The sequence below is a fragment of the Brevibacillus sp. RS1.1 genome (assembly GCF_013284365.1).
GTDB classification, from domain to species: Bacteria; Bacillota; Bacilli; order Brevibacillales; family Brevibacillaceae; genus Brevibacillus; species Brevibacillus brevis_D.
In genome coordinates this window covers 343,890-459,232 of sequence record NZ_JABSVA010000005.1, presented here as the reverse complement: position 1 = coordinate 459,232, position 115,343 = coordinate 343,890, and the positions used below count along the sequence as shown (strand labels likewise).

The following is a 115,343-nucleotide window of genomic DNA, read 5'->3' as shown; positions in this document are numbered from 1 at the left end:
CACCGTGCATATACACATATAGTCAGCAAAAATAAGAGGAAAGAAGGCGGTTGCGTGAATTTTCAAAGCTCTCAATGGCAATCCTCGTATTCTTCGCGGGAAGGACATTCTTCTTATTACCCTTGGCAAAGAGATCGGGAACGTCCACCAGGATGGGATCGTGGAGGAGAATGGCAGAGACCTTACCGGAGTTGGGAGTTTGACCGCAGACGGAGATGTCCGGATCACTGTCGTTGGTGCCCTCCTGGCTGCTGCGGACGCTTTCGTTAACAGATAAGTAGTAGAATGAGAGCCAAATCTTGAGATGGATTCGAGAGATTTGGCTCTTCTTTTGGGCAATTGAGAAGGAAAGAGGGTGGAAATCATGGAGAATCAAGAGATGCCAGCATTCTCGTTAAAACAGCCCTGATCCTCTCGACCCCTTCTCCGATCTGTGCCTCATTGGTATTGCCGTATCCGAGAATGATTTTATCTGTATGATTGCCTTTGACAATGGCGTGTTCCTCGACCGGGTAGACACGCACTCCGACTTGCTCCAGCGCAGCAAGGACGTCAGGTGTGAAGTGAATCGTGGGAAAAGCAGCTACGATGTGCAGTCCAGCGGCCTCCCCCCAAATGCGAATACTATCACCAAAAGCCAGTTGAAGAGCATCAATCAAGCATTGACGGCGTTTTTTGTACAGCTTTTTTACGCGATTTACGTATTTCTCTAGATGCCCCTCCTCGATAAAAACCCCGAGGGCAAGCTGATCAATCGAAGGGGCGTGCAAATCGGATAGCCATTTTGCCTGCTGATAGGAAGCTACCAATGCTTTTGGCAGGACGAGGTACCCCTGGCGCAGTCCGGGAGAAAGGATTTTGCTAAAGGAACCGATGTAGATAACACGCTCCGAGGCAAGTCCCTGAATGGAGCTGATGGGAGCAGTCTCGTAACGAAACTCGCTGTCGTAATCATCCTCGACAATGTAGCAGTCAGCTTCCCATGCATATCGAATGAGTTGAAGTCTTCTCTGGATGGGCATGGTACCGCCGAGCGGGAACTGATGGGAAGGCGTGACAAATACGAAGCGGGGGCGATGGGCAGATAATGACGGTAGCTGTTCCATATCCATCCCGTAGGCATCTGTCGGAACAGGCAGTAAACGAGCGCCCGTCCTGGTGAAAATACTCTGGATATCGTGCGTGATCGGGTCCTCGATGACTACGTGACTATCAGGACGCAGAAGCACATTGGCAATCAGGGTGAGCGCCTGAGTAGCCCCGGATGTCATAATGATTTGCTCGGGGTCGCATTGCACGCCGCGCGTTCGATACAAATAGCGACACAAAATCGTGCGTAGCTCCGTGCGTCCCTCGGGACGATTATAATCAAAGACTGACAGCGGCGCTTCCTGACAGACACGCTGGACAGTTTTGCCCCAGAGATTGCGAGGAAAGCGCTCCAGAGCAGGAACACCAGAACGAAAATCGATTAGCTTGCTCTCGGCTTCGTTGAAATGCTGATCCACTTTCGGCAACCCAGCCCCTGCCTCTGTCATCCGGGCGTGCTGCTCGAAATAAATGCCCGAGGCAATGAAATACCCGGAGCCACGTCTGCTCTCGATGTAGCCCTCGGCTAGTAGCTGCTCGTACGCCTCTAGTACCACATTGCGAGAGAGGTGCAGTTCGCTTGCTACTTTTCGGGTAGACGGAAGCTTGAAGCCTGCCGTCAGTTCTCCACTCAAAATCTTTGTGCGCAATTCAGAATAAATTTGTCTGATTAACGGAATCGGTTTCTCTCGGTCAATGGTTATCCAGAACAAGCCGTGTGAGCCTCCTTACGCAACTGGTCCTCTCGAAATTGTGGGAAACTGGACCTAATCCAAACAAGCGTACCATGGTAGGGTGATAGAAGAGAAGAGGTATGCCACTGCCAAAGGAGAGAGAAGGATGACACCAGAAGAGAGAAGAACCGCAGAGATTTTGCGTACAATCGCCCGTGATGAACGAATCAAGGAAGCGGTCAGAACATCGCCCTTGCTATATCCGTTGCTTTTGACTGCTGCGAAACGTTATGTGACAGGTGAAACGCGTGCGGATGCAATAAAAATAGCCCAACGCTTGGAAAAAATGGGCTACCGTCTATCAATGGAACACATTGGTGAAAATACGCTGGATTCGCAGATTGTACATGAAGCGCAGCGGGAGTTTCTTGCGCTAACGGCGGATTGCTCCCAACTACATACACCAATCGGAATCTCCTTTGATCTGTCCCATCTCGGCTTGTTACTGGATAAAGAGCTGGCGTTTGCCCACGTAGAAGAGTTGGCGGAGCGGGCGAGACATAGCGGCCACTATTTGATGATCAGCATGGAGGAATCGACGAAAACAGAGGCGATCATTAGCATGTATGAGCGCTTGGCACAGCGACATGAAAATGTGGGCATTACGATTCAAGCACATTTGCACCGCTCGCTGGATGATGTGAAACGGGTGCTCGGACTCCCGGGGAAAATTCGTTTGGTCAAAGGCGCATTCAAGGAGCCTCAGGAAATCGCATTGGGGCGTTCCGTGGAGTTGAACGAACGATATCTGGAGCTGGCCGATATGTGTGTACGAGCTGGGCGTGAATGCTCACTCGCCACGCACGACCAAGCGATTGTAGACGAGCTAGACGGTCGAGACTATTTGCATCGACCGAATGTAGAGGTAGAGCTGTTATACGGGGTTCGCCCTGAGCTGGCTCATGCTTTGCGAGAAAAAGGGGTTCCAGTGCGCTTGTACCTCACATATGGGACAGAGTGGTATTTGTACTTGTGTCATCGACTGGCGGAGCACCCCCCTCATGTTCATCAGGCGATAGCCGATATGTTTGATACGGCTAGACTTCAGGATGTAGGGTATGGCATGTCATAGAAGGATTACGAAAAAACGTCAGAGCATGATCCTGACGTTTTTTCTATTTTTCATTATGTCTTGCCTGTGAGTCCCCGTGATCAAATTCATGCAAATCATCTCGCAAATTCCATGAAACCGTAGACTTCATTTTGAAAAAAATTGTAGCTATTTGTCTGGAAATAACGTCAATAACTGTATGAGTAGAAAAGATAGGAAGAAAAAAGAATGGTCCGTGGAGGTTTTGAACGAATGAAAACGGCACAGTGTAAGCGATGGCTCCTGGCCTTCTGTGCGTTCCTCCTGTTGGTAGCAGGTGTTCCTTTAGGATTAACGAGGACAGCCTTGGCAGAGGGAAACATTCAGCTAGGAGTAACAGTCGGAATTGAAGGGAAGTACAGGCAAACGGGGATGATTCCCGTTGTCGTCACGGTGAAAAATGGAGGGGCGGATATCGAAGGGGAGCTTTTTGTCGCCACTGGAGAACGGGTAGACAGTCGCTTCGCAGTTGCCAATTATCAGCCGGTTTCCATTGCAAGCGGAGTGACCAAGCAGGCAACGATTATCGTTCCTGGATCAGAGCTGCAAAGCAGTTCTTATGTGGCCTTGATGCAAGATAACAAAGTGATCGCGCAAACGCCAATAACAGGGAGCTCATACAGCGAAGATACGCTGATGATCGGTGTGTTGGCAGAAAACCCAGACACAGCTAACTTCCTTGGTGTACTGCCGAAAGGCTCTAATCATAACCCTGTCCAGCTCTTGACGATGAAGGCAGACAATATGCCAGTGACAGGTACACAGCTCCAGATGATGAATATGCTCGTCATCAACAATTTTGCATTGGATTCATTGAATGAACAGCAGATCAAAGCGATTCGGGACTGGACAAAATCAGGCGGGATGCTGATTTTAGCTGGAGGAGCACAGTACAAGAAATCCGGAGGCGTTTTGGGTGATTTGTCACCAGTAGAAGTGACAGGAGTGACGAGTGTACAGGCACTTTCTAGTTTAAAAGTGGATAAGACCAATCCGATCGCACTGACATCCCCCTTTACTGTAAGCAATGGGACATTGAAGGCAGGGAAAGTTCTGTATAGCGAAGGAAATATTCCGCTGATGGCTGTACATAACGTGGGAGCAGGAAAAGTATTGTACGTCGCCTATGATTTGGCGGCGGAACCAGTAGCCAGTTGGGCAGGAAACAGCCGCTTTTGGGCAGATACATTAGTAAAGGCTTTTGGTTCTTCCATCAACGCTTCAAATAGGAGCATGATCGAGGACGTATGGCCGCTTCGGGATGCTGCTGATCGCGTCCCATCCTTGAAAATTCCGGAGGTTGGCTGGTTCGCAGTATTTTTCGGAATTTATGCCCTGGTTGTCGGGCCAGTTCTTTTCTATATTTTGCGGAGAGGCCGCAAGCAAAGCTACATGTGGGTTATCGTCCCTGCCCTTTCGGTGGTGGCGGGAATCGGAATCTTCTCGATTGGTGCCATCCAGCGGGGTGTAGGTGTAAAGCTGCACCAGGTAGGTTATGTTGAGCTGCAAAACAACGGACAGGCGAATACGGTGAGTGTTACCGCATTATTCGTACCGAGTAATGACGACTATCGTTTGACTTTAAAGGGAGAGGGCATGACCCAGCCCGTCATTGAAAGAAATTATACCGATCAAGTTCCGAAAACGTGGATTTCCATACAGCCAGATCAGACTCATATTGATTTCCGAGATGTAGAATTCTGGTCGATGCGCAAGGTTGCCACGGAGCAAACTTTATCAGACGTAGGAAAAATAGAATCGAATCTGTCGTATGAGAACGGCGCACTAAAAGGAACTGTGACGAACCATACGAAGTACTCGCTGCGAGATGTGACGATCTCGACAGGTATAACGGTACAAGAGTTTCCGCAGTTGGCGGCTGGCAGCAGTATCGAAGTGAACTTGCCGTTTGCCTCTCAACATCAAGCAAGGCGGAACAAACATCGGATGAATATGGGGAATGCGCTGCCGCAGCACCTGCAATCGAATGGCTATGAAACAGAAACGCGTGAACAACTCATCGTGGAAATGCTGGACATGCTGGACAGACGAAACGGTCCGTCTGAAGTGGTAAAACTCGTGGGCTGGACCGATGAGCAAGTTGTTGAGGCTGTCGTACCAAACGAAAATACGGATAACAGCAGCATTGCGATGGTTACTTCGACGCTGCATGTAAATCCATCCAAGGACGGACACATTTATTATCCGACGGGATCATTTGATGTGACGATGTCGGGCAGCTCTGTTCCGGTAGATGATTACGGCGATGGCTTTCGACTCCCTGCCGGGGATATTACGTTTGATATCAATCTGAATCAGGAAGGCCAGGAGCTTACCATCAGCAATTTGTATCTGTACACCTGGTCAGAGGACAATACGACATTTGAAAAAGAGGTTTACAACTGGAAGACAAAAGCTTTCGAACCATTTGAAAAAGCATTCATGAACAACGTCATGTCAAGCGACAAGACCACTACTTATGTTTCGGGCGACGGCATTGTCCGTATCAAATTTGCCCACCAGTTTGAGGACGAACGCCACATTGGGGTTCCAAGTGTCAGTGTGGAAGGGAAGGTGAGCAAGAAGTGATCCAGATCCAAAATTTGCGCAAGCGCTACGGCAAAATGGAAGCGTTAAAAGGACTTTCGCTCGAAATTGACAAGGGTACCGTTTTTGGTTTCGTCGGTCCGAACGGGGCAGGAAAATCGACGACAATGTCCATTTTGGCGACTTTATTGGAGCCGACCAGTGGGAAAGCATACGTAGGCGGCTACGAAGTGACCAAGCATCCAAAGGAAGTGCGGAAGCTGATCGGCTACATGCCAGACTTTTTTGGTGTCTACGACAATTTGACAGCAGAAGAGTACCTTGATTTTTACGCTGCGAACTACGATATTCCGGCAGCCGAACGCAAACAAATCATTCCGCAGTTATTAGAGCTGGTGAATCTCACGCACAAGCGGGATGCCTACGTTGACTCGTTGTCGCGGGGGATGAAGCAGCGCCTCGGACTGGCCCGCTCGCTGGTTCACAATCCGGAGGTACTCATTTTGGACGAACCGGCTTCTGGCTTGGACCCGCGTGCACGCATCGAGCTGCGGGAGATTTTGAAGGAACTGCGTGATATGGGCAAGACGATTATCATTAGCTCGCACATATTGCCTGAGCTGGCGGAGATGTGCGACGTCATCGGGATTGTGGAGGAAGGCAATCTGGTTGCCTTTGGACGAGTCGATGAGATTTACTCGAAAATGCAAGAGCAGCGGGTATTGCGCATTCGCCTCTTAGATCGGGTTGAGGAAGCAATGACGTGCCTGCGTGAAATGCCCGTCATTACCAGGGTGACACGTGAAGGGAACTGGGTCGTTGCAGGCTTTTCAGGCAATGACGAAGAACAGGTTGAGCTGCTGCGGGAGCTTGCGGTGTCAGGCTATCCTGTTGCCGCGTTTAATGAGGCAGTAGGTGATTTGGAAGAAATCTTCCTGGAAATTACGAAAGGGGTGGGCTCATGAGCGACTTGAGACGATTTCACAACCCTGTCTTGTTCAATGAATGGAAAATGCGGATGCGGACCAATCGGTCACCGTGGATCATCCTGTTATATTTACTCGTTTTGGGCGCAATGACGCTCACGATCATTTTCTTTATGACAAACGGTGGCAGTTATTACAACCCGAATGATACACGGGAGCTGTTCATGATGCTGTCTGTGTTTCAGCTTGGGATGATCGGCTTCGTCGTTCCGGGACTGACGGCAGGTGTGATTTCCGGTGAACGCGAACGTCAGACGTTGAGTGTGCTGTTGACGACGAATGTCAGCGCCACACGATTGATTTTAGGCAAATGGCTGGCATCGCTCAGCTTCATGACCTTTCTGGTCATTGCGACCATCCCGCTCTATGCCATCGTCTTTTTGTATGGGGGAATTTCACCTGCACAAGTAATCAAGGTGTTTGGCTTTTACATCATTACGATGTTCGGTATCGGCAGCATTGGTGTGCTTATGTCCACGCTGATCAAACGGACTGGTATCTCTACGGTTGTCACTTATGCCGTGGTGTTCGGATCTGCGATCGGGTCGAGCATACTGGCGGAAATTATCAAAGAGTTCATTCGGTACCAGCGTCGGTCCGGTAACCTGCCATCCGCGACTATGCCAGACTGGCCCAATCTCATGCATAATTTTAACCCATTGTTTGCGATGTTGAACATTTTTGAAGAAGGGCCGCAGATCAGGATTGGGAATGTGGACCCGTATGCAGTTTACTGTCTGTTTTTCGGGGCCATTACATTGTTCTGCCTGTTACTCTCCATTTATCTCATTCAGCCAGTGAAACCGAGATTGCGCAAAGTAAAAGAGGAGCAATAAGCCATGTTTACCTCTAGAGCGAACGACGAGCTGAAGTCACTGCTTGCACCCATTCGAAAGCAATTGGGCCTGCGTGTATGGATACAGCAGCTAACTGCTTATGGTTTGTGGGGAATAGGGGTGAGTCTGGTCCTCCTCCTCCTTGCCCGTATCTGGCCGATTCCGCTTTACCATTGGATCGCGGTTGTGCTGCCAGTGCTTGTTGTCATGATAGGTCTGGTGCGCGCGCTTTGGATGCGTCCAACCTGGCTCCAATGTGCACAAGTGGCAGACGGTAATGGTTTGGCCCAGCGAGTCGTCACAGCATGGGAGAATCAAGAGAATCAGTCGATGGTAGCAGGTATGCAGAGAGAAGACGCGTTGCAGCATCTGCGTAAAAATTTGCCGCAAATCGTGGAGAGCGTCCGCATCTGGTCGCTGATCCAAAGAAAGGTGTATGTCACAAGCAGCTTGCTATTAGTGTGCCTGGTGCTGTTTCTTTGGCCGAATCTTCAAGACTTGCGACTGGCCCAGATGGCAGAGGAGAAGAAAGCCATCGCGCAGGTCGAGGAAGAAGTAGAGGCAATCAAACAGGACGTGAAAAAGAATACAGACTTAACGGACGCGCAGAAAAAGCAGCTGGAGGAAATGCTGGAGCAGGCAAAAAAGGCTTTGGCGAAAGCAGACGACCCGGCAGAACGTCAAAATGCCTTGCGCGCTGCGGAAAAACAATTGGAGAAGGTCAGAGATGCAGAGCAGCGCAAAGAAAAAGCACTGCAAGCACTCCAGCGCAGCCTGGGTAATCAAGAAGGGACAAAAGCCTTGGCTGGTGCGATGGAAGCGAAAGATCGACAAGCGATGACCGAGGCTCTGGCACAAATGGCAAAGGCCATGGAAAGCATGCCGCAAAAAGAGAGGGAAGAGATCGCCCGTGAACTCGCAAGTGCAGCAGAGCAATTGAAAAAAGAGGCAGAGTCTGCCGACTCGAAGGAGCTGGAGGATATTGCCAAACAACTGGCAGAGGCAGCCCAGCAAACAGCCCAAGGGCAAGTGCCTCAAGCAATGACCGCACTCGAGAACAGCTTGATGCAAGCCATGACGGGCATCCAGCAATCTCAGCAGGCTATGCTCGCAGCTATACATGCCGCGGCCTCGCTCAATCAGTCGCAAATGACGCTTGCCAGTGCAGGCACACAAGCAGGAAATGCTGGGGCGAGTGGAGCTGGGGCAGGAACGGCAGCAACAGGACAGGCGACTCCAGCATCTGGGTCACCTGGCAATCAGCCATCAGCGGCGACACCGGGAGCAGGTACCACCCCAAATCAAGGGGCGAACCCGGCAAACCAGCCTGGGAATGGGAATGGCAACGGAAATGGAAACGGTAATGGCAATGGCAATGGCAATGGCAATGGCAATGGAAATGGCAATGGAAGCGGTCAAGGCGGTGGCGCCGGGTTAGGAAAAGGCAAACACGAGCTCGTCACCATCCCGGCAGATCGCATAGGTGGAGACAAAGGACCCGTTGATACGGTCGGAGGCTCACTCGGGTCAGGACCTTCCCAGTCACAGCAAAGCGGAAACACACAAGTCACCTCCGGTGGAACGCTGCCGTACGAGGAAGTTTACGGCCAGTATGAGCAATTTGCCCGCGAGAGTATGGAAAAAGGCAGTATTCCCGGCGATTATCAACAGATCGTGAAGGATTACTTCAGCAAAATAGAGCCTTAGATCATTCAACAACAGGAAGGAGACACGGCGATGGCGCAGCAAACGCTTGAGGATTGCTTGCAGCGAGTAGAGCTTGTCAGGCAGGAAATTGGAAAGGTATTGGTAGGACAAAAAGATGTGGTCGAGCAACTTCTGTGGGCCGTGTTTGCAGGAGGACATGCGCTTTTGGAAGGCGTACCCGGATTGGGTAAAACGCTGCTTGTTCGGACACTGTCCCAAGCCTTCGAGCTGTCGTTTCAGCGGATTCAGTTCACTCCGGACCTGATGCCGACAGACATTACTGGAACGAACATCCTGTTGGTCGACGAGAAGGGACAACAGTCCTTCCAATTCCAACATGGGCCGATCTTCGCTCACGTCGTGCTGGCTGACGAAATCAACCGGGCGACGCCAAAGACGCAAAGCGCCCTATTGGAGGCCATGCAGGAGCGAACCGTTTCAGCTGGAGGAGTGACTCGTCCGCTGCCGGAGCCGTTCTTTGTTCTCGCGACCCAGAACCCACTGGAGCAGGAAGGGACATACCCGTTGCCAGAAGCGCAAATGGATCGCTTTTTATTGAAGATCGACGTGCCGTATCCGACGGAAGAAGAACTGAAAATGATCGTGCGGCAAACGACCACGAGCCAGGTGATCACCGTGGAAAAAGTGGCCTCAGCCGAGCAAATTGCTGAGATTCAGCAGGCAGCGCGTGAAGTGCTGGTAGCTGATGCGGTACTAGATTACGCCGTGAAGCTGCTTTTAGCGACGCATCCGGGGGAGTTGGCAATTGCTTCGGTGAACAAATATGTGCGTAACGGTGCTGGTCCGCGTGGCGTGCAGGCGATTGTCTCCTTGGCAAAGGTACGTGCATTACTGGCTGGGCGATACAATCTGGCGTACGAGGACGTGACAGCAGTTGCTTTGCCAGCGTTGCGCCACCGCATTTTCCTCAATTTTGAAGGAGAGGCAAACGGCATCCGACCAGACCGCGTCATTATGGATATCTTGGACGAACTGGGGACGCAGAAGGTATGAATCAACACCTGCTTGATCCGTCATGGCTCGCCAGACTGGAGCGAATGCAGATGGCTAGTCGCAAAGCGGTCGGCGGCAGCCAGGCAGGAAAGCGAAGGGCGAGACAGCTGGGCAGCTCCATGGAGTTCGCAGACTTTCGGGCGTATGTTCCCGGCGATGACTTGCGGCAGCTCGATTGGAATGCGTATGCCCGTTCAGGCAAGCTGTTTTTGAAAAAGTATTTGGATGAGACCGAGCTTCATGTGAACTTGTATATCGATTGCAGTCGTTCGATGAGCTACGGGCAACCGAACAAACTGACCCGTGCTGTCGAGATTGCCGCGGCTCTTGGCTATTTATCCCTGTGTCACCTCGATCATGTGTCAGTCTATGCATTTGACAGCCGCATTACGGCAGCACTTACCGGGCTGCAAGGAAAGAGCCAGGCGCATCGCTTACTCAGCTTCCTTTCCTCCTTGCAAGAAGGGGGAGCAGGTGATATACAAAACGCAATGCGCCAGCCCGGGGCTGTGAGGGGCAAAGCTGGCACATCCATCGTGCTGTCGGACTTTTTGTTTGAGTCAGGCTATACGGAAGGCATCGCGTATTTGCAGGCGGCCAGACAAGAGGTCACGCTGGTCCAGGTGCTTTCCAAAGAAGAGCTTGCCCCCGAGTATGCGGGAGAGCTGCGGTTGATCGATTCAGAGACCGGGCATGCAAAAGAAGCATCCTTGACCAGCCTTTTGATGGAAGAGTATCACAAGAGCTTGCAAGATTATCAACGAGAACTGTCCGCGTTTGCTTATGGAAGAGGAATCGCCTTCATGTCTGTAGAGGCAGAACAATCTCTGGAATCGATTGTCTTCCATGTCTTTCGTCAGGCCGGCTTGATTCGCTAGAGAGGAGAGAGACAACATGCAGTGGATGGGTTTGGGCAACTTGTGGTTTGCGCTGATAATCCCGGCCATCATCGTCCTTTACCTGCTCAAGCGAAAAGTAGAGGATCGTGTCATACCTAGTACACTCCTGTGGCAGCGCACGTTGCAAAACTGGGAAGCGGTGAAACCGTGGGAAAGGCTGCGGCGCAACCTGTTGTTGCTGCTGCAACTGCTCGCTGCCTGCTTGCTCGTGCTGGCTTTGATCCGACCGGCCGTGCCCACTGAGGGAATCACATCGGATCATACGATTTTGGTCGTGGATACATCAGGGAGCATGATGGCAAAGGAAGGAAACGAGACGCGGCTGGAACGAGCCGTTTCACAGGCAAAAGCACTCGTAGAGAAGCTGGGAAGCGGACAGACGATGACCCTCATTGAGGCAGGGCGTGAGCCAAATGTTTTAGTTTCCAAAAGTGCAGACAAAGAGCCGCTCTTGCAAGCCATCGAAAAGCTTGCGCCTTTTTCCGGGACATCCGATCAAATCGCAGCCTTGTCTTTGGCAGGAGCCATTGCAGAGAATGAACCAGGTAGTGGAGTGGTTTGGATGGGGGACGGAAGCGGGGAACGCAAGCTGGATGGAGGCTCAGTCCCTGCCTTTTCCGGGAGCTTTCAGTTCATGCAGATGGGAAGCACCCGGGAGAATACGTCAATCGGTGTTTTTGTGACCCAACCTACGGAAAAAGGGGTAGAGGGACTGCTGCGGGTGGACAATCACGGCAGTATGCCTGCAAAAGGAAAAGTCACGGTTTTTGATGAGCAAGACAAGCTGCTGGATACCGATTCTTTTGCGATTGGGGCGGGTAGCTCCCAGACATTTTCGTTTCAGAAGCTGGCGGTGTCTAGCGTCTATCGTGCAGTCATCGAACCGGAGCAGGACGGACTTTCCCAGGATAATGTCATGTGGAGTGTTCCATTCGCTGCCGGGAAGGGAAAAGCAGCATTGTATTCGCCAGAGGGGAACCGCTTTCTCCATCAAGTATTGCAGACAGTCGGGAGTCTTGAGGTGGAAACGATTCAGCAGGCACCGGATGCTGCGGCTGATGCGCGTGACCTGTGGGTTTTTGACGGAGTCGTGCCAGACCAGCTACCAAAAGGAAACCTTTTGTTGATTGCTCCGAACAAGAAAACAGAGTGGTTGCCGCTTGCCGGAGAAAAAGAACTGGATCAACAGCCAAGGCCAGTTTCCCCAGATGACCCGCTGCTCAAGCACGTTGATTGGCGAGATGTGCACATCGCCAAAGGATACGCATTGGACGAGATGCCTGGTATGAAGCCATTGGTACGCGCAGGTGATGTCGATCTGGTCAGAGCCGGGATCATAGACGGTCGACGACTAGTCATTATCGGATTTGATTTGCATGCATCGGACTTCCCGCTGCGTCCTGCTTTTCCGATTTTCATGCAAAATGTCGTCAACTGGCTGTCACCTGGTCAGACAGCCCCAATCCCTACGGCACATCCGGGAGAAGTCTTGACCCTCCCACTCTCACCGGGAGCGACAGCACGTACCTTGACGTATCCGAATGGACATCAGCAGTCTCTTACGGAGGACGCCACGTCCAAAACGATGCAGCTACCGGAGCTGACCGGATTGTATCGCCTTGATGAAGAGGTAGATACAGGCACCAAAAGTACGTATTTTCCTGTCCAAATGAATGAGGGAGAATCGAACATTACACCAAAGTCCTTGAGCGTTGCCCGGAAGAATACCGAAGAGCAAAAGGAGAGTGAGGAAGCAATAGCGACTGACACAACAGGAGCACTGGGAACGAAGGAGCTGACCTATTGGTTGGCAGCTTTTGCTCTCTTGGTGTTATTGGTGGAATGGAGGGTGTATCAGCGTGGGTATTAACTTTATACAGCCGCTATTCCTGTTGCTATTGCTTCCTGTTGCGTATGTCATCATCAGCTGGTGGCGACATCAAAAGCAAATGCCAATCGGCAGAAAGGCAACAATTGCTACTATTCGTTCGCTCTTGTTCCTCCTTCTGGTTTTGGCGTTGGCAGGGACACAGCTGCTGACACCTGTTCAGGCGAAAACGATTGTGTTTGTTGTCGATCGATCGGCTTCCATGAAGGACGATCCGCGAGTTCTTTCCTTTTTGCGGGAGGCGGTCGGTCAAAAGCAGGCAGCGGATAAGTATGCTGTCATTGCAATAGGTGCAGAGGCGGCGGTCGATCAACCGATGACGATACGCCAAGAGGTACAGCCATTGGGCGTGGATGTCAACCGGAATGCAACCAATTTGGCAGAGGGAATCCGATTGGCGTCTGCCATGATCCCTACCAATGCCAGAGGAAAAGTCGTTTTGTTAACAGATGGTCTGGAAACAAGCGGAGATGCGGCACGGCAGACGAGACTGGCGAGGGAGCGAGGAATCGCTGTAGAGGCTGTTTCCTTGCAGCAGCCAAACGGGGATGAGGTCGTTCTTACATCTGTACAGGTGCCACAAAGACTGTATGCGGGAGAGGAATACGGCATCACCGTTGATGTGGAGAGTACGATAACGACCGAGGCTATCCTTCGCCTGTATGAAGGCAATCGCGAGGCTGGCCAGCAAACGGTACAGATTAGCAAAGGCAACAATCGCTTCGTTTTTTCGCAAAAAGCGATGCAGCAGGGTTTCCATCGCTATCGTGTGGAAATCGAGCCACGACAAGATACCGTAGCGGCGAACAATCAGGCAACAGCCTATACGCAGGTAGCCGGGGCACCAGTTGTACTCGTAGCCGAAGGGCATCCAGGTGCCGCCAGCAACCTCATTCAAGCGCTGGAAGCAGGCAATATCAAGGTAGAGCTACGCGATCTCGCACTGCTGCCAAAGGAGCTTGAGGGCTACAAGCAATTTGCCTCCATTGTACTGGCAGATGTGCCCGCTACGAGCATGACTGATGCGGATATGGAACGCATGCGGACTGCTGTACGTGATTTGGGCATTGGTTTGATCATGACAGGCGGTAAAGATAGCTTTGGTATGGGTGGCTGGTTCCAGACACCAATCGAAGAGGCATTACCTGTTCACATGGATTTAAAAGGGAAGGAACAGCTCCCTTCGCTCGGACTTCAGCTGGTCATCGACAAGTCGGGCAGTATGAGCTCCGATGCCAGAGGTGCGGATAAGATGGCACTGGCTAGGGAAGCCGCGATACGAGCGACAACCATGATGAATGCACAGGACTACATCGGGGTAATCGCATTTGACGACACACCATGGGATGTCGTAGCTCCACAATCTGTCACGAAGCTGGATGAAATCCAACAGCAGATCAGCAGAATTCAAGCGGATGGCGGGACCGATATTTTCCCTGCCTTACAGCTGGGCTACGAACGAGTAAAGGCGATGAACACACAGCGCAAGCACGTGATCTTGCTCACAGATGGGCAGTCTGCACTCGACGACGATTACGAGGGCCTGCTCCAACAAATGACGGCTGAAAATATTACTGTTTCAACAGTGGCGCTTGGGGATGATTCAGATAGGGGGCTGCTGGAGATGATTGCTGAGTTAGGAAAAGGCAGATACTATTTTGCAAATGATGCCGAATCCATCCCGAAAATCTTCAGTAAAGAAACAGCCTTAGCCAGCCGCACGTTTATTGTGGAGAAGCCTCAAGTACCAGGCTATACAGGCTTGGGAGCTTGGCCTACGCTGAAGCAAGCATTGCCTCCGGTGCGAGCGTATATTGCAACAACACCGAAGCAAACAGCAGAATCATCCTTGATGAGTGCTGACGATGATCCGGTTCTCTCCCGCTGGCAGTACGGTCTGGGGCGTTCTGTCGCCTGGACGAGTGATCTGGAAGGGAAGTGGTCACCGGACTGGGTGGCTTGGGGAGGAAACAGCCGTCTGTGGAACGAAATCGTGGCATGGACTTTCCCACAGATTACAGAAGGCGCTTGGAAGACGACCACGAGCGTGAACGGCGCCAAAGGCAATGTGAAGGTTACGATGCCAGCTGGTAAAAGCATGCCTCAAGAGATGGAGGCAGTCGTTCTCAACCAAGAGATGAAGCGAGAGGTCATCAAGCTTAAGCCGGTTGCTCCCGGTGTCATGGAGGGTGAATTCGAGACGGCTGATCCGGGCACGTACATGATTCAAATCTCACAAAAAAATCGAGGCCAAGTCATGGCGAGCCAAACGACAGGCTTGACCGTTTCCTATTCACCCGAATACGGAATACATGCCGATGGTGAGAAGCGTCTTCAAGAGTGGCTAAGTGCTGGTGGAGGGAATCAGATCATCAAGCCGGAAGAAGCTTTTGGTGGCACGCTTCCCGATAAATGGGACACACAGTCAATCAGTGAGTGGTTACTGATGTTGGCGGCGTTGCTGCTGCCGATCGATATCGCCGTTCGTCGTCTGCAGTTGCCGGATCAATGGTGGGCAAGGCTTTCCAGTCTATGGAGATTGCGCAAGTCCCCGTCTGCCGATTCTGAACAACAGGCAGTATTGTCTCGCCTCGGCGAGAAGCGCTCTGTAACAAGACGGACACGCGAAGAGCGGACAGATGACCAGAAAGTCGTATCTGCTCCCCTTATTCATCCGGTAGGAACGGCTGGAAATCGGGTGAAGCCAGCGGCAGTCAAGAACGAGCAGGCAAAAGAGAAACAAGAGAAGCAAACACAGCCTGACGAAGCCCTAAACAGACTATTGGCGGCCAAGAACCGGAAAAAGTCTCAGTAATAGATAAAAAAGAAAACAGCAGCCTAGCGAAAGAATCGCTACGGACTGCTGTTTTCTTTTTGGAGATGCTCTTCATACACGAGCGGGACTGCGATACCAAAAGCAGTTTCATCTTTAGGAAGGTTCTCTTTCATCGATACACCAGGATTATTAGCGCGGAAAGCAACTTCATAGGTTTCACCCGGCGCTATCTGGAGAGTGTCCGTCCACCATGGACTTCCTGTAACCTTTTTGCCGTCCCGGCTCAAGATGAGCATGTGATGGCCGTGCAGATACAGCGATTGATCCTGGAAGCTGCGGTTGACGAAGGTTAGCTTTATGAGATCGCCCTCTTCAAGCATCATCCGGGTATCAGGAAGCAAGTCGCCATTTACAGTCGACAATCGCTCGAATTTACCGTCATAAAAACCATACTGACTATCAATGAGCAGTTGATATTCCCGATCAAAATGGGAAGAGAGATCAAAAGGAAGGGCAGTCGGATTACCGTAACGTGCCGGGTCAAAGACGGAAAGCTCTGCGTTTAAGAAGGGTACAGCGTCTTTGGACCCGACTGGACTTAAGAGCAGCCCCTTGTCATGCTGGTTGGCAGCTGGAGCAAATAGCACGGGACGATTCGGCATCGTAAACTGAATGTCGTATCGACCGCCTCCACCCGGTTGCAAGGCTTGATTGGCAATCAAATTCGGTTCGTTTACCTCGGTTCCGTCTATCGCTACTACCTGAAAAGGAGTTCCTTGCAGCAAATAGGTGACAGGAGCATTTTCGGCGTTTATAAAGCGAAGGCGAACTGTTGTGCCAGGAGTAACTGTTTCGATTTTTTGCGTATCTGAGCCGTTTAACGTCGCGCCTGCCTTTTCATCCTTATGATGAATCATGGCGATGTCGCGGATGGGTTTGCCTGTAGTCATTGCATCGGCTGCCTCGATCACAAGGGCACCGAATAACCCGTTCACTACTTGCCCAGTAATTTGCTGATGAGAATGGTACCAATACGTTCCTGCTTGTTCTGCACGAAAACGCAACACAGATTTTTCTCCTTTTGCAAGGCGATCATTGCTAGCGGGAGTCTGCATGCCATGCCAGTGGATGTCTATCCCTTCGGATATATCCTCGTTCAGCAGGGTGATTTCGACGAGCTCACCTTGCTTCATACGCATCTCAGGTCCTGGATATTGTCCGTTCAGGGTCCATGCTTCTACGGTTTTGCCTGATGCCTGACGGATGGTTGTTTTCTGTGCGTTCAGCGAAAACGTTCGATCAGGGTTTTCTTGGTTTGATTTTGTTGATACATCGATACTTCTAGGTTTCTCTGTGGAAGGCATTGAATAGGCACTTGCCCTTACAGGGAAAACGAAATCGGGGAGAGCGTGATCGTCCTGATTCTGAGCTCCCAAGGATGGATGGTCGGGAAGGCGGCTCGCTATCATCGCTTGATTTCCCCAGATCGTTGCAAGTAAAGCGGTCATCAGGAAAAGCATGGCAAAACGGATGAAGCGGAGCAGACGGCGCGGTTTTACCCAGTTTTCCGCAGTGGAGTGGTATTGATGCTGCCACGATTGCTGAATCCAAAGCAGGGAGACCCCAGCTAATAATACACCCCAAGCAAGAAATAAAATGGACGGTTCCAACGTAACAGCAGGAAAAAAGACTTGAAGGAAAAGTGCAATTAGACAACCCAAGACGGTAGCTTGCAACGGAACGAGCAATTCGGGGCAAGATGCGTCTCCTCGCCACTCTGCATCTAATGTGTCGTCTAGGTCAGGGGAGTTTGCTTTTACAGGTCGAACATTTTTCTCTTGTAACAAAATTCGGGTATAATCCGTATCTACTTGTGAATGTCTCGAATCTCTGCCTCCTTTTCCGGCCAACTCCCACAGTCGTGGAAAAGTAGAGAGCAGGCAAAAAAGCAATGGAACAAAAATAAAAGGTAAAAAGCCAAGCAGCTTATCCTTTATGTAAAGCCAGCCAAAGGATTCAAACAAAACCCACGTCATCACCAAATGCCCTGCAAAGACAAAAAGGGCCGACCATAAAAAACATAAAGTGATGCGAGCACTGCTTATGAAAGCCCGTTTCGTCGGACGGAAAACGAGCTGGTTTGCCATGATTGTAGGGACCAGCATGACGATGAGAAGGACCAGAAACAATCCTTGATGAATCCCGGCAAGCACTTCAAAATCAGCCATGATCAGTTCCTCCTGTTTACTAGTTCGATACTAATGATATAGAGAAACGGCCGAGGACCAAACGTACTGGGGCAGTATTTTCACTCCGCCTTAAGTCGGAGAAGTGCACTTGATCTACATATAGGATATACATTACAATTTTGGTATTGTTTTTTGATTTATCAGAATAGTGGGAAGGGGGCTTTTACTCATGTCCTTTGATTTTGTACAAACGTAACAACGCTCCCGAGCTCCTCCTGCCTCGTCTGGTTTGGACGTGAACAGACTGGTATAAACGAGAGGAGAGGCAGACATGGAAAAGAAGGATTGGATCAAAAGCTTTCAAGAGGAAGTAGAGGCACCATTTGCTGGGTGGGATTTTGCCAGATTGACTGCGACAGGCAGGATGCAGGATGCACCACTTGGCTGGAACTATGTAAACCTCGTGAAAAAGAACATGCAAGGGATCAGCTCTATGCTGGAAATGGGAACAGGTGGTGGAGAACTGTTTTCTACGCTTGCGCCGTTCCCTTTGGAAACGTATGCGACAGAAGGCTATGAGCCGAATGTAGCGGTCGCAAAAGCCAATCTGGAGCCCCTGGGTGTTCGCGTGTTTCCGGTAGACGGGGAAGAAATATTGCCTTTCGAGGATCAGTCACTTGACTTGATTATCAATCGACATGAAGCTTATTTGCCGTCTGAAATAAAGCGCCTGTTGAAGCCAGGGGGCACATTTGTTACCCAGCAAGTAGGCGGTCAAGACAATCTCGAGCTGAATCGATTGCTGGACGCTCCCATTCCGCCAGATTACTTGCACTGGAATCTAGCCTATGCAGTGAACGAACTGGAGGAAGCTGGTCTTATGATTGTGGAGCAAAGAGAGGAAATGAGCTTTTCGCGTTTTTACGACATAGGTGCCATTGTTTACTACCTGAAGGCTATCGAATGGCAGATTCGCGACTTTACTGTTGAAAAGTACGCTCAAGCCTTGCTCGATCTGCACCAGAAAATCGAAGCGGCTGGTTATATCGATATTCCTACCCATCGCTTTCTCGTGATTGCCCAACAAAAGTCCTAACTAAATCACTACCGATTGTCGATAAGACTGGTAGGGAGTGTTTAGGAAAAGCACCCTTTTTGGGTGCTTTTTTTATCGAGTAGCACCGTGTGAGAACAGCAACGCTGATCCTTTTACGAAAAGGCAAACCCTCCCGCAACAAAGCGTCCGCTCCTGGGTGGGTGGTCCGCATTACACATATCGCAACCGGCGAAGGAGAAGTGAAACAGGATGAGTAAGAGCTTGGCAACACGGGTCGTTGCTCTTGTAGCAGTGATCATTGCCGTCATGATGGCAATCAATATTATCATGATTTACGAAAACAGCGTAGCTACTGTTGAAAAAACACTCTCGCGCTCAAGCATCAACACGGCATTGCATATCTCCCAAGGGCTCGACTCAGAGAAGATAGCAACATTTATATCTCAGCCAAAAGAATCTGACGACTACTGGTCGATCCGAAATACGTTGCTTGAGTACACGCAAAAAACCGGTGCCCTTTATATTTATATTCTTCATGCAGATGGTGAAAAGGTAAAGATTATGGTGGATGGAACGGCGAAAGGAGCAGAGGGGGCAGCTACAATCGGTCAAGAGACAACCTCTACGGATATGGATGATATTGCTCCTGTTCTGGCAGGGGGATCGAACAGTACGCCGATCGTCAAAGACCCTGTTTACGGAGATTACCTAAGTGCATTCGCACCGATTGAAGATCCATCTGGTCAAGTAATTGCTGTACTAGGTGTAGATACTGCTGCAGACAAAGTGGAGCTGATTAATGATCAGGTTTTGGATGAAACCATGCCACGTATCATAATGGCTATGATTGTCGTAACGATTATTGCTTTAGGTGCTGTATTCTTCTTGATCAAAAAGCTGCTTCGTCCACTGCAGGTTGTACAAGAAGCGTCTATGCGTATTGCTTCTGGTGATCTCACGTCTACCGAGATTTCCGTTTCCAACAAAAAAGACGAGATTGGCCGAATTGTCGTTGCTTTTGGTGAGATGACGGCTCAGCTGCGTCAAATCATCGGCGGAGTAAAAGAGACTACGGAGCATATCGACACCATGGCGAATTCCATTCGGGAAGGTGCCAACTCTGTCCGCGAGCAAAACAAAAATATCGTGGTCACCAGCCAAGAGATTGCCCAAGGGAATGAGCAGACAGCAACTGCGATGGAGATGACGGTGCAAACGGTGCAAGAATTCTTGAGCGAGCTGTCTGAATTGAATACGGCGATTGACGAGATGGATGCAGTATCCAATCGCGTGTCTGATATCGGAGAGAGTAGCTATAGAGTATTGCAAGAGTTTTTGGCAGATGGAACAGAGACGAACAAACAATTTCATGAAGTGCAAAATACAATGGCGATTCTCGAAGAAAAATCGAGCCGAATTAACGACGTGATTGAAACAATTCAGCAGATCGCTGGACAAACCAATCTGTTGGCGTTGAATGCAGCCATCGAGAGTGCGCGTGCTGGCGAAGCGGGCAGAGGCTTCGCTGTGGTAGCGGGAGAAGTTCGCAAGCTGGCTGAACAGACAGGTGCGGCAACTCATGTTATTCAGGAGAGCATCAAAGATATTCAAGATCAGGTAAGACAAGCTACGGAAAAGACAAATGCGACACTGGATCGCTACAATGCAGGTACAGAGCGTTTGGATTCCGTTACACAAGGCATTACGGCGCTGTCTGATATGACGCATACCTTGAAGACGTCGCTTGCGAATGTTATGGCAAGTGTAGAGACGATGAAGCAAGGTCAGAACAAGGTGAATGAATCCGTGTTGACGGTTACTGCCATCTCGGAACAAACAGCAGCAGCCACCGAAGAGGTATCTGCTACGATGCATGAGGTCAGTGGAAACGTTGATCAGTTCGTGTCTGAAACGGAGCAGGTGACAGACAGCATTCAAGAGCTGCGCAGCAAGGTGGATACGTTCCGACTGTAGATGAATTACTTTATCAATAAATAAAAAACAGCTCTTCTACTGGCAGGATGTTGCCAAGAAGAGCTGTTTTTTTGTAGCTGTAGTGGAGGGAAGAAGCGCATTTCCAGTCTACGCTTCGGCCTCCGCCCCGCAAGGGGTGAAGACTGTCCGCTCCGGTCTGAATGGCGGGAGCCGCTTCAAAAGTAGAAGTTTCGATGAGGAATTCGCAGAGTTGAAGCTAAAATCACTCCCTCCATTCAGACCTCCGCTTTGTCGGGCTCCAGAGGCGCTTGGACTGGAAATGCGCTTCTTCCACGCGGCTTTTCATGTAACGGCAAGCTTACACTACAAAATTCCAATGAGCACAAGAACTGCACCCTGAAAACCCAAAAGAACCATACGCAGCCAGCTAAAAGCCTGTCTCATCTGCCCATCCCTAATCGGAAAGATCGAATACCCGTTGCGCTTTTGCTGATGTCGCCAGAGGCTGCTGATCTGGCTGGCAGTCATGAAGAGAAAGAGCAGACCGGCAATGATTTTCGCATATGGGCTGGGCAATATGAGAACGACGAAGGCTGACAACAGGAGCAGTCTGAAATAAGTGCCCGCAAAGTCACCGGAGCGAATAAATTTTTTGGTAAACAAATGATGTCCTGCTATTGATTGACGGTAAGGCAGCAGCTTCGTCAGGGTAATGAGCCACGAGCGTGATTTCACTTGGTGCTGCATGGCAGGGACATCCCGGAAGTTGTTCACAAACTGATAAAAGCGGTGACGCAAGCCGCTTTCGATGGCCAGCAGGCGATACCATTGTAGAGAATGTCTTTTCTTATAAGTCAACATTCGCGAATGGAGCCAGATCAAGAGCGCAGCGCAGATCAGAACACCAAATGGGACATTACCCAAGCGCAAGAATTGGCCTTCACTCAATACCCAGGCGAGGAGGATGTACGAAAAGACAAATCGAGCGAGTGTATAGGATCCGATCTTCTGCTGATCTGGCAAACGTAAGAACGTCCAATTGCTGTAAATATTCCAGCCCTTCAAGAGAAGGGGAATGCACCAGTACACCCACAGCTGCACGCCTTGTGCGCCTACGACCCCTGTATACATAGGCATGAGCAGGAGCAGGATGATAAACACCACCATGCTCTGAATGGCAAAATTGTAAACGAGCGCCTTTCGGAAATAGCGATCCAGTCTTACTTCATGCGGAGTCAAAAAAAGCAAATCTGCTTCCAGCAAAAACGTGCGTAGGGGGCTTCTCACCACGACGATTGCAATCACGAGCGCCATCGCATACGGCAAAGGGAACCAGGCTGGAATCATCGCGATGATGCTGCGGTAGTAGAAAGCGAGCAACCCCATCAAAAAGATCCCAACAAACGCTAAACCGCCATTCGCCATGTACTGGGCATACCGAATGAATTCTACGGAAAAGGCATGGAACCGTTTGCGAAATAATTGATCAACGTCTATTTTCACTGGCCGTCATCCTCTACGATATGTAAGTATATGTCGTCCAAAGAGCTATCTGGTAGCCCTGTCATACGCCGAAGCTCCTCAAGCGTTCCTTGGGCTTTGATCTCGCCTTTGTGCAAAATGATGAATCGGTCACAATGCTTTTCGGCGGTCGCCAAAATATGTGTGGACATCAAAATGCCAGCCCCTTGCTCCTTGCAACGGTTCAACCACGTGAGAAGAGAACGAATCCCCAGCGGGTCCAGACCCAGGATCGGTTCATCTACGATGTACAGAGGCGGTTGTACGAGCAACGCCATCATGATCATGAGCTTTTGTCGCATCCCTTTGGAAAACTGCTGAGGAAATCGATCTTTCATTTCCTCCATGCGGAATTCTTTTAAGAGAGGACGTGCTCGTTCATAAAAAACTTCCCGGTTCAACCCGTGGCTCATGGCCATTAACTCGATATGCTCCCACAGCGTAAGCTCCTCGTAATAAATGGGGGACTCGGGAATATACCCGTAAGACAAGCGATAGTTTTCCGGATCGGATTGAAAAGTTTTCCCCGCAATGCTGATTTCACCTGCGATGGGTTCCAAGAGTCCTAGAATATGCTTGATTGTCGTGCTTTTGCCTGCGCCATTCAGCCCGATTAGGGCCACAATTTCTTTTTCGCGTATGTGAAAGGAGACATCTTTAATTACAGCGTGGTTGTAAGAGTACCCACCCGTTACCCCTTTTACCTCCAGCAAGGTTGTCATGGTATCCTCCTTTATGGATAAACGGTTTTGTCCCCGTTTATTTGAGAGAAATGCTAGATAGTCTTCTTTCTATTTTAGCTGAATTCAGGATTTGGAAATACATTTGTTTGCCGCCTTTTTTACACGAGACTGAACAGAGAGGGATAACCGTACAGGCAATGCTCCTCACCGATACATAAACAAGTAGTATAAAGGACGGACGGGGGAGGTGGAATCTATGACAGCAGGACCGTATGAAAATCAGAAAGATATAGATCAGCATATCCAACGTATCTATTTGAAATTAGACAAATTCGAAGAACGAATCGATCAGCTTGAGGGACAAATGTTAGTCGTCACGAAGTGGTTGGAACGAATTGAACATCGATTGGGACGCATGGAGGATGTGCGTTACGATGTACTGCAAGTTTTGAACAAGCTGCAGACTGAATTAGAAACGAAAGCAGAGAAGACGGAAAAAGACAAAGATATTATCCTGCAATTGCTGTCTAATGAAAATCGGGACAAGGAAGCACTTGCTCAGTTTATGGAAGTAGAAAAAGACAGGAAACAAGAACGCTTTCTACAGGTTTGGGCAGTTTTAGGTCCTGTTATCGCCTCCGTTCTCTCCTCTTTTTTTACCCGATTTTTTATGTAGCGCATAATATGTTTAAAATGTGGAAAAGTTGTGTAATACGCTTTCCATTTTTCTACCATAACTTCTTTCTATACTTGGAGGGCAGATTATAGAAAGAGAGGATATCCAAGTGAAGAAGTTTGATATTTCCATGCTTACGGTTGCCATATTAGTAACGGGGTTAGCTGTTTTAGGTTTTTATCAATCATGGGCAAAAGGCAATGACCCTGTATTGGTAACAGCTGGCGATACCTCGATTACACAAAATCAGCTTTACGGTGAAATGAAGAAAACGTACGGAAAACAAACGATACATGAACTTGTTGCGGAAGCGTTAATCAAGCAGGAAGCCAAGGCGCAAAACGTCGCGGTGACGCAAGAAGATATGAATAAAGAGATTGATTCGATGAAAAAACAGGTAGGTTCACCTGAGGCATTCCAAAACTACTTGAAGAGTATGGGAATGACTGAGGCCCAACTGCGGGATAAGTTGAACGTGCTCATGACACGGGATAAGTTGTTGGATAAAGCATTCCCGGTTACCGAGGAGCAAATCAAAACCTACTATGATACAAATAAAGCACAGCTGGGTTCACCAGCACCTGAGTTTGATAAAGTCAAAGATCAGATCAAGATGATGCTGACTGACCAAAATCGCAGTCAGAACTACGGTACCTGGTTAAATACGCTTCAGGATAAACACAAAGTAGAATGGAACGACCCTTCCTTTGACGATCCATCAGTGCCAGGTGAAGAACAAATACCTGCTCCATAAGTAGAACTTATACCCAAAGACCTTGTCCTCTTCCATGAGTGCGAGGTCTTTTTCTGTGAAAACGGTCATGAACGTTTTGTTTAGCAATGGGGGCAATCGGAGAAACTGTGTTCATAATTGCCGATGTGAGGAGCAATCCGAATGGCTCAGATTGGTTGCAGCCTAGACGACAACGTTCACTATATAAAAGAATCGCTCGGATACAGCAATGACATTGTGATTCGAGAGGTAGTCCTACATAGCCTAGAACCTGTTCGGGCAGCTGTCATGTATGCGGATGGCATGGTTGATTCATATCTGGTACAAGCCGTCTTAATCGACAGTCTCTTATACAAAATGCGCTTGAAGGAATGGGAAGGGATACGCGAGGACGAGTTCGTTCCCTTTTTAAAAGAATCGATCTTGACCGTAGGGGATATGGGGGATTTACACGATTTTCCCACCTTGTTTACAGCATTGCTGTCTGGGTGTGTCATCATTCTCGTGGATGGCTGCTCGCAAGGAATTCATATTGGTTTGCAGGAGTGGAAGGATAGAGGAGTCACCGAGCCGTCATCACAAACTGTCATTCGTGGTCCACGGGAGAGCTTCACGGAGACACTTCGCACCAATATTACGTTGCTGCGGAGACGGATTTCCAGTGAAAAGCTATGGATTGAAATCAACAGAATCGGCGAGGAAACCAAGACAGAAGTCGCGGTTGTGTATATGAAAGGGATTGTAGAAGAAGATGTGGTAGAAGAAGTACGTAATAGACTGGATCGAATCAGCATCGATGGCATCATGGAAAGCGGAATGATTGAGGAGCTGATCCAGGACGAAGCCTACACACCTTTCCCCACCATTTCTAACTCGGAGCGCCCGGATGTAGTGGCAGCGAATCTATTAGAGGGACGCGTAGCGATTCTTGTAGATGGGACTCCTTTTGTTTTGACCGTGCCCTCTCTTTTTGTTGAGTTTTTCCATTCAGCGGAAGACTACTACCAGCGCTTTGATTTTAGTACGTTGATTCGCATGCTGCGCTTCGCCTGTTTTTTTATAGCGTTGCTGGCCCCCTCTCTCTATATCGCCATTACGACCTTCCACCAAGAGATGCTCCCGACACAGCTTCTGATCAGCTTGGCGGCACAGCGAGAAGGAGTGCCCTTTCCAGCCTTTATTGAGGCGATCATGATGGAAGTGGCTTTTGAGATATTGCGAGAGGCCGGAATCCGCATGCCGCGTGCAGTAGGTCAAGCCATTTCCATCGTGGGAACACTGGTCATCGGACAAGCAGCGGTGGAAGCCGGGATTGTTTCGGCAGCGATGGTTATTGTGGTCTCGATTACTGCAATCTCCAGCTTTATTTTCCCAGCGAGCAATATGTCGATTACCGTGAGGATTCTTCGTTTTCCCCTGATGGTGCTGGCTGCTTCTTTTGGTATATACGGAATTATTGTAGGGATGCTAGCCTTGGTGCTGCATTTATGCAGTCTGCGCTCGTTTGGCGTACCGTATATGGAATCATTTGCTCCGTTTTCCTTGAAAGAGCAAAGAGACACGATCCTTCGCTTGCCTCGCTGGGCCTTGGACAAACGGCCTGAATCGATTACCAAAAACAATTTGCGACGCCAATCTAAAGGGATAAAGCCATTACCACCGCAAAAGTAAGAGGCTTTCCACAGCATGTAAAGGAGTGGGCACCAGTGAAAGGGATAAAAGTTCTTCTCTGCATCGTGCTCGTTATTATCCTAGCTGGTTGTTGGGATCGAAAAGAACTGAACGATTTGGCGATTGCGGTCGGGATTGGTATTGATAAAGTGCAAACAGGCTATCAGGTTTCGGTTCAAGTAGTCGACCCTGCAGAGGTCGCGGCCAACAAGGGGAAGCCTGGACGTGCACCTGTTACTCTCTTTACGATGAACGCTCCGACGATTTTTGAGGCTGTGCGGAAAATGACCACGATCTCTCCTCGGAAAATTTATATGGCCCACACGCGGATGCTCATATTTGGCGAGGAGGTCGCGAGGGAAGGGATCGCTCCTGTCATCGATTTTGTCTCGCGTGACCATGAGTTTCGGACTGACTTTTATATTGCCATCGCTAGAGGAACGACGGCACGCAACATCCTGAGAGTGATCACACCGCTTGAACAAATCCCTTCTACAGAAATGTTTGCTTCTTTAGAGACATCCTCCAAAGTATGGGCGCCTACCGCAGCAGTTACAATGGATCAATTGATTACTGACTTTACCAGCAAAGGGAAAGAAGCCGTTTTGACAGGCGTGCGACTAACCGGACCTGCAAGGGAGGGGGACAAACGAAATAACGTCGAGCAAATAGATACCCCCGTGCTTCTTCAATACACGACATTGGCTACTTTCCGGGGAGACAAGATGATCAACTGGCTGAGTGAAGCGGACAGCAAAGCCTATAGTTACATTACAGGCAAAGTAAAAAGCACGGTCGGAAGTATGCCTTGCAAGGGGGGAGGACTCTTGACGCTGGAAGTCATGTACGCCGACGCGAAAATCGAGGCTACCATGAAAAATGGGACGCCTGAAGTCATCGTTCACATCGCTTTGGAAAATGATATTGGCGAAGTGCAATGCAAGCTCGATCTGACAGAGGAGGGAACGATTAAGGAGCTGGAAAAAGAGGCAGAAAAATCACTGGAATCATTGGTGACAAAAGCCATTGCCAATGCCAAGAAAAATGGAGTAGACATATATGGATTCGGAGAAGCGATTCATCGTCAATACCCGATGGTATGGAAGAAGATAGGGAGTAATTGGGAAAAGGGATTTTCCAAGCTGCCTGTACATATCAAAGCTGATGTGAAAATCAGACGTTTAGGAACCATCAATAATGCCTTTGAAGAAAGGTGATTGTGTAACAGGGGCAGGGGGAGTTTGTATGTCGACATTTGCTGTCATCGTTGTATCCATAATCGTGTGTGCATACGAGCTGCCCCGATTGATTCGGATGCGACAGCGCAAAGAGATCGTTGTCTTTCTCGGGTTGCTTGTCATCAGTGTTGGCTTGTACGCAGGAGCTGAAAAAGGGGTTGTCCCCAATCCTGTTTATTGGGTGGAAATGGTTTACAAGCCCGTATACGACGGCCTCATGACATGGCTGAAGTAAACGAGGGGCATACTGAGTACACCCCCAGTAAAGGAGAGTAAATAGACGTGGACGGTCTTTTGATGAAGCTGCTCGTTAGTCCGTTGTTGGTCGTTTTGGCAGATGCTCTCTTTCCAGAAGTGAATTTCCCTAATCTATATCAGTCTGTCGGAGTCGGATTTGTCTTGGCAATCGCCGGATATTTTTTGGATAGGGCGATCCTTACAGCAGGGAGTCTTTGGCTTACGACCATGTTTGACTTGATTATCGGCTTTTTGATCGTTTATGGAAGCATTGTGTTTTTGCCGACGGCTCAAATCGCTGCAATCGGGGCCGGGTTTGTTGCGATATTTTTTGGCGTAGCAGAATATATCCAGCATGTTTGGCTGATACGCACAGGACGAACGGAAAGTGTATAGTTGTTCAACGTGCAAACACACTCCTTGGGGGTGTGTTTTGTTTATGGAAAAACCATTACGATCGCTTTGTCACGATTCGCTCAATCCATGACCACGGAAGCCAATTTTTTGCGGCGATCGTAAGGGCCACGCCTCGGCCAACCGGGTAGCGGAATCGCGGCTTGGGAGTGGTCGCTGCATGGACAATCGTCGAGATGACTGCGTCGGGGGAAGGTGCCTTTTCTATGATTGCTTCTACGTGACGTATCAGTTGCTTCATTTGGGAGGCGTAAGGAGAGTCTTCATCAAGCTGTTGGTCTTGCATTCCTTTCTCCCAGATGGCTGTACGAAAGGAGCCGGGCTCAACAAGGACGACTTGAACCTGAAAGGGTAGCATTTCAAGGCGAAGCGATTCACTGAAGCCTTCGACTGCATGCTTGGATGCGGCATACGGCGAGAGACCGGGGAAACCAAATCGCCCACTGATGCTGCTTACGTTTATAATTCGTCCAGCTTGTTGCTGCCGCATATAAGGCAAGACTGCCCGAGTGACGTCGATCAGCCCAAACACATTTACATCAAACTGCTTGCGCCATTCTTCAGAAGAGACCTCCTCAGCAAAGCCACCCAACGCGTAGCCGGCATTGTTTATCAACAAATCAATGCGCCCATGTTTTGCAATGATGGAGGTGATCGCCTCCTGAATTTGTTCCGAATTCGTAACATCAAGGGAAATGACTTCCAGATGGTCAGGATCTATAAGCAAGCTTGCCAATTTGTCAAGAGGGTCTCTTTTTGCTGGATCACGCATAGCAGCAATTACCTGAAAACCAGCCTTGACTAAAGCGACCGATGCATGCTTACCAAAGCCACTTGAGGTACCAGTGACTAGTGCAATTGGTCTTTTTTGCATAGAATTCTCCTTTAAAATGTATAGTATGGTAGAATTTAACTGCAATGTTCACAAAATTGTTCATAAATTTGTTAACAAAATCATAACAAATAGCCTTTGTATTAAGGAAAATTTATGTATACTTAAATGGTTACCACGCTTGGGTAGAAGTGTGCAATACTGCCCCTTACTTTGCTGTTTGTTTTTGGAATGGCTGCTAATACTTTTCGCGTTTGGGTATTATAGTCGTAAATGGTATTGTATGCGATTTCTTTAAGCAGATAGAAAAGTACGAAAACTTCTAGTTGTAGGCGTGGCTAGAACGTTACCAACACGAAGAAAGAGGGGTTCATTGGTATGAAGGGTTGGCAACAGTATTGGCGTCAGTTTTCCCTGTTTGCTCTGCTGGCGCTAGTGTTAACCGGGTGTGGCAAGGATGAGCTCTCAGCGCTCAAGCCCTCTGGTCCGGTAGCTGCGATGCAGTTTGACCTGATGAAGCTGTCCTCCGCTATCATGATCGGCGTCTTCATTGTCGTTATGGCGATCTTTACGTACGTCCTTATCCGCTATCGTAAGCGTCCCGGACAGCAAGGCATTCCTAAGCAGGTCGAAGGAAATCATGCACTTGAAATTCTTTGGACGGTAATTCCTTTCTTGCTCCTAATCATCATGGCGATTCCGACTGTTACTACCGGTTTCGCACTGCACAAGGAGTACCCGAAAGAGGAAGCAGTTCAAGTAAAGGTTACCGCTCACCAATTCTGGTGGGAATTCGAGTATCCTGATCTTGGAGTAACGACTGCACAAGACTTGGTATTGCCGGTTGGTAAAAAGGTTCAATTCGTATTATCAGCATCTGATGTTAAGCACGCATTCTGGATTCCTGCATTGGGCGGTAAAATCGATACGAACCCAGGGCAAGAAAACAAAATGTGGCTGCAAGCAGACAAAGCAGGCATTTACTACGGTAAATGTGCGGAGCTCTGTGGAGCCTCCCATGCCTTGATGGACTTCAAGGTAGAAGTAAAGGAACAAGCAGATTTTGACACTTGGGTAGCGAACATGAAGGGCGTTCAGGCAAAAGAACCTGTAACGGCAACTTCTCCACTGGCTGCAGAAGGTCAACAAATCTTTGATAAGAGCTGTTTGGGATGTCACGCTGTGGCAGGTAAAGGCGGTAAGATGGGGCCAAACCTGACTAACTTTGCAGATCGCGAACGTGTAGCAGGTATCAAAGCACATACGCCTGAAAACATTGCAGAGTGGCTGAAAGATCCGCAAAAAATCAAGCCAGGCAACAAAATGCCTAACCTCAACCTCGATGACAACCAAGTGAAAGCACTTGTAGAGTACATGGAGACATTGAGCGTAAGCGAGAAAAAGTAAAGTAAAACCTCATAAAACTTATTGCATTGACAATCGTCATAGGCAGTGACGCTTAAAAAGGAGGTAAACCCGTGTCTGCACATGCTTCTCATGCACCAAATCGCTCGGGGCTGTGGGATTATCTTACGACAGTGGACCATAAGAAGATTGCGATCCTGTATCTGATTGCTGGTGGGATATTCTTCTTGGCCGGTGGTTTGGAAGCCCTGCTGATTCGTTTGCAGTTGATGTACCCGGAGATTGAACTCGTTGGTGCCAAGACTTTTAATGAATTAATTACGATGCACGGCACTACGATGATTTTCTTGGCGGTTATGCCGATCATTTTTGCTTTGATGAACGCGATTGTCCCTCTTCAAATCGGTGCACGCGACGTAGCATTCCCGTTTGTTAACGCTCTCGGATTCTGGCTATTTTTCTTCGGGGGAGTGCTACTGAACACAAGCTGGTTCTTGGGTGGCGCACCTGATGCTGGTTGGACATCGTATACAACCTTGGCTTTGAATCAATACAGTGGCAGAGGCGTAGACTTCTACGTACTCGGTTTGCAAATTGCCGGTCTCGGAACGCTGATTGGTGGTATTAACTTCCTGGTTACGATCATCAACATGCGTGCTCCAGGTATGACATTCATGCGTATGCCAATGTTCACCTGGACGTCCTTTATTACATCCGGTTTGATCCTCTTCGCATTCCCTGCGATTACGGTTGGTTTGGTTCTGTTGATGTTTGACCGTTTGTTCGGCGGAAACTTTTTTAACCCTGACGCAGGTGGTAACGTTGTTATCTGGGAGCACTTGTTCTGGATCTTCGGTCACCCCGAAGTATACATTTTGATTCTCCCGGCATTCGGTGTCATTTCAGAAGTAGTTTCTACATTCTCAAGAAAGCGTCTGTTTGGTTACAGCTCTATGGTATTTGCAACAGCGCTGATCGGTTTCTTGGGCTTCATGGTGTGGGCTCACCACATGTTCACAACAGGTTTGGGCGCAATTGCCAATACACTGTTTGGACTTGCAACCATGTTGATTGCTGTTCCTACAGGGATCAAAATCTTTAACTGGCTCTTGACCATGTGGGGCGGTCAAATCCGCTTCCCTACCGCAAACCTGTTTGCAGTAGGATTTATCCCAACGTTTACAATCGGTGGTATGACAGGGGTTATGCTTGCGGTTCCGCCGGCTGACTATCAATACCATGACAGTTATTTCGTAGTTGCTCACTTCCACTACGTAATCGTAGGGGGTCTCGTATTCGGTCTCTTCTCTGGTCTTTACTATTGGTGGCCGAAAATGTTCGGTAAAATGCTGAACGAAACAATTGGTAAATGGAACTTCTGGACGTTCTTCATTGGTTTCCACCTTACCTTCTTCCCGCAACACTTCCTGGGTCTGATGGGGATGCCGCGCCGCGTCTTTACATACCTCAAAGATCAGAACCTGGATATGGGGAACTTTATTAGTACAATTGGTGCATTTGGTATGACGATCGGTACCATCCTATTCGTGATCAACGTAGTCGTTGCAGCGAAGAGCTCCAAACGCGCTCCTGCAGATCCGTGGGATGGACGTTCACTCGAATGGGCGATTCCTTCGCCGCCGCCGGAGTACAACTTCGTTCAAACGCCTCTCGTTCGCGGTTTGGATGCGTTGTGGGTTGAAAAAATGGCTGGTAACAAAGGCATGACGCCTGCGGAGCCTATTGGCGACATTCATATGCCATCGCCATCGTTCTTGCCATTCCTGATGTCTCTCGGATTGTTCGTGGCAGGCTATGGCTTTATCTACCACAACTATGTGGTTGTAGTCATTGGCGTGCTCTCTACACTGGCTTGCATGTTTACCCGTTCAGTGAAAGACGATCCAGGTTATCACATTCATGAAGATGAACTCGAAGAGAAAGGGGTAAAGGCTTAATGGCTAACCATCACGCACATGCAGTATTGCCTGACGAACCGGAAAAAGCCACCCTTGAAGGTAAGAATAAGGTTCTTGGCTTCTGGCTCTTCCTCGGTGGGGAGACAGTTCTCTTCGGTTCCTTGTTTGCAACATTTATCGCTCTTCGTGATCAAGCAAATGGTGGACCAACGTCCCAAGCGTTGTTTGACATGAATCTCGTTGCAGTGGCCACGCTTCTCTTGCTTACCAGCTCGATGACAAGTGTTATGGCTACACTGGCTCTTCACAGGAAAGACCTCAAGAAGATTCAGCTATGGCTGACTATCACAGTAATACTCGGTCTCGGCTTCCTTGCTTTGGAGATTTACGAGTTTGTACACTATGTAAATGAAGGACTGAAAATGTCAACGAGTGCATTTTCATCTGCCTTCTATACATTGGTTGGATTCCACGGAGCTCACGTAGCGTTCGGGATTTGCTGGATCACCCTTTTGCAACTATCTGCGACGAAAAAGGGCCTAACGGTAGTAACTGCGCCGAAGTTCTACCTGGCATGTCTGTACTGGCACTTTATCGACGTTGTATGGGTATTCATCTTTACCGTGGTATATCTCATGGGTATGATCGGTGGAAAGGTGGGATAATCTATGGGAGCACAAGCTCATAATGAAGAGGTACGCAAACCGAAAGTGAAGCACGAAGGTCCGAAAAGACACCTTGTTGCTTTCATCGGATCTCTCGTATTGACCGCACTGGCATTCATTGCAGTAGCGTATGAAGCAATTCCATCAGGTTTTACCGTACCATTCATCGTAGCACTGGCCTTTGTTCAAGCGTTCTTCCAGCTGTATGTCTGGATGCACATGGATCAAAAAGGTCATGAGTTTGCACGGATCAGTATTTTCGCAGGATTGTTTGTAATTATGATGGCGATCATCGTCTTTATTTTCTGGGTCTGGGTCTAGGAAGTGGAGCGATGCGAGAGAGGACAGACATTGGGTCTGTCCTCTTTTTTTGTTTTGTGGTGGATTTGTAAGTAGCTGTAGTGGAAGGGAAGAAGCGAATTTCCAGTCTACGCTTCGGCCTTCGCCCTGCAAGGGGTGGAACTGTCCGCTCGGGAAAAAATGGCGGGAGCGCTTCAAACGTAGAAGTTTCAATGAAGTAGTTCATAGGTGAAGCTGAAATTCCCCAACAAATGTTTTGAATAATCAAAGGCAACCACAGCTGTTCGAAAGTCCTGTCACATGTTTGGAAGGAGACCGCCCGAACGAAGTGAGGATACAGGCGACTGGAAAACATGTGGCAGGGCTTCCCACGACCACAAAAGTTGGAAGACACCCCATCGAAGCATATTCTGTCAGCCTTTTGCCAGTCATAAACATGAAGAGAAGGGGGGATTAAGAGCAGACGGAGTTTTCGCGCTTTTTGAAAAATACTTGCACCTGTCACAAAGGCTTTATATAATAAAAATATTAACATGCGTTAAAATAACGTTATATGAATTAGTCGTCACACATAACAACTATAATCTGAGGAAAGCAGGGATCATGATGGTGAAATTGGTAGCAATTTATCGCAAGCCCGAAGATATCGATGCTTTTGATAAGCATTATTTCGAGGTACATGGCCCATTGGCAGAAAAAATGCCTGGCTTAATCAAAATGGAAGTAAGTAAAATCTACGGAACACCAATGGGAGAATCTGATCTGCATCTGATGGCAGAAATGTACTTTGAATCAAAAGAAGCTTTGACGGAAGCGTTGTCATCTTCTGAAGGTCGCGCAGCAGGAAAAGACCTCCGTGGCTTCGCTGGACCCATTGTGTCCATGCATTTTGCAGAAGTAGTTTAATCATGACCACGAAAAGATTGATAGACGAACAAGCGCTCCATCAGAAGCACTACGCAGAGATTTGCGAGAAGCTAAAGCAAGATCCATTTGCCCAATTTTTGGGCATCAAGCTGATTGAGCTGGGAGAAGGAACGGCGACTGCGGAAGTCACAGTTGCCGAGCATATGCTGAATGCGCACGGCACCGCGCATGGCGCAATCATCTTCTCTCTGGCAGACTTTGTTTTTGCAGCGGCTTGTAATTCCTATGGCAAAACATCTGTAGCACTGTCGATGAATATCGGATTTTTGGCTGCTGCCATGAAAGGAAATCGTTTGGTGGCAACTGCGACCGAAGAGAAGAAAAACAATCGCACAGCCTGGTACCGCATCCGTGTAGAAACGGAGCATGGCTTGGTAGCGACACTGGATGCACTGGCGTACCGGAAAAGTGATTACTTCGTCGAAATCGACGGAAACGAATAACTGACAGCGAAAATAAAACGGAGAAAGGATGCCAAAAGCCACGTGCTTAGGCTCCTTTCACTGTTTCAAGACGATACGAGAAAGGGGGCAAAGATGTCAGTGGAGATCCGTAATCGATTCAACCACTACCTGGGCATAGAAGTCGTTCACCGAGATGAACAGGGCTGTAAGGTAGCACTGAAAATTCGCCCCGAGCTGTTCAATAGCATCGAAGGTGTCGTACACGGAGGCGTTACGGCGACATTAGCCGATGTGGCGATGGGGCATGGGGCAGCACCCCATGTGGATGGTGTACAGCAATGTGTGACGGTGGAGAGCAAGATTCAATACCTCCACCCTGCACGCGGTGAGGTACTCGAGGCACAATCTCATGTATTGAAACAAGGAAAAAGCTTGATCGTGATGGAAGCACGCGTGACTTGTGATGGCAAGCTTGTGGCTTTTGCTACCGGAACGTATGCACGGGTGAACCCGCCTACACAAGGAGGACGTTGATGATGGAAGAGAGCGTTCGCTTTGAACGTGAAGGACATATAGGACTGATTACATTAAATCGTCCAGATGAGCTGAATGCGCTGAACTACGATACATTGGAGCGCCTGGGAAGCTTGATTGAGCAGGTGCGTTTGGATGCAAAAGAGATTCGCGTGGTTATCGTGAAGGCAGAAGGGCGAGCATTTAGTGCAGGGGCAGATTTGAAGGAGCGCCGTACACTGACGGAACAGCAAGTGCGCCGCAATGTCCGCAAAATCCGCGATGTATTTACTGCGTTGGAGAGGCTTCCGCAGCCGACGATTGCCATGATCAACGGATTTGCTTTTGGCGGGGGATTTGAGCTTGCGCTGGCCTGTGATTTCCGCTATGCCGTCGCAGATGCCAAAATGGGACTGACAGAGGTGAGCTTGGGCATCATTCCTGGTGCGGGTGGTACGCAGCGGTTGTCTCGCTTGATCGGACCTTCCAAGGCAAAGGAGCTGATCCTGACTGCCAGGCGCATCCAAGCGCAGGAAGCGTACCATATCGGTTTTGTAAATGCTGTTGCAAAAGATACAGAGGAGCTGCGTGAGCTGGCAATAGGGCTGGCAAACGAGATTTTGGCAAATGCTCCGTTGGCGGTTTATCAGGCAAAGTCAGCTATTGATCGCGGAAGCAGTGTTGATTTACAGACAGGGCTAGATATCGAAACCATGTGCTATGAAGTGATTATTCCCACGACAGATCGTCTGGAAGCATTGGAAGCCTTTCGCGAAAAGAGAAAACCAGTTTTTAAAGGCGAGTAACATTTTCAAATAAGCACTCCTACCGAGTCATAACGCAAGGGAATGAGGGAAGCGACATGATCTTTAATACAGAAATGGAAACGCTACCAAGAGAGAAAATGACGGAACTGCAACTGGCACGCTTGAAAGAAACGGTCAAACGCGTATACGAGCGCGTCCCTTTCCACACAAAAGCATTCAATGAGGCTGGTGTGAAACCAGAAAACATCCAATCGATCGAAGACATACAGAAGCTTCCCTTTATGAAAAAGACTGATTTGCGAGAAAATTACCCATTCAATCTGTTTGCGGTTGAAATGAAGGAAGTAGCACGCATTCATGGTTCTTCCGGGACAAAGGGAAAACCGACCGTTGTCGGCTACACCAAAAAAGACTTGGAGAATTGGGCGGAGATCGTGGCCCGCGCCATTTGCTGTGCGGGTGGAGAGCCAGGGGACATTTTTCATAACGCATATGGCTACGGCCTTTTTACGGGCGGTTTGGGTCTGCACAATGGCATCGAGCATATGGGCGCAGTTGCAGTACCAGTATCCGGCGGCAATACCTCCCGTCAAATTACGTTGATCGAGGACTTCAAGCCACGTGGTATTGCAGCAACGCCATCCTATGTCCTCAACATCGTGGAAGAGATGAAAAAGCAAGGAATCGATCCACGTGAGACAAGTGTCAAATACGGGATTTTTGGTGCGGAGCCATGGTCGGAAGAAATGCGCGTGCAGCTGGAGCAAGAGCTCGACATTAAAGCCGTGGACATTTACGGTCTGAGCGAAGTGATGGGGCCAGGCGTTTCCATTGAATGTCAGGAGGCGCAGGATGGCCTACATATCGCAGAAGACCATTTCTACGCAGAAATTATCGATCCGAATACCGGAGAAGTGCTTCCATACGGACAAGAGGGCGAGCTCGTATTTACGTCGCTGACGAAAGAAGCATTCCCCGTTGTCCGCTATCGTACAGGTGATATCGCGTCCCTCAATCCTGAGCCCTGTAAGTGCGGACGGACAACCATGCGGATGTCGCGCATCAAAGGGCGTGTAGATGACATGCTCATTATTCGCGGAGTCAATGTGTTCCCGACAGAGATCGAGTCCGTTCTTCTTACGTTCAACCAATTGGCTCCACACTACCAGGTCGTCATTGAGCGCGACGGTGCCCTCGACCGTTTTGAGGTGCACTGCGAGCTGACACCAGCATATGCAAAAGAGCTCAGTGAAAATGACAGCTCTGCTCTCTCGTCATTGGTGAAAGAAATTTGCCATCACATCAAAAATACGTTAGGTGTGTCCGTGGTGCTGCGGGTGCAACCGCCAAGTTCCTTGACGCGTAGCGAAGGCAAAGCGATACGAGTCGTAGATAACCGAAACAAATCACAGGCAGCGATCTAAACCAACTCCTGTAAAAAAAGGGTGTGACAGTTCATGGCCTATGAATATATTAGCGTAGCCAGTGAAGATGGTGTCGGTATCATTACGTTGAATCGACCGAAGATTCTAAACGCGCTGAATTTGCAGCTCATCGACGAATTGGTTGACCAGCTGGAGCAAATGGACCGCGACCCGGATATACGGGTGATCATCCTGACTGGCAACGCGAGGGCGTTCGCAGCGGGTGCCGACATTAATGAAATGGCGGAAGCATCAGCCATCGACATCATGAAGCGCAATCAGTTTGCGGTTTGGGATCGCATCTCACTCATCTCCAAGCCGATTATTGGTGCTGTCAGTGGCTTTGTGCTCGGTGGTGGCTGTGAATTAATGATGAACTGCGACATTGTGATCGCTTCGGAGACAGCCGTCATTGGCCAACCTGAAATCAAGCTGGGAGTCATGCCTGGGGCTGGTGGTACACAGCGTCTGACGCGTGTGGTAGGTGAACGAAAAGCACTGGAGATGCTGCTCACAGGTGAACCGATTTCGGCCAAAGAAGCGTTGAAATACGGATTGGTCAATCGGGTAGTGCCAGTAGAAGCGTACTATCAGGAAGCGCTCAAGCTGGCGAAGCAAATCGCCCAGCAGCCGCCGCTCGCGGTACAGGTCATCAAAAAATCCGTGTACAAAGCTGGTGATCTCGCTCTTCAAGAGGGAATGGATTATGAGCGAAACAGCTTTTATCTTCTTTTGGCAAGCGAAGATCGAAAAGAAGGCATGCAAGCATTTCTGGAGAAGCGCAAACCCCGTTTTACGGGACATTAGGAGGCGGCCATGTACGAAACGATTCTTTATGAAGTGTCAGAAGGCATAGCAGTAGTGACCTTGAACCGTCCGGACAAATTCAATGCGTTTACAGCCGTCATGAACAAGGAAATCACTGATGCGTTGAAGCAAGCACAGAAGGATGCGGACGTGCGTTGCATCGTTCTTACCGGAGCAGGGAAGGCGTTCAATGCGGGTCAGGATCTCAGTGACGTTGCTGGAGGAGGAGACGTGGATTACGGGGCTTTCTTGCGGGATCGCTATAATCCAATGATCCTCCAGTTTCAAAAAACAGAGAAGCCAATCATCGCAGCGGTTAATGGTGTAGCAGCAGGTGCAGGCATGAGTGTTGCGCTGGCGTGCGATATTCGTCTGGCATCGGAAAAGGCATCCTTCGTCAATGCCTTCGTCAACATCGGGCTCGTTCCTGATTCAGGGGGCTGCTACTTCTTGCCGCGCATCGTCGGGATCGGCAAGGCGTTGGAGCTGGCGATGACGGGGGAAAAGGTTACTGCTGAGGAAGCACTGCGAATTGGATTGGTCAATCAGGTGTACCCTGCGGAGAGCTTCATGGAGGATGCGTTGGCGTATGCGCGCAAGCTGGCGTCACTGCCGACGAAGGGCATTGGTTTGATCAAGCGCACGATGTACAAAGGGCTTGAGATGGGGTTGGAAGAGACCTTGGAATATGAAGCTTTTGCACAAGAGGCGGCTGGCAGCACAGAGGATCACAAAGAAGGGGTCACCGCTTTCATGGAAAAACGTGCGCCTCGTTTTACAGGCCGTTAGAGGCGAAGGGAGGCAAGCCCAAGTGAGTATAAAAACAGTAGGCGTCATTGGGGCGGGAACGATGGGAGCGGGGATCGCTCTCGTCTGCGCTCGCAAAGGACATCAGGTCATGCTGCTGGATGCAAATCAGGCGGTGCTGGACAAAGCCCTTGTCTATTTGGAATCGATCCTGACAAAAGACGTGGAGAAAAACAAAATCAGCGAGCAAGAAATGACAGAGACGCTAGAGCTGGTCCATCTCGTTTCGGAAATGGAGCAGTTAGCAGACTGCGATATCGTCATCGAAGCGGTGCCAGAGCGTCTTGATTTGAAAAAAAGCATTTTCAGCCAGCTTTCTGGGATTTGCAGAGAGGATGCCCTTTTACTAACGAATACTTCCTCCATCTCGATTACGGAGATTGCAGGAGGGCTTTCGCATCCCGAGCGCATTCTTGGCTTTCATTTTTTCAATCCTGCACCCGTCATGCCTTTGGTTGAGGTTATTCGCGGGAAAAAATCGAGCGAGGAAAATGTGGAGATGGCGTATCGATTTGCGCAAGAGTTGGGCAAGGTGCCTGTTCTGGTGACGGACACCCCTGGCTTTATCGTCAATCGTATCGCGCGTCCTTATTATAATGAAGCATTGCGCATCCTGGGCGATCATGTGGCAGGTGTAGAGCAGATTGACCGCATCATGAAGCTGGCTGGCGGATTCAAAATGGGACCGTTTGAGCTGCAAGACATGATTGGCATCGACATCAATTTTGCCACCACCAAATCGGTCTATACCGACTTCTTCCATGAAGGACGATTTAAGCCTAGCCGGATTCAGCAACAAATGGTTCAATCCGGTAGCTTGGGCAGAAAGACGGGGGAAGGCTTCTATGACTACAACAAATAAGGCTGTATTGCTCGTGGGCACAAGCCCGCTGTACGCAGAGTTGAATCAATTGATGGTGGAAAGAGGCTACCAGGTGCTTACGCTTGCAGAAGCAATGGCGGAACCTGAGCTGGTTGAATTGGCTGTGGAAGTAAATAGCGTGGATATGCAGGCGAAAAAGAGGCAGGTACGCGAGCTGGATGACCTATTGCCACCAAACGTACCGATCATCACGACTTCGCTCGCGATTACAGCGACAGAAGTAGCGTCCTGGACACAGCATCCTGAACGCGTTTGCGGATTTGGAACGCTCGTACCCTTGGTCGAACGGGAGCTGTTCGAGATTGCCCCTGCTCTGCAAACGGAGCTGGATACGATTCAAGCAACAGAAGGCTTCTTTCAATCGCTCGGGAAAGAGACGGAAACCGTAAACGACGAGGTAGGTCTCGTATTCCCGCGCATTTTAACACTCATTATCAACGAGGCAGCCTTTACTCTGATGGAAAAAACAGCAACGGCTACTGATATTGATATCGCGATGAAAAAAGGCACCAACTACCCATACGGTCCTCTCGAATGGGCAGATCGCGTTGGCTTGGATGAGATTTTTGCGATATCGAGAGGCTTGCAACGGGATCTGGCAGAGGAGCGTTATCGCACTGCGCCGCTATTACGAAAGCTGGTGCTGGCAGGGCGAGTCGGCGTACGCAGTGGGCAAGGCTTTTACACGTACGAAGAAAAAGTGGGTGTAGAGGCATGAGCTTGACTAACAAGGAGGTGTACGTAGCAGCAGCCGTACGTACACCAATCGGCAAGCTGGGCGGAAGTCTGAAGAACACCCCCATCGACGACCTGACAGCCATTGTCTTGAATGGAGCGCTTGCGAAGGCAGGACAATCCGGTGAGATTGTTGATGGGGTCATCATGGGTAACGTCATTTCGGCTGGACCGTTTATTAACATTGCCCGCGTTGGTTTGTTGAAAGCAGGGCTTCCTGACACCATACCTGGACTGACTGTGAATCGGGTATGTGCATCCGGGCTGGAGGCAGTCAATTTGGCTGCGCAGTCCATCCAGGCAGGACATAGTCAGGTCATGCTGGCTGGCGGTGTAGAGAATTTGACTCGTTCACCGTACATCATGGAAAAATTCGAGCAGCCGTATCAACGCGGCGGACAGACACTGATCGAGTCTTTTGGCGGACCTCGTTCTGCTCCTGTTTCGATCTATGGCGATCTGACCATGGGAGATACCGCAGAAAACGTGGCAGAGCAATTCGGTATCAGTCGCGACGATCAGGATCGTTTTGCAGCAGAGAGCCAGTCACGGGCTATCACCGCGATAGATGCAGGTCTGTTCCGCGATGAGATCATTCCCATCACGTTAAAAGGGAAAAAAGGGGAAGAGACGCTGTTTGATACGGATGAATTCCCAAGAAGAGATTCTAGTGTGGAGTCATTGTCCAAGTTGCGACCTGCCTTCCGAAGAGATGGTAGCGTCACAGCAGGCAATTCCTCGGGTATCAACGATGGCGCAGCGGCTTTGCTCTTGATGAATGAAGAAATGCTGCAAAAGGCAGGCGTCGCTCCTTTGGGGCGGATTGTTCATTTCGTCAGCACTGGTGTAGATCCGCGCATTATGGGCATTGGTCCGGTCGCTGCGATCCGCAAGCTGCTCGCAGAAACGAACATGACGGTAGAGCAAATCGACCTGTTTGAGTTAAATGAAGCGTTTGCTTCCCAGTCACTCGCCTGCATGAGAGAACTGGGATTGGACCCTCTGAAAACCAATGTGAACGGTGGGGCAATCGCCTTGGGTCATCCACTCGGAATGAGCGGTGCCCGCCTGGCAGGTACGATTCTTTTCGAGCTGAGACGTCGCCAAAAGAAATACGGAATCGTTTCGTTGTGCATAGGCGGCGGTCAAGGATTGGCCACGTTAGTAGAAGCGCTATAGAAAAAAGCCCTTGTGCATGGGAGGAGTGGAAGAATGGGTACACCTGTCATCATAGATGCTGTGCGCACGCCAATCGGCCGCATTGGTGGTGCGTTGAAGGATGTGCGCCCGGATGACCTGGGCGCATTGGTGATTCAAAAGCTGCTGGAACGCAATTCCATCGATCCGAAGATGATAGATGATGTCATCATGGGCTGTGCCAATCAGGCTGGGGAGGACAACCGCAATGTCGCGCGTATGTCACTTCTATTGGCGGGATTGCCTGTCGAGGTGCCGGGAGTGACTGTGAACCGCCTGTGTGGCTCAGGTCTGGAGGCTGTGAACCAAAGCGCGAATGCAATCAAAGCCGGAGCAGGTCACGTCTATATCGCGGGCGGGACAGAGAGCATGACACGCTCTCCGCTGGTGATGATGAAGCCTGGCACGGCTTTTCAGCGCGGCAATCAGCAGTTAGTTGATACGACGTTGGGCTGGCGATTGGTCAACGAAAAAATGAAAGAGATGTATCCGCCGATCAGCTTGGGGGAAACTGCGGAGAAGGTAGCGGAGCAATACGGCATTAGCCGCGAAGCGCAGGATGAGTTTGCATTGCGCAGTCAGCAAAATTACGCACATGCCTTGGCAAAAGGAAAGTGGGAGGCAGAGATCGTTCCGGTAGAGCTGAAAGAGCGAAAAGGCGAGGTTACGCTGTTTGAACACGATGAGCATGCACGTCCGGAGACGACTATCGAACAGCTGCAAAAGCTGAAACCAGCATTCCAAGCAGATGGCAGCGTCACAGCAGGCAACTCCAGCGGTCTAAATGATGGAGCCTGCGCTCTGCTCATCATGGAACAGGAAGCGGCTCTTGCAGCCGGTTTGAAGCCTCGTGCAAGGATCGTCGCATCCGCAGTCGCAGGCGTTGATCCATCCGTGATGGGAATTGGACCTGTACCTGCTACGCGAAAAGTACTGAAGCAGGCAGGCTTGACGCTTTCGCAGATTGATCTGTTCGAATTCAACGAGGCTTTTGCGGCGCAGGCAGTGGCAAGCGTACGCGAGCTGGGAGTCAACCCTGATCTGGTCAACGTAAATGGCGGAGCGATTGCTTTGGGTCATCCGCTCGGGTGTAGTGGAGCGCGCATCCTTACTACTCTTTTGTATGAAATGGAGCGACGTGATGCCCGTTACGGATTGGCCGCGATGTGCATTGGAGTTGGACAGGGAATTGCGACGATTATCGAGCGTGTGTAGCTTGGACAGATAGGGAGGCAGGTACTCTTGATAGATAGACTGCAGCCGGGTACGACGGAAGAATTTACTGTGACAGTGACAAAGGACATGCTTCCTGTTTTTGAAGGCCAAGTCGTGCATCCTGTGATGTCGACAGTCAGCATGATTTATTACATGGAATGGGCGGGAAGACGTGTTATTTTACCGTACCTGGAAGCCGATGAAGAGGGCTCGGGATTTGCTGTAGATATCAAGCATGTCGGCCCAGCTGTAATTGGTCAGGAGGTCACGTTCCGGGCTACCTGTGTGCAGGTTACCGAAAAACGCGTAGTGTGCGAGGTTACGGCGGACACTACACGTAATCGTGTCGGACTCGGGACGTTCGTCCAGGCCATCTTCAAAAAGGACGAGATCAAGCAACGCTTTGAGGCCTTGCAAGCAGAGATCAATCAGGAAGCAAGTAGGGAATTATAAATTTGACAGAATAAATTGACTCTTTTAAAATGTTTTACTATAATTACGTTAAAATTACGTTATACGATTTTATCGTCATATACTCTCGATCGATTCACGCACTTCCTACAGAATATGGTACAATTTCACACAGCTAATAGGTATGAATCGATTTGGGGGTAGAAGAAACGTGAAGCCACAATCCATGCTTTTTACAATTTACGGTGAATACGTCCGCCATTATGGAAGCGAAATCTGGATTGGTAGTCTGACCAAGCTGATGGGGGAATTCGGACTGTCGGAGCCTGCTGTCCGTGCAGCGATCTCCCGGATGCTTCGCCAAGGCTGGCTGGAATCGCGAAAAGTAGGGAACCGCAGCTTCTACTCGGTATCCGACCGCGGCAAAAAGCGGCTGGAAGAGGCAGCGGCACGTATTTATAAGGTCGAGACAGATGTGTGGGACGGCAAGTGGTGCATTGCCAGCTACAACATTCCCGAGGAGCGTCGAGCGCTGCGTGATCAACTGCGCAAGGAGCTGGGCTGGATGGGTTTCGGGATGCTGACGACAAGCACATGGATCAGCCCGAATAACCTCAGTGATCGCGTGAAGGACCTGACGGAAGCCCACGAGATTACAGAGTATGTCGAGATTTTTACATCCGAGCATATGGGTTGGAGCAATCCGAAGCAGCTCGTGCAGAAATGCTGGGACATCGATGAAATCAATGAAAAATACAAGGCCTTCATCGATGCCTACCGAGAGGAATATGAGCAGCTTTCAGCAAAACTCAGCAATGGGGAAGAGGTTCCAGACAGCCATTGCTTCGTGGAAAAGACAAAGCTCGTCCACCAATACCGCAAGTTCTTGTTCATCGATCCTGATTTGCCGCAGGAATTGTTGCCAGAGCTGTGGTTGGGCAAAGAGGCGGATCAGTTGTTCCAAAATTACTACCAGCTATTGAATCCAGGGGCAGTACGATTCTTCGAGACCGTGTATGAAGCTGCGCCATCCGCATAGGCGAAAGCTCCGAAGGAAAGGCCCTAGCACGTCTAGGGTCTTTATTTCATCAATAAATTTTCCATTATTTAAAATGTAAGCGTTTTACTTGGGTATGATTTGGTGGGCGAGAAACAAAGGGGGTACAGCACGAATATGACGGAATTGCTGCAGTACGTTGCAAACGGACTCGTCAGTGGCGGGATTTACGCGATCGTAGCGGTTGGTTTCATCACGATTTACAGCGTAAGCAAGGTGATTAATCTGGCGCAGGGTGAATTTTTGATGCTGGGCGGAATGGTTACAGTAGCCTTGATTGGCATGAATCTTCCGTATGGGTTGGCGGCATTGCTCGCGATCCTCACGGTCACCTTGATCGGTGTTTTGATGCAGAAATATGTAATCGCTTACGTAAAAAAGGCTAATCCGATTAGTTTGATTATTTTGACGATAGGGATATCCACACTGATTCGCGGCATTGCCAGCTTTATTTGGGGAAAGGATGCGTTTGCCCTCGAACCGATTACGAGCAATGAGCCGATCTCGTTCGGTGGCGTGATGATCGCACAACAAAGTATCTGGATTTTGGCTGCTGTTCTTATCATTCTTTTTCTACTTTGGTACTTGATGGACAAGACGATTCTCGGCAAAAAAATTAATGCCTGTTCGGTCAACCCGATGGCAGCTCGCCTGATGGGGATTAGCCCGACAAAGATGAGTATGCTGGCCTTCGCCATCAGTGGAGCTACCGGAGCGATTGCAGGTATCGTGATCGCGCCGCTTTCCGTAACGTCCTACGATGTCGGCGTGCTGCTCGGAATCAAAGGCTTTTCCGCAGCCATTCTTGGCGGACTGGGAAATCCATTGGGTGCAGCCGTAGCCGCCTTTTTACTCGGGATCGTTGAGTCACTGGGAGCTGGTTACATCAGTTCCGGTATGAAGGACGCGATCGCTTTTCTGGTGTTGATCGGCATGCTGTTGATTAAGCCATCCGGCATCTTTGGAGAACGCAGTGTTGGAAAAGGAGGGCTATGATGAAGCAGATCATCGATAAGTGGGGCAAAAGCATAGGAATTTATCTGTTCTTGATGATTCTTTTTCCATTCGTGATGCCAGATGAATACTATCGTTCTGTCGGAATTATTATCGGTCTTCAAGCAATTGTAACCATCGGGCTATGCCTCGTGATGGGGCTGGCTGGACAAATTTCGCTGGGACAAGCAGCGTTTTGGGGGATAGGTGCCTATACCTCGGCAGTTTTGACGACAAAGTACGGTCTGTCGCCATTTATCGGTCTCATTGCTGCTGCGATTGTTCCAGGGCTATTCGCCTTTATCCTCGGGCGGGCGATAGCGGGGCTGCAAGGCTACTACCTCGCGATGGCAACGCTCGCATTTGGCTACATCGTCCAGATCGGGATTACGGAATGGGAGCCGGTCACAGGGGGAGCAAACGGGATGATCAGCATTCCACAAATGACTTTCTTCGGTGGAAGCGAGCTGTCCATGTACTTTCTGATTTGGGGAGTCGTCACCTGTGTGCTGCTCTTCTCACTCAATCTCTTAAATTCACGGGTCGGCAGAGCGTTTCGGGCGATTCACAAAAGTGAGATTGCTGCGACCTCGATGGGAATTGATGTCCGCAAGTTCAAGCTGAATGCCTTTGTAGTAAGCGGCATGTTCGCTGGTATTTCCGGCGGCCTGTACGCCCATTACATGGGAATTCTCGATCCGCAGCCGTTTGGACTGCATGAGTCGATCAAGTTTCTCACGATGGTCGTCATCGGCGGGATGACAAGCATCTGGGGCGCTTTGGTCGGGACGATCCTGATTGGCTTTATCAGTGAGGGGCTGGTCCTTTTGAGTGAGGTGGTGCCGGGCTTGCAGGGGGATGTGGACACGATTGTATTCGGTGCGATTCTCGTGCTGTTCATCATGTTCATGCCAGAAGGATTGGTTCCGCGTATCCGGACTGCTTTCGAAAAAGGGCAGGCGAAAAAGGCGAGGGGCATGGCTGAGGAAGCACAGCGAAAGCAGCAGGTGGAAAGGAAGGCTACAACATGACGACACTTTTGGATGTGCAAAAGCTCTCTCGTGATTTTGGCGGCGTACGGGCAGTGAATCAAGTAGATTTTCAAGTGCGGGAAGGAGAAATCCTTGCGCTGATCGGTCCGAATGGCGCTGGAAAAAGCACGGTACTCAACATGGTGTCGGGTGTGATCCCGCCTTCGGAAGGTGAGATTCGCTTCAGCGGCCAGCCGTTGTCACGTGTGCCAGGCTATGAATATGCCGGATTAGGCATCACACGAACCTTTCAAAACCTCCAGACGTTTGACGATATGACCGTCTTGGAAAACGTGATGGTCGGCATGCATACCAAGACAAGTGCGAGTCTCTTTTCCTGCGGCATGAATCTGGCAAAGTCCCGTAAGGAAGAGAAGCTAATGCAGGAGCAGGCACGGACGTGGATCGAGAATGTAGGGCTAGCAGAGTTGGCGGCCTCGCTGGCTGGGAGCTTGCCGTACGGGAAGCTGCGGCTGATGGAGATTGCCCGCGCGATGGTAGCCAAGCCGCGGTTGCTCTTGTTGGACGAGCCTGCTGCGGGTCTGAATCATACCGAGACGGCGGAGATGAGCCGCATGTTTTGCGAGGTTCGCGACAACGGAACGGCTATTTTGCTAGTGGAGCATGACATGGACATGATCATGACGATTGCGGACCGCATCGTTGTATTGGATCAAGGATCAAAAATCGCAGAAGGAACCCCGCGTGAGATTCAGGAGAACCCACGAGTGATTGCGGCGTATCTGGGTGCAGAATGAAGCGCGAAAGAGGTGGAACATGATGGGGAAGACAGTCCTTACAGTAGACAACATCAGGGCTCGCTACGGCCCGGTGGAAGTGCTACACGGCATTACTCTAGAAGTGAACGAGGGCGAGATCGTCTCCCTGTTGGGTGCAAATGGGGCAGGCAAAACGACACTTTTGAACTGTATCTGCGGTCTGCACGGCGACAAGGAGGGGAAGATTTGGTTTCGAGACGCGGACATTACGCGCGTTCCTGCGGAGCTGGTGGTACCTCGGGGCATGGCGCATGTACCGGAGCGCAGACAAATTTTTTCCACGCTGACAGTTGAGGACAATTTATGGCTGGGTGCCTCGCATCGGATGCCCAAGACGAGCAAAAAGGAAATTGCCAAAGAAATGGAGACGGTGTATGAACGTTTTCCCATTTTGGCAGAGCGGAAATGGCAGCTCGGAGGAACGCTTTCCGGGGGGCAACAGCAGATGCTCGCCATCGGCAGGGCGCTTTTGTCTCGACCGCAGCTTCTCTTGTTGGACGAGCCTTCACTAGGACTGGCTCCGCTCATTGCCAAGGAAATCCTGACGATTGTGCAGGAGATTCGTTCGGAATGGGGCACCACGGTGCTGTTGGTCGAGCAAAATGCTCGCGCAGCGCTCGCTATTTCCGACCGAGCTTACGTACTCAGTACGGGTACCGTCATGCTGGAAGGGAAGGCAGACGAGATAAGCAATGACCCGCGTGTACAATCTGCTTATTTGGGAAGCTCACATGAAGCTGTTTAACAAAGATAATCACATACATGAGGGGGTACACCCATGAAAAAACGAACATTCAAAAAATGGCTATTTCCAGCAGCAGTCGCTTCGCTCGTATTCTTGAGCGCCTGTGGAGGCGGCGCTACGCCAGCAGCAGAATCAGGCACTGGTGGCGCCAGCAAGGACACGATCAAGGTCGGCGCTATTTTCTCGCTGACGGGTCCGAACAGTCCGCTCGGCGTACCGGAGAAGCAAGCGGTAGAGCTGTTGGTAAAAGAAATCAACGGCGCAGGTGGAGTGGATGGCCGACCGTTGGAAGTCATTTTTGAAGACGACAAGTCCGACAATACAGAAGCGGTAAAAGCGATCAAAAAACTCGCATCGAAAGAAAAGGTCGTAGCTGTACTCGGCTCCTCAGGCAGTGGTCCGTCTCTCGGGATGGCTGAGTATGCCGCATCAGAAAAGCTCCCGCTGATCTCGATGGCAGCAGCAGACCAAATCACCAATCCAGTTCGTGCCAACATCTACAAAACACCGCACACAGACGTACACGGAACGAAGCGCATCTTCAAGTATTTGAAGGAAAAAGGCATTACCAAAATAGCTACGCTCAATGACAGCAATCCATATGGAAGTGGCTGGACGACGCAGCTGCAAAAATATGCGCCAGAGTACGGCATCACGATTGTAGCGGAAGAAAAGTACGGCACAAAAGACCCGTCCATGAGCTCTCAATTGACCAAGATCAAAGGGACGGACGCACAGGCGCTAATTGTGGCAGGGACGAACCCTGGACCAGCCACAATTGTGAAGGAAGCGAAGCAACTGAACCTCACTATTCCGATTATTAGCAGCCATGGCTCTGCGAACAGCAAATTCCTCGAACTGATTGGAGACGCCGGCGAGGGTGTCCTGATGGTAGCTGGAAAACTGCTCATTCCTGAACAAGTAGCGGCGGACGATCCGCAATCTGCGATCATCAAAAAATTCGTGGATGGCTATCAAGCCGCCTACAATACGCATCCAGACGGATTCGCGGGATACGGATACGACGGCTTGAACTTGCTCGTGGAAGGCTTGAAGCAAGCAGGTGGCGACACATCCAAACTAGGCGAAGTATTGGAAAAGGTGAAATACGTAGGGGTAACCGGAGAATTCAAGTTCACGGCTGATGATCATAACGGTCTGACAGAAGACAGCATGATCATGGTTGAAGTGAAGGATGGAAAATTCCAGCTCGTTAAATAAGTGAAAGAAGTTCGTTCCCTCCGCGTTGTGAAAAAGAATGCGGGGGGAATCGTTGTTTTCATCACAAGGGTAGGAGGAGCATGCATGTCTCAATTGCTGAATAGCGTCTTAATGGTTGCACCGATTTTACAAAAGGCATTTTTGTCCGAATGTATGGTAGGAGTCACTGACAAAGAGAAGTTTCTCGCCTATTATCCGGCACAGGGCTTGAACCTGGGGATTCGAGTAGGAGATGAATTGCGCCCGGGGAGTATCAATGCGACGGCGGTAAAAGAGGGGAAGCGGGTCGTGAAGAAGATTTCCAAAGAGCTATACGGCGTCCCATATATCGCAGTCGGTTATCCGCTTGTTGAAAACGGGCAGGTAGTCGGATGCTTGGCGACAGGCGTGACGACCGATCAAGAGGATCGCTTGCACGGCTTGGCTCAAAACTTGACGGACGCGCTAGAAAATATCGCGCAGCACACAGAAAGTCTGGCAACGGACGCAGACCATTTGGCACAAGCGAGCCACACGCTGAGTGATGCAGCCGGTCAATTAGGGCTGAAAATTGCAGAAACGACCCAGATCAACGAATTGATCCGCAATATCTCAACGCGCTCCAATGTACTCGGCTTGAATGCCGTCCTCGAAGCGGCTCGTGCAGGGGCTGCTGGTCGCGGCTTTTCCGTCGTTGCAGAGGAAATCCGTCAGCTTTCCCAGACGACCGCTACTTCAGCGAAAGGCATTTTCAGTCTATTAGATGAAATGAATGCACTCGTCGGGACGGTAACGAGTGAAATGGAGAAGACGATGAATCACAGTGTACAGCAGTCGACCCGTATACAGGAGCTGGATGCAGTCATGCAAGAGCTGCGACATATGGCCGAGCAGTTGAAAAAGGCAGCAGATATAACTGGGCGCGGAGAATAGGAGAGTCTCCATGTAAGCGTATTGCAAAAACGTATGACGATATGTTATTATTGCGTTATAAAAACGTATTATAATTTTATCATAATGCATATCTGATAAAAGGAGGGCGTTCTCCATGCAAATGAGGCTCGAACATGCCGATCTGACTGAAAACGAAAAGTTGGAAGCGTTTTTAGCGAGAATCGATCGCGGGGAAAAAATAGAGGCAGACGATTGGATGCCAGACGACTATCGCAACCAGTTGATCAAGCTGATTTCGATGCATGGCATCAGTGAGATCATGGGTGCCTTGCCGGAAAAGGAATGGGTACCAAAGGCGCCAACATTGCGCAGAAAGCTGGCGATTATGGCGAAGGTCCAGGACGAGATGGGGCATGGTCAATTGCTCCTTCGCGTCGCAGAAGACTTGCTTGAGCCATTAGGCAAGACGCGCGAGGATATCATGAATGATTTGTTTTCAAAGAGACTGAAATTTCACAATGTATTCCACATGGAAGCGCCTACCTGGGCTGATGCTGGTGTGATTGGCTGGCTAGTTGACGGAGCGGCTATCATTACACAATCGATGTCCCTCGATACATCTTATGCACCTTACGCCCGCGCTCTGCATCGGATCTGTGCGGAAGAAAAGTTCCACGCCCAGCACGGGGAGAGCATCGTCTTGGAGTTGGCAGAAGGCACTGATGAACAGCGTCAAATGCTACAAGATGCGATCCATCGTTGGTGGCCTTCCCTCTTGATGTTTTTCGGACCACCGGAAAACGGCAACATTACGAGTAATCAGGAAGCCAACATGCGCTACAAGATTCGTACACAGACGAATGAAGAATTGCGCCAAGTATTCCTGGAAAAGTATGTGCCACGTATTTTCCATCTTGGCTTCACAGTGCCAGACGATACGATTTACTTCGACGAGGCAGAAGGCAAATGGGTCTACCAACAGCCTGACTGGGAAGAGTTCAAGCAAATCGTCAAGGGGAACGGACCACGCTCCGCTCATCGTCTGAATCTTCGGGTAATGTCTTATGAGGAAACCAAATGGGTGCGCGATGCGATAATGTCGTACGGCCGACAAGTAGGGTAGGTGAATGTGGATGAGCAACGAAAACTTTTTCATATACGAAGTATTCAGCCAAAAAAGCGTAAATGCTCCGTTCGTTCAACAGTTCAGTTTGTTGGCACCCAATAAAGAAGTTGCTTTGAGCATGGCGAGGGAGAATTTCCTGCGCCGTGAGCCTTGTTTTAATTTGTGGGTAGTCAAGCGCGACGACATTTTTGGACTCCCGCCAGAGGAGCGTCCTTTCTTGGAAAGACTCGACAACAAGAGCTACCGAGAGACCAAAGGATACGGCGATTTGCAGTCGAGATGGCGCCACCATCGTGAGCAGTACGAAGAAAAACAGAAGCATGCAGGCAACGGCAGTTAAGCAGGAGGGATACAATCATGGGCGACCGTTTACAGGTAGAAACAGTGGAAGCAGCAAAACAAAATCCGTCATTTGCAAAAGCCTTGACCGACCTGTTGTTCCAGCTTGCTGATGACGATTTTATATTGGCTTATCGCGGATCGGAATGGCTTGGGCTGGCTCCGCATATTGAAGAAGATGTGGCTTTTTCATCGATGTCTCAGGACATGATGGGCCATGCCGTAATGTTTTATGACATGCTCGAGCAACTAGGAGTGGGCAAAGCAGACGATCTCGCACAGCTGCGCGAGGCGAAGGCGTTTTCCAATGCGATCTTGGTAGAGCGTAAAAACGGCGACGGCGAATACAATGATCATCCCCATTATGATTGGGCTTATGCGATTGTTCGCAGCTATGTGTACGGCTTATACAAGCAGGTTCGCTTGGAGGCTCTTACGCAGTCGTCATACGCACCACTCGCGCTGATCAGTCGCAAAATGATGACAGAGCATCGCTACCATCTGATGCACTGGCAAGTTTGGTTGAAGCAATTGGCAAACAGTACGGCTGATGCCCGTCAGAGGCTGGAGGTAGCCATCGCAAAAGTTTGGAAGGATGCCGGGGAGTTGCCTCAGCTTGGACCAAACCAAGTCGATATCGTTCAATTTGGCCTGATTGCAGAAGAAGAGCAACTGAAACAAAAATGGCTGACACTGACCAAAGACATTTTTGAAAATGCAGGACTTGACTGGCCAGGTGAGCCAGGAGTGCCACAAGAGCGCGGCCGTCATGGTGAACATACTGCTGATCTGGTGCAAGCTTTGGCAACCTTGTCTGAAGTGTATCGCATTGATCCGGCTGCGGGCTGGTAAAAAAGGGGTGATTCTCTCATGGCGCAAGAAGAACTGCAACTGCATGAAGGGCTTGAAGCGACATGCTGGGAACTGCTGCAGCAAGTAACTGATCCCGAAATTCCGGTGATTAGCATGGTAGAGATGGGGATGATCCACAAAGTGCGCGTCGAGGCAGACGTCGTACACGTCGAGGTGCTCCCTACCTTTGTCGGCTGTCCGGCACTCGAGATCATGAAGAGAAACATCACAGAAAAGCTGGTGGAGGCAGAAGGAATCAATCAGGTTCAGGTAGCGTTCGTCTATGATCCAGCCTGGACATCTGATCGTATCGCTTTGGATGCCCGCGATAAGCTGAAAAGCTTTGGCATCGCGCCGCCACCGCTTGACTTCAAACCGGGAGACACATGGGAAGTAGCCTGTCCCTATTGTGATTCCCCGTATACGCAAATGGAAAATTTGTTTGGCCCTGCTGCTTGTCGAAGTATTTTGTATTGCCGGCACTGCAAAAATCCATTTGAGGCCCTAAAACCAATCTATTGAGAGAGATTGAGAGGAGCGAATGTCATGGGAGAGTACAAGCAAATGTTTATTAATGGAGAATGGGTGAATGCCGAGAGTGGCGAGTCCATTCAAATTACGAATCCGGCTACAGGTGAAACAGTTGGCACCGTAACCTTCGGTGATGGGCGTGATGCCAACAAGGCCATCGACGCTGCTCATCAAGCATTTGCCAGTTGGTCTCGACTGACTGCTCGTGAGCGCGCCAAATATTTGTACAGCTTGTCCGAGCTGGTGAAAAACAATCGGGATGAACTGGCGGGCATCATTTCTGCTGAAATGGGCAAGCCTTTGGGCGAGGCAAAAGGCGAAGTGCTGGGTGCTGCTGATAACTTTGTTTGGTACGCAGAAGAGGCCAAGCGTGTCAATGGAGAAACGATCCCATCCTCGGTTGCGAATAAGCGCATCATGGTGCTCCGTCAGCCTGTAGGAGTGGTAGGGGCGATTACCCCATGGAATTTCCCGGTGAACATGGTTGCACGTAAAATCGCTCCGGCTTTGGCTGCGGGCTGCACGGTGGTTTTAAAGCCAGCAGAAAGCACGCCGTTGTCTGCGATTCGCATGTTTGAGCTGATTGAGCAGGCTGGCTTTCCAAAAGGCGTCGTAAACCTCGTCATTGGAAATCCGGAATCGATTGGGAAGGAGTTTATCGACAATCCGAAGCTCTCCAAAATCGGATTTACAGGCTCCACCCGTGTCGGCAAGCTGCTGATGGAAGGCGCGGCGAAGCAAGTGAAGCGCGTCAGCATGGAGCTTGGTGGTCACGCACCGTTCATCGTTTTCCCGGATGCCGATCTGGATGCAGCCGTAAAAGGTCTGTTTGAGAGCAAGTTCCGCAACTCCGGTCAAATGTGCATTTGCACGAACCGTCTGTACGTCCACGAGGATGTCGCAGATGCGTTTACAGAAAAGCTGGTAGAGCGTTTGAAGCGTGCGAAGGTAGGGGATGGTCGCCAGAAAGAGACGGAGATCGGCCCACTGGTGAACGAACGTGCCCTGAACAAGGTGCTCGAGCATATCGAGGATGCCAAGGACAAAGGCGGGCAAGTGGTATACGGCGGAAATCGTTTGGTTGAAGGTGATTATGCGAAGGGCTTCTATTGCGAACCGACCTTGATTGCTGGCGTTACAACGGATATGAAAATCTCCTTTGAGGAAACATTCGGCCCTGTCGTTCCACTCGTGCGTTTTACCGAGGAAGCGGATGTCGTACAGATGGCAAACGACACACGTTACGGCTTGGCTGCCTATGTGTACACCCGCGATAATCAGCGTTGCTTCCGCATGGCTGAGCTCCTCGAATACGGAATCGTCGGGATCAATGACGGATCGCCAACCCAGACACAAGCGCCGTTTGGTGGTTTCAAGGAAAGCGGAATCGGCCGTGAGGGTGGCCGCTACGGAATGGATGAGTATTTGGAGACGAAGTTCGTTTCCTTTGGACTATAAGATTAGAAAGGAAGAAGAGTTCAGACAAGATCTGGACTCTTCTTTATTTTCATATGGGAAAGATTTTAAAACGTACCGATGAACAAACAAAGCTGGTGAGAAGAAAAAGCACAGGGCTCGTAGAACTTGACAAAGCCTCCCCAGTCGGAAGTTCCAAAAGAGGACCACGCTTGTCGAACACTTCTTCCCTGAGAAACTTCCGCCCGTAGGGTGGCTTTGGCTCGACGGTCCCCTTTTGGAAGTGGAGACGGACAGTAAATCCCTCTTGCGGGCGTGTCAGAGTCGGAGAGAACTGTGCTTTTTCTTCTCCTCCACCATGATGACTCAATTCACAATGGATTTTATGTGAATTTTTCGAATTGTATTGTTCAACACTTTGTTCATTTTTGTCTTCAAAGAAAAAGGGAATAAACGGTATAATGGAGATTGGATCAAGGGCAACATTTAATAGATAAAAATTGGTATTTCAAATTGAAACAAAATGTACATATGACGACGCCCAGCGAGTGCGGCAACGTCCAAGATTTCACATTCGGAAGGGAGGATATAAACTTGGGAAATGCACATCAAATGCACGAGATGTCACCGGCTACCGGATCAGCAACCTTTTCGGATTTATGGAGTCCGGATGTGATGCTTTTGTCGTTGCTCGTGACTACTGTCTACTTTCTTCTAACAGGTCCCATGCATAAACGTTTTGAAAACGCTACACCGGCGACTGGCAAGCAAAAATTGCTTTTCGTGTTGGCAATCGTGTTGTTTTACGTTGCACAAGGAAGCCCTATCAGTTATTACGGCCATCATTACATGTTTAGTTTACACATGCTTCAACAATCGATCTTGTACTTTGCTCTGCCACCGCTCATGCTTCTGGCCATGCCTGAATGGCTTTTGGCCAGGATTTTCCGTCCGAAAGCGCTGAAGCTTATCCTAAACGCTTTGACACATCCGTTAGTGGCAGCGCTGTTGTTCAACTCGCTGTTTTCGTTTTACCATGTTCCGTTTATATTTGATGCCGTTGCGATCAACCATGAGTGGATGACGTTTTATCATATCATTCTCGTGATTGCCGCATTTGCAATGTGGTGGCCCATTGTGAGTCCGTTGTCTGATAACAAGCGACAACTGGCCGGATTGAAAAAACTGTCGTACGTTTTTGCAAACGGTGTCTTGATTACGCCAGCCTGTGCGCTGATTATTTTTGCCTCGGAACCGCTGTACGCTACGTATATAGCTGCTCCACAGCTATTCCAGAGCCTCGATGCGTTTAACGATCAGCGTCTTGGCGGAATCATTATGAAGCTGGTACAGGAGCTTGTTTATGGCTGTGTGCTGGCCTATGTCTTCTACCATTGGTACAAGGCAGAGAAGCAGGACGACTTGCCGATGGATCAATCTTTCGGTGCTGAAAAGCCGACTTTTTAAATATACGCGAATAGCAGAAACGTTTGTTGAATGAGGTGAAAAAATGGGGCTCATCTTGCCTACGGTAAGTACGACTTTTATCGTTATTAGCGGAATTCTCGTTGCGATTGGCTGGTATGCCATTGCAAAAAAGCAAGTAGATAAGCATATGAAGATTATGAAATGGGCTGCAATCTGTGCCACGATCTTCTTTATCACTTATGTTTCCAGAACGGCTTTTATCGGAAACACGCATTTTGGCGGACCTGATAGCATCAAGCCAATCTATCAGACGTTCTTGTTCTTCCACATCGTCCTGGCAACAGTCGGTGGTGTGATGGGTCTGATTACACTCAGGTACGCTTACACGAAAAATTATGCTTCACATCGGAAGATCGGTCCTTGGACGTCCATTGTCTGGTTTGTCACATCCATTACGGGAGCTGCGGTTTATCTGCTACTGTACTGGATTTATCCAGGTGGCGAGACGTCTGGCGTGCTGGATGTCATTTTTGGTAAGTAATCGGATGTTCAGATAGAAGGAAACAGGAGGTACAAAACGTGGACCAGCAAATGACCGTGCAGGAATCGCTTGATGCCGATGCTTCTTTGCAGACACAGCCGGTAGGGCCAGCTACCTTTCGGGATTACGTACAACTGACGAAGCCAGGTATCACTCTGTCAAACTTGATGACTACTTTTGCTGCTTTATGGTTAGCGTCCTACGGTTATCCGAACTGGAAACTGGCTTTTTTCACCATGCTGGGAACCGCTTTGGTCATTATGTCGGGTGCGGCATTAAACAATTTCTACGACCGTGATCTGGACAAAAAAATGAAGCGGACGCAACATCGGGGGGTAGCGACTGGAAGAATATCAGCACGTAACGCAATCCTCTTAGGAATTGGCCTGCTCTTGGCAGGGGTTACTGTGCTGGCTGTTTATGCGAATCCCTTGGCGGCGGTTTGGGGATTGATCGGCCACATTTTTTACGTGCTGATTTACACGCCGTTGAAACGAGTGACAACTCTCAATACGGTGATTGGCGGTATTTCAGGTGCAGCTCCTCCCGTGATTGGGTGGGTAGCAGTAACAGAGACCATGGACATGACTGCTTGGCTGTTGTTCCTGGTTTTGTTCTTGTGGCAGCCTCCCCATTTTTTGGCGTTGGCCATGTTAAAAACAGAAGAATACCGTGCAGGTAATTTGCCGATGCTACCTGTAGTAAAAGGCTTTGCCGAGACGAAGCGACAAATGGTTCTGTGGGGTTCGGTGTTGTTCCCGGCTTCTTTGCTGCTTTTCATCCACGGTAGCCTAGGCTTTGTGTATTTGCTCGTCATGGGTGTGATGGGGATTGTGTACATGGTTCTGCTTTTCCAAGGGTTCAAAACCAAGGATGATCTTGCTTGGGCACGCAAACTGTTCGGCTACTCCATCCTTTATTTGACAGTGTTTTGTGCAGCGATCGTCATTAGTACCATGGTCAACTATTATTGACACGAAACACTCACTAAATGTTCACGGAACATCCCTTGCTTAGCAGGGGATGTTTCATTATCGTAAAAGAGGACATAGAACGAGGTGTTGTTTGATCCTCACAAGAAACAGGGTGACTTACTATGGGAAAATGGCTGAAGCCATTAGCTTTTCTTGCTACCTTGATCATGTTTATCGTGATGGTAGCCGGTTCGCTTGTTACAAAGACAGAATCAGCACTCGGCTGTGGAAATGACTGGCCGCTGTGCAACGGTAAATGGGTTCCGGAATACACGTTGGCATCCATTATTGAATATTCTCATCGCCTGATTACAGGTGTTGCCGGTATTGTTGTCGCGATTTTCTCTGTACTTTGCTGGCGCTATTACAAAAACAACCAAGAAGTTCGCAATCTCGCTATTTTTGGTTTGTTTTTCATCGTAGTGGAGTCCATTCTCGGCGCTTCTGCCGTTATTTGGCCACAGTCCTCATCTGTCTTGGCTCTACACTTTGGATTCTCTTTGCTTGCTTATACAGGTGTGTTCTTGTTGAGTGTGTTCGTTTATCAGCGGGAAAAAACGCAAAGCCTGGTGAAAACGACCGTCTCAAAAGGCTTCCGCAACTGGATGTGGTTCGTCGCTATTTATACATACGCGGTCGTTTATCTCGGAGCGTATGTCAGACATACGGGTTCAAGTATGGCATGCAGTGACTGGCCACTGTGTCAGGGACAGGTCATCCCAGAGTTGTACGGACAGACTGGTATTCATTTTGCACACAGAATCGCTGCGTTGGTGTTGGGATTCTTGTTGTTGGGGACAATGATTTACTGCATACGCCATTTCAAGGAAAAACGGCGTGACTTGTACGGTGCAAGTATCCTGAGCTTTATTCTTTGCATCGCGCAGGTGTTCAGCGGCGGCTTCGTAATTATCTACAAGCTTCACCTGTATGCTACTCTGACGCACTCGATGATCATTACGATTTTGTTCGGGATCATCTGCTACATGTGTTTGCAGACGTTGAAGTCACCGACAAATGAAAAGCTGAGAAGATAAGAGGAAAAGCTGCGCTCCTAATTCGTGGGAGGGCAGCTTTGTTTTATTTGATGTGGCTGTGGTGGGGGGAAGAAGTGCATTTCCAGTCTGCGCTTCGGTCTACGCCCCGCAAGGGGGGATTCACTGTCCGCTAAGAAATAAATGGCAGGAGCGCTTCAAACGTTGAAGTTTCGAGGGAGGATCTCATAAGTGAAGCTGAAATTCCCTGCCATTCATTTCTGCGCTGGGTAGGGCTCCAGAGGCGCTTGGACTGGAAATGCACTTCTTCCTACGCGACTTTTTATTAAACACCTTGCGAATAACTTGAAGAAGCTCCTTGTCATACTTTCACAATGATGTAAAAGCATCGGCTCAAATACACAGCTGTTAGAAGTCCTGTCACATGTTCGGAAGGAGACCGCCCGAACGCAGAGAGGAAAAAGGCGACTGGAGAACATGTGGCAGGACTTCTCCCCACTACAACGGATAGAAGTCAACGCATTTAAAAACCGAACCGTCAGGCTATTGCCCAGACGGTTTTTCAACATTCAGTGGAACAAAAACACCATTTTCCCAATGATACATTTGCAAAGTAGTCTCGGGCTTGCCCGGCAGTAGTTCACCTGTATCCGGGTTTAGCTCCTGCTTCGTTTGCCAGTGGTAGAGCAATGGTTTTGCTTCGTCATTATGTACGATTTGAAAACTGCCGACAGTCCGGAAAAGTTGACCACCCGGCACTGAAACCGTTTCCCGCAGCAGCCCTTCCCATGCTTTGACCAGACGACCTTTGTCCAAATACCACAGATTCGCCTCGTATACTGATACACCTGATCCGCCAGTGTGCTGGACTGTTTCAAAAACCCGTTTTCCTGCGAGCAGACGTGGTTCATCTTCCGCGTTCTTGTCGATCTCAGAGGAATTTACTTCATGTGTATAGTCCCAATGGTCCAATTGCAGGCGCGGTGGGTTCCAGTTCTCTTCCGCGATAAGGGCATATGTGCGATCTGGCTTCTGATCCAAAATGTAAATGTTACCGATGTGTACGCTGCCGTTATGCTTAGCGACAATTTCTGGTTCTGGATCATCATCGAGATTGACGAGCTGAAAATCAAAGTTGTCGGTAACAACTGGCGCTTTGGCTTGCTTGTTAATCCACTCCAATACTTGGGTCTTGGTAGGCGCCTTGGAGGCAAGGGAAGAGGGGGCAGTGAGGACGAGACTGGAGGCGGCAAGTCCTACTGTCAGGTTGAGCAACAGGCGGGAATTACGCAACGGTAACGAGCTCCTTTCCGGGATGAGATCGATCAATCATGACCCTTTCAGTTGGAAGACGAGCAGTCAGGAGCAAAAGTTACGGGAAAGTGGAGTAAATTTCAACCGCGAACAGCGCTGTCTTTTGTTACAATGAAAAGCAAACACATGATCGTGGAGAGTGATAGTAGCTATGCGGATATTACATACAGCCGATTGGCATTTCGGGCGGCAACTGGAAGGGCGGGATCGCCGCATTGAGCAAGCGGCGTTTGTGGACGAGCTTTGTCACATAGCGGATGAGCGGGAAGTGGACTTGGTGCTCATTGCTGGGGATGTGTACGACTCGGTCAATCCGCCTGCTTGGGCGGAAGAGCTTTTTTATGATGCATTGGAGCGCTTGTCTTCGGAAGGCAGGCGAGGTGTTGTCGTGATCGCCGGGAACCATGACCAGCCTGAGCGGGTGCGGGCAGCAGCGCCGCTTGCGACAAAGCACGGGATCGTTTTGTTGGGGTTGCCGAAGGAAGCGCCATTGCTGACACAGGAAGCATCGGCTGATCGCGTGCAAATTGTGCAGGGAGGACCTTCTTGGCTGGAAATGAAGATTCCTGGTTGCTCTGCGAATGCGATCATTTTGGCATTGCCATATCCTTCTGAATCGCGATTAAAGGAGCTGTTGAGCGAAAGCTTTACCCAGGAGCAGATGCAGCTTGCTTTTTCCGAGCGCATTGCACAATTGCTTGCCGATCTGTCTGTTCATTTTCGCGAGGATACGGTCAATCTGGTCACGAGTCACTTGTTTGTCATGGGCGGTAAAGAAACGGATTCCGAACGACCGATTCAAATTGGGGGAGCGTTGACTGTATCGCCGCAGGCTTTTCCGAAGAACGCTGATTATGTGGCACTCGGCCATCTTCATCGACTGCAAAAGCTCAGTGACAAGCCGTTGGTGCGTTACAGCGGCTCACCGATTTCGTACAGCTTTTCTGAAGCAGGACAGAGCAAGGCGGTTGTACTGGTCGAGGTGGAGCCGGGACAAGAAGTGCGTGAGGAGATCATTTATTTGACGAGCGCACGGCCATTGGCACGTTGGAGGGCGACAGAGGGAATCGAGCAAGTAGAGCGCTGGTTGGAAGAGGGACGCGATGCAGGGGCGTGGATTGACTTGGAACTGCATGTGTCTGGTGTGATCGACCCGGCAGAATTTCAGCGTGTCCGCAAGCTATCGGATGATTTCTTGAAAATACAGCGTGTTGTCGTGAGGGAAGAGCGTGAGGAAGAAGAGGAACAGCGGGTCGAGCTGACAGAGCTTTCGTCCGATCAATTGTTCAAGCGCTTCTATGAACGAAGACGGGGAGCAGAGCCGGATGAGCAGCTCGTAGCCTTGTTCCAGCGTCTATTGGCAGAAACCGGAGGAGAGGGGGAAGAAGAGTGAGACCGATACGATTGAAGCTGGCAGGGATGCACAGCTACCGAGAAATGCAAGAGGTCGATTTCGAAGTGCTATGTCAGGCGGGACTGTTTGGGATATTCGGCCCGACTGGAAGCGGGAAATCGACGATCCTGGACGCCCTCACGCTTGCGTTGTACGGACAGGTCGTCCGGCTGGGCGGGGGGAACCATCCGAAAGAAGTACTGAACCAGCTGGAGCAGCGTGTTTTCGTTTCCTTTACCTTTGAGCTGGGTACTGGCGATGAGCGCAAGCAATATACGGTGGAACGGGAATTTGGCTTGGATAAAAAGGGGAACAAGCGACAACCGGAAGTGAGGCTGATTCAGTCGGGAGCCTTGAACGGAGAGCCGGATGTCGTATTGGAGTCCAAAGCCACTTCCGCAACAGCCGCGATTGAGGCACTGATTGGTCTCACTTTGCAGGACTTTACCCGGGCGGTCGTTTTGCCACAAGGTCAATTTTCTCGCTTCTTGACGCTGAAGGGCAGTGAACGCAATGAAATGCTGCAACGAATGTTCCGCCTACATATATATGGGGAAAAGCTGAGTGAACGCGTACGGCACGCGTTAGAGCAGGTCAAGGAACAGATGCATCGCTTGCAGCTGGCGAGTGCAGCACTGGGTGACGCAGGTCCGGAAGCTTTGGAGCTGGCGAGACAAACGTGGGAGGAAGCTGCGCAAAAAGAGCAGGAATTCACCCAGCAAAAACAGGAGCTGGCAGGGAAGCTCAAGGAGCTGGAGCAGCTTAACCAATGGCATCAGGAGCTAGTGCACGTCCAGGCGCAACTACAGCAGCAGGGAGCAAATGAAGCGGAAATGGCAGCTCTAACTGCAAAGATTCGCGAGTGGGAGTCGAGTATTCGACTGTGGCCATTACTCCAGCAATATGAGCGCCTGGATCAGGAATGGCATGCAACCGGTGCGGGATTGGAACGAAGCCGCGAGCAACAGGAGAGCGCACGTTTGGCTGTAGAGGAGGCAGAGCAAGCGTATCAGAAGGTTCAAGCCGAGTTGGCTGTACAGGAGCCGTTACTGATTCAGCAAAAGGGCAGGCTGGTACAGGCACAGGAGTGGGAAGAGGAGCTAAAGGCGATCCGGGAAGAGTGGACAGGTCTGGAACGTGAATGGAACGAAGTGTCAGTCGCCTTGACCAACATAGAACAACAGCTGGAAAAGGATGAGGCCGACTTAAAAAACTGGGAGCTTGCGTGGGCGGATCTGCAAGAACAGATGAAGAAGGTCACGATCTCTCCTGAAAAGCGAGCGCAAATAGGAGCAGCCAGAGAAGCGAAGCAGCAGTGGGAGCGGGACTATGCCAAGGCACGTGAGCTGGAAAAAGAACAACTCACAGCACAGCAGCAAATTCAGGCGGCAACCCATACTGCCGATGAGCACAAACGCAGTTGGGAAGCTTGTGCGAATCGTTTGGCACAAAAAAGAGAAGAGCTGGCAGCACCAGCCGACTCGGCTTTGATGAGCGAAGCTGAATGGGAGAAAGCAAGAAATGTCCTGGCAGATATGAAGCAGGTAGGTCGCCAGTGGCGGGAAGTATTGCAGGCTTTCTCAGCCTGGCAGGAGAAGTCGCAACATATCGTCCAGGAGCGTAAGCAGTTGGAGGAGCGCAATCAAGAGCTGACTCGGGCGGTAGAGGCAAGCGAAGCACTTGTGAAGAGTCAACTGGCCCAACGAGATGAGCTGCGCCAGGAATGGGAACGCTGGCAGCAGGAAAATATGGCGCGATTTTTGCGCGAACGTTTAGAGGAAGGCAAGGAGTGCCCGGTATGTGGTTCCGAACACCACCCACACGGCCACCAGAACCATACAAAAGCATCTGAAGCGGGAACGGAGGGTGATGCCCTGCGTGCTCGAATCAAAGCGTCAGAAGAGGCATTGCGTGCGGCTGAACAAGAAGCAGGCAAGATCAAGGAAGCTTGGTTGGCAGCAAAGGGAGCGCTTGCTGCTTTTGATGAGCGCCTTGCAAGCGTAAAGGCTGAACAGGAGCAGCTGGACGCGCGCTTGGAAGCGATCAAGGCAGAGTGCAGCGGCTACGGACAGCCTTGGATCGTGGATTCTTTTGAAGAGCTGATCGCTGTCTATCAGCGCGAGGAAAAAGAACTGATTGCCAAGCAAGCGGAAAGAGAGCGGCTAAAAGCAGAGCGTGAGCAATTACAGCAGCAGCTGGAGGCCCTGCGTGAGGAAGAAGCGGAAAAGAAACGCTTGATGGAGCGGAGCTCGCTGTTGCTCGAACAGGCACAGAAGGCGATCCATGACAATAAAGCGCGTCTGGACGCGGCATCCATGCAAGAAAAGCAATCCAGAGAAGAGCTGGACGCGAAGCGCAATGAGCTTCCCATTGAGGAAATCGAACTGCGGTACGAGGAAATCGGAAAATCAGATCGCCGTTTGGCAGAATTGCAGCAGGTGCGATCAGAGAAAGAAGCGTTGCGCGGAAAGCTGATGATGCAGGTAGAAGCCGCCAAGTCGCGCAAGGTAGAGGGAAAATCACGGGAAGCGGCGCTGAAGGAAAAGCTGGAAGATAGAAAGCGCATGTGGGAACAAAAGCATGCTCAATGGCTGGAGCGTACGGGAGGACTTACTGCGCAGGAATGTTTGATGCGGGTAGAGCATTCTCTCCTCGGCTTACGTCAGGCAGTCACGCTGGCAGAGACAAAGCGCAAAGAGACCTCCGAAGCGCGGGAAACGGTGCAAAATAATTTGGTCAAGTATTCGGAGACGCTGGCGATCCTCACGCGGCAACGCACGGAAGCTCACGAGACCTTGTACCAAGGCTTGCAGGAAACAGGTCTCGGCACTGTCGAGTATGTACGGGAACGGTACGCAGAGCGCGAGCAATTGCCACAGGCACAGGAGCAAGTCGAGGCTTACACGAGAATCGCAGGGCAGCTTCGTTATGAGGAAGAACGGCTGCAACAAGCTATAGCAGGCCGTTCGTTTACGCAGGAAGAGCTCACCATCGCAAAAGAGGCGTGGGATCAATGGGAGCAAGCCTTCCAGGAGGCTCAAAAGCAAGTCGCTGTCGCCAAAGAGCATGTGGATCGCATGGAAAAAAATCATGACAAATGGCAAGAGCTTCACAAAGAGATGTTACAGCAGCAGGATGAACAGAGCCGCTTGGAAGAGTTGAAAAAATTGTTTGAAGCTAAGGCGTTTGTCCAGTTCATTGCGGAGGAAAAACTGGTATCAATCGCAAGAGACGCTTCCTATCACCTGAAGCGGATGACCGCCAATCGTTACGGACTGGAAATCGGCGACGAGGGCGAATTTGTTTTGCGGGATGAGGGAGCCGGTGGAATGCGCCGTCCAGTAAGCACATTGTCTGGCGGGGAAACATTCCTGACCTCCTTGTCGCTGGCTCTTGCCCTGTCGATGGAGATTCAAATGCGTGGCGGACGCCTGGAGTTTTTCTTCCTGGACGAAGGCTTTGGAACACTCGATCCGGAGCTTTTGGAAGTCGTTATGGATGCGCTCGAGCGACTGCGCATGGACGATTTCACCATCGGGGTCATTAGCCACGTCCCGGAAATACGTGTGCGCATGCCGCGTCGTCTGGTCGTGACACCAGCAGAACCGATGGGAAAAGGAAGCATGCTGCATCTGGAAATGGAGTAGGGAAGGGGAAAAATCATGGCAGTCCAATTTATACTGGGACGGGCAGGGACGGGGAAGACAGAATCGATTCATCGGCAGATGCAAGCCCGGCTGCGGGAAAAGCCGTTGGGTTCGCCTATGATTCTGCTCGTGCCGGAACAGGCAAGCTTTCAGGAAGAGTATGCGCTCGCTACACTGCCAGAGCTGGGCGGTGTGATAGGGACGCAAGTGCTCAGCTTCGGTCGATTGGCTCACAGGCTCATGCAGGAGCTGGGCGATCTGACTACCGTGCCTGTCGACGATCTGGGTAAGCATATGGTTTTGCGCATGCTTTTGGAGCGGCACAAGGAGGAGCTGAACGTATTCGGGCGTTCGGCGACACAGCCTGGGTTTGCTGCTCAGCTCGGTCGCTTGATTAGCGAGTGCAAATCGTATGGGGTATCCTTCACCCATTCCGAGAATGTGGAATGGGGAGGAGCCAATCTCAATCAAAAAATAAATGACCTTCGCTTGATTATGAATGCGTACGAGGCTTACTTGTCAGAGGGGTATTGTGATGCGGACGACATCCTGAACCGAGTGGCCACGATGGTGCGTGATTCCATGTACATCAAGCAGGCTGAAATATTTATCGATGGCTTTACCGGGTTTACGAATCAAGAGCTGCGCTTGATCGAGCAGTTGATGCAGCACGCCAAGCAAGTGACGATTGCGCTGACGCTTGACCCGAATGAACGTGACGCCTCTGTGGATGAACTGGGGCTTTTTCACCCTACGCTGCGAACGTATCAAGCCTTGACACTGATGGCGCGTGAATCGGGTGTATCCATCGCCAAGCCGCTTTTATTGACCGAGGCACAACGATTCGAGAGCAGTCCGTGGCTGCGTCAAGTCGAGCAAGTGTATTTCCAATGGGGAGACCCACCGATCCCGGATCAGCCCGGACGAGCGGACGAGGTGACAATGCTCTCAGCAGTGAACAGGCGGGCAGAGGTAGAGGCTGTGGCCTTGAAGCTCCTGACTCTGTCGAGAGAAGAGGGATATCGCTGGAAGGATATGGCGATTTTGCTTCGGGAAATTGGGACGTACGCTGATGAGATTTCGGCTGTGTTTACCGAATACGGCATCCCGCACTTCCTGGACCAGAAGCGCTCCGTCATGCACCATCCCTTGGTAGAGCTGGTGCGATCGGCATTGGAGGTCATTGTTACGAGGTGGCGGTACGACGCGGTTTTCCGCTGTTTGAAAACAGACCTGCTCCTGCTGGATATCACCGATGAGCATACAGCCCGGAAGGAAATCGACCGGCTGGAAAACTACGTGCTGGCTCATGGTGTCTTTGGTTATCAATGGGCCGAAGAATCTCCTTGGCATTTCCGCGGGCAGGCAGGCGCTGAGGAAGACGCGCAAATCGATGAGTTGAGACGCAAATACGCAGCGCCGCTCCTGTCCTTTGAAAAAGAGATGAAGCAAGCAACGGGCCAAAACGTACAGGAAATGACTCTTGCCCTGTACAACCTTTTGATCGCGCTGGATGTGCCTAACAAGCTGGAGCATTGGCAGCGAAAGGCGGAAAATGACGGCGATCTCGATGCAGCACAGGTGCACGGACAAGTATGGACAGGATTGATCGAGCTGATGGATCAGGTCGTGGAGGTCATGGGTGACGAGAGCATGGATCTGGCGACATTTGCCCGTGTGCTCGACAGCGGTCTGGAGACGATTGAGTTGGGACTCGTTCCTCCGGCGCTGGATCAGGTGCTGATCGGGGCCATGGAGCGCTCCCGTCAACCGGATGTCAAAGCTCTGTTTTTGCTTGGTGTAAACGAGGGCATTATTCCGTTGCGTCCAAAAGAAGAAGGAATTTTGGATGAGGCGGAACGTGAGCGACTGGCTGAAATGGGCATGTCTCTGGCACCGAGTGCAAAGCAAAAGCTGATGGCTGAGCCTTACCTGCTGTACCAGGCGATGACGAGACCGTCGGAGAGGCTGATCCTGAGCTGTGCGTTGGCGGATGAAGAGGGCAAGGCACTGCTGCCGTCCTCTGTGTTCACCCGCATCCGGGAAGTGCTACCGGATATTTTGCATCAGGTGTTTTATAACGAACCGACGGGGCAGTACGAGACAGATGCATTCCTGCTCGGACATCCGAGACGTGTGTTTCGCCACCTTTTGACGCTATTGCGATCGATGAAGAAAACAGGAGAGCTGCCTGACTTCTGGTGGGAGGTATACGACTGGTATATTCGCGCTTCTCCCGATGTCAAACGGGAGCAGTGGCTTTTGTCCGGCTTGCGCTATTTCAACCGACCTCAGGAGCTGGATTTGGAAACGAGCACGACTTTGTACGGCAAACAACTAAAAATGAGCGTATCTCGTCTGGAGCGGTTCCAGTCATGTCCGTTCTCGCATTTTTCTTCCCACGGTCTCAGATTGGCGGAGAGAACGATGTACAAGCTGGAGCGTTTCGATGTGGGAGAGCTGTTCCACGCTTCACTCAAGCGAGCCGTTGAAAAAATGAACGAAGACAATCTAGAGTGGAGCAAGCTGACGGAAGACAATAGCATGCAGCTGGCAAACGTGGTTGTAGAAGAACTGGTTCCTGCGACTCGCAGCAGTATTTTGACGCGGACAGCCCGGTATCGTTATTTGTCCGGCAAGCTGAAGCGAGCCGTTGGACGTGCGATTTACGTACTTGGGGAGCATGCGAAGCGCAGCCGTTTTGCCCCAGTAGGGCTGGAGGTTTCGTTTGGGCCAAATTCAGATTTGCCGGGATTGGCTTTAACGCTTGAAAATGGCGTGGAGCTTCAGTTAATCGGACGGATTGACCGTGTTGACCAATCACTGGATAGTGAGGTCCCGTATTTGCGCGTGATTGACTACAAGTCCAGTCCCAAGCAGTTATCTCTCTCGGATGTATGGAACGGTCTGAATTTGCAACTACTCGTCTATTTGGATGTCGTCGTGGCAAATGCCGAGGAATGGTTGGGGAAAAAAGCTGAAATGGGAGGCGTTTTCTACTACCAGGTAGCGGATCCTTTTGTGACGGCAAAACGCTTGCTAACGGCAGACGAGGCGGCAAAGGAGCGGGCAAAGCGTTTGCGCATGAAAGGCTTGATGCTCGCAGACCCAGAGCTGGCACGAATGATGGATGGCTATGTAGAGCAAGGGGCGTCAGAGCTGGTGCCATTTGAAATCAAAAAGGACGGAACGCTTTCGTCACGATCCTCCGTGGCAACAGTCGAGCAATTCCAAGCTTTGACCTCCTATGTTCGCGATACTGTGAAGCAAATCAGTACGCGCATGACCAACGGGGAAATTCAGATCGAACCGTACACGAACGGGACGATGACCGCTTGTGATTACTGTTCGTACAAGCCGGTATGCAAGTTTGATGGAGATGCGGGCGGGAATGAGCACCGACAGCTTGCCAAATGGAACAACAAGCAAATATGGAGCATGCTGGCAGAGCAGCAGATGGCAGGAGAAGGAGGTATGACCGATGGTGGATCAACAATTGCAGGCCAAGCCTGAGCAATGGACGGACGAGCAATGGCAAGCGATTATTCAGCGCGGGAATAATCTCCTGGTGGCTGCTGCGGCTGGCTCTGGGAAAACCTCAGTCCTGGTTGAGCGGATTATCCGACGCATCATGGACGAGAAGGATCCGGTTGGAGTCGATCGACTGTTGGTGGTGACCTTTACCAATGCGGCAGCGGCAGAGATGCGTCACCGGATTGGCGATGCCTTGCGAAAAGCATTGAAAGATGACCCGCACTCTTCTCATCTCCGCCGACAACTGGCACTGCTCCAGCGGGCGACGATTACGACACTTCACTCGTTTTGCTTGGGGATTTTGCGCCAGTATTACTATCTGATAGAACTTGATCCTGATTTTCGCATTGCCGATCAGATGGAAGGGGAGCTTTTGCGTCAGGATGTCTTGGAGGAACAGCTGGAGAGATGGTATGAGAATGACGCGGATTTTCATGCATTAGCTGATGTGATGCTGGACGGTCAGGATGACCATGCCCTCACCCTGTTGCTGCTCAGGCTGTATGAGTTTTCGCGCAGTCATCCGGCACCAGAACAATGGCTTGGGGAAGCGGCAGGAATGTTTACGGTTCAGGATAAAAACGGCCTGGACGGGCTGGAGTGGAGTAGAAGCGTGCTGCGTTCTGTGGAGCTGGCACTCGGTGGAATGACCGCTAAGATGCGCAGGGCAGTTTTTCTGGCTGGCTCACCGGAAGGGCCTGCTGGCTATTTGCCTTTGCTTGAGGCGGAAGCCGCTGCCCTGCACCGTGCAGGAGCGGCTTGCAGAGATGGCTGGGAAGCGACCGTCGAAGCGATTCGAGGAGTTGTTTTTGCCAAGCTGCCTCCGGTGAAAGGCACAGATCCGCTCGTGAAGGAACAGGTGCAAGACCTGCGAAACAGTGTGAAAAAGGAACTGGCAGAGCAAATCGAGCAGTACTTTTCTACGCCAGCCGAGCAGTACGTCGCGGACTTGCAGCGGATTGCTCCTCACATGCAGACATTGGCTAGGCTGGTTACAGCATTTTCGGATGCTTTTCAATTGGAGAAGCGCTCACGTGGCTTGGTCGACTTTGGCGACTTGGAGCATCTGGCTCTGCGTGTTCTAACCGAAACGAATGAGTCTGGGAAGACTGTTCCTTCGTCTATCTCCACTCAATTGCGCGAACAGTTCGCTGAAGTACTGGTAGACGAATACCAGGATATTAACCTCGTGCAGGAGACAATCTTGCAAATGGTTTCCCGAGACGGAGCGAATGGTCACCCAGCGAATCGCTTCATGGTGGGTGACGTGAAGCAGAGTATTTATCGGTTCCGCTTGGCAGAGCCGAAGCTGTTTCTCGAAAAATATGTGACCTATCAAAAAGATGGTGATGTTGACGAAGCGAGCATCGGACGGCGTATCGATCTAGCGGCGAACTTCCGCAGTAGAAGGGAAGTCGTAGATGCTGTTAACTTTTTGTTTCGTCAGATCATGTCTCACGGGGTAGGTGAGATCGGTTATGATCCTTCGGCGGAGCTGATCAACCGCGCGTCTTATCCTGAAGCACAGCCGAACCGTTTGCAGGCAGAGATGCATCTGATCGACCGGAATACAGTGATAGCAGACGAAGGTCAGGCAGTAGTTGCAGAGGCGACAGATGAGGGCGAAGCAGGTATTCCCGATGGAGATTCCGCAGAGGAAGCGAGTGTGGCACAGCTGGAAGCACGCCTGATTGCCAGCCGTATTCGCCGCTGGATGGAGCCGGGCGAGGGAGAAGAGCCGCTACTCGTTTTCGATAAAAAGGCTGGGGGAATGCGCCCGCTGGCCTATCGCGATATCGTTATTTTGCTTCGTGCGACCTCAGGCTGGGGGCAGACGATGCAAGAGGAGCTGCACGCAGCAGGAATTCCTGTGTATGCAGAGCAGACGGCGGGCTATTTTGCGGCGACTGAGGTAGAAACGATGCTCTCCTTACTGCGTGTCATTGACAACCCGCTTCAAGACATTCCATTGGCAGCTGTATTGCGATCACCTATCGTCGGTTTGCGGGAGGAGCAACTTGCTCAAATCCGCATTCACTACGCGACAGGGCCGTTTCACCAAGCTGTTCTCCAATATGCAGAAGAACGCCCGCCCCAAGAGTCGTGGGAGAAAAGACTGAGGCAGTTCTTTGGCCGATTGGATCTATGGCGGACAGAGGCTCGCAGAGGTGCCTTATCAGAACTGCTGACGATGCTGTACCGGGAGACAGGTTATCTCGATTATGTAGCGGCTCTGGAAAACGGTCAGCAGCGACAGGCTAACTTGCGTGCGCTCTATGATCGTGCGAGACAATACGAAGCTGGCTCCTATCGTGGTTTGTTCCGCTTTTTGCGCTTTGTCGACCGCCTGCAAGAAGCGGGCAATGATATGGGCGAAGCAAGAACCATCGGGGAAAACGAGGATGTCGTACGTATCATGACGATCCACAAAAGTAAGGGGCTGGAGTTCCCTGTTGTATTTGTGGCGGGTATGGGCAAGCAGTTTAATACGATGGATTTGAAAAGCCAGTTTTTGTTGCATAAAGATCTGGGCTTTGGCCCGATGGCTGTTGAGCCCTCCATGCAGCTGCGCTATCCGAGTCTGGCTGCACTGGGCATCCGGCAAAAACTGCGTCGGGATATGCTGGCGGAGGAAATGCGTGTGCTTTATGTGGCTTTGACGCGTGCACGCGAGAAGCTCATTCTTGTCGGTTCATCCAAGGATCTCGCAAAAAGTGTGACAGACTGGGGCAGACAGGATGACAGCGAGCGGCTCAGTGACGAAGACTTGATTCAGGCAAAGGGATACCTGGACTGGGTAGGGCGTGCGATGCTGCGACATCCTGGGGCAGGATTGCTGCGGGCATATCCAGAGCAGCAAGGCTCAGGAGACGTCGTGAGAGTCAGAAGTGTGCCGGATGATTCGGTCTGGTCGTTTCACTTCTATCAGGCAGATGAGCTTCGAGCCCAAGGAGAGTCGGCCAACGACGAGGCGTCACTGTGGGAGCGCATGACCAGGCGAGAGGCGATCGCGGAACGACCGTCTGATGACATTTTGCGAGAGATTGTCGAAAAGAGATTAGGATGGCAGGACCCGCATCCAATTGCGCCTCGCGTAGCTGCAAAATGGAGTGTCAGCGAACTCAAGCGACATGCCAAAGTCAGCAAAGGCGGACAGCCACTTACACTTCCGTCGATTACGGAAAAACCAAAGTTTTTGTCTGAGCAAAAATCCAATCGACTGACAGCAGCAGAAAAAGGGACAATTACGCACTTAGTGTTCCAGCATCTCGATTTGAAGCGCCCGCTGGATGAAGCAGATATTCGGGAGCAGGTGACGGCACTCGCGGCGCACCGCTTTTTGACTGACGAGCAGGTACAAGCTGTAGACGTTCCTCAGATCGCTCGATTCTTCGCTGATCCTTTGGGGCAGCGAATGAAGTCGGCGGCGGTCGTGCATCGAGAACTGCCATTTACCCTCGTGCTGCCTGCTTATGAAGTAGAAGCGGAGTTGGGTGAAGAGAGCGACGAGAAGGTTGTCGTCCAAGGGGTCATTGATTGCCTGTTGGAGGAACCGGATGGAAGCCTGGTTCTGATCGATTTCAAGACAGATTGGATGGCAAAAGAGGCGACTGCCGAAGCCATTGAAGAGATGAAGCGAAGATACGAAGGCCAGATCAGGCTATACGTCCGAGCGATCAAGCAGATCATCAAGCCAAAAGGGAACGTGTCTAGTTATCTTTATTTACTCTCAGGTGGATTCTCTCTTTCGTTTTCGGATGAAAGCATGGATTAGTATGTTAGACCGTCAGGGTTAATAGCTCTGGTGGTCTTTTTCTATTAGAACTGCTGAGGTAGGTTTCAAGGCGCTTAGTCTAAGGATGTTTAATCTTCTTGTATAAGATAGTTCACTTTGATAGAATTCTTTTACACGAAATCCAAACTATTACACCTCTAGGAGAGTTAAAGATGAAACGGTTTTTAGCCATTATCGTAGCAGTAACCATCTTTATGTTCGGTGCACAGACAGCCGGATTACTTGGAACAATAAGCAATGTTTCGGCAGAAGAAAGTCTAGAAAAAAAGATAAAATCCCTGATCGTAAGCAGCAAAAAAATATCAATGATAAAAGATACGGTACAACAGCTTGATTTAAATGCTGTCTATAGAGATAAAACAACTGAATTGGTAACTGATAAGGCAGAGTGGACAAGCAGCAAACGGAGTGTGGCAACTGTAGAGAATGGTAAGATTGTTGCGATAGCACCGGGGACTGCCACTATAAAAGCTGAGTACCAAAAAAAATCTACTACAATAAGTGTAAAAGTCACAGAAACGAAGGAAATTAGCAAACTAGAAATATTGGATAGTAAAAATATTGAGTTGGAACAGTATAAAAATAAGCAAGTGGAATTGAAAGTGTTTTACAACGATGGAACCTCGGAAATCGTCACCGATAAAGCAACCTGGACTTCTTCATTGAACAAAAAAGTTTCTGTAGAAGCAGGTTTGATTACCGCAATGGAGCCAGGAACAACAAGCGTAAATGCGCGGTATGGCGGAAAAACTGTCAGTATGTCTGTAAAAGTCCACATAAGCAAAGAGCCTTCCAAATTGGTACTGCAACAGAAATCAATTGAAGTGCCAGTCGGCAAAAGCGAGTACGTATATGTAGAGGCAATATATAACGGCAAAAGGAAAAATGTCGTTTCAGCAGTAGCAGATTATACGCCAGAAGATAAAACGCTCTTGACTGTGTTCGAAGGGAAGGTAACGGGAGTAAAAGAAGGAAGCACGAATGTTACGATATCTTATGGTGGAAAAAGTACTACGCTTACGGTTAGAGTAATAAACCTTGTTGATGAAGACGTTGCTAAGGCTTTGGCGAAAATTAATGCAATCCATGTGCAAGACTGGCAAGATTGGCAAGATTCAAGCGAACTAATGAACGCCGTTCAATTGATGAGAGAAGCGTTGAATTCTCCTGCGTTGTATCTTAATTTTCCTCAAGATTTTGAACAACTGACAGATGATATAAAAAATTCTGTCTATAGGAGAGCGATTGCAACTGTTGCGCAAGAACCTTTTAAATCTAGGGAAGATGTCCAAAAGAGACTAGATGATATAATCGATTCCGAAATTGCATTTGATATAATCAGAAAAGAAAAGGTAAAGTACAATGATGATGCAACGATTACTCCTGAAGTGACCGTTGGGGAAGACATTACAGACAGAATCGTACAACTTAAGGATGGTATGATACCAAATAAAGAAGTATCTTTCAGAGTCTCATGGGTAGAAGTACCAGAATCGAGCCAAGAATATATAAAAATAACAAAAGATTGGCGTGCCATTCTACTGAAAACAAATGATACAGGAGAGACTGTAAGAGCATTCGTTAAGGTGGTTTTTGAAACAGGGAATGTAAAAAAAGGGCCAAGGGGAGCAATGTTTCACGATATGATTGTTAACATCGAGCCTGTGAAACATTAAAACATCATTGAGCCATTGATTACTTTATTCTTACGTTGAGTTTAGAACTAATTCTCAAATATCTAGTGATATAGAAGACCGGAACTCCTTGCACCATAAGGGATTCCGGTCTAATACTTTATTTTCAGTGTACAGAAGCTGCTTTGAACTGTTCCTCATTATGTTTTAGGAGCCGAAAGAGATCACAGCCTACGAAAACATGTGGCAGGGCTTCTCCCGACCACTACTGTCAGAAGCCCACCACTAAAAATCTCACACAATAAGAACGTATGTGCTATCATTAGTTAGAATTTTCCTACTCATCTACTCAAATAGATAAGGAGTGAACTCAATGAAGATGCTTTTCCAATATAACTGGCAGGTACGGGACGAGTGGATGGAATGGTGCAAGCAGCTTCCACCAGAAGAATTGCTGCGCGAGCGTACAGCTGGGGCTGGCACGATTTTGTACACCTTGTTTCACATTGCTGACGTAGAGTATAGCTGGCTTCGGGGAATACAGGGAAAGCCGGATGTTCAGGTGACATTCGAAGCGTACAAGACGCTAGAAAAAGTAAAAGAGCTATCAGATGCCTGGCGCCCAGAATTGCGTGATTTCATCGAGAGTTGGTCAGACGAGAGGGAGCGCGAATCGGTAAAGGTCGCCTGGGATGATGAAGTGTACACGAAGGGGGAGCTGCTTCGTCATGTTATCGCCCACGAGATTCATCACATGGGACAGTTGTCTGTTTGGGCGAGAGAGCTCGGAGCTCGGGATTACCCCTGTTTCCGCCAATGTCATTAGGCGTGGATTAACGCACAGGTAGCTCTAACAAACCTCGATCCAAGCTGCGCCTGTGCATAATTTTCCTCTTAACGGATCATACTCCAACTGTTTTCAATCTCGGTTGGAAGCGAATGACCCGCTTGGGAGGTCGTACATGATGTCATGGAAAAATCAATTGCTGAGAAAAAAGTCAGTTGCGCAAATGCTGGAGCAGGTGAATAAAAAAGAAAGCTCTCTCAAAAAGTCATTAGGTGCTTTTGACCTGACAATGCTGGGCATCGGTGCGATCATGGGAACAGGGATTTTTGTGCTAACGGGGGTTGCCGCAGCCTTGCACGCTGGACCGGCACTTGTTTTGTCTTTTGTTATTGCGGCACTTGCCTGTGTGTTTGCCGCACTCTGCTATGCAGAATTTGCGTCGACTGTTCCGGTGTCAGGAAGTGCCTATACATACAGCTATGCCGCATTTGGTGAGTTTGTCGCATGGATGATCGGGTGGGACTTGATTCTAGAATACGGAGTGGCTTGTGCTGCAGTGGCAAGCGGATGGTCGGGGTATGCTCAGGGATTGCTAGCCGGGTTTAACATCCACCTGCCGCATGCGCTCACGAGTGCGTTTGATGCATCGAAAGGAACAATCATTGATTTACCTGCGGTCCTCATCATTGTCATCATTTCAGCTTTATTGATGAAAGGGACGAAAGAGTCAGCGAGCTTGAATACCATCATGGTGTTAATAAAAGTAGCGGTAGTGGTCCTGTTCCTCGTCGTTGGGGTCAAGTATGTCAAGCCGGAAAACTGGAGTCCATTCATGCCGTTTGGTTTTGCGGGAGTAGCGACTGGTGCCGCAACGGTGTTTTTTGCTTTTATCGGATTTGATGCGGTGTCTTCTGCCGCCGAAGAAGTGCGCAATCCCCAGCGCGACATGCCAATTGGGATCATCTCGTCCTTACTCGTATGCATAATTTTGTACATTGCTGTTTCACTGACATTGACAGGGATTGTTCCGTACTATTTGTTAAATGTCAAAAATCCGGTCGCGTTTGCGCTCAGCTATGTCAATCAGGACTGGGTAGCAGGCTTCATTTCGTTGGGAGCCATCGTCGGAATCACGACCGTTTTGTTAGTCATGATGTACGGACAAGCCCGGATGTTTTTTGCAATGAGCCGAGATGGCTTGCTCCCTGAGCTATTCTCGCACGTACATCCCCGCACACAGGTACCGCAAAAGAGCACGCTTGTCGTAGCTGTATTAGTAGCAACCTTCAGTGGATTATTGCCCCTCTCCAGCTTGGCCCAGCTCACCAACATCGGAACGCTGTTTGCTTTTATTTTGGTCTCGGTTGGCGTGGTTGTACTGCGTCGTACACATCCGCAATTACCGAGGGCTTTTCGCGTCCCGCTTGTTCCGCTTTTTCCCTTGCTCTCGGTTCTCTTTTGCGGATATCTCGTTTTCAACCTGCCTACGCTGACCAAGTTCGGATTTCTCGGTTGGCTGTCGGTAGGAGCGATCGTCTATTTTCTTTATGGGCGCAAACACAGTCGATTGGCAACAAAAGACGACTCCTCCCAAACATAAATGGCAGGTCATCCGTTTAGGCATGTTCAACGTGAGCATGTCTTTGTTTGCTATCTGACAAAACGATCCTATTCATGGTAGAGTAAAAACAACCTAAACGACGAGGGAGGGCAGGCTATGAAGCGAAAACGAGCAGATCGACCTGGTTGGAGACGCGTGAAGCGATTGGGCTACCAGCAAAAATGGGTAGAATCTTTATCTTTCTCAGGGTATACTGTCCGCCTGACTCTGGACGAAGTAAGTGAGCCTGCCTACATGCCTGTCGGGGATCAACTACTGTGTGTGGGCGATAGAGGATATGTGTACTTGCAGTATTTTCCCCATGGCCAAGCCTATGCTGTTACGAAAATGATGGATGAGTTAGGGAATACCGTGCAGTGGTATATTGATATTTGCCGGGGGCATGGCAAGGATGAGGACGGACATATCTGGTATGACGATTTGTACCTCGACATCGTGGTACTGCCGACAGGAGAAGTATATCTGCTTGATCAGGATGAGCTCGATGAGGCATTGAAAAAAGGCGTTATCACGAGCGAGTATCATCAGTTTGCTTCTGAGACTGCTGATCTTTTATTACGAAATATTTTGTCGGGCAAACGGGATGACTTTGACTTTCCGAATTTTTTTGCATAAACGTATGGAAGAACGAAGGCGGTTGTCGCTTTCGTTCTTTTTTTGGTCGACGTACCGCATTTTGGAGTGGAGTCGGAGGCTCGGAGCTTGTCCTAGTCCAAAATAACCATATTTTTATTTCGTGTAAAAAACTGTATGTTACGCCTGAAAAATGAAATACGATTTTTATGAACAAACAAACCATGTAGGAGGAGAAGTATGAAGAGATTAGTTCAATCCTTACTCGCAGTAACACTCATGTTCAGTTTAACGCTAACCAGCAACAGCGTATCAGCAAAATCGGAGAAAGAAGAGCTTGGTGTACCGAATCAGTTCCTTGATGATGAGCAGCTAGTGGAAAATGACGCGAAATTCAAAAGTGAATACCAACTTGATAGCACGTATAATTCCGACGACCTAATCAGTTTTCCAAAGCCTGGGGATGTGTTCGTATCAGTTTCTAATCCTATTATTGCGCAGACAGATGTTCCTACAAACATTCGACCTGCGCTAACATTCCCGGTGCCAATTACTTTTGACAATGATCCGTCAACAGTAGTATCGCTCTATAAGGTTGAAGGAAAATCACCAGTCAGCGGAAAATTGGAGATTAGAAATAACACACTCTATATTCGTCCTGACAAGACTTTGGAATCCAATACGAAATATGCGATCGAGATTGACAAAGGAGCAATTGTAAGCACCATTGATTCTACTAAATCGATCGATAAGTATTTATTACAGTTTGTGACCAGCAACAACGAAGCGCCTATAGTAATCGATGTAAAGCCGTATGGAGAGGAAACAAAAGTGGATGTAGATGCGGTTATTACAATTAAGTATGATCGCGAAGTGATAAGTGGAACAAAGAAATTCCTATTAATGAATGACAATGGTGCGAAGGTTCCTGCAACTTTTACTGTCAGTAATGACACTGTAACGATCCAACCGAAAGCGCCTTTAAAAAATAATGTAGAGTACTACATAGATGTAGCCCAAGGAGCAGTAAAGGATACATCAGGGAATGAAAGCTATAAATATTTTTCCTTGTTTTCAACAGGCACCCCATCTGGTGGATGGGATGATCTAGAATTTGGTGACCTTTCAACAGAGGTTGAGTAGAAAAAGCATCTTCTTCTGACACCTCTGTTGCGACTGTTACTGGAAAGGGCAACAAGTGTATAGGGTGAAATGTTAAAGATAGAAGGGTTGTCTCTATTCCAGAGACGGCCCTTTTTTCATTCATTCCTGAATCCCTCCTACGACTTCTTTGTTTACAATCGTTACAGGGATGTTTGACTAGGTTTGAAAGGATGTCTCGCATACATGAGACAGCGGCAGTCTGGGACGAGAAAATAAAGTCCTAGACTGCCACGGATCATTACATCTCACCTGGCGTTTTCTGCCCGATGGGGGGGATATGCCGAAGCTTGATCACGGTGAGTATGGCGATAGCGATCATGAGCCCGCCGCTAACGCCCACAACAGCATGCATGCTGTCGGTAGATGCTATCTGGGCGCCATGAAGAAGTGTTGAACCAATAGGTTCGGGTAAAGCTTTAGCTGTCGTGACTGCCCCAGTAAGACTTTCGCGGGAGGCTGCGGAGGTTAACATCGTAACATCTCCCGGTATGAAGCTGGCAATTTGAGTGCGGTACACGTATGTTCCGATGCTGCCTAATACAGCAATACCCAGTGCGAATGCGAATTCACCGCTCGTTTGCAGCAAGGACGCTGCCGAACCTGCTTTTGCAGGCGGGGCTGAGCCGATAATGATATCGCTGGACAAGCTCGCAAACGGGGCGGCTCCTACATGAAAAAAGATATAACCGATGATCAGGGTTGTGAGCCCGGATCCCACCTCTACTTGAGACAGTAAAATACAACCAGTCGCCGAGACAACAAGTCCTGCCCCGATAAGGAGCGACGGTCGGACCCGCCGAGCGATGATCGGCGACAACAACATGCCTGCCATCGACGCAACAACTCCCGGAAGCATGCACATCGCTGCCGCAAGCGGCGATAGTCCTTCCACGAATTGAAGATGCTGTGCGATGAAGAACATGGAAGCACCTGTCAAAGTGATGCCGAACAAGCCGCCCAGTGCTGTGCTGAAGGCGGGGTTTGCGAATAGGCGCAAGTCCATTAGCGGACTGTCCAATCGTTGCTGCCGTCTTACGAATAACGTCCCGAAAACAACGCCAGCCACGATGGCAATGAGCGGCAAGATATGTAGACCTTGCTTAGCGATTTCCTTTAGGCCGTATATTGTCGGTAGAATGGTGCACATCGACAGCATGACGCTAGTCATATCCAAATGACCAGGTGCGGGATCCCGATATTCGGGCAGAAGATGGGTTGCAGTCAACAACAGCAGCGCCATGACTGGAACGCCGAGTAGAAAAATCGAACCCCATGAAAAATGCTCCAGCATCATCCCGCCGACTACTGGGCCAAGCGCCATGCCTCCCATGGAGCACATGAACCATATGCCTATGGCGAGGGAACGCTGCTTATGATCGCGGAACATATTGCTGATCAATGCCAGGGACGAAGGCGATACCGTTGCCCCGGCTATGCCAAGCAGCGCCCGTGCTGCAATCAGCATCCCGGAGGTGCTGGAGTAAGCAGCCAACACCGAAGCCAAACCGAATGCGGCTGCACCGAACATCAGCAGCTTACGGCGTCCGAGCCGATCTCCGAGCGAGCCCATCGTGATCAGAAACCCCGAGAGCATGAAGCCGTATATGTCCATGATCCAGAGCTGTTCCGTACTGTCAGCGCCGATAGAGATACTTATGTGAGGAAGTGCGAGAATCATGACCGACAAGTCGATTGAAACGAGCAGTGCAGGCAAGGAAAGCACGGCAAGTCCAATCCATTCGTTCAAACCGGCCTGGTGACTCGGTTCAAGCGCAGCAGCCTTCATTGGGCGTCGAGAACCTCTCCGAGCCGATCCAACATCACCTTTGTTCCGTGCTCACGCTGTTCAGGCGTATCGAGACCGTCCAGAAAAACGCCCTGCTCGGTATAGACCAAGCGTGTGCCGCCGTCTACGGAATCGAATTCGACCGTCGTCACGGAGACAGACATCCGCTTGTCTTCCATGTCCAACGTGTAAGAGTATACAATTCGCGTATTCTGAACGATTTCTTGATAGCAGGCATCGAATGTGTAAACGGGTCCCCCAGGCGGACCACCACGATTGAATTCGCGGCCGCCGACGCGGAAGTCGAATTCTTCGGCTTTAGGAAACCAACTGGCTTTGGCTGCTTGACCCGCCCATGCAGCGAATACACGAGCAGGGGAATGCTTATAGTTCCTTTCAATGACAAATGTGGAATGTTTGGCAGATCGTTCACTCACAGTCGAAACCTCCTTATCCGGGTTCTTCCGGATGCTCATCTAAATATTCACCAAGTCGGTCGAGGTGGCGATCCATACTCGATTTTCTCTCGGCGAAAAATTTCTCATGCTTCATTCTCATCGTTCGTATGATGTTCATGAAATGCTCAACGGTAAACGGTTCGTTCCTTTGCATCCGACTCGACACATTCTCAAGCTCATGCAAGAGTTTCTGCTGCATGCGGATACTTTCTTTCAGGCTGTCTATTTGAATGGAAACAATGTCCGACAGGCTGAGCTGGTCTCCGGCCATAACGGCTTTAATCTGCTCCAGCGATAGCCCCAACTCCTTTAAGGACAAAATTTGCTGTAGGCGTGAAATGTCCTTTTCGGTGTAGAGTCTGTATCCGGATGGCGAATAGCCGGATGGCGAAAACAAGCCTATCTGATCGTAAAAACGTAAAGTCCGTATCGTAATTCCCGCCATTTTCGCAAGTTCTCCGACTTTCCAATGACTTTTCATGATCAGCCCCTTTCTTGATCGCTAGCGTTTCACCGGTAATTTCACTATAAACCGTTACGTTACGTAATGGTCAAGGACCCATATGAATTTTTTGCCAGAGGGAACTTAAGCCTGCCCGTTAGCGTTTCATAACCCTAAGAGTCTAAAACTTTATGATCTCGAAAAATTTCTAAGCCCCTTCTTCCTGCTTTTTTGTTTACAATGGATAACAGATTGTTGAATTGGTTTGAAAGGATGTCGTACATGAGTAAAACAGTTGTACTGGCAGAAAAGCCTTCGGTTGGACGAGACATTGCCAAAGTATTGCAGTGTCACAAAAAAGGAAACGGCTTTTTTGAGGGAGATAAATACATTGTAACGTGGGCGCTGGGGCATTTGGTCACTCTCGCTGATCCTGAAGCGTACGGGCAGCAATTCAGCTCGTGGCGAATCGAGGATTTGCCGATTATGCCGTCCCCATTGCGCTTGGTCGTGATCAAGGAAAGCAACAGGCAATTCCAGGTCGTCAAACAACAATTGAGACGCAATGATGTCGGGCAGATCGTCATTGCGACGGATGCAGGACGTGAAGGAGAGCTCGTAGCCCGGTGGATTCTCGAGCTGGTTCACGTGAATAAACCAATCAAGCGTCTGTGGATTTCCTCGGTGACAGATAAGGCAATCCGTGAGGGCTTCCGCAATCTGAAGGACGGCAAAAACTATGAAAACTTGTTTGCCTCCGCGGCTGCTCGTGCAGAAGCCGACTGGCTCGTTGGAATCAATGCTACCCGGGCCTTGACGTGCAGGCATAACGCCCAGCTTTCATGCGGTCGTGTCCAGACGCCAACACTCGCCATTGTGGCAACGCGAGAAGAGGAGATTCGTCGTTTTACGCCCAAGCCATTTTACGGACTGTCTGCGGTGGCCCAAGGTCCGATTCAGCTCCAATGGCAGGATCAGCAAACGAGGGATTTCAAAACCTTTTCCAAGGAAAAGGCTGATCAGCTAATAGCCGCTCTCAAACAGGAGAAAAATGCAGAGGTTATCGAGATTACTCGTGCGCACAAAAAGACGTATGCTCCACAGCTGTACGATTTGACGGAGCTGCAACGGGATGCCAACCGGATGTTTGGCTATTCGCCAAAGCAGACATTGTCCATCATGCAAGGGCTATATGAGCATCACAAGGCAGTGACCTATCCACGGACGGACTCGCGCTATCTCTCTGCTGATATCGTCGAGACGCTGCCGGATCGAATCAAGGCTGTCCAGATGAAGCCATATGCGCCCCTCGCCGCAAGAATCCTGCGTGCGCCGATCAAAGCGAACAAATCGTTCGTGGATGACAGCAAAGTATCTGACCACCATGCGATTATCCCGACAGAGCAAGCTGTTTTTCTCGGTGATTTGAGCGATAAGGAACGCAAGATTTTCGACCTCATCGTGAAGCGTTTCCTGGCCGTTTTGCTGCCTGCCTTCGAATACGAGCAAACGACCATCCAGGCGAAAATCGGGAATGAAACATTCCTGGCAAAAGGAAAAACCGTGCTCTCCCAAGGCTGGAGAGAGGCGTATGACCACGATGTAGAAGAAGACGATGCGAAGGACGGCGTAAAGGAACAAATCCTTCCTTCTCTTGCCAAAGGAGATCGCTTGCAAATCCAGTCAATATCCCAGACCAAGGGCGAGACGAAGCCGCCAGAGCCTTTCACAGAAGCGAGTCTGCTATCTGCGATGGAAAACCCGGCGAAATACATGGCAAACGAGAGCAAGGATTTGATCAAAACGATTGGGGAAACAGGCGGACTTGGTACGGTAGCAACCCGCGCAGATGTGATTGAGAAGCTGTTCAACAGCTTTTTGCTAGAGAAGCGAGGCAAGCATATTTTTGTCACCGCAAAAGCCAAGCAATTGCTAGAGCTTGTCCCAGATGAAATGCAATCGCCGACCTTGACCGCCCAATGGGAGCAAAAGCTCGGTGCCATTGCCAAGGGAAGCTTGAACAAGCGAGCGTTTATCGAAGAGATGAAAACGTACGCCAAAGAAGTCGTCCAGCAGATCAAGAACAGCGATCAGACTTTCCGGCACGACAACCTGACCAGAAGCAGGTGCCCGGAGTGCAATAAGTTTTTGCTGGAGGTAAACGGAAAGCGCGGCAAAATGCAGGTGTGCCAGGATCGGGAATGCGGCTATCGCAAAAGCATTGCCAAGCAAACCAATGCCAGATGTCCAAAATGCCACAAAAGATTGGAGCTGCGCGGAGAAGGGGAAGGGCAAACCTTTGTCTGCGGTTGTGGGCACAAGGAAAAACTGAAGACCTTCCAGGAGCGTCGCGACAAGGAAAAGGGCAGCAAGGTTTCGAAGAAAGAAGTATCCAAGTATTTAAAGGGGCAAGACAAGGAGCAGGACGAAGGAATCAACTCAGCGTTGAAAGACGCACTGTCCAAATTAAAGTTCGACTAAATAGGCATGAAACAAAAGGCGGCCGACCATTCAAGTCAGCCGCCTCCTTCTATTTACTTTTTCTCCAGAATAGCGAAGTAATTTTCTTCATCGTCTGCGAAGTTAAAAACACGGCCCGAAGGCATCGTGACAATGTCTCCAACCTTCACATTTTTATTCATAAGGTCGTTACGCAATTCCTCGATATTTTCCGAAAAGAACAGGAGCGAAGGAGTGCCAAGATTCATTCCGGGCGACATTTTCGCTACGAATTCCTTATTGTGCAGAACGATGCTTGTTTCAGCACCTTGTGCGGGAGCAATTTCAATCCATCTCATTTCACCGTTCTTCTCTTCTGAAACCACACGAAACCCTAGTTTTTCGGTCCAAAAGTTCACTGCTTGATCCTGGTTATTGACATACAACATGATTTGACCGACTTTGCTAATCATCATAGACATGTTCCACTCCCTACATGGTAGTTTATAACCCGATGCTCCTAATCCTTTCCATCGCGACGGTATCTGATACCCGATGCTAACGGACGTGGTCTCGCTTGTCTTCATCCTAACATGAATAATCAGACAGGATTTCTTTTCAATTGCGCATTGTAGAAAAAGGAATTGCATTTCGTAAAAGAGGAGCATATACTCACAATTAAAAGTGAGTAATCACTCGCTATTCTAAAAAGCTCATCTCGAGTCTGATTCTGTGACTTGTTTTTTTACTCATAAAAAGAAAGTGATTACTCACTACATTACGTAGGTAGGGGGAAGCGTTTATGAAACCAGTTGTTCGCTCCATTTGTATCGGAGGACTCTTACTGGCTTTGTCAGGCTGCAATTGGACAGCAGAAAATCATTCGTCTCTGTCTGGCACAATCGAGGCCATCGAGCTGCCGATCGTAGCTGAAGTAGGCGGATTGGTGACAAACGTTACGGCAGAAGAGGGAGATACAGTAAAAAAAGGACAAGTGCTGGCCCAAATCGATAAACGAAGCTACCAAATGACTGTGGCAGAAGCACAGGCAGCATTGGACCAAGCGACAGCCAAACTAGAAGAGGCGAGAGCGGGTTCACGCGATACGACAATCCAAAGAAGCATAGCCAACGTCCAGCAAGCAAATGCGAATATCCAACTGGCCCAAGCGAGAAAAAAACAGGCAGAAGCAGGAAAAGCACGTGCTGCTGACCAGATGACGCAGGCAGAATCGCAATGGCAGGGGGCGCAGCAGACCCTTTTGTATCAACAAAAACGACTCGAGGAAGCAACAGCGCTCTTTGAAAAAGGAGCGATCTCTGCCAAAGACCTCGACACGCAAAAAGAAGCAGTGAATCAGGCAAAAACGCAGGCAGATCAATGGGCGGCACAAGTAGCGCAGACACAGGCACAGTACCATTCTGCACAAGAAGACATCGCCGCTACTGTGGCCCAAATCGGTACAGCACAAGCCGCGCAAGCCGCAGCGCAGGCAGATCTCGACCAGGTGAAGGAAGGAAGTACTGATTATGCGATTCGGGCACTGCTCGCCGCCCAGCAGCAGGCGAAAGCGAAACTGGATCAAGCCTTATTGCAGTTGGAAAAGTCCAAGATTACGGCAACCGACGACGGTACTCTCTTGCGCTCCTCTATCGAACAGGGGGAAGTAGCAAAAACAGGTGCCACCTTGTTTACGATGATGAAGTCAGATCAGCTTGAGCTCGTCGTGTACATCCCGGAAGCACAATTGAATCGGGTGAAAAAAGGGCAAAAGGTTGGCATCAAGGTGGATGCCTATCCGGAAGAGACGTTTACAGGAACGATCAGTCGCATCTCGGAAAAAGCAGAATTCACGCCGAAGAATGTACAAACACCTGATGAACGCACCAAGCTTGTGTTCGCAGTTACGATACACATCACAGATGGACTCGACAAAATCAAACCAGGTATGCCTGCCGATGTGCTGCTGGCAGACGAGGAGGGAGGTCAATGAACGCCGCTATCCAATGCGAGCAGTTGACGAAGCGTTTTGGAGATCGAGTAGCTGTGAACAGCTTGACGCTGACAGTTCCGCGAGGTTCGATTTACGGTTTTTTGGGTCCGAATGGCTCAGGGAAATCGACCACAATCCGGATGCTTTGTGGTTTGCTAACCCCGACGACGGGAAAGGGGACGGTTCTTGGCTTCGATGTCATGACACAGAGCGAGGAAATTAAGCAGCGGATCGGGTATATGTCCCAAAAGTTCAGCCTGTATGAAGATTTGACGGTGGAGGAGAATCTCGATTTTTATGCCGGGGTTTACCGATTAGGTGCAGCAGAACGCAAGGAGCGGAAAGCGGAACTGATTGAGATGGCAGGCCTGACAGGCAGGGAAAAGCAGCTTGCGGGATCGCTGTCAGGGGGATGGAAGCAACGCCTCGCGCTCTCCTGCGCTCTTTTGCACAAGCCGGAGCTGTTGATTTTGGACGAACCGACAGCAGGAGTCGATCCTGTTTCCCGCCGGATTTTTTGGGACGTGATTCATGAGCTGGCGAGACAGGGGATCACCGTGCTGGTAACTACACACTACATGGATGAGGCGCAGACTTGCGATTGGATCGGCTTTATCTTTTTCGGCAATTTGTTGGCGGAAGGCACTCCACAAGCGTTGATCGATCGGATGGGAGCAGGCAATCTGGAGGATGTCTTCATCGAGCTGGTTAGGCGGGAGGAAGCCAGACAGGCGGCGGAGGAGGGAGTCCGATGAGGCATTTTGTCTGGGAGCGTTACTGGTCTGTCGTGAAAAAGGAAGTCATCCAAATCAAACGGGATCGTCCCAGTTTAGCGATTGCGCTGGTCATGCCGCTGATGCTGTTGTTTTTGTTCGGATATGCTGTCAATACAGACGTGAATGACATCCAGATGGCCGTCTGGAATCAAAGCCCTTCTGCTGCCAGTCGAGAGCTGGTAGATCAGTTCGTCCATACGCATGTATTCGAGGTGGCAGCCCATGTAAATAGCTACAAGGAGATCGAAGCCATGCTAGACGATGGCTCCGTAAATGTAGCGCTCATTATCGGACCTGACTACACCCGCAAGCGTGATCGCAACGAGCCAGTAGACGTGCAAATGCTCATTAATGGCTCCGATCCGAATATTGCCCGTACTGCGACCTCTCAAGCGCAGTTGATCGTCCAGTATCAGGCGATCACGTTGCAGGAAATGAAGCTGCAAAAACAAGGCTTGGGGGAGCTAGAACAGCCACTCGGGTTGGATACACGCGTGCTGTTTAACCCTAATATGGAGAGTATCGTCTTCAATATTCCCGGCTTGATCGGTTTGATTATGCAAAACGTCACGATGATTCTGACGGCGTTTTCCCTCGTACGAGAGAAGGAGCGGGGAACGATGGAACAGTTAATCGTGACGCCGATACGCCCATTGGAGCTGATGCTCGGCAAAATTACCCCCTATGTAGGTGTAGGTCTCTTCTCGTTTTGTCTGGTGCTATTGGTTGGAACGTATTGGTTCGGAGTCCCGGTCAAAGGCAGCATTTCGCTTTTGGTGACTTTGTCTGTCTTGTTTTTGGTGACGACGCTTCTCTTGGGCATTTTCATTTCTACGGTGGCAAAGACCCAGCTTCAAGCGATGCAAATGGCATTCGCCTTTATCCTGCCTAGCGTGCTTCTCTCCGGCTTTATGTTCCCGCGCGATTCGATGCCGCTCGTGATACAATGGTTAGGCGGGCTCGTCCCGTTGACCTATTTTCTGGAAATCCTGCGGGGAATTTTCTTAAAGGGCGTGGGCATCGATGCGCTCTGGAAGGATGTCGTCGGAATGAGCAGCTTTTGTCTCTTGATCCTGACCGTCGCTATCCTGCGATTCCGCAAGAAGATCGAATAAGAGGAGCGTAATGGGTGATGAACAAGCCGCCAACATTTGTAGAAGGCCTGTTGCAATATGTAGAAGAGTTGAAAGATGAGAGTGAGATGACGGAGAAGCAGCGCAATATTTTGCGTGCATCAGTGAAGCTGTTCGCTGAAAAAGGCTTCCATGCCAGCTCCACCTCTGAAATTGCCAAAGAAGCAGGAGTGGCAGAGGGAACGATTTTTCGCCACTATAAATCGAAAAAGGATATTTTACTTGCCGTCGTTGCACCTGTATTGGTCAAATTCGCGGCGCCGTTTATCTTGAAAGATGTCCGTGAGATCTTCAAAGAGCAGAATCATAAAACATTCTCCCAAATCGTGACAGAGCTGTACCGAAACCGGATCGATTTGGTGCTGGCGAATGAAAAGCATATTCGGATTTTGCTGCAAGAAGCTTTTTTCCATGACGAAATCAGGGAAGCACTGATCGCTACCGTTTTCACGGGTGTGAAGGAGATGGCAAACAAGCTGATCGAAGCAAAGGTAGAGGTCGGCGAATTGCGTCCGCTCCCGACACAGGCTGTCTTTCGGGCGATCCTGTCCTCGATGATCGGGCTCGTTTTGTTCCGGCAAGTTTTGGATACCGATGAATTTACGCAGTTCAGCGACGACGAGCAAATCGCCCTGACCGTAGATATTTTGCTAAACGGGATTGGAAATCACTCTATCTAAAAATTTTTATCGATAAGTGAACATTTTTCTCTCTATTTGGGTATAGAAATCCCTTCTGGGAATGGTATAATTGCAAACAACTTTTTGCTGTTTTTTGGAGGAGAGTAAACCATGCAATTGTTATCAGAGAGAGAATGGCTCGCGTATCGAGAGAAAAACAAAGATCGTGCGCGCATGCTGATTTCTTGCCCGGATCGCGCGGGTATCGTCGCGGCGGTGTCGAACTTCTTGTTCCAACAAGGAGCCAACATCGTTCAATCTGACCAGTACACGACCGATCCGGAAACAGGCCGGTTCTTTATGCGCATTGAATTCGATCTCATCAATCTGGACGAGCGCTGCGAAGAGATCAAGCAAGCATTCAGCCCAGTAGCCGAGAGCTTTGGCATGGACTGGTCGTTGGTCGAAGCAAACAAGCGCAAAAAGGTTGCGTTGTTTGTTTCCAAAGAGGATCACTGTCTTTTGGAGCTCTTGTGGCGCTGGAAGTCCGGGGAGCTGTTCGCGGATATCGCGGTTGTCGTCAGCAACCATCCTGACATGCAGGAGACTGTCGAGTCCTTCGGTATTCCGTATCGTTGCATTCCAGTCACGAAGGATAACAAGCCGCAGGCAGAAGAAGAGCAGATTGCAGCAGCAGAGGGCGTCGATCTGATCGTGCTGGCACGCTACATGCAGATTTTGTCCCCGCGCTTTTTGGAGGACTACGCGATGCGGATTATCAATATCCACCATTCCTTTCTCCCAGCTTTTGTCGGAGCGAAGCCATACGAGCAGGCGTATCGTCGCGGCGTAAAGCTGATCGGAGCGACTGCGCATTACGTCACGGAAGAGCTGGACGCAGGACCGATTATCGAGCAAGACGTTCAACGTGTATCGCATCAGGAAGACGTCGAGACACTGAAGCAGCTGGGGCGTCAGGTAGAGCGTACGGTGCTGGCACGTGCAGTTCGTTGGCATCTGGAGGATCGGGTGCTGGTGTACGGTAACAAGACGATTGTGTTCCCATAAGCAATGCGCATAAGAAGAGGCCTTCCTTTTGAGGAAAAGCCTCTTCTTTTGTTTTGCTTCGCCATAGTTTCAAGTCAGTTTCTCACGCTTCACCATCTCCAGAAACTGAGCAACAACAGGCCGCTGATCTGTCTCATCGTCACGCGTGCAGACATACAAGGGACGCTTGATCTCTACCCCTGGTACAGTTACCCGACCAACCTCACCACGCTCTACCATTTCCCTAACGGCCAGAGCAGGAGCCAGCATCGTCCCATATCCCGCGCGAACGGAGTGGATTGACTCGACCAGACCGTGATACTGCATACCGACCTGTGGACGTTTTACACCATGCTCGCGACAGAGGGCAAAAAGCCAATCGCGGGTAGAACTGCCTTGCTCGCGTAGCAAAAACGGTTCCTCCACGAGCTGCTCCATACGGATCTCTTTTCCTGCAAGCGGATGATGGGCAGGCAAAATAAACCAATAGGACACATCCGTCAAATGAATCCGCGTAATAGGCAGCTCATCCCACGATTCCTTGATAATAACAGCCACATCGACCTCACAGCTAAGAAGCAGTTCAATGGATTGCATGGAATTACGCGTGCGAATTTCCACATCGACTCCTTCGTATTCGCGCTTGTACTGAGCCAGCCACTGTGGCACGAGATAATGGGAGGGGAGATAGGTCGAAGAAATCCTTAGCCGTCCTTTCTTTCCTTGTTTGATTTCTGTCAGCTGTGATTCGATTTCGCGTTCCCAGTCGTAAATGCGGCGTGCTTTTTCAAAAAGAAAGCGCCCCTCATAGGTAAGAGAAATGCCGCGACCATCCGGGATGAGCAAGGTCATGTCCAATTCATTTTCAAGCTTGCGGATTTGGGCACTTACGGCAGGCTGGCTGATCGAGAGTGCGATTGCTGCTTCGGTGACACTGCCTCGTGACGCTACTTCTACGAAAATGCGGAGAGCATGTAGGTTCATCCTGTACCTCGATTCATAACTTTTGTTTATGAGTAATAGAGAAAGATGTATTAGAAATGATGAGTGATTGCGCGTAAGGTATAACTCAGAAAGATGTAAAAACGGGTAGAGAGAAGGATCATGAAATGAGAGAAGTCAGTGGAAAGACACAAGTCGTGGCAGTCGCACTGGTGACAGCATTATGCATGATAGGGGATTCGATGCTGTATGTGGCGCTTCCTCTTTTCTGGAAGGAGGCAGGATTAACATCGCTGTGGGAAGTGGGGGTATTGCTTGCGGTGAACCGTTTCATCCGTGTACCACTCGGCCCACTTGTTGGAAAATGGTATGAGCGCTCGGGCGGACGCGCGGGTTTGATTGTGGCAGTGGTGCTGGCTTTTCTGACGACACTTTCGTACAGCTTGGAAGGCTTTTGGCTGTGGCTTGTGATGCGATGCTTGTGGGGAGTTGCTTGGACATTTTTAAGATTGGGTGCATTTTCCCTGATCGTGGGTGTTTCCGAAAGGCATAATCGCGGGCAGCTCATGGGCTTGTACAACGGACTGTATCGATTGGGCAGTCTTGGCGGCATGCTGGTCGGAGCGCTGCTAGCTTCTTGGTACGGGCTTTCTGTTGCCTCCATCGCACTTGCGATGCCTTCCTTGTTAGCATTCATTCTTATTTTTCGCTATATACGTCCTTCCTTTACCAGTCAGCATCCGAAAGACGTGAAGCAGATGGATACAGGAAAACGCTTGTGGAGTCAGGCGCAGGTGCTGTTGACGCTGATGACGGGATTGCTCGTCACGATGGTGTACCAGGGGGTGTTTACCTCCACGCTAAGTAGAGTGATCGAAGTACGTGAACCGCTCATCATGATTGGCGGAGTCGTGCTGGGGGCAGCAGTGATTGCGAGTGTGATCCAAGGCATTCGCTGGGGGTGGGAGCCATGGGCTGCCCCATTGGTAGGCAAATTGTCGGACAGGCATGGTCGGACGAATCTATTCATAGGGACGTTGCTTGTTGCTGCCGTTTTGTTTGCCACGTTGCAAGCAACGTCTTCGCTTGTGTTATGGTTTGCAATTTTATTTTGCATCCAGTTGACTGCGACAATTATCACAACCGTGATGGATATTCTTGCGGCAGATGAAGCTGCGAGGCAGGCCAACAGCCAAGGGGTAATGACACAGTATTCAGTTGTAAGCGATCTAGGGGCGGCGCTGGGGCCGCTCCTTGCTTTCTGGCTGGATGAACTCGTAGGTCTTGGTCTGGTGTACATCGGTATAGCGATGATCTTGTTTCTGGTTGGTCTTGTATGGCTGTGGCGACCAAAGCTGATCAAGATGGAAAGCGCTTCTTGATGGTTGTCATGACGTGAGCAATGGCCGCCTCCTTGTCCGGACCATGCAGCAGCATATGGTTCGAATGCTCGTACCAGGTGATTTGCGGGGAGGCAGATTCGTCTACACTGGTTGCGAGTATTTGGGCGCTTACGGCGTGTACAGTATCGTCTCGCCTTGCTTGCAGCAGGACGTAAGGGGTCGTAATCTGAGGCAGAAGCGGCTTCGTTTCTGCCAGCAGCCTGCGAAATTGCAGCATGCTGCTAATAGGGATTCTGCCGATGCCATGGATGTAGCGTTTGGAGTGGGTAGAGAAATCCTCACGCAAATAGTGCACCGCCTCTTTGACATCCCAATATTTATAAGGGGTGTTGATGGTAATTAGCAGGGCTACAGGGTATTTCGTCGTTAAATGAAAGGCGAGCAGCCCCCCCATGGAAAATCCGATGACCACGATGGTGTCAGCGCGCATGGACAGTCGCTTGTAGCCTTCTTCTGCCGAGCGAAGCCAGTCGTGGCGGGTGCTTTTTGCCATGTGTCGACGAGTAGTCCCATGTCCCTCCAAGGTAGGGCATTCCACCTGATAGCCAGCCTCGCGGAGCTTTTTGGCGAGTGGGAGTATATCGTTGATGTCTCCGGCAAATCCATGGATGAGTAAGCATCCGACTGTTCCTGACATGGAATCTCTTCCTCTCAGATACTGGGAAATTTGATGGATCATCCATATTATATACGAAAAGGTGAGAAGGAGGCGACAACGCAAGTGTTCCCACACCAAGCAAAAAAGGAAAGAAAAAGCGACTCCACGCAGCTGCGATGAAGTCGGCTATTTACTAACGGGGTTCTGTCCCTGAAAAAAAGGTTACAGCCCAATTGTTTTCAGTTCTGGAGAGATAAGCAGCGTAGGTTGCGTGCAGGCTTGGATATCTTCCACTGTATAGCCTTCTGCTACTTCGACGAGGACGAGCCCGTCTGGCGTCACGTCCATGACAGCTCTGTCTGTAATGATACGGTTGACAACCTTCTTGCCGGTAAGGGGCAGAGCACATTCATTCAGGATTTTTGTTTCACCATGCTTGTTGACATGATCCATGATGACGACGATTTTTTTCGCGCCGTGGACGAGATCCATGGCACCGCCCATGCCCTTGACCATTTTTCCAGGAATCATCCAGTTTGCGAGATCACCCGCAGCAGAAACCTCCATCGCCCCCAAGATAGCGAGGTCGATATGGCCGCCGCGAATCATCGCAAACGATTCAGCACTGGAGAAGTAGGCAGCACCTGGAATAGCGGTAACGGTTTCTTTTCCGGCGTTGATGAGATCAGGATCGAGGTTTTCCTCCGTCGGGTAAGGGCCAATTCCGAGCAAGCCGTTTTCCGATTGCAGAACGACCGTTTTTCCTTCCGGGATGTAGTTGGCGACGAGCGTGGGCATTCCGATCCCCAAGTTTACGTAAAAGCCATCTTCTATTTCCCCGGCGGCACGAGTGGCGATTTGCTCACGTGTAAGCGACATCTGTGTTTTCCTCCCTTGAATGTAATCCAATTCTCTCTGTTGCTCTCTATGAGCGGACTGTGCGTCGTTCGATGCGTTTCTCGAACGATGGTGCCTGTATCACACGTTGCACATAAACACTTGGTGCGTGAATATGCTCAGGGTCTAGTTCACCTGTCTCTACGATTTCTTCTACTTCGACGATGGTGATTTTTCCGGCTGCTGCCATCATCGGATTGAAGTTTTGGGCTGTTTTGCGGAAGACGAGATTGCCCATCTTGTCAGCCTTCCACGCCTTGATCAGTGCGAAATCCCCCGTGATACCATACTCAAGCAGATACTCTTTCCCTGCGAAATCGCGCGTTTCTCGGCCTTCAGCGATAGGTGTGCCGACTCCGGCTGGGGTATAGAATGCCGGAATGCCAGCTCCACCTGCACGAATTCTTTCCGCCAGCGTCCCTTGTGGCGTCAACTCGACTTCGAGCTCACCGGACAAAAATTGACGCTCGAATTCCTTATTTTCACCCACATAAGAGGAAACCATTTTTTTGATTTGCTTTTCACGTAAAAGGAGACCGAGTCCCCATTCATCTACCCCACAGTTATTTGAGACAACTGTCAAGTTTTTCACTGCTTTGTCTCGCAGGGCGATAATCAGATTTTCCGGAATTCCTACCAATCCGAAGCCGCCCACTAATAAAGTGGCACCATCGTGAATATCAGCCACGATGTCCGTGTAAGAAGTGTAAATTTTGGCCATGACGATCACTCCCACCATGAAAAAATAAAGGATTTTTGTAAGCGTTAACAATAAGGGCGATGCAGTGCCCCGTTTTCCTGCCCTTCTATCATACTAGATGCGAGTTACAAACAAGTGACGAGACATTTGGATTATAAAAAATAATGTAAAATGACAGAAAAGTAGTACAACTATACCATTTTTTTCTGTAAAATATATTTTGTCAATATTCGTCGTTTTTTTGGTCAGTATAGGAAGACTCGAGGGGAAATGTGGGGTTGCAGGAATGAAAAATACGAATAAATGGATAAGTCTCACGGTTGTGGTCCTGCTGCTCGTAGGGTGCGAAAAGCTAAATGAGGATGTCTCAAGTCTGAAACGGACGAGAGAAGAAACGGATATCAAGCTGAAAACGGTAAGTGCGTATACCGTGGAGAGTGGCAAGGATGAGCGACTGATGGAAGTAGCAGGTGTAGTGGCACCGCGTCAGGAGCTGGCTTTATCGTTTGGCGCCTCAGGCAAAATCTCAGGCATTCTCGTTGAAAAAGGAGCCATTGTCAAGGCAGGACAGACATTGGCGACATTAGACGGAACGGCCTTGCAGCAAGGAATTCATGCGGCCCAAGGACAGGTAGCAAGTGCTGCGATTAAGCGGGAAAAGGCCGCCAAGGGACCGGAGAGTCATGAGGTGCAAACCAAGAAGCTACAGGTAGAAAAAGCGCGAGAACAGATGCAAAAAGCTCGCGAAGAGCTCTCCAAAGCAGAGATTTTGTATGCGAATGGAGCCATCTCGAAGGATGACAAAGACAAGCTGGCCTCTGCACTGCGACAGGCCGAGCTGAGTCTGGAAGAAGAACAAGTGGCGTACAACAACCTGCTGAAGGGCGCCGATCCACTGGATATCGAAGAAGCGAATGCAAGTATCCAGCAGGCCAATGTTCAATTGAGCCGAGCGAAGCAGGAAGCAGCTGATGCGGTGATCAAAGCTCCTTTTACAGGTGTGGTTGCAGCGATCTCCAAGACAGCGTCGGAGCAAGCTGGACCTGGAACAGAGGTCATTCGAATGGTCGATACGAGCTCATGGCTTGTCAAGCTACATATAGAAAGGGAGCAAATCGCCCATTGGCAGGCAGGGAAAGTCGTAAAGGTGAAGGCTCCGGACGGCAGTGAAGCAGAAGGAAAAGTGACGTTTGTCTCACCTGTTATGGATACCAGCTTGGGATCTTATCCCGTCGAGGTGACCGTAGACGGCAAGAAAGTAGCGTGGAAGGGTGGCATGACTGTTACTTGTCAGTATCCGCTGCCAGCGTCAGACGTTGCGCTCGTTCCTGTTAGCAGCATCGGTGTCTCTGATGAAGAATATTACGTCATGAAAATCAATGAACATTCAGTGGAAAAGACGTTTGTCAAAGTGGGAGCATTGCAAGGAACCTTCTATGAGGTAGTGGAAGGTCTTGAGCCTGGTGACCAGATTGTCGCTGCAGGTTTGTCGTATGTAGTGGATGGTGAGGCGGTGAAGGTGGCGGATGAATAACAAGACATTTTTAGCGACGGTCCCCTCCTTTGCCCGCATTCTGGCGGTCATTTGCTGTCTACTTGCGGTAGGAGCTTGGTTCGGGCTGGATATCAAGACTTTTCCGGATCGGTCTGTGCCTGAATATACAATCAGTCTCTCGGCACCCAAGCTCTCTTCTGCGGAAGTAGATGAATCGGTCGCGAGAAAAGTAGAGGAATCAGTACGTTCATTAGGCAGTGTGCTTACGATTGCTACGGAATCTCGGACGGGATCGGCGGTTATCACTGTAAAAACATCAGAACAAATCGGTTCGGATTACAAGGAACGGTTGGATAAGAAGCTGGGAGAGATCACGAAGAAGCTACCCGTGCAGGAGTGGAGCATCAGTCAAAGCAATTTGGCAAATAACAAAATTGGTTTTTATGTCCTGTACGGCACGGACTTGCAGGCCTTGTCTGACGTTGCTCAAAATACGGTCTACGACAAACTGATCAATCTGCCAGGAATCGCTCGCATCGAAATGGACAAGCAAGCCTTGAAGGAGCAGGTAGATATCATTTTCCGACCGTCCATGCTACTCGCCTACGGGCTCACACCTGCTGATGTTCTGTCCCAGCTGCCGACAGATGTGGTTGGAGAAGAGGTAGGCTCTGTTGGAGCAGATAAGGATCGAACCAGGATTCAATGGACGAGTAAATCGGAAGGGCTGCAAGATCTGGGTAAGCACTTGATCTCCACCGATAAAGGATACGTGCCATTACATACGTTGGCTGACATTCGTGATCGACGCGGGAGCAAAGGCGAACAAATCGGGATGTATCGAGGTTCGCCTGCCTTAGGAATCACAGTGTACGCAGCAGATGTCGGGCAATTGCCTGTTATCAGCAAGCAAGTAAAGGAAGCAGTTGGTGAGTTGAATCAGGCTTCAGGCGGAAAATACCGTCTCGATTTGTTTCATGACGACGCGCAGACAATCACCGCTGCATTGAGACAACTTGGAATATTGGCGGCTCTAACCGCTGTCATCTGTTCACTCTTTTTGTACCTGACCCGAAAACAATGGGCAGGGGCTGTACTCGCGCTTTTGGCAAACGTTCTCGCGGTCGGCAGTGTTCTTGGGGGCATGTGGCTTTGGGGAATCCCATTGACGCTCTCTACACTTGGGCCACTTGTGTTGTTTTCGCTATTGTTCACAGGAGCAGGCTCTGCGTTGTTTCATCGGTTTTCAGGGTTGCCCTCGTACTCGTTTGTTCGTTGTTTGCAAGTGGCGTGGGGGTTGATGAAGCCGTTTTTGCTTACGGTTGTGGTAGTGGCAGCCTGTTGGACAGGTGTCGTTTTCACTGATTTCCTCAAGGCAGAAGACAAGGTTGTCTTGTACGATGCCTGGCCAGTACTTTTGCTGGGGACATTTGCTCTTATTCTTATCTATGGGTTTATCACGCCGGTACTGACAGGAACGTGGCTAGAAGCTTCCGTACGAATAGAGGAGGAAACGCCACGGGCTTCCAATAAAGTGACAAGTTATTTTCAAGATCGCTGGAAACGACTGGTGGAACAGGGGTATTTGCCCTATGGAATCACACTGGTTGCCTCGCTTGTCTTTGTCTTTTTGCTCAAGTCGTTTATTCTTGTTGATCCCTACGCAAAGCTTGATTATGGCAACAAGACGCTTTCATTGCCAATGGTGCAGGGAAGCAGCATCGATGAGGCCATGCGGGCAGCACAAATAGCTGAGGAGCGTTTACTCGCCATTGACGAAGTCCGAGATGTCTACACGATTGCCTCCGAAGAAAACCTGAGCTTTCAACTAAAGCTCGTGGATAAATACGATTGGACGCAATCAGTCTCTGAGCTGGAAAAAGTACTGGACAAAGAGCTGCGAGATATCCCTCAGACAGATCCGTTTGCGCTGGTCATTAATAAAGATAAGGCAACTCGTCTCGTGTTGACGATCATGGGACCATCCTTGCAAACGACGCAGAACATTGCCAATGAAGTATTGGCATTCATGGAAAAGCAGACTGCGAAGGATAAAGAGGGGCGAGAACTTGTAACCGATGAAAGAATCGGGCCAGGTGCAGAGGGGACCTTAATCGACATTCGTCCGAAACAAGAGATGCTGGCACGCTACCGGATTACGCAGGAGGAGATCAAGAGACAGCTGGAGAGCTATTTGGGAGAAAAAACAGCTGGCAGTGTCTATTGGAACGAGCGTCAGGTACCTATCCACGTCCGATTTCCTGACGGGTGGATGGACTATCCGGATCAGGTGAAACATATTTTGATTCGAACATCACAAGGTAATGTGCGATTATCTGAGCTGGTAGATTGGTCGATCGGCAGCGAACCGCCCGTTTATCAACGGGAAGATGGACTGTATGTCTTCAAGGTAAGCAGTGCCGTCTCAGACCCAAGTCGAATTGAGCTGTGGTCTTATATCATCCCTTCTTCCATGCAAGAAAAGGTGGAGATACCCGAAGGCTACACGGTATATAACGACGATGAACTGAAGAAATTGGAGGAGACAAAGCTCAATAAGGTTGATTGGAGCAATCGGGTCTTGACGATTGGCAGTCTGGTTGCCCTCGTACTTATCATGAGCTTGCTTTTGCAACGCAGAACACGCGACGGATTATTTGTCCTCGTTCTCTTGCCAGTCTTGTCTGGAGGCTTTGCGCTGGGATTGCTGTGGTTGGATCGACCTATGAACATTATGAGCTTCTATGGTATGGTGGCTGCCATTGCCGTCATCGTTTTGCAGGCACTTCTTACGATGGATGAGCTGCACAAGGCCCAAGCCGAACAAGAGCGAGTTTGGGACAGTACCAAGCTGGGGGCCAAAAGAATCATGGCCAATCAAGCGGGGATATATTTCGCGATCGCGTTAGCCAGCCTTCCACTTGCTGGGGGCTTGGGTGAAGGAAATGATTCGTTTGCGTCCTTTGCCAGCGTATTGTTGTTTGGCATTCTAATGGGGGCTTTTGTCACCATGGCACTTCTTCCCGGTATGCAGTATGCAGCTATGCAAAGACAGGCTGCCCATTCTGAAATGTCCTTGCCGATCCTCGCTCGTCATTTGCGGATATGGTGGGAAAACAACCAAGTACGTCGCCGCGATTTCAAAGAAAGAAAACAGGAACAGGCCCGCTCACCCAAAACAGAGCAAGCCGAAGCCTCGAATCACAATTCCCGGGACTATGTCCCTGTACAAGAGGACTTCCTGCCTCTTTCTTCTTCTCCACATGACGCCAACCGCTAAAATAGGTTGGCGTTTTTTATTTTCAATCGTTCACGTAGCTGTAACCAACGTACCAGGTATGCGTCATGGTAAGATAGAAAGAGAATCGAAAGCAGGGGGTAGCAACACGTGCGTCGATATCGAAAAGTATGGGATTACTTGCTTTTGATTGCGATTCTGCTCGGGTTATTTATTTCTTCATCACAGCCATACGCCAAGCAAGACATGCGAGGGACGATAGACAAGCTAGTGGACGAACAGAGCTTACAGAACCGTATAGGCGACATATCCATTCCTTACGGAGGCAAGGATGTGAGCCTGGAAGAAAAGGGAGCGGCTGGTTTTATAGAGTTCTTTTTACGGAAAGGGATACACTTCTCTGTTTTTGCCCTCTTGGCTTTTAGCTGGTATCGCGTGTTTTCGCATCATCTCTCGTTTGGGCAAGCACTGCCATGGAGCGCTTTTTGCAGTGTGATGACGGCTGCTTTGGATGAATGGCACCAGACGTTTACACCGGATCGAACCGGAATGGTGCAGGATGTACTGCTCGATGCAGCTGGATCTGTCACGATGTTGTTGATAATTGCTCTCAATTACCTGTATTCACGAAGAGCACATCGTTATAAAATGTAGGAAGCCTATCCATCCTATGGGAGAGAAGGCTGTGATGAACGATTGGAGAGTGGATTAGATCGTGGGAAAAAAAAAGAATGTCCTTGTGCTGAACTGCGGAAGTTCTTCGGTGAAGTACAAGCTTTATGAAATGCCTTCCAAGACATTGATTGCGCATGATTATTTGGAACAAATCCAGCGTGACCAATATGAAGATACGATTCGGGGAGTGTTTGAATCCCTCAAACAATATTCGATAGATATCGTTTCCCATCGTGTTGTCCACGGCGGAGAAGCATTTAAGCAGTCCGTTATTATCAATGACCAAGTAAAAGAAGAAATTCGTAACCTGTCCCGTTTCGCCCCGCTTCATAACCCCATTAACCTAACCGGGATTGAAGTTGCTCAAGGCCTGTTTCCTGATTTGATTCACGTAGCTGTTTTTGACACAGCATTTCACCAAACCATGCCACCATCCTCGTATTTGTACGCACTGCCTTATGAATACTACGAACAATACGGCATTCGCAAATACGGTTTCCATGGAACGTCTCACCGCTATGTAATGGGCCGTGCAGCAGAAATGATGGGTCGCCAGAAGGAGCAGCTTCGTCTGATCAGCTGCCACATTGGAAGCGGGGTAAGTATTACGGCGATCCGAAATGGTGAATCTTATGATACGTCGATGGGTATGACACCATTGGCAGGTTTGTCCATGGGTACGCGCAGTGGAAACATTGACCCAGGTATCATCCCGTATATTGAGGAAATTGAAAGGACCGACACGGCTGGTGCTATCAAGATTCTGAATAACAAGAGCGGTCTCATGGGCGTATCGGGTGTATCCAATGATTTGCGCGACGTTATGAAAAAAGCAGAAGAGGGACATCTCCGCAGCAAGCTCGCTTTGGAATTATTTACTACTATTCTACATAAGCATGTGGGACTGTACCTTGCTCGCTTGAATGGAGTCGACGGCATTATCTTTACAGCAGGGGTTGGAGAAAATAGTGCTGCCGTGCGTGATTTGGTGTGCTCTGGTTTGGAATTCGCCGGGGTAAACCTGGATCGTGAGGCAAACCGCAGCAGCAAAGGTGAGGCATTCATCAGCACGAAATACTCCCCGGTAAAAGTCATGGTCATCCCGACAAATGAAGAACTTGTCATGGCAATGGATGCATTTGAACTGGGCAATAACTAGGTTGGAGTATGTCCCTAGAAAGAATAGGCTTTTCAGTATTGGAATTTCTCTGCTATACTAAGAGAATGAGGCTTCTGGTTTGAGGTTCTCACCATTTTTCTGAAAAAATAAAAGGAGTGCAAACTGGATGGCAGTACAAGTGGGAAGCATCATCGAAGGAAAAGTGACAGCGATTAAACCGTTTGGGATGTTTGTAGCAGTCAGCGAAACGGAGCAGGGGCTGGTCCACATTTCCCAAGTAGCAAACGGTTTTGTTAAGGATATCAATGATCACTTTACCGTGGGGGCACCAGTAAAGGTAAAAGTACTCTCCATTGATGATGCAGGTAAAATCTCGCTTTCGGTTCGCGCAGCACTCCCAGCGCCTGAGCGTCCGGAACGTGAAGAACGCCGTGGCGGTGGATATCGTGGAGGCGACCGCGGAGGGAATGCAAAACGAGATAGCGGAGCTTCTTTCGAAGACAAGATGAAAAAATGGATGAAGCACAGCGAAGAGAACCTTGCGACAATCAACAAAAAGAACGCAAAACGCGGCTACTAAGCCTTGCGATAACTAAGAAGGACGGGATCAGCTCCCGTCCTTTTTTGCGTTTCCTATTCGATAGGATTCCCCTCTTTTTCCCAGTATTCCATCCCGCCGAGCATCTCTTTTACCCGAAAGCCGAGAGCGGCCAGTTTCGCACAAGCCTTTGCAGCACCATTGCAGTTGGGACCCCAGCAGTAGACGACCAGGAGCTTGGTCGGGTCCAGAGCAGCCGTCGTGTCAGTGGAAATGAGCGAATGGGGGAGATTCAGAGCACCGGGAACGTGACCATCCCTATACGCTTTTTCGCTGCGAGCATCCAGGATGTAGAAGTCTTCCACACGGTTCTGAATGTCACTCCATACATCAGAGACATCTGTCTCAAGAGAAAGCTTCTCGAGAAAATGAGTGCGGGCTACTTCAGGTGACGCGGCGGGTGTTTGCAAAACAAGGGACATATCAAAATCCTCCTCGTTACATGTGATGGTGATGCACACAGCATAGCATTGAACCAATCATCACAGTTATCTATACTATTTAATGAGGATCATTACTAATTTCTATGGGAGGAAGCGGGATGGAGCTGGTCTATTTACATACTTTTCGCGAAGTAGCCCGGTATGGGAGCTTTACACGGGCAGCAGAAGAACTGGGCTATGCTCAACCGACGGTAACGGCACAAATGCAAAAGCTGGAGCAGTCGTATGGAGCCCCGCTATTTGAAAGATATGGACGCAAGCTGCGACTGACCCAAGCAGGTGAAGCCTTGCTGCCGTACGCACGGGAATTGATTCGTCTGTATGGGGAATCTAAAGAAGTGATCAAGCAACAGACGACAGGTCCCATTGCCATTGGAACGATCGATACACTGGCGGCATTCTTTTTGCCACCGTATTTGCAGGCTTTTTGCCAGCAATATCCTCAGGTTGATTTAGTATTGCGGACGGCTGGAGAAGCCGAAATCGTGCAACAGATCAGGGATGGTTATCTCGATTTTGGGATCATTTTCGATCGCCCTTGTACAGACCCTGAGTTAGTCACCCACGTCATTCGCGAGGAAGAATTGGTGGTCGTCATGCCAACCACCCATCGATTCACAACAGCAACTGTACTCACAGTCCATGATTTGGGCGGGGAGCCGCTTGTATTGACCGAAGAAGGCTGTACGTATCGGGGCATGCTGCTAGAGGCTTTTGGTGAGGCTGGGATGACCCAACGAATCGCCTGCCAATTCAGCAATCCGGAAGCGATCAAGCAGTGTGTACGCTGTGGCTTGGGTGTGGCATTGCTGCCTGTTATGGCGGTCCAGAGAGAGCTCGCAGAAGGGGTGCTCACAGCCATCCCGTTTCAGTCGGATAAGCCGCCGTTTTCCATTCAGCTTGTTTATCATAAAAAGAAATGGCTATCACCTTCGATGGTGACGCTTGTGGATACGATTACGAGATCACAGAGAGAGGAATCGTGAGCAGGATGCAGCAAGATATTTCACCATTTGTCGCATGTACACCTGAGGAGACAGTCTATCCGGGAGTGCGTCTCTACACCGTCAGCTACTACAGTCAAGACTTGCTGGTAAAAGCTGCATTGGCTGTGCCGGAGGTGTATTTTCAGGAGGGAGCATGTCTGCCGGCTCTCCTGTATTGTCGAGGTGGGATTAAAGGAGTGGGACGCGTCAGACCCGAGAGAATTAGTCAGATGGCTGCTTTTGGCTACGTGATCCTCGCTCCTCATTACCGTGGCAACGAAGGCGGAGAGGGCCGGGATGAATTCGGTGGGGCAGACAGGCATGATGTGTTTGCCGCATTTGAATTGCTCCGTAGACTGGAGAGGGTAGACAAGGAGCGAATCAGCGTCTACGGCTTTTCACGCGGTGGTATCATGGCTTTGTTTGCAGCAATAGAGTGCAAGGGCGTGCTGTCTTGCGTCGTATGGAGTGGCGTCAGCGACATGTTTTTGACCTATGAGGAGCGGGTTGATCTGAGAAGAATGCTGCGCAGAATCATCGGTCATCCACGTAAGCAGGAGGATGCTTACCGCGATCGGACACCTTTGTACCGGATGGACGAGATTTCTTGTCCTGTGCTAATCATACATGGAACGGAAGATGAGAATGTGGGAGTGGAGCATGCTCATAAATTGGCAGATGCGCTGACGCTGGCAGGCAAACCGTATGAGAAATGGCTGGCGCAAGGGGCCAGCCATCTGTTTGTCGGGGAAGATATGGAGATGTACACGCGCAAGATGTTCGCTTGGCTGGATGCGCAAGCCTAATCTTCTTTTGGTGTAAGCGGCAGCGTAATGATGATTTCCGTTCCTTTCCCCAGCTTGCTGTTCACGTGCAGCTCCCCACCGTGGTTTTCCACCATTCGCCGCGAAATTGGCAGCCCCAGTCCAGTCCCATCCTCTTTTAAGGAGAAGAACGGATCGAATATACGCACCAGATATTCTTGGGGAATGCCTTCTCCCGTGTCTCTGACATGAATATGGACAGCTTGATCATCCAGGCGGCTTTCGATGGAGAGAACGCCGCCGTCTTTCATGGCTTCAATGCTGTTTTTCATTAAATTTAACAGGATTTGCTTTAATTGCTCGACATCGACGTGAATGCGAATGCTCGGATCACAGCGGTCTACGATTTCAATCCCATGCAGCATAGCCTCGGCATTCATCAAGGGAAGAATCGAATGAATGACACCGGTTAGCGCAACCTCGCGATAATCGGGCTTGGATGGTTTGGAGAGCATCAACAACTCCGTCACGATGCGGTTGACCCGTTCAATTTCCTGCAAGATTAAGGGCAAATAGTACAAATCGCGCTCTTGATCAGATAAACGCTGTTCTAATAGCTGAATAAAGCCGTAGATGACCGTTAGCGGATTGCGAATTTCATGAGCGGCTCCCGCTGCTAGCTGACCGACCATGGCCAGCTTCTCAGATTGATTCAAGTATTCTTGAATTTGTTCCTGCTCCGTAATGTCCAAGAAGGCGACCATCCACCCGGTTTCCTGATCGTGGTGATGATTGTGTAAAGGGATGTAGGAGACCAGAGCAATGAATGGTGTATCGTCTTTTTTGTACAAGGTCATTTTGCGATTGACGAACCAGGGAGTCGGCTCATTGCTTGTGGGTGCTTCAAAGGAATCCTTAGACACCGGGTAGCCGAGATCGTCGAGCTTGACTAAATGCTGCGCCAACTTGTTTACATGAAGACCGACTGGCGCATGGGAGCGTGTAATAATCCCAACAGGCAGGGAGTTTAAGATTTGCTCCCGGATGTTTTTTTCTTCGGTCAAAATTTGCCGTTGCCGTTCATCTTGCGCGAATAGATTGGCGATACTACTCGACATTTTATTGAACTCCTGCGCCAACTCAAGGAATTCATCTTGATGGGTATAGACGATTTGCTGACCGAATGTTCCTTTCGATACTTCACGGGCTTGTTGCATGAGAGACTGAATCGGGCGCAACAGCTCATTGCGGAAGTAAAACGTACAGAATAGCCCAAACAAGATAGAGGCTACGGAAACCGTATAGGTCAGAATCAACGAAACTTTGATGCTCTCATTCGAATCCTGAAACTCTTTATTCGTCTGATACTCCAGCTGATTGAGTGAAAAAGACAGATCTCGTTCAAACCGATCGAGCAATGGCTGTACTTCATGGGTAAGGACATAGCTGACGGCAGGAACATTCCCTGCTTGCAGCAACGGATTGATTTTGTTCAGAAAAATAAAATCCAGTTTTGATATCGATTCAATAATGGTAAACAAGCCACTGTTGGCTTCTGTTTTGGGAAGCGAGGAAAAGCGCGCCGTATCGATTAGATTTGTATAGTACTGATCCAGGTAAGACTCGTCGCGTGTCAATGTATACATGTTCAAGGCATATGTCTTGGTGTATATCTGGTTTTTGACTTCCAATAAGGCACTCGTTTGCGGTAAGAGGTTTTGCGTTAAATACACTTCATCAGAGGTGACTTTGGTCATTTGATAACTGAAAAGGGTCGTTACGCAACCGATGAGAAGCATCATTACGAGATAGCTGAGCATGATTTTTTTCTGAAATCCGAGATTGCTGAAAAGGGGCATGCTGATTAACCTCCATACGAGCCACGGGAAGGAATGAGATTTTGCAGTTCCCGTTCTAAATCTTTACGTACATTTTCTGGCACCATGTGTCCGAATTGACTGAGATGGTTGACCCCTTCTGCAAGTCCGTACATGACTTTTCCATTGGGGAGATCCCCTTGAATAAACTGTTCCATGATGATGCGGTAGCACTGACGAACATCCTGCATCATGGAGGCCAGCACGTATTCTGGAGCGATGTAGCTTTGATCGGCAATATATCCGATGGTAAATACTCCTGCGCGCTGCGCTTCTGTAATCACTTCGAGATTGAAGCTGTCGCCTGTGGTGTAGATAACATCCACGCCTTGCGAAATCATGTTGCGAGTCGTGCGAATGGCCCCGGTACTATCATTGAAATCAGGTACCTTTCCAATAACGATAGTAGTGTTGGGTGATGCCTTTTTCACTCCTTCGATAAAGCCTTCTACTTGCGTTAACTCAGTGGGCTTGTCCACCATGATGTATCCGACTTTATCCGATTTCGTCATTTTGGCGGCAAGGATACCGACGAGCTTGCCGGCAGGCTTCATATCGTAACGAATCGTCGTCTGATTCGGATGCGGAGCCTCTCCGTTAAAGGAAACAAAGTGTGATTTCGGATAGCGAAGCGCTACGTCTGTAAAAGGATCAGAGAAGATGAGGCCATGACCGAGTATGAGATCATAGTCGTTGGCTGCATATTTCTCAGCCACCTTTCTGATCTGCTCCGGTTTTATATTATTGGCGATTTCGAGTGAAAAGTTAAATCTTTTTTGCAGTTCTGTCATACTCTCCAGTGCACTGCTGTTCCAGCCCTGATCATATGTGGGGCCCTCCAGCAATAGGGCGACACGCACTTTGTCAGAAGAATGGCTGCTTTTATTTATGACTTTATCGAGATGCTTCATACTTGTAACGAATTGACTGGTAATGAGCAGAAGCAGCCCGACTACCAAACCAGTAAATAAGACGGGAAATGGCAGCAGCTTTGGCATGCGGGATTCCTCCATAGAAAAAAAGCATAATCCACTTGAAAATATAGATACACGTCATGCCTATTATATAGGTTCTCTGAGGGTTGTGCATGGAAAAAAGGGATACGGACAGCCTAAGCATATGGAGAACATATCCCCCTGCAAAGAGGGAACAGAAGGGAGGCATGCACGCGATGGAAAACGATATGGTGGAAATCCCCCAGATTCATATTCCTGATGAGGTTACACAGGTCGATCGACCGGAGATTGGAGAGACCACTCCACACCCGAAACCGGAAAGCCCTCTGGCGTCGAGCGGCACAGCCGAACTCGCCAGCGAGAGCGTTTCGAATGAGAGCAGTGAGCGAATTGGTTTTATTTCATAAAGCCGATCGGATTTCGCGCCATTCGACAAAAGAAGTCATTTTCTCTCGTGGACAAGGCTTGCGATTTCTGCAAAAGTAGGAGGTAGAATAGCAAGCGAGATGCGAGGGGATAAGATTGCATGGCCCGATTGCTGATAGTAGATGACGCAGCCTTCACGAGAAGGGTGCTGACGGATATGTTAGGCGAGCAACATGAAGTTTGTGGAGAAGCGAGCAATGGTTTGGAGGCAATTGAAAAGTACAAGGAGCTCAGGCCGGATATTGTCACCATGGATATTACTATGCCGCACATGCACGGGATTGAAGCCACGCGTCACATCTTGGATTTTGACCGTGATGCCAAAATTTTGATCTGCTCGGCAGTCGGGCACCGGCAGAAGGTGCTGGAAGCGATGAGGACAGGAGCGAGTGATTTCGTCGTAAAGCCTTTTCAAAAAGAGCAGATTCTCGATGCAATCGCACGGCTTTTGTAAACAGGAAAAAGCAAACATCCGCCAAATCCCGGTTGGGAAGGCGGCTGTTTTTCTATTAAGAGAAGATTTTACAAGCTGATTTCCGTTCCAATGCCGTTTGCTTTCGCCCGTTCATAGACCGTTTTGGCTACGGCTGTGTCCAGGTAGGCAACCCCCACTGATTTGTACAGCGTGATTTCTTCCTCGTTTTCTCGGCCAGGCTTTTTCCCAATCAGAATGTCTCCCAGCTCAGCGTGCATTTGTTCAAAGCTCCATTCCCCGCGTTCAACCGGAATGAGCAGATCGCCTGCTTCGTGCCGGGCTCCCTCCAGTGTATCGACCACGACTTTGCTGTTTTGTACGGTAGTCGAGTCGACCTCCTGCATATGAGGAAGAAAAGCACCGATGGCATTGATATGCGTGCCGGGACGCAAGTGTGCTCCATCAAATAACGGGCTGGTAGCCTTGGTGCTGCAAATCACGATTTCGGCATTCGCAACCGCTTCATTGGCATCATCCATAACCGTGATTTCGCCTTGCCACTCCGGATAGAGGAAGAGTAGTGTATGTTTCATTTCGTCCGCTTTCTGACGTGTGCGGTTATAGAGATAAATGTTTGTCAGCGGACGGACCTCCATGACGGCTTGAATCTGTCCGATGGATTGTGCCCCGCAGCCCAATACAGCGCAGCTTTGCGCAGTTTCTTTTGCCAAGTATTTGGTTGCAACGCCACTACTTGCTCCTGTGCGCATAATCGTCAATAGGCTCGCGTCCATCATCGCCACATGCTGTCCCGTTTTTGCTTCCGTCAACACGATGACGCTTTGGAGTGCTTTGATCTCGTGCTGGTGATTCTCCGGGAAAATGCTGATGATTTTTACCGCTACATAATCGTCCGTTTCCAAATAGGACGGCATGTATAGACTGGTTGCTCCGTATTTCGGATGGTCAATGGCAGTACGAACAGGGGTGGTGACATTTCCTAGCATATGCTCACGGAAGACGTGTTCCACATCTTCCAAGCAATCTTTCATCGTGTAGATTCGTTCAATGTTTTCACGGCTTAATACGAGCATGACATTCATCCTTTCATCGGGATCCTTTGTCAGTAGATATTGAAGTGTCACTTCAAATTATAAGTGAAGTAACACTTCAATTTGCAAAAATAAAACAATCACAAATCAGATAATAATAAATATTTTAAAATGAAACACAATTGGTAGCAATAGTAAAAATTGATACTTATGCTAACTTTACAACTTTTTTCGGGAAAGAGTATGATAGACCTATCCTTTTTACGGCGAGGTATGCAAATGGAACCCACCATTGGTGTATTAATCAAATCGCTTCGTGTCGGCAAAAAGAAGACACTCAAACAAATTGCGGAAAAAACACAGCTGTCGATCAGCTTTTTGTCCCAAGTAGAGCGTGGGAAGTCTTCCATTACGCTGGAGTCATTGAAAAAAATTTCGGAAGCCTTGGGAGTGAGCCCAGGCTATTTCTTTTCGGGCGAGTCGAGTGGAGGGAATGAGCAGGTACGCAGGGCGAGCAAGGAGCGATCTGGGCTTCTGCATGCGCCTTTTGTGTATGAGGACCTGTCCAGTGATTTGGTGAATCCGACGTTGGTACCGATTCTCGTCACGCTATCCCCGCATGGAGAGAAAGGCACGCCTTTTGTTCATCAGGGGCAAGAGTTTGTTTATGTCCTGGAGGGTGTGCTGACACTTTTACTGGGGGAAGAGGAGCATGACTTGTTCCCTGGTGACAGCATTCACATGGATTCATCCGTGCCACACAACTGGGTGAACCGTACAGGCGAGGTCACCAGATTCCTTTGTGTCAATTCGCATGACAGCGATATGATTCCGACCGCTCCTTATTAATTGAGTGAGAGCGTGTAGCGAAGTCATGTTTTCTACTATAATAGAAGAACACGTAGAAAAGAGCGGTAAAGAGGTGAAAGCGTGCCCGTAGAGCCTAACTATTTTCAACAGTATCAGCATGCTGATATCGACGAATTAGCTGATGTCATTGGAGAACTTTTGCAAAATCCGATTACGGTTGAAGATGCCGATCATAAACTGATTGCTTACAGCTCACACGGAGAAAGCACAGATGAAGCGCGCTGGTCTACCATCATGGGGCGACGGGTACCGGAAAAAGTGCTGACGCGCCTCTGGAAGGACGGCGTATTCCAGGAGCTGTTAACGCACGACAACCCCGTACACATCCCGGCCAAGGACGAAATCGGCTTGGGGAAGCGTGTGGCAATTGCCATTCGCAGAGGGAGCGACGTGCTCGGTTACATTTGGGCACAAGAGGTGAATCGACCAATTACCCAGGAAGATGATGAAATTCTTCGTCAGGCAGCACGCGTAGCTGTCTCGCGTCTCATCCAACGGCAGGGAAAACGCAAGGCGGAAGAACAGCGACGCAAGGAATTTCTGTGGGAGCTGTTGCTGGGGAATCACAGCAGTGAGGCTGGCATTCGCCAAAAAGCGGACACCTTGCAGATGCAGCTTCCGACCTCTTATTTAATTTGTATTATAGAAGCGGCAGGAGCCCGTCTGGACCAGTACTTGTATCCGTTGTTAATGCGTGACAAGCTGCTCTGGGTTGTCGACGGATCGCAAATCATCTTATTGATCGGTCTGTCCGATGCGAAAAAAGAGAAGAGTGATGTGCTCATTCGCAAGGTGGAACAGTTCCTCGCAGACTCGCTCGGCAAGCTCGAAGCACATGTCACAGAAGGACGCCAGGTGATTGCCGGGTACGGGAGAGATTACAAGTCTTATACGGATATTGTGAAAAGCTACAGGGAAGCGCTGCATGCACTCAAGATCAAAAAGCTGTTTCCTCAGGAAAATGAAGGGATTCACGGGTACCACGAGCTTGGGATTTATCGCTATTTACTTCAACTGAAGCAGTGGGAAGAGGAGCAGGGCTATCAGAATGAACGGTTGGAAAAACTCAGACAGTACGATCGCGACAACCAGACCACACTCATGACGACATTGGAGACTTTTTTGGATGCCGCTGGCAAGGTCAACAAGACAGCAGAGCGCCTGCATATCCACATCAATACATTGAGCTACCGACTGAGACGAATTGAGGAGATCATGCGTGTCGATCTCGACAATATGAACCAGCGGGCTGCCTTATATTTAGAGTTGAAAATAGCCAAATTAGATGGGGAACGGTAGTTCGTTTGTGAATTTTCACAAATGAAAAGATGCTAAAATTAAAGGAATCTCCAAGGAGTATGCCCGAAGATACGCTGTACAATAATAGTAACCGCAAAGAAATTGGCGTTTCCAAGGAGGACATACTTATCATGATCGTTGGAATTCCAAAAGAAATTAAAAATAATGAGAACCGCGTTGCCATTACCCCAGCAGGTGTAGCTGCTCTGGTGCAAAACGGACATTCCGTTCGTGTAGAAACAAGCGCAGGGCAAGGCAGTGGTTTTACGAATGAAGATTACAAGGCAGTAGGCGCTGAGATCGTAGAAACAGCAGCAGAGGCATGGGCGTCTGACATGGTCATGAAAGTAAAAGAACCACTCCCTGCTGAATACGGATATTTCCGTGAGGGTCTGATTCTGTTCACGTATTTGCATCTCGCACCAGAGCCTGAATTGACTCGTGAATTGCTCGATAAAAAAGTGATTGCAATCGCTTACGAAACCATCCAGCTCGACAATGGCGCTCTGCCTCTGTTGATGCCGATGTCTGAAGTAGCAGGTCGCATGTCCGTTCAAATCGGTGCGCAATTCTTGGAAAAGCAATATGGTGGAAAAGGTGTTCTGCTCGGTGGCGTACCAGGCGTGCCAAAAGGCGAGGTAGTCGTAATCGGCGGCGGGATCGTAGGAACAAACGCAGCGAAAATGGCGCTTGGACTGGGTGCAAATGTAACCATTATCGATGTAAACGCAGACCGTCTGCGCCAACTGGATGACCTGTTCCAAGGCCGCGTTCAGACGCTGATGTCCAACTCCTTCAACATCGCAAACGCTGTGAAAAAAGCAGATTTGCTGGTAGGCGCTGTGCTCATTCCAGGTGCTCGTGCTCCACGTCTGGTAACAGAAGACATGGTAAAAGAGATGTCACCTGGTTCAGTGATCGTAGACGTTGCGATTGACCAAGGCGGATCGATCGAAACCGTTGACCGCATCACGACTCATGACAAGCCAACCTATGAGAAGCACGGTGTGATTCACTACGCGGTAGCGAACATGCCTGGTGCAGTCGCTCGTACATCTACATTGGCCCTGACCAACGTAACCGTTCCTTACGCGGTACAATTGGCGAACAAAGGCTACGCACAAGCGATTCGCGACAACAAAGCATTGGCAAAAGGCGTAAACGTCATCGACGGAAAAGTAGCTTACAAGGCTGTCGCTGATGCGCATAACCTGCCGTATGCTTCTATCGAAGAAGTTTTGCTGGTGAAAAACTAGCTTCAACGGTAAATAGAAAAGAAGAAACTGCTTGTCCGAGGTTACGGCAAGCAGTTTCTTCTTTTATTTAGTCGGCCGAAGCGGGTCAGGGTATTTGACCGAATCCATCTTCATTTTTCCGGAATCACTTAAGTGTATATGCACCTGGATTTGGGTCAGGGAATCAGGTGTGAGCTTATTGCGCTTGCGTATTTCGTACTTTCGCCAAGCCTGGTAGTCTTGTTTAAACAAACTTTCCTCCAAGCTATATAGATCAACCCCTGCTTTGACTCCTTTTAGAAACGTCCCGCGAATTTGCTCGGCTACCTGTTCTTCGGAGCTTTTTTGTACGAAAGCAGGCGTAACCGTACTCAACATTTCACGAACGAACCCCTTTAGACGAACATTGACCTGATAACGAGGATGCTCTCCGGTGGTAATCGGAATGATGTCCAATTTGACGTGCTCGATACGCATGGTTGCTTTGGGAATGTTGTTTTGCCTCACAACGAGGTCAGCATATTTCGTGTCAGGATTCATCCATCGAATCCCCATTAAATCACGATTGGGAAAGTAACCCTGCCAATTTCCACGATGAATGGCGTGGATGCCGTCGATGGAAAGACGAGAAATAAAACGATTATTTTCTTTCCAGGAACGTTCGTACAGCGTAATGTTTGGCAATAACACGGTTTTTGCTGGCTCCCAAAAGTCCGAGATAAACCGAAAAAATTGGATCGGCTCGATAAACGAACGCTGCTCGTAAACATCCTTTGGCTGATGCAAAAGAGAGTCTAATGGAGAAAAGCCAACCAAAGAATGAGAGCTTAACACTTTGTCAATCGGCTCCCGCGTTCCGAATACCCATTTCGTGTAACGAATCAGACCGTATCGATTCATAATATCATGGGAGGTGATAATGCCCTTTTGCAAGAGACGCTCATGAAATACGAGGGAGGATACAAAGCCAAGAAATACGGGGACCTGCGAGTTTTTTTGAAGGTTATCAAAGGCAGATTGAAGTGTTTTCCCTTTTCCGATCGAAATGGTCGCAGGTGGTGCTTGAAGGGTAGTTGATGACTCCTGCTTCGCGACGGTAGACAGATCGGTGGATTGGGCGTATAAAACATACTCATTGTTGACGTAATCAATGCCCATGGCAGATAAGTAGCGAAGATCCTGGATGGATTTCTGGTCCCAGCAGCCGCTAAGAAGAGTCGTTGCCAACAGCAGCATAGCAGAAGCAATCCGCATGCATTTCATTTAGGATCGCCACCCTTAGCCGATCTTGTCCGTAAAAAACTGATCATGGGTTTGAATATGACATTTAACAGTGTGGACAATGAGTTGGATGAATCCATCAAAACATACGATCTGCCAAAGGAGGTCAAGGTGGATAAGTAGTATACGATGGCAATCATCCCGAGGATAAAGCCATACATGCCGATGGTTGCGGAAAGGAAGAAAACAGTGAAACGAGCCACGGTAACAGCTCCGCTTAATGCCTGGTTGACCAGCGTGAAGGAGGCAACAACTGTCAGGGAGCCGATAAACAGCATCGAGGGCGATGTCAGTCCTGCACGAATGGAAGCATCCCCGATAATCAGTGCACCGACTAATGCCAGCGTCTGACCGACGTTTTTGGGCAAGCGGGCACCTGCTTCTCGCAGAAATTCAAAGATAAACAAGATGATGAATAGCTCCATCGGCGCGGAAAATGGCAGCCCTTTTCGGCCTTGTGTAACGGTAGCGAGCAATTGAAAAGGAAATTGCTCTACATTATAGGCGGATAGGGCAATCCAAAAGCCAGGCAGAAAGATCGCGATCCAAAATCCACCCAAGCGCAGAATGCGTTCCAACCATACATAAGTAACCGGATACTGATCATCTTCGGGAGATTTGATGAGTTCGAGCAAGGTAACAGGTGCCACGATGGCCAAGGGTGAGCCGTCTACCAACACGATTACTTTCCCTTGCAGCAGCGTGTAAATCGCATAGTCAGGACGCCCCGTATAATCAACTAACGGAAACAGCGAATGAGTGTTGTCACTGAGTAATTTCTCCAGGATAGCGCTATTTAAGATTTTTTTTGTCCTACAATTGAGGAGTCTCTCACGCATCATCTCCACGAGATCCGAAGATACTCCATCTGTGATATACATCATCGCAACTCTCGTACGCGAGCGCGTTCCGAGAATAAAAGGCTCATAGGCCAGGGTAATGGTTCGCATACGCTTGCGAATGAGAGCCACGTTCGTGGAGAGATCCTCGACGAAGCCGTCGCGGGGACCTTTGATTGATATCTCTGTATTGGCTTCCTCAGTACTACGCTCTGGCCGATTGGAGATATCCCAGGCAAATGGCGGGGAGTCTCCAATAAAAATCAGCAAATCTCCTGAAAACAGTCGCTCAACCCACAACTCAGGATTCGCGAAGAGCGGGGAAAGAGGCAGGGAACGCAAATCACCAATAGCCAGGAATCGCTCCAATTGCGGCAATGCCGTATCGTGTAATTGACGAACGTCTGCAAGTCCTTCGCAATAAAGCATCAATACAGGCTGGTCCTCGGTTGTGACCGTGCTAATAAAAATGATGTCCGCACAATGCGCGAATTTTTCCCGCAGCTCCTCTTCAAGGGTCATAAGGGGTCTCCTCCTGTCTGGATGGTTTTCGCAGGGATATCAGGATGAGTGCGAGTGAGACAACAACCATAATGACGAAGTAAAGTGGGTAGTATACACGCGATAAAAAGGCTACGAATTGCATGTCGCTGTAAGGAAGGCTGGTGAAGGCAATCATGCTTCCGCCGAAAAATAGCATCATGAATTTGCGTTGCTTTCGGGTTCGTATCGTGATCAAATCTCCTAAAAGAATCAAGCAAAGCGTTATTCGAATAAAAGCACCGGAAAGCCATTGGAAAATCGAGAAAAACTCCATGTTCTCGATGTCTTTTCCGATCGTGAGCAGCCGCCATTGTTCAAATGCAGGAAAACGTTGACGAGCGGACTCTACAGGTCCAAATTCTGCAATTGCCCCTGTCAGTGGGCTGAGTGTCAACAGCAGCGTGATACCGAGCATGACAAAAAAGTGTACGAGTCGAAACGGTTTTCGTACGTGATGCTGGAGCAACAGGAGCAGAAACAGCTCGGTGAAACCGCCGCCAACGTAAAGCATCCCATGTAACAGCGGACGCAAACCGTTCTGGAAAAGCGGGAGCAAATGACTATAATCCTTTTTGGGAATATTGCCAAAAGCGACGAAAAATCCAAGCAACACGACTATGGGGAGCAAGACGCCAGCAGTGATTCCAACGGACGTCATACCTCCAATAGACGCAAGTACACATAGCCCCATCAAGGCGAAAGCGGTCACCCACTCGGGTGTTCGAGGCAAGTAGTTTACGGTTGTCCAAGTTTGCGTATCGATCAAATTCGTTAGCGCCATTAGGTACAAGCAAATCATGATTGGAACGAGCAAGAAATTGCTGACGATTTTTCCTGAACGTTGTGAAAGCCATTCATACAAAGATTGTTGATCTAAACTTCGATTAATCACAAACAGCAGATACGCCCAGAGAGAAAAGGGTATACCTGAAAGCAACACACTCAACCAAGCATCTCTGCCTGCTTTACTAAGTAAGAGGGGGATGACGGTTACGTGGTTCGTAATGCCGATCGTCAGCATCATCACCATAATGGCTTGACCAATCCCGATTTTTCCGTCCACTTTCATGAAAGACTAATCCCCCTGTGCGTGGTGGTGCTGTTAGGATTTGCCTGCTTACTTGGAAATATGTATCACGTATAAAGGTTACATACTCCCGAAAAAGTATGGTATTCTACTATGAGGTAAAAAGGTAGAAACGGAGTAAGGAGTGCAGCCGATGTATCAGCTCATAAGAAAATATCTGTTCCAGCAAGATGCGGAAGAGATTCATGAAAAGACAATTGGTGCCTTAAGGCTGGTGGAGGATTCTGCTCCAGGCAAAAGCATCCTGAAGATGATCTATCAGGTAAAAGACCAGCGATTGGAGAACAAGCTGTGGGGAATGACGTTTCCGAATCCAGTCGGACTTGCAGCCGGTTTTGATAAAAATGCAGAAGTTTATCATGCGTTGGGTGCTCTTGGTTTTGGGTTTGTGGAAATCGGGACATTGACGCCGCAGGGGCAGCCAGGCAATCCAAAGCCCCGATTGTTCCGATTGCCGGAACATCAAGCTGTCATTAACCGAATGGGCTTCAACAATCACGGTGCTTATCTGGCTTCCCAGCATTTGGTCGACTACGCATACTCAGATGTTCCGATTGGGATTAACATTGGGAAAAACAAAGTAACGCCGAATGAAGAAGCGGCCGTCGATTATAGCAAATGTATGGACATGCTCTATGCATACGGTCACTATTTCGTCATTAACATCAGCTCTCCAAATACCCCGAATCTTCGTGACTTGCAGGAAACGGAGAGCTTGCGTCATTTGGTGCGTGCAGTAAGAGAAAAGGCAACCGAAATGGAAGGGCGTTCCATCAAGAAAAAGCCGATCTTGCTAAAAGTAGCGCCAGACATGTCAGATGAGCACATGCGCGATGTTGTTCACGCTGCTGTAGAAGAAGGCATTTCCGGAATTATCGCTACCAATACGACACTGTCACGTGAGGCCGTTTCCGGACATCGATTTGCCGAGGAAGCGGGCGGATTGAGCGGAAGACCTCTTACAGAGCGTTCCACTGCTTGGGTGAAGGAGATTTATCAAGAAGTAGGAGACAAGGTACCAATCATCGGTGTCGGCGGTATTTATAACGGCGAAGATGCCTACGCGAAAATCCGGGCAGGAGCCAGTCTTGTTCAGGTGTATACGGGGATGATTTATCAGGGCCCAGGTATCGCCAAACAAATCAACAAAAAACTGCTCAAGCTCATGCAACGCGATGGTTTTAAACATATTAGTGAAGTAATTGGCGTAGACGCAAAAGAATAGAAAGAACAAGTACGCATAGGTCTATGGCTCCTTTGTAGCGGGTCATCGACTTATGCGTTTTTGCTTATATTCTTCCGATTTATGTAGTGATCCGGTATAATGATGTGGGACAAACATGAATTGTCAGTCAATTGCATATAGTCGGCGTTAGGTGCCTTTATGTGACACATAAAGGGTAACAGGGAATCGGGTGAAAGTCCCGAGCGGTCCCGCCACTGTAACCAGGGAGC

The 115,343-nt window shown here is 49.5% G+C and carries 99 protein-coding genes, 1 pseudogene and 1 riboswitch (1 of these 101 only partly in view); of the genes and pseudogenes, 78 read left to right on the top strand and 22 right to left on the bottom strand.

Annotation, left to right across the window (positions count from 1 at the left end; translation table 11 throughout):
• Window positions 1-22: 22 nt before the first annotated feature.
• Both HP570_RS19370 and pdxR read right to left on the bottom strand, forming a co-directional pair.
• Complete coding sequence (locus HP570_RS19370; protein ID WP_173626799.1) at window positions 23-376, bottom strand: hypothetical protein; 354 nt, start codon at window positions 374-376, stop codon at window positions 23-25.
• On the bottom strand, window positions 363-1,802 hold the full coding sequence (gene pdxR, locus HP570_RS19365; RefSeq protein ID WP_173626798.1) for a MocR-like pyridoxine biosynthesis transcription factor PdxR: 1,440 nt from the start codon (window positions 1,800-1,802) through the stop codon (window positions 363-365). The genes HP570_RS19370 and pdxR overlap by 14 nt, the downstream gene beginning before the upstream one ends.
• 127 nt (window positions 1,803-1,929) lie before the next feature.
• Between pdxR and HP570_RS19360 the strand changes: the two genes are divergently transcribed.
• The 9 genes from HP570_RS19360 (at window position 1,930) to HP570_RS19320 (ending at window position 15,605) form a co-directional block, all read left to right on the top strand.
• Window positions 1,930-2,895 (top strand): proline dehydrogenase family protein, encoded by a 966-nt coding sequence (locus HP570_RS19360; protein WP_173626797.1) that lies wholly within the window; start codon window positions 1,930-1,932, stop codon window positions 2,893-2,895.
• 231 nt (window positions 2,896-3,126) lie between these two features.
• A complete protein-coding gene (locus HP570_RS19355; RefSeq protein WP_254495367.1) occupies window positions 3,127-5,502 on the top strand; it encodes a DUF7408 domain-containing protein in 2,376 nt (791 codons plus the stop codon).
• Window positions 5,499-6,425, top strand: a complete 927-nt coding sequence (locus HP570_RS19350) for an ABC transporter ATP-binding protein (RefSeq protein WP_015893260.1) — start codon at window positions 5,499-5,501, stop codon at window positions 6,423-6,425. Before HP570_RS19355 ends, HP570_RS19350 begins: the two co-directional genes overlap by 4 nt.
• Window positions 6,422-7,282, top strand: a complete 861-nt coding sequence (locus tag HP570_RS19345) for an ABC transporter permease (protein ID WP_173626795.1) — start codon at window positions 6,422-6,424, stop codon at window positions 7,280-7,282. Before HP570_RS19350 ends, HP570_RS19345 begins: the two co-directional genes overlap by 4 nt.
• 3 nt (window positions 7,283-7,285) lie before the next feature.
• Window positions 7,286-8,989: a coiled-coil domain-containing protein gene (locus tag HP570_RS19340; protein ID WP_173626794.1), complete on the top strand. Its 1,704-nt coding sequence runs from the start codon at window positions 7,286-7,288 to the stop codon at window positions 8,987-8,989.
• A 30-nt stretch (window positions 8,990-9,019) separates the two neighbouring features.
• Window positions 9,020-10,003, top strand: a complete 984-nt coding sequence (locus HP570_RS19335; protein WP_173626793.1) for an AAA family ATPase — start codon at window positions 9,020-9,022, stop codon at window positions 10,001-10,003.
• On the top strand, window positions 10,000-10,881 hold the full coding sequence (locus tag HP570_RS19330) for a DUF58 domain-containing protein (RefSeq protein ID WP_173626792.1): 882 nt from the start codon (window positions 10,000-10,002) through the stop codon (window positions 10,879-10,881). The genes HP570_RS19335 and HP570_RS19330 overlap by 4 nt, the downstream gene beginning before the upstream one ends.
• 16 nt (window positions 10,882-10,897) lie before the next feature.
• Complete coding sequence (locus HP570_RS19325; protein ID WP_173626791.1) at window positions 10,898-12,772, top strand: vWA domain-containing protein; 1,875 nt, start codon at window positions 10,898-10,900, stop codon at window positions 12,770-12,772.
• Window positions 12,762-15,605: a VWA domain-containing protein gene (locus tag HP570_RS19320; protein WP_173626790.1), complete on the top strand. Its 2,844-nt coding sequence runs from the start codon at window positions 12,762-12,764 to the stop codon at window positions 15,603-15,605. Before HP570_RS19325 ends, HP570_RS19320 begins: the two co-directional genes overlap by 11 nt.
• A gap of 38 nt (window positions 15,606-15,643) precedes the next feature.
• Here HP570_RS19320 and HP570_RS19315 read toward each other — a convergent pair whose 3' ends face one another.
• On the bottom strand, window positions 15,644-17,794 hold the full coding sequence (locus HP570_RS19315; RefSeq protein ID WP_173626789.1) for a multicopper oxidase family protein: 2,151 nt from the start codon (window positions 17,792-17,794) through the stop codon (window positions 15,644-15,646).
• Between the two features lie 292 nt (window positions 17,795-18,086).
• On the opposite strand from HP570_RS19315, the gene HP570_RS19310 reads away from it, so the two are divergent.
• Window positions 18,087-18,851, top strand: a complete 765-nt coding sequence (locus HP570_RS19310; RefSeq protein WP_173626788.1) for a class I SAM-dependent methyltransferase — start codon at window positions 18,087-18,089, stop codon at window positions 18,849-18,851.
• A 210-nt stretch (window positions 18,852-19,061) separates the two neighbouring features.
• Window positions 19,062-20,786 carry a methyl-accepting chemotaxis protein gene (locus HP570_RS19305; protein WP_173626787.1) on the top strand — a complete coding sequence of 575 codons (1,725 nt, stop codon included), beginning with the start codon at window positions 19,062-19,064 and terminating at the stop codon, window positions 20,784-20,786.
• A gap of 324 nt (window positions 20,787-21,110) precedes the next feature.
• On the opposite strand, the gene HP570_RS19300 is transcribed toward HP570_RS19305, so the two are convergent.
• Both HP570_RS19300 and HP570_RS19295 read right to left on the bottom strand, forming a co-directional pair.
• Window positions 21,111-22,250, bottom strand: coding sequence for an ABC transporter permease (locus HP570_RS19300; RefSeq protein WP_173626786.1), 1,140 nt, complete (start codon window positions 22,248-22,250; stop codon window positions 21,111-21,113).
• Window positions 22,247-22,990 carry an ABC transporter ATP-binding protein gene (locus tag HP570_RS19295; protein ID WP_173626785.1) on the bottom strand — a complete coding sequence of 248 codons (744 nt, stop codon included), beginning with the start codon at window positions 22,988-22,990 and terminating at the stop codon, window positions 22,247-22,249. The genes HP570_RS19300 and HP570_RS19295 overlap by 4 nt, the downstream gene beginning before the upstream one ends.
• Before the next feature lie 217 nt (window positions 22,991-23,207).
• On the opposite strand from HP570_RS19295, the gene HP570_RS19290 reads away from it, so the two are divergent.
• The 6 genes from HP570_RS19290 (at window position 23,208) to HP570_RS19265 (ending at window position 27,902) form a co-directional block, all read left to right on the top strand.
• Entirely contained in the window at window positions 23,208-23,627 is a 420-nt protein-coding gene (locus HP570_RS19290; RefSeq protein WP_015893247.1) for a hypothetical protein, read from the top strand.
• 109 nt (window positions 23,628-23,736) lie between these two features.
• Window positions 23,737-24,381, top strand: coding sequence for a SurA N-terminal domain-containing protein (locus HP570_RS19285; protein WP_015893246.1), 645 nt, complete (start codon window positions 23,737-23,739; stop codon window positions 24,379-24,381).
• Between the two features lie 141 nt (window positions 24,382-24,522).
• Complete coding sequence (locus tag HP570_RS19280) at window positions 24,523-26,031, top strand: spore germination protein (protein ID WP_173626784.1); 1,509 nt, start codon at window positions 24,523-24,525, stop codon at window positions 26,029-26,031.
• Window positions 26,032-26,066: 35 nt separating this feature from the next.
• On the top strand, window positions 26,067-27,248 hold the full coding sequence (locus tag HP570_RS19275) for a Ger(x)C family spore germination protein (protein ID WP_173626783.1): 1,182 nt from the start codon (window positions 26,067-26,069) through the stop codon (window positions 27,246-27,248).
• A gap of 28 nt (window positions 27,249-27,276) precedes the next feature.
• Window positions 27,277-27,504 (top strand): hypothetical protein, encoded by a 228-nt coding sequence (locus HP570_RS19270; protein WP_173626782.1) that lies wholly within the window; start codon window positions 27,277-27,279, stop codon window positions 27,502-27,504.
• A 47-nt stretch (window positions 27,505-27,551) separates the two neighbouring features.
• Complete coding sequence (locus HP570_RS19265; RefSeq protein WP_173626781.1) at window positions 27,552-27,902, top strand: hypothetical protein; 351 nt, start codon at window positions 27,552-27,554, stop codon at window positions 27,900-27,902.
• A gap of 55 nt (window positions 27,903-27,957) precedes the next feature.
• Here HP570_RS19265 and HP570_RS19260 read toward each other — a convergent pair whose 3' ends face one another.
• Entirely contained in the window at window positions 27,958-28,794 is an 837-nt protein-coding gene (locus HP570_RS19260; protein ID WP_173626780.1) for an oxidoreductase, read from the bottom strand.
• Between the two features lie 336 nt (window positions 28,795-29,130).
• On the opposite strand from HP570_RS19260, the gene coxB reads away from it, so the two are divergent.
• The 32 genes from coxB to HP570_RS19100 all read left to right on the top strand — a co-directional run bounded on the left by coxB (window position 29,131) and on the right by HP570_RS19100 (window position 58,034).
• Window positions 29,131-30,159 (top strand): cytochrome c oxidase subunit II, encoded by a 1,029-nt coding sequence (coxB, locus tag HP570_RS19255; RefSeq protein WP_173626779.1) that lies wholly within the window; start codon window positions 29,131-29,133, stop codon window positions 30,157-30,159.
• 71 nt (window positions 30,160-30,230) lie between these two features.
• Window positions 30,231-32,075, top strand: coding sequence for a cytochrome c oxidase subunit I (gene ctaD, locus HP570_RS19250; RefSeq protein WP_173606550.1), 1,845 nt, complete (start codon window positions 30,231-30,233; stop codon window positions 32,073-32,075).
• Window positions 32,075-32,701 (top strand): cytochrome c oxidase subunit 3, encoded by a 627-nt coding sequence (locus HP570_RS19245; protein WP_015893239.1) that lies wholly within the window; start codon window positions 32,075-32,077, stop codon window positions 32,699-32,701. Before ctaD ends, HP570_RS19245 begins: the two co-directional genes overlap by 1 nt.
• A gap of 3 nt (window positions 32,702-32,704) precedes the next feature.
• Complete coding sequence (locus HP570_RS19240) at window positions 32,705-33,022, top strand: cytochrome C oxidase subunit IV family protein (RefSeq protein WP_015893238.1); 318 nt, start codon at window positions 32,705-32,707, stop codon at window positions 33,020-33,022.
• A gap of 585 nt (window positions 33,023-33,607) precedes the next feature.
• Window positions 33,608-33,907, top strand: coding sequence for an EthD family reductase (locus tag HP570_RS19235; protein ID WP_041749930.1), 300 nt, complete (start codon window positions 33,608-33,610; stop codon window positions 33,905-33,907).
• A gap of 2 nt (window positions 33,908-33,909) precedes the next feature.
• Complete coding sequence (locus tag HP570_RS19230) at window positions 33,910-34,371, top strand: PaaI family thioesterase (RefSeq protein ID WP_016741458.1); 462 nt, start codon at window positions 33,910-33,912, stop codon at window positions 34,369-34,371.
• Window positions 34,372-34,464: 93 nt separating this feature from the next.
• Window positions 34,465-34,866 carry a PaaI family thioesterase gene (locus HP570_RS19225; RefSeq protein ID WP_007723391.1) on the top strand — a complete coding sequence of 134 codons (402 nt, stop codon included), beginning with the start codon at window positions 34,465-34,467 and terminating at the stop codon, window positions 34,864-34,866.
• Window positions 34,866-35,651, top strand: coding sequence for an enoyl-CoA hydratase-related protein (locus HP570_RS19220; RefSeq protein WP_172801896.1), 786 nt, complete (start codon window positions 34,866-34,868; stop codon window positions 35,649-35,651). Before HP570_RS19225 ends, HP570_RS19220 begins: the two co-directional genes overlap by 1 nt.
• Before the next feature lie 56 nt (window positions 35,652-35,707).
• On the top strand, window positions 35,708-37,036 hold the full coding sequence (paaK, locus tag HP570_RS19215; protein ID WP_015893234.1) for a phenylacetate--CoA ligase PaaK: 1,329 nt from the start codon (window positions 35,708-35,710) through the stop codon (window positions 37,034-37,036).
• A gap of 33 nt (window positions 37,037-37,069) precedes the next feature.
• The gene (locus tag HP570_RS19210) at window positions 37,070-37,843 is read left to right on the top strand and encodes an enoyl-CoA hydratase-related protein (RefSeq protein ID WP_173626778.1); all 774 of its coding nucleotides are present in this window, start codon (window positions 37,070-37,072) and stop codon (window positions 37,841-37,843) included.
• 9 nt (window positions 37,844-37,852) lie between these two features.
• The gene (locus HP570_RS19205; protein ID WP_015893232.1) at window positions 37,853-38,632 is read left to right on the top strand and encodes an enoyl-CoA hydratase-related protein; all 780 of its coding nucleotides are present in this window, start codon (window positions 37,853-37,855) and stop codon (window positions 38,630-38,632) included.
• 22 nt (window positions 38,633-38,654) lie between these two features.
• On the top strand, window positions 38,655-39,512 hold the full coding sequence (locus tag HP570_RS19200; protein WP_015893231.1) for a 3-hydroxyacyl-CoA dehydrogenase family protein: 858 nt from the start codon (window positions 38,655-38,657) through the stop codon (window positions 39,510-39,512).
• Entirely contained in the window at window positions 39,496-40,251 is a 756-nt protein-coding gene (locus tag HP570_RS19195) for a 3-hydroxyacyl-CoA dehydrogenase family protein (protein WP_173626777.1), read from the top strand. Before HP570_RS19200 ends, HP570_RS19195 begins: the two co-directional genes overlap by 17 nt.
• Window positions 40,248-41,447 (top strand): thiolase family protein, encoded by a 1,200-nt coding sequence (locus HP570_RS19190; protein ID WP_173626776.1) that lies wholly within the window; start codon window positions 40,248-40,250, stop codon window positions 41,445-41,447. The genes HP570_RS19195 and HP570_RS19190 overlap by 4 nt, the downstream gene beginning before the upstream one ends.
• A gap of 33 nt (window positions 41,448-41,480) precedes the next feature.
• A complete protein-coding gene (locus HP570_RS19185) occupies window positions 41,481-42,680 on the top strand; it encodes a thiolase family protein (RefSeq protein ID WP_173626775.1) in 1,200 nt (399 codons plus the stop codon).
• A gap of 27 nt (window positions 42,681-42,707) precedes the next feature.
• Window positions 42,708-43,133, top strand: coding sequence for a thioesterase family protein (locus HP570_RS19180; protein WP_142496946.1), 426 nt, complete (start codon window positions 42,708-42,710; stop codon window positions 43,131-43,133).
• A 169-nt stretch (window positions 43,134-43,302) separates the two neighbouring features.
• Window positions 43,303-44,130 carry a phenylacetic acid degradation operon negative regulatory protein PaaX gene (paaX, locus tag HP570_RS19175; RefSeq protein WP_173626774.1) on the top strand — a complete coding sequence of 276 codons (828 nt, stop codon included), beginning with the start codon at window positions 43,303-43,305 and terminating at the stop codon, window positions 44,128-44,130.
• A gap of 135 nt (window positions 44,131-44,265) precedes the next feature.
• Window positions 44,266-45,144 carry a branched-chain amino acid ABC transporter permease gene (locus tag HP570_RS19170; RefSeq protein ID WP_173626773.1) on the top strand — a complete coding sequence of 293 codons (879 nt, stop codon included), beginning with the start codon at window positions 44,266-44,268 and terminating at the stop codon, window positions 45,142-45,144.
• Window positions 45,144-46,172 carry a branched-chain amino acid ABC transporter permease gene (locus HP570_RS19165; RefSeq protein ID WP_173626772.1) on the top strand — a complete coding sequence of 343 codons (1,029 nt, stop codon included), beginning with the start codon at window positions 45,144-45,146 and terminating at the stop codon, window positions 46,170-46,172. Before HP570_RS19170 ends, HP570_RS19165 begins: the two co-directional genes overlap by 1 nt.
• Entirely contained in the window at window positions 46,169-46,930 is a 762-nt protein-coding gene (locus HP570_RS19160; RefSeq protein WP_173626771.1) for an ABC transporter ATP-binding protein, read from the top strand. The genes HP570_RS19165 and HP570_RS19160 overlap by 4 nt, the downstream gene beginning before the upstream one ends.
• Before the next feature lie 22 nt (window positions 46,931-46,952).
• Complete coding sequence (locus tag HP570_RS19155; RefSeq protein ID WP_173626815.1) at window positions 46,953-47,696, top strand: ABC transporter ATP-binding protein; 744 nt, start codon at window positions 46,953-46,955, stop codon at window positions 47,694-47,696.
• 33 nt (window positions 47,697-47,729) lie between these two features.
• Entirely contained in the window at window positions 47,730-48,917 is a 1,188-nt protein-coding gene (locus HP570_RS19150) for an ABC transporter substrate-binding protein (protein ID WP_173626770.1), read from the top strand.
• A gap of 84 nt (window positions 48,918-49,001) precedes the next feature.
• Window positions 49,002-49,829 carry a methyl-accepting chemotaxis protein gene (locus tag HP570_RS19145; protein ID WP_173626769.1) on the top strand — a complete coding sequence of 276 codons (828 nt, stop codon included), beginning with the start codon at window positions 49,002-49,004 and terminating at the stop codon, window positions 49,827-49,829.
• A 115-nt stretch (window positions 49,830-49,944) separates the two neighbouring features.
• On the top strand, window positions 49,945-50,913 hold the full coding sequence (paaA, locus tag HP570_RS19140) for a 1,2-phenylacetyl-CoA epoxidase subunit PaaA (protein ID WP_172141338.1): 969 nt from the start codon (window positions 49,945-49,947) through the stop codon (window positions 50,911-50,913).
• A gap of 10 nt (window positions 50,914-50,923) precedes the next feature.
• Window positions 50,924-51,256, top strand: coding sequence for a 1,2-phenylacetyl-CoA epoxidase subunit PaaB (gene paaB / locus HP570_RS19135; RefSeq protein ID WP_015893218.1), 333 nt, complete (start codon window positions 50,924-50,926; stop codon window positions 51,254-51,256).
• Between the two features lie 17 nt (window positions 51,257-51,273).
• The gene (gene paaC, locus HP570_RS19130; protein ID WP_173626768.1) at window positions 51,274-52,107 is read left to right on the top strand and encodes a 1,2-phenylacetyl-CoA epoxidase subunit PaaC; all 834 of its coding nucleotides are present in this window, start codon (window positions 51,274-51,276) and stop codon (window positions 52,105-52,107) included.
• An 18-nt stretch (window positions 52,108-52,125) separates the two neighbouring features.
• Complete coding sequence (gene paaD / locus HP570_RS19125; RefSeq protein WP_015893216.1) at window positions 52,126-52,629, top strand: 1,2-phenylacetyl-CoA epoxidase subunit PaaD; 504 nt, start codon at window positions 52,126-52,128, stop codon at window positions 52,627-52,629.
• Between the two features lie 24 nt (window positions 52,630-52,653).
• Window positions 52,654-54,096, top strand: coding sequence for an NAD-dependent succinate-semialdehyde dehydrogenase (locus HP570_RS19120; protein ID WP_173626767.1), 1,443 nt, complete (start codon window positions 52,654-52,656; stop codon window positions 54,094-54,096).
• A gap of 552 nt (window positions 54,097-54,648) precedes the next feature.
• Window positions 54,649-55,521 (top strand): cytochrome c oxidase assembly protein, encoded by an 873-nt coding sequence (locus tag HP570_RS19115; RefSeq protein ID WP_173626766.1) that lies wholly within the window; start codon window positions 54,649-54,651, stop codon window positions 55,519-55,521.
• Window positions 55,522-55,564: 43 nt separating this feature from the next.
• Entirely contained in the window at window positions 55,565-56,023 is a 459-nt protein-coding gene (locus HP570_RS19110) for a DUF420 domain-containing protein (RefSeq protein ID WP_015893213.1), read from the top strand.
• Between the two features lie 38 nt (window positions 56,024-56,061).
• Window positions 56,062-56,997, top strand: coding sequence for a heme o synthase (gene cyoE / locus HP570_RS19105; protein WP_015893212.1), 936 nt, complete (start codon window positions 56,062-56,064; stop codon window positions 56,995-56,997).
• A 122-nt stretch (window positions 56,998-57,119) separates the two neighbouring features.
• Complete coding sequence (locus HP570_RS19100) at window positions 57,120-58,034, top strand: COX15/CtaA family protein (RefSeq protein WP_015893211.1); 915 nt, start codon at window positions 57,120-57,122, stop codon at window positions 58,032-58,034.
• Window positions 58,035-58,535: 501 nt separating this feature from the next.
• On the opposite strand, the gene HP570_RS19095 is transcribed toward HP570_RS19100, so the two are convergent.
• The gene (locus HP570_RS19095; RefSeq protein ID WP_173626765.1) at window positions 58,536-59,285 is read right to left on the bottom strand and encodes a hypothetical protein; all 750 of its coding nucleotides are present in this window, start codon (window positions 59,283-59,285) and stop codon (window positions 58,536-58,538) included.
• Between the two features lie 172 nt (window positions 59,286-59,457).
• Between HP570_RS19095 and HP570_RS19090 the strand changes: the two genes are divergently transcribed.
• The 9 genes and pseudogenes from HP570_RS19090 (at window position 59,458) to HP570_RS19050 (ending at window position 77,434) form a co-directional block, all read left to right on the top strand.
• On the top strand, window positions 59,458-60,699 hold the full coding sequence (locus tag HP570_RS19090; RefSeq protein ID WP_173626764.1) for an exonuclease SbcCD subunit D: 1,242 nt from the start codon (window positions 59,458-59,460) through the stop codon (window positions 60,697-60,699).
• Window positions 60,696-64,346 (top strand): AAA family ATPase, encoded by a 3,651-nt coding sequence (locus tag HP570_RS19085; RefSeq protein WP_173626763.1) that lies wholly within the window; start codon window positions 60,696-60,698, stop codon window positions 64,344-64,346. Before HP570_RS19090 ends, HP570_RS19085 begins: the two co-directional genes overlap by 4 nt.
• Window positions 64,347-64,361: 15 nt before the next feature.
• Window positions 64,362-67,859, top strand: a complete 3,498-nt coding sequence (addB, locus tag HP570_RS19080; protein WP_173626762.1) for a helicase-exonuclease AddAB subunit AddB — start codon at window positions 64,362-64,364, stop codon at window positions 67,857-67,859.
• Window positions 67,828-71,655 (top strand): helicase-exonuclease AddAB subunit AddA, encoded by a 3,828-nt coding sequence (gene addA / locus HP570_RS19075; RefSeq protein ID WP_173626761.1) that lies wholly within the window; start codon window positions 67,828-67,830, stop codon window positions 71,653-71,655. Before addB ends, addA begins: the two co-directional genes overlap by 32 nt.
• 173 nt (window positions 71,656-71,828) lie before the next feature.
• Window positions 71,829-73,352, top strand: coding sequence for an Ig-like domain-containing protein (locus HP570_RS19070; protein ID WP_173626760.1), 1,524 nt, complete (start codon window positions 71,829-71,831; stop codon window positions 73,350-73,352).
• Between the two features lie 331 nt (window positions 73,353-73,683).
• Window positions 73,684-74,158: pseudogene (locus tag HP570_RS19065) on the top strand (DinB family protein).
• A 117-nt stretch (window positions 74,159-74,275) separates the two neighbouring features.
• Entirely contained in the window at window positions 74,276-75,697 is a 1,422-nt protein-coding gene (gene bcaP, locus HP570_RS19060) for a branched-chain amino acid transporter BcaP (protein ID WP_305852631.1), read from the top strand.
• 117 nt (window positions 75,698-75,814) lie between these two features.
• Window positions 75,815-76,333, top strand: a complete 519-nt coding sequence (locus tag HP570_RS19055) for a ribonuclease FAU-1 family protein (RefSeq protein WP_173626759.1) — start codon at window positions 75,815-75,817, stop codon at window positions 76,331-76,333.
• Window positions 76,334-76,531: 198 nt separating this feature from the next.
• On the top strand, window positions 76,532-77,434 hold the full coding sequence (locus tag HP570_RS19050; protein ID WP_173626758.1) for an Ig-like domain-containing domain: 903 nt from the start codon (window positions 76,532-76,534) through the stop codon (window positions 77,432-77,434).
• Window positions 77,435-77,693: 259 nt separating this feature from the next.
• Here the strand turns inward: HP570_RS19050 and HP570_RS19045 are convergent, their stop codons facing one another.
• From HP570_RS19045 to HP570_RS19035, 3 genes are read right to left on the bottom strand one after another with little or no spacing between them, the layout of a single operon-like run.
• Entirely contained in the window at window positions 77,694-79,241 is a 1,548-nt protein-coding gene (locus HP570_RS19045; RefSeq protein ID WP_173626757.1) for an MFS transporter, read from the bottom strand.
• Complete coding sequence (locus HP570_RS19040; protein WP_173626756.1) at window positions 79,238-79,678, bottom strand: SRPBCC family protein; 441 nt, start codon at window positions 79,676-79,678, stop codon at window positions 79,238-79,240. The genes HP570_RS19045 and HP570_RS19040 overlap by 4 nt, the downstream gene beginning before the upstream one ends.
• 13 nt (window positions 79,679-79,691) lie before the next feature.
• Complete coding sequence (locus HP570_RS19035) at window positions 79,692-80,180, bottom strand: MerR family transcriptional regulator (RefSeq protein ID WP_007728132.1); 489 nt, start codon at window positions 80,178-80,180, stop codon at window positions 79,692-79,694.
• Window positions 80,181-80,423: 243 nt separating this feature from the next.
• Here HP570_RS19035 and HP570_RS19030 point away from each other — a divergent pair, with 243 nt between their 5' ends.
• Window positions 80,424-82,622: a DNA topoisomerase III gene (locus HP570_RS19030; protein ID WP_173626755.1), complete on the top strand. Its 2,199-nt coding sequence runs from the start codon at window positions 80,424-80,426 to the stop codon at window positions 82,620-82,622.
• 53 nt (window positions 82,623-82,675) lie between these two features.
• On the opposite strand, the gene HP570_RS19025 is transcribed toward HP570_RS19030, so the two are convergent.
• Complete coding sequence (locus HP570_RS19025) at window positions 82,676-83,053, bottom strand: VOC family protein (RefSeq protein WP_064201642.1); 378 nt, start codon at window positions 83,051-83,053, stop codon at window positions 82,676-82,678.
• Window positions 83,054-83,382: 329 nt separating this feature from the next.
• Here HP570_RS19025 and HP570_RS19020 point away from each other — a divergent pair, with 329 nt between their 5' ends.
• The 5 genes from HP570_RS19020 to purU all read left to right on the top strand — a co-directional run bounded on the left by HP570_RS19020 (window position 83,383) and on the right by purU (window position 88,170).
• A complete protein-coding gene (locus tag HP570_RS19020) occupies window positions 83,383-84,573 on the top strand; it encodes an HlyD family secretion protein (protein WP_173626754.1) in 1,191 nt (396 codons plus the stop codon).
• Window positions 84,570-85,328, top strand: coding sequence for an ABC transporter ATP-binding protein (locus tag HP570_RS19015; protein WP_173626753.1), 759 nt, complete (start codon window positions 84,570-84,572; stop codon window positions 85,326-85,328). The genes HP570_RS19020 and HP570_RS19015 overlap by 4 nt, the downstream gene beginning before the upstream one ends.
• Window positions 85,325-86,464 (top strand): ABC transporter permease, encoded by a 1,140-nt coding sequence (locus HP570_RS19010; RefSeq protein WP_173626752.1) that lies wholly within the window; start codon window positions 85,325-85,327, stop codon window positions 86,462-86,464. The genes HP570_RS19015 and HP570_RS19010 overlap by 4 nt, the downstream gene beginning before the upstream one ends.
• 17 nt (window positions 86,465-86,481) lie before the next feature.
• On the top strand, window positions 86,482-87,162 hold the full coding sequence (locus tag HP570_RS19005) for a TetR/AcrR family transcriptional regulator (protein WP_016742878.1): 681 nt from the start codon (window positions 86,482-86,484) through the stop codon (window positions 87,160-87,162).
• A 111-nt stretch (window positions 87,163-87,273) separates the two neighbouring features.
• Complete coding sequence (purU, locus tag HP570_RS19000; RefSeq protein ID WP_173626751.1) at window positions 87,274-88,170, top strand: formyltetrahydrofolate deformylase; 897 nt, start codon at window positions 87,274-87,276, stop codon at window positions 88,168-88,170.
• Window positions 88,171-88,239: 69 nt separating this feature from the next.
• Here the strand turns inward: purU and HP570_RS18995 are convergent, their stop codons facing one another.
• The gene (locus HP570_RS18995) at window positions 88,240-89,133 is read right to left on the bottom strand and encodes a LysR family transcriptional regulator (protein ID WP_173626750.1); all 894 of its coding nucleotides are present in this window, start codon (window positions 89,131-89,133) and stop codon (window positions 88,240-88,242) included.
• Window positions 89,134-89,258: 125 nt separating this feature from the next.
• Here HP570_RS18995 and HP570_RS18990 point away from each other — a divergent pair, with 125 nt between their 5' ends.
• Complete coding sequence (locus HP570_RS18990; RefSeq protein ID WP_173626749.1) at window positions 89,259-90,473, top strand: MFS transporter; 1,215 nt, start codon at window positions 89,259-89,261, stop codon at window positions 90,471-90,473.
• Here HP570_RS18990 and HP570_RS18985 read toward each other — a convergent pair.
• From HP570_RS18985 to HP570_RS18975, 3 genes are all read right to left on the bottom strand, one after another.
• On the bottom strand, window positions 90,451-91,215 hold the full coding sequence (locus tag HP570_RS18985; protein ID WP_173626748.1) for an alpha/beta hydrolase: 765 nt from the start codon (window positions 91,213-91,215) through the stop codon (window positions 90,451-90,453). The genes HP570_RS18990 and HP570_RS18985 overlap by 23 nt on opposite strands.
• 99 nt (window positions 91,216-91,314) lie before the next feature.
• On the bottom strand, window positions 91,315-91,971 hold the full coding sequence (locus HP570_RS18980; protein ID WP_015893186.1) for a CoA transferase subunit B: 657 nt from the start codon (window positions 91,969-91,971) through the stop codon (window positions 91,315-91,317).
• Between the two features lie 46 nt (window positions 91,972-92,017).
• Entirely contained in the window at window positions 92,018-92,710 is a 693-nt protein-coding gene (locus HP570_RS18975) for a CoA transferase subunit A (RefSeq protein WP_173626747.1), read from the bottom strand.
• 265 nt (window positions 92,711-92,975) lie between these two features.
• On the opposite strand from HP570_RS18975, the gene HP570_RS18970 reads away from it, so the two are divergent.
• The 5 genes from HP570_RS18970 (at window position 92,976) to HP570_RS18950 (ending at window position 99,797) form a co-directional block, all read left to right on the top strand.
• The gene (locus tag HP570_RS18970) at window positions 92,976-94,223 is read left to right on the top strand and encodes an efflux RND transporter periplasmic adaptor subunit (protein ID WP_173626746.1); all 1,248 of its coding nucleotides are present in this window, start codon (window positions 92,976-92,978) and stop codon (window positions 94,221-94,223) included.
• Entirely contained in the window at window positions 94,216-97,464 is a 3,249-nt protein-coding gene (locus HP570_RS18965; RefSeq protein WP_173626745.1) for an efflux RND transporter permease subunit, read from the top strand. The genes HP570_RS18970 and HP570_RS18965 overlap by 8 nt, the downstream gene beginning before the upstream one ends.
• A gap of 108 nt (window positions 97,465-97,572) precedes the next feature.
• Complete coding sequence (locus HP570_RS18960; protein ID WP_087347681.1) at window positions 97,573-98,076, top strand: VanZ family protein; 504 nt, start codon at window positions 97,573-97,575, stop codon at window positions 98,074-98,076.
• 61 nt (window positions 98,077-98,137) lie between these two features.
• Window positions 98,138-99,256 carry an acetate/propionate family kinase gene (locus tag HP570_RS18955; RefSeq protein ID WP_173626744.1) on the top strand — a complete coding sequence of 373 codons (1,119 nt, stop codon included), beginning with the start codon at window positions 98,138-98,140 and terminating at the stop codon, window positions 99,254-99,256.
• Window positions 99,257-99,383: 127 nt separating this feature from the next.
• Window positions 99,384-99,797 (top strand): S1 RNA-binding domain-containing protein, encoded by a 414-nt coding sequence (locus tag HP570_RS18950; protein ID WP_015893180.1) that lies wholly within the window; start codon window positions 99,384-99,386, stop codon window positions 99,795-99,797.
• 53 nt (window positions 99,798-99,850) lie between these two features.
• On the opposite strand, the gene HP570_RS18945 is transcribed toward HP570_RS18950, so the two are convergent.
• On the bottom strand, window positions 99,851-100,237 hold the full coding sequence (locus HP570_RS18945) for a rhodanese-like domain-containing protein (protein WP_015893179.1): 387 nt from the start codon (window positions 100,235-100,237) through the stop codon (window positions 99,851-99,853).
• Window positions 100,238-100,356: 119 nt separating this feature from the next.
• Here HP570_RS18945 and HP570_RS18940 point away from each other — a divergent pair, with 119 nt between their 5' ends.
• Together HP570_RS18940 and HP570_RS18935 are read left to right on the top strand one after the other, a co-directional pair.
• Complete coding sequence (locus HP570_RS18940; RefSeq protein WP_142496983.1) at window positions 100,357-101,244, top strand: LysR family transcriptional regulator; 888 nt, start codon at window positions 100,357-100,359, stop codon at window positions 101,242-101,244.
• Between the two features lie 5 nt (window positions 101,245-101,249).
• Entirely contained in the window at window positions 101,250-102,050 is an 801-nt protein-coding gene (locus HP570_RS18935; RefSeq protein WP_173626813.1) for an alpha/beta hydrolase family protein, read from the top strand.
• On the opposite strand, the gene HP570_RS18930 is transcribed toward HP570_RS18935, so the two are convergent.
• Window positions 102,047-103,867, bottom strand: a complete 1,821-nt coding sequence (locus tag HP570_RS18930; protein WP_173626743.1) for an ATP-binding protein — start codon at window positions 103,865-103,867, stop codon at window positions 102,047-102,049. The two genes, HP570_RS18935 and HP570_RS18930, sit on opposite strands and share 4 nt — an antisense overlap.
• Before the next feature lie 5 nt (window positions 103,868-103,872).
• Window positions 103,873-104,883 carry a BMP family ABC transporter substrate-binding protein gene (locus tag HP570_RS18925; protein ID WP_064201563.1) on the bottom strand — a complete coding sequence of 337 codons (1,011 nt, stop codon included), beginning with the start codon at window positions 104,881-104,883 and terminating at the stop codon, window positions 103,873-103,875.
• A gap of 173 nt (window positions 104,884-105,056) precedes the next feature.
• Between HP570_RS18925 and HP570_RS18920 the strand changes: the two genes are divergently transcribed.
• Together HP570_RS18920 and HP570_RS18915 are read left to right on the top strand one after the other, a co-directional pair.
• Window positions 105,057-105,248, top strand: a complete 192-nt coding sequence (locus HP570_RS18920; RefSeq protein WP_041749638.1) for a hypothetical protein — start codon at window positions 105,057-105,059, stop codon at window positions 105,246-105,248.
• A 119-nt stretch (window positions 105,249-105,367) separates the two neighbouring features.
• Window positions 105,368-105,721 (top strand): response regulator, encoded by a 354-nt coding sequence (locus HP570_RS18915; RefSeq protein ID WP_015893174.1) that lies wholly within the window; start codon window positions 105,368-105,370, stop codon window positions 105,719-105,721.
• 68 nt (window positions 105,722-105,789) lie between these two features.
• On the opposite strand, the gene HP570_RS18910 is transcribed toward HP570_RS18915, so the two are convergent.
• On the bottom strand, window positions 105,790-106,776 hold the full coding sequence (locus HP570_RS18910) for an ornithine cyclodeaminase family protein (protein WP_173626742.1): 987 nt from the start codon (window positions 106,774-106,776) through the stop codon (window positions 105,790-105,792).
• 237 nt (window positions 106,777-107,013) lie between these two features.
• Here HP570_RS18910 and HP570_RS18905 point away from each other — a divergent pair, with 237 nt between their 5' ends.
• The 3 genes from HP570_RS18905 to ald all read left to right on the top strand — a co-directional run bounded on the left by HP570_RS18905 (window position 107,014) and on the right by ald (window position 110,159).
• A complete protein-coding gene (locus tag HP570_RS18905; RefSeq protein ID WP_173626741.1) occupies window positions 107,014-107,583 on the top strand; it encodes a helix-turn-helix domain-containing protein in 570 nt (189 codons plus the stop codon).
• An 81-nt stretch (window positions 107,584-107,664) separates the two neighbouring features.
• Window positions 107,665-108,903: a PucR family transcriptional regulator gene (locus tag HP570_RS18900; RefSeq protein WP_173626740.1), complete on the top strand. Its 1,239-nt coding sequence runs from the start codon at window positions 107,665-107,667 to the stop codon at window positions 108,901-108,903.
• Between the two features lie 131 nt (window positions 108,904-109,034).
• Window positions 109,035-110,159 carry an alanine dehydrogenase gene (ald, locus tag HP570_RS18895; protein ID WP_015893170.1) on the top strand — a complete coding sequence of 375 codons (1,125 nt, stop codon included), beginning with the start codon at window positions 109,035-109,037 and terminating at the stop codon, window positions 110,157-110,159.
• Between the two features lie 63 nt (window positions 110,160-110,222).
• On the opposite strand, the gene HP570_RS18890 is transcribed toward ald, so the two are convergent.
• Genes HP570_RS18890 through HP570_RS18880 form a run of 3 tightly spaced genes read right to left on the bottom strand, consistent with a single transcriptional unit; the run spans window position 110,223 to window position 113,870 of the window.
• On the bottom strand, window positions 110,223-111,401 hold the full coding sequence (locus tag HP570_RS18890; protein ID WP_173626739.1) for a Ger(x)C family spore germination protein: 1,179 nt from the start codon (window positions 111,399-111,401) through the stop codon (window positions 110,223-110,225).
• Complete coding sequence (locus tag HP570_RS18885) at window positions 111,398-112,780, bottom strand: spore germination protein (protein WP_173626738.1); 1,383 nt, start codon at window positions 112,778-112,780, stop codon at window positions 111,398-111,400. Before HP570_RS18885 ends, HP570_RS18890 begins: the two co-directional genes overlap by 4 nt.
• Entirely contained in the window at window positions 112,770-113,870 is a 1,101-nt protein-coding gene (locus tag HP570_RS18880) for a GerAB/ArcD/ProY family transporter (RefSeq protein ID WP_173626737.1), read from the bottom strand. The genes HP570_RS18885 and HP570_RS18880 overlap by 11 nt, the downstream gene beginning before the upstream one ends.
• Before the next feature lie 151 nt (window positions 113,871-114,021).
• On the opposite strand from HP570_RS18880, the gene HP570_RS18875 reads away from it, so the two are divergent.
• A complete protein-coding gene (locus HP570_RS18875; RefSeq protein ID WP_173626736.1) occupies window positions 114,022-115,113 on the top strand; it encodes a quinone-dependent dihydroorotate dehydrogenase in 1,092 nt (363 codons plus the stop codon).
• A gap of 132 nt (window positions 115,114-115,245) precedes the next feature.
• A riboswitch (cobalamin riboswitch) is annotated at window positions 115,246-115,343 on the top strand (it continues 96 nt past the right edge of the window).

Excerpts from the sequence above, each read along its gene's own strand:
- HP570_RS19360 (WP_173626797.1), top strand. The coding sequence starts at position 1,930 with ATGACACCAGAAGAGAGAAGAACCGCAGAGATTTTGCGTACAATCGCC.
- HP570_RS19355 (WP_254495367.1), top strand. The coding sequence starts at position 3,127 with ATGAAAACGGCACAGTGTAAGCGATGGCTCCTGGCCTTCTGTGCGTTC.
- HP570_RS19345 (WP_173626795.1), top strand. The coding sequence starts at position 6,422 with ATGAGCGACTTGAGACGATTTCACAACCCTGTCTTGTTCAATGAATGG.
- HP570_RS19340 (WP_173626794.1), top strand. The coding sequence starts at position 7,286 with ATGTTTACCTCTAGAGCGAACGACGAGCTGAAGTCACTGCTTGCACCC.
- HP570_RS19335 (WP_173626793.1), top strand. The coding sequence starts at position 9,020 with ATGGCGCAGCAAACGCTTGAGGATTGCTTGCAGCGAGTAGAGCTTGTC.
- HP570_RS19330 (WP_173626792.1), top strand. The coding sequence starts at position 10,000 with ATGAATCAACACCTGCTTGATCCGTCATGGCTCGCCAGACTGGAGCGA.
- HP570_RS19325 (WP_173626791.1), top strand. The coding sequence starts at position 10,898 with ATGCAGTGGATGGGTTTGGGCAACTTGTGGTTTGCGCTGATAATCCCG.
- HP570_RS19315 (WP_173626789.1), bottom strand. The coding sequence starts at position 17,794 with ATGGCTGATTTTGAAGTGCTTGCCGGGATTCATCAAGGATTGTTTCTG.
- HP570_RS19310 (WP_173626788.1), top strand. The coding sequence starts at position 18,087 with ATGGAAAAGAAGGATTGGATCAAAAGCTTTCAAGAGGAAGTAGAGGCA.
- HP570_RS19305 (WP_173626787.1), top strand. The coding sequence starts at position 19,062 with ATGAGTAAGAGCTTGGCAACACGGGTCGTTGCTCTTGTAGCAGTGATC.
- HP570_RS19295 (WP_173626785.1), bottom strand. The coding sequence starts at position 22,990 with ATGACAACCTTGCTGGAGGTAAAAGGGGTAACGGGTGGGTACTCTTAC.
- HP570_RS19290 (WP_015893247.1), top strand. The coding sequence starts at position 23,208 with ATGACAGCAGGACCGTATGAAAATCAGAAAGATATAGATCAGCATATC.
- HP570_RS19280 (WP_173626784.1), top strand. The coding sequence starts at position 24,523 with ATGGCTCAGATTGGTTGCAGCCTAGACGACAACGTTCACTATATAAAA.
- HP570_RS19270 (WP_173626782.1), top strand. The coding sequence starts at position 27,277 with ATGTCGACATTTGCTGTCATCGTTGTATCCATAATCGTGTGTGCATAC.
- HP570_RS19260 (WP_173626780.1), bottom strand. The coding sequence starts at position 28,794 with ATGCAAAAAAGACCAATTGCACTAGTCACTGGTACCTCAAGTGGCTTT.
- coxB (WP_173626779.1), top strand. The coding sequence starts at position 29,131 with ATGAAGGGTTGGCAACAGTATTGGCGTCAGTTTTCCCTGTTTGCTCTG.
- HP570_RS19245 (WP_015893239.1), top strand. The coding sequence starts at position 32,075 with ATGGCTAACCATCACGCACATGCAGTATTGCCTGACGAACCGGAAAAA.
- HP570_RS19240 (WP_015893238.1), top strand. The coding sequence starts at position 32,705 with ATGGGAGCACAAGCTCATAATGAAGAGGTACGCAAACCGAAAGTGAAG.
- HP570_RS19235 (WP_041749930.1), top strand. The coding sequence starts at position 33,608 with ATGGTGAAATTGGTAGCAATTTATCGCAAGCCCGAAGATATCGATGCT.
- HP570_RS19230 (WP_016741458.1), top strand. The coding sequence starts at position 33,910 with ATGACCACGAAAAGATTGATAGACGAACAAGCGCTCCATCAGAAGCAC.
- HP570_RS19225 (WP_007723391.1), top strand. The coding sequence starts at position 34,465 with ATGTCAGTGGAGATCCGTAATCGATTCAACCACTACCTGGGCATAGAA.
- HP570_RS19220 (WP_172801896.1), top strand. The coding sequence starts at position 34,866 with ATGATGGAAGAGAGCGTTCGCTTTGAACGTGAAGGACATATAGGACTG.
- paaK (WP_015893234.1), top strand. The coding sequence starts at position 35,708 with ATGATCTTTAATACAGAAATGGAAACGCTACCAAGAGAGAAAATGACG.
- HP570_RS19210 (WP_173626778.1), top strand. The coding sequence starts at position 37,070 with ATGGCCTATGAATATATTAGCGTAGCCAGTGAAGATGGTGTCGGTATC.
- HP570_RS19205 (WP_015893232.1), top strand. The coding sequence starts at position 37,853 with ATGTACGAAACGATTCTTTATGAAGTGTCAGAAGGCATAGCAGTAGTG.
- HP570_RS19195 (WP_173626777.1), top strand. The coding sequence starts at position 39,496 with ATGACTACAACAAATAAGGCTGTATTGCTCGTGGGCACAAGCCCGCTG.
- HP570_RS19190 (WP_173626776.1), top strand. The coding sequence starts at position 40,248 with ATGAGCTTGACTAACAAGGAGGTGTACGTAGCAGCAGCCGTACGTACA.
- HP570_RS19185 (WP_173626775.1), top strand. The coding sequence starts at position 41,481 with ATGGGTACACCTGTCATCATAGATGCTGTGCGCACGCCAATCGGCCGC.
- HP570_RS19170 (WP_173626773.1), top strand. The coding sequence starts at position 44,266 with ATGACGGAATTGCTGCAGTACGTTGCAAACGGACTCGTCAGTGGCGGG.
- HP570_RS19165 (WP_173626772.1), top strand. The coding sequence starts at position 45,144 with ATGAAGCAGATCATCGATAAGTGGGGCAAAAGCATAGGAATTTATCTG.
- HP570_RS19160 (WP_173626771.1), top strand. The coding sequence starts at position 46,169 with ATGACGACACTTTTGGATGTGCAAAAGCTCTCTCGTGATTTTGGCGGC.
- HP570_RS19155 (WP_173626815.1), top strand. The coding sequence starts at position 46,953 with ATGGGGAAGACAGTCCTTACAGTAGACAACATCAGGGCTCGCTACGGC.
- HP570_RS19150 (WP_173626770.1), top strand. The coding sequence starts at position 47,730 with ATGAAAAAACGAACATTCAAAAAATGGCTATTTCCAGCAGCAGTCGCT.
- HP570_RS19145 (WP_173626769.1), top strand. The coding sequence starts at position 49,002 with ATGTCTCAATTGCTGAATAGCGTCTTAATGGTTGCACCGATTTTACAA.
- paaA (WP_172141338.1), top strand. The coding sequence starts at position 49,945 with ATGCAAATGAGGCTCGAACATGCCGATCTGACTGAAAACGAAAAGTTG.
- paaB (WP_015893218.1), top strand. The coding sequence starts at position 50,924 with ATGAGCAACGAAAACTTTTTCATATACGAAGTATTCAGCCAAAAAAGC.
- paaC (WP_173626768.1), top strand. The coding sequence starts at position 51,274 with ATGGGCGACCGTTTACAGGTAGAAACAGTGGAAGCAGCAAAACAAAAT.
- paaD (WP_015893216.1), top strand. The coding sequence starts at position 52,126 with ATGGCGCAAGAAGAACTGCAACTGCATGAAGGGCTTGAAGCGACATGC.
- HP570_RS19120 (WP_173626767.1), top strand. The coding sequence starts at position 52,654 with ATGGGAGAGTACAAGCAAATGTTTATTAATGGAGAATGGGTGAATGCC.
- HP570_RS19110 (WP_015893213.1), top strand. The coding sequence starts at position 55,565 with ATGGGGCTCATCTTGCCTACGGTAAGTACGACTTTTATCGTTATTAGC.
- HP570_RS19100 (WP_015893211.1), top strand. The coding sequence starts at position 57,120 with ATGGGAAAATGGCTGAAGCCATTAGCTTTTCTTGCTACCTTGATCATG.
- HP570_RS19090 (WP_173626764.1), top strand. The coding sequence starts at position 59,458 with ATGCGGATATTACATACAGCCGATTGGCATTTCGGGCGGCAACTGGAA.
- addB (WP_173626762.1), top strand. The coding sequence starts at position 64,362 with ATGGCAGTCCAATTTATACTGGGACGGGCAGGGACGGGGAAGACAGAA.
- addA (WP_173626761.1), top strand. The coding sequence starts at position 67,828 with ATGGTGGATCAACAATTGCAGGCCAAGCCTGAGCAATGGACGGACGAG.
- HP570_RS19070 (WP_173626760.1), top strand. The coding sequence starts at position 71,829 with ATGAAACGGTTTTTAGCCATTATCGTAGCAGTAACCATCTTTATGTTC.
- bcaP (WP_305852631.1), top strand. The coding sequence starts at position 74,276 with ATGTCATGGAAAAATCAATTGCTGAGAAAAAAGTCAGTTGCGCAAATG.
- HP570_RS19055 (WP_173626759.1), top strand. The coding sequence starts at position 75,815 with ATGAAGCGAAAACGAGCAGATCGACCTGGTTGGAGACGCGTGAAGCGA.
- HP570_RS19050 (WP_173626758.1), top strand. The coding sequence starts at position 76,532 with ATGAAGAGATTAGTTCAATCCTTACTCGCAGTAACACTCATGTTCAGT.
- HP570_RS19045 (WP_173626757.1), bottom strand. The coding sequence starts at position 79,241 with ATGAAGGCTGCTGCGCTTGAACCGAGTCACCAGGCCGGTTTGAACGAA.
- HP570_RS19035 (WP_007728132.1), bottom strand. The coding sequence starts at position 80,180 with ATGAAAAGTCATTGGAAAGTCGGAGAACTTGCGAAAATGGCGGGAATT.
- HP570_RS19030 (WP_173626755.1), top strand. The coding sequence starts at position 80,424 with ATGAGTAAAACAGTTGTACTGGCAGAAAAGCCTTCGGTTGGACGAGAC.
- HP570_RS19025 (WP_064201642.1), bottom strand. The coding sequence starts at position 83,053 with ATGATTAGCAAAGTCGGTCAAATCATGTTGTATGTCAATAACCAGGAT.
- HP570_RS19020 (WP_173626754.1), top strand. The coding sequence starts at position 83,383 with ATGAAACCAGTTGTTCGCTCCATTTGTATCGGAGGACTCTTACTGGCT.
- HP570_RS19015 (WP_173626753.1), top strand. The coding sequence starts at position 84,570 with ATGAACGCCGCTATCCAATGCGAGCAGTTGACGAAGCGTTTTGGAGAT.
- HP570_RS19010 (WP_173626752.1), top strand. The coding sequence starts at position 85,325 with ATGAGGCATTTTGTCTGGGAGCGTTACTGGTCTGTCGTGAAAAAGGAA.
- HP570_RS19005 (WP_016742878.1), top strand. The coding sequence starts at position 86,482 with ATGAACAAGCCGCCAACATTTGTAGAAGGCCTGTTGCAATATGTAGAA.
- purU (WP_173626751.1), top strand. The coding sequence starts at position 87,274 with ATGCAATTGTTATCAGAGAGAGAATGGCTCGCGTATCGAGAGAAAAAC.
- HP570_RS18995 (WP_173626750.1), bottom strand. The coding sequence starts at position 89,133 with ATGAACCTACATGCTCTCCGCATTTTCGTAGAAGTAGCGTCACGAGGC.
- HP570_RS18990 (WP_173626749.1), top strand. The coding sequence starts at position 89,259 with ATGAGAGAAGTCAGTGGAAAGACACAAGTCGTGGCAGTCGCACTGGTG.
- HP570_RS18980 (WP_015893186.1), bottom strand. The coding sequence starts at position 91,971 with ATGTCGCTTACACGTGAGCAAATCGCCACTCGTGCCGCCGGGGAAATA.
- HP570_RS18975 (WP_173626747.1), bottom strand. The coding sequence starts at position 92,710 with ATGGCCAAAATTTACACTTCTTACACGGACATCGTGGCTGATATTCAC.
- HP570_RS18970 (WP_173626746.1), top strand. The coding sequence starts at position 92,976 with ATGAAAAATACGAATAAATGGATAAGTCTCACGGTTGTGGTCCTGCTG.
- HP570_RS18965 (WP_173626745.1), top strand. The coding sequence starts at position 94,216 with ATGAATAACAAGACATTTTTAGCGACGGTCCCCTCCTTTGCCCGCATT.
- HP570_RS18950 (WP_015893180.1), top strand. The coding sequence starts at position 99,384 with ATGGCAGTACAAGTGGGAAGCATCATCGAAGGAAAAGTGACAGCGATT.
- HP570_RS18945 (WP_015893179.1), bottom strand. The coding sequence starts at position 100,237 with ATGTCCCTTGTTTTGCAAACACCCGCCGCGTCACCTGAAGTAGCCCGC.
- HP570_RS18940 (WP_142496983.1), top strand. The coding sequence starts at position 100,357 with ATGGAGCTGGTCTATTTACATACTTTTCGCGAAGTAGCCCGGTATGGG.
- HP570_RS18935 (WP_173626813.1), top strand. The coding sequence starts at position 101,250 with ATGCAGCAAGATATTTCACCATTTGTCGCATGTACACCTGAGGAGACA.
- HP570_RS18930 (WP_173626743.1), bottom strand. The coding sequence starts at position 103,867 with ATGCCCCTTTTCAGCAATCTCGGATTTCAGAAAAAAATCATGCTCAGC.
- HP570_RS18925 (WP_064201563.1), bottom strand. The coding sequence starts at position 104,883 with ATGCCAAAGCTGCTGCCATTTCCCGTCTTATTTACTGGTTTGGTAGTC.
- HP570_RS18920 (WP_041749638.1), top strand. The coding sequence starts at position 105,057 with ATGGAAAACGATATGGTGGAAATCCCCCAGATTCATATTCCTGATGAG.
- HP570_RS18915 (WP_015893174.1), top strand. The coding sequence starts at position 105,368 with ATGGCCCGATTGCTGATAGTAGATGACGCAGCCTTCACGAGAAGGGTG.
- HP570_RS18910 (WP_173626742.1), bottom strand. The coding sequence starts at position 106,776 with ATGCTCGTATTAAGCCGTGAAAACATTGAACGAATCTACACGATGAAA.
- HP570_RS18905 (WP_173626741.1), top strand. The coding sequence starts at position 107,014 with ATGGAACCCACCATTGGTGTATTAATCAAATCGCTTCGTGTCGGCAAA.
- ald (WP_015893170.1), top strand. The coding sequence starts at position 109,035 with ATGATCGTTGGAATTCCAAAAGAAATTAAAAATAATGAGAACCGCGTT.
- HP570_RS18890 (WP_173626739.1), bottom strand. The coding sequence starts at position 111,401 with ATGAAATGCATGCGGATTGCTTCTGCTATGCTGCTGTTGGCAACGACT.
- HP570_RS18885 (WP_173626738.1), bottom strand. The coding sequence starts at position 112,780 with ATGACCCTTGAAGAGGAGCTGCGGGAAAAATTCGCGCATTGTGCGGAC.
- HP570_RS18880 (WP_173626737.1), bottom strand. The coding sequence starts at position 113,870 with ATGAAAGTGGACGGAAAAATCGGGATTGGTCAAGCCATTATGGTGATG.
- HP570_RS18875 (WP_173626736.1), top strand. The coding sequence starts at position 114,022 with ATGTATCAGCTCATAAGAAAATATCTGTTCCAGCAAGATGCGGAAGAG.